We start from the raw sequence: 115,343 nt of genomic DNA on the forward strand, positions 1-115,343 counted from the left end.
GCATAGACAGGCGCTGAGTGCATAACTACGAGACAAAGTCCCTCGTGATGCACTCCAACAAAACATCCGCAGCCCCAAGTTGTGCGAAATGGGGATTACTACCATCCTGTTACTACAGTTTGGGTTTTGGGGGCGCCCAGCAGGCGCCCAGACAGCGCCACAGCCAGCAAAAACAAGCCGAAAACCAGCCGAAACGCAGCCGAAACCCAGCTACTTCCCGTACTGCTGCAGGAAGAGCGCTTCGGCGACGGCGATGCGTTCGATTTCAGTGGGGTCGACGGATTCGTCGACGCCGTGGATGCCGCACTGCGGTTCTTCGACGCCGTAGAGGGCGATGGCGGCGTCGGGGAAGTGGTTCTGCAACGTGATGGTGAGTGGGATGGAGCCGCCGGAGCCGATGAGGGCGAGGTCGGCGCCGTCGTAGGCGGTTTGGAGGCAGTCGCCGAACAGGGCGATGGCCGGGTGGTTGGGGTCGGTGGCGAATGGTTCGTTGGCGCCGGAGATGTCCACGGTGACGTGGGCGCCGTTGGGGGTGTGGGCGTGGATGTGTTCCTTGACGGCGTTGGCGATGGCGGCGGCATCGGTGCCGGCGGGGACACGCAGGTTGTATTGGGCTTCGGCGCGGTGGTTGACGGCGTTGACGGCGTCGGCGACGGGGGTGGAGGTGAACCCGATCATGGTCAGAGCGGGGCGGGCCCAGACCATGTCGGCGGGGTTGTCCTCGGGGGTGCCGTTGAGGGCGACGCCGTCGAGGACGCCGGCGTCGGTGGCGAAGGTGTCGGCGGGGTAGGGCTGGCCGTTCCAGGTGGCGGTGCAGTCGACGCCGTCGATGCTGGTGCGGCCGGTTTCGTCGAAGAGGGAGTCGGTGATGCGGACCAGGGCGTGGGCGGCGTCGGGGGCTGCGCCGCCGAAGGAGCCGGAGTGGATGGCGCCCTGCAGCGTCTCGACGGTCACGTTGATCTGGGCGCCGCCGCGCAGGGAGGTGGTGAGCGTTGGGACGCCGACGGCGGCGTTGCCCGAGTCGGCGATCATGATGGCGTCGGCGCGGAAGAGGTCGGGGTGGGCGTCGATAAGTTTGCCGAGGCCGTCGTCGCCGCCGAGCTCCTCGGAGCCCTCAACGACGACCTTGATGCCGAGGTCGGTGCCGCCGTTGGCCTGGATGAGGCGCAGTGCTTCGAGGTGCATGGCGAGGTTGCCTTTGCAGTCGGCGGCGCCGCGGCCGTACCAGCGGCCGTCGCGCTCGGTGAGGGTGAAGGGGTCGCTGGTCCAGGCGTCGGGGTTGTTGGCGGGCACGACGTCGTAGTGGGAGTAGAGCAGCACGGTGGGGGCGTCGCCGACTGGGGCTTTGGTGGCGATGATGGTGTCAGCATTATCGACGGTCGCGTGGCGGGTCACGTCCAGTCCGAGGGCCTCGAGCGCGGAAACGGTCCAGGCGCAGGCAGCTTCGTGCTGGTCGGCAAGCTCAGGCGTGGAGTGTGGGGAGTTGAAGCCTACGAGGGCGGAGAGGTCGTCGAAAATGCGGTCGCGGTTTGGGGTAAAAGCTGTTTGTGTCATGTGGTCGAAAGTACCACCAACCGGAGGAGTACAATCCTTTCCGTTCGTTTTTATGCCTATATATTGAAAGGTCTTGCAATGGCCTCGACGATGCGTGAGTTGACGCTGCGCGGGATCATCATTGGTGGCTTGATCACCTTGGTGTTTACTGCTGCGAATGTGTATTTGGGGTTGAAAGTCGGGTTGACTTTTGCCACGTCCATTCCGGCGGCGGTGATTTCTATGGCGGTGCTGCGGAAGTTCGCCGGGCACAATGTGCGCGAGAACAACATTGTGCAGACGATTGCCTCGGCCGCGGGTACGCTGTCGGCGATCATTTTCGTCCTGCCCGGCCTGGTGATGGTCGGTTACTGGCAGGGTTTCCCCTTCTGGACGACAGCCCTAGTGTGTGCCCTGGGTGGCACGTTGGGCGTGATGTATTCGATTCCGTTGCGTCGCGCGCTGGTGACTGGTTCGGATTTGCCGTACCCGGAGGGTGTCGCGGCGGCGGAGGTGCTGCGCGTTGGCGACGGGGACAATGGTGGCTCGGAGCGTGATCACGCGGAGAACTCTGAGGGGTTGCGTGTGATTATTCTTGGTGCGATTGCGTCGGCGTTCTATTCCTTATTGACGGCCATGAAGGCGGCGGCCAGCGAGGTCGCCGGGTTCTTCCGTGTTGGTGGGGGCGGCACGATGATGGGTGGTTCGCTGTCCTTGGCGCTGCTGGGCGTGGGCCACTTGGTGGGCTTGTCGGTGGGGATTGCGATGCTGGTTGGCGTCGTGATTTCCTTTGCAATCCTGTTGCCGATGAAGTCGGCGGCCCATATGGATGAAGGCCTGGAGCTTGCCGAGGTGGTTTCCACAACGTTCGCGGACGAGATCCGCTTTATCGGTGTGGGCACGATGGCGGTGGCGGCGCTGTGGACGCTGATCAAGATCGCGAAGCCGATTGCGACGGGTATCGCTTCGTCATTGGCGGCGTCGAAAAAGAGGCACGATGGTGTGGCTGTTGATGTGACGGAGCGCGACATCCCGTTCCCGATCGTCGCCGGTGTGATTGTGGCGTCGATGCTGCCGATTGGCCTGCTGCTGTGGAACTTCGTGCGCGGCACCGACATCCACGAGCACGCGCTGTCACTGACCATGATTTCGGTGCTGTTTATCCTGGTCATTGGCCTGATCGTGGCGTCGGTGTGTGGCTACATGGCGGGGCTGATTGGGGCGTCGAACTCCCCGATTTCCTCGATCGGCATCATCGCGGTCCTCTCGTGCGCACTGCTGATTGGCGCGTTCATGGCGGGCACGGACGCGAATGCGGCCTCGCTGGTGGCGTACACGCTGTTTACGGCGGCGATTGTGTTTGGCATCGCCACGATTTCGAACGATAACCTGCAGGACCTTAAGACGGGCCAGCTCGTGGGGGCGACGCCGTGGAAGCAGCAGGTGGCGCTGATTATTGGTGTGCTGTTCGGCTCGGTGGTCATCCCGCCGATCCTGCAGGTGATGCTCACCGGCTTCGGCTTCCAGGGCATGGAGGGCGCAGGCCCGGACGCGCTCGCGGCACCGCAGGCGGCGCTGATGTCCTCGGTGGCGAACGGCATTTTCAACAGCTCGCTGGATTGGGGCTTGATTCTGCTGGGCGCGGGCATCGGCGTTGCGCTCATCATTATCGACGAGACCCTCACCCGCACCACGGGCAAGTACAGCTTGCCGCCGCTGGCTGTGGGCATGGGCATGTACCTGCCGGTGTCGGTCACGGTGATCGTGCCGATCGGCGGGCTGATCGGATACATCTATAACCGTTGGGCGCAGGTGCAGCGCCACCCGGACTTCGCGCGCCGGATGGGCACCCTGGTGGCCACGGGCATGATCGTGGGCGAGTCCCTGTTCGGCGTGCTCAACGCGGCGCTGATCGCTGGCGCGGCGGGGGAGAGCCCGCTGGAGGTGTTCACGGAGCAGTCCTGGACGCCGTGGTTCAGTACGGCCCTGTTCGTTGTGCTGGTGTGGTTCGTGTACTCGAAGACGCGCTCCAAGGTCACCTCGGTTGCCGAAGATGGTTCCTTGCACTCGGCGGGCGAGAGTGCTAAAACTGTGTCTTAGCACTCGGGGCAATTGAGTGCTAACGCGGGTGAGGTTGGCCACGCGCCAACCGTGCCGTCGCGGGCGCCTGCACTTTACGACGAATACAAGGAGAAAACTTACATGGCTAAGATGATCGCATTCGACGAGGAAGCACGCCGCAGCCTAGAAAACGGCCTGAACACACTAGCCGACGCCGTCAAGGTCACCCTTGGGCCAAAGGGACGCAACGTCGTCCTGGAGAAGTCCTGGGGCGCACCAACAATTACCAACGATGGCGTCACCATCGCCCGCGAGATTGACCTCGAGGACCCATACGAGAAGATCGGCGCCGAGCTGGTCAAGGAAGTAGCCAAGAAGACTGACGACGTCGCCGGCGACGGCACCACGACCGCAACAGTCCTGGCACAGGCGCTGGTCCGCGAGGGCCTGCGCAACGTCGCAGCTGGCTCCAACCCAATGGGCATTAAGCGCGGCATCCAGGCAGCGACCGAGAAGGTGTCCAAGTACCTGCTGGACAACGCGAAGGAAGTAGAGACCCAGGAGCAGATCGCCTCCACGGCTGGCATTTCGGCCTCCGACCCGGAGATCGGCAAGAAGATCGCTGAGGCGATGTACGCCGTCGGCAACGGTGCTGTGAACAAGGAGTCCGTGATCACGGTCGAGGAGTCCAACACCTTCGGCGTTGACCTCGAAGTCACCGAAGGCATGCGCTTCGACAAGGGCTTCATCTCCGCATACTTCGCCACCGACATGGAGCGCGGCGAAGCCGTCCTGGAAGACCCATACATCCTGCTGGTCTCCTCCAAGATCTCCAACGTCAAGGACCTCGTTCCGCTGCTGGAGCAGGTCATGCAGTCCGGCAAGCCACTGCTGATTATCGCCGAGGACGTCGAGGGCGAAGCCCTGTCCACCCTCGTTGTGAACAAGATCCGCGGCACCTTCAAGTCCGTCGCCGTCAAGGCACCAGGCTTCGGCGACCGCCGCAAGGCGATGCTGCAGGACCTCGCCATCCTCACCGGTGGCCAGGTCATCTCCGAAGAGGTCGGCCTCTCCCTGGAGACCGCTGAGTTGAGCCTGCTGGGCCAGGCCCGCAAGGTTGTCGTCACCAAGGATGAGACCACCATCGTCCAGGGCGCCGGTGACCAGGCCCAGATCGACGGCCGCGTCAAGCAGATCCGCGCCGAAATCGAGCACTCCGGCTCCGACTACGACCGCGAGAAGCTGCAGGAGCGCCTGGCCAAGCTGGCCGGTGGCGTCGCAGTCATCAAGGTTGGCGCAGCCACCGAGGTTGAGCTCAAGGAGCAGAAGCTGCGCATCGAGGACGCCGTCCGCAACGCGAAGGCGGCAGTCGAGGAAGGCATCGTCGCCGGTGGTGGCGTCGCCCTCCTGCAGGCCGCCCGCGAGCTTGTCGACGACCTCGGGTTCGAAGGCGACGAAGCCACCGGCGTGAAGATCGTCCGTGAGGCGCTCTCCGCGCCGCTGAAGCAGATCGCCCTCAACGCTGGCCTGGAGCCAGGCGTCGTTGCCGACAAGGTGGCCAACCTGCCTGACGGCCAGGGCCTGAACGCCTCCAACGGCGAGTATGTGGACATGATGGAAGCCGGCATCAACGACCCGGCAAAGGTCACGCGCTCTGCTCTGCAGAACGCAGCCTCCATCGCGGCCCTGTTCCTCACCACCGAGGCCGTCGTTGCCGACAAGCCTGAGCCAGCCGGTGCTGCTGGTGCAGGCATGGACCCAGACGCCATGGCAGGCATGATGTAAACCGCTAGTTTCTGACTGGCTTTCTCCCGGGCGCCCCGCTTTCGCGGTGGGGTGGCCCGGGGTTTTTGCGTGTTGTGGCGTTGTGGTTGGTCGGGCTTCGGGTTGGGGTATGGCTCTTCGGTTTGTTCGAGATTTTGTGAACAGAATTGCGTGTGGCTCGGCATAGGTTTCGCGCTGTTTCCACCTCGATTTCGTTCCCGTCGACCTCTTCCCGTCGACCAACCCAGGTCACGGCAATTTGGGCTGTTTCACGCGATTTTGCTGATTTCGCGCTGATCAGCGTTGGTCGACCGGAGGAGGTCGACCGGAATGATTGTGGCGGCAAAGGGCCTTGCGTCGGCAGCGCTGAAAACTCCCCCATAAGTGGTCAGAAAGTATGAGGAATCTCTAAGAGTTTTGGAGAATCCTGACGGTCAGAATGTCTAGCGTTAACTGACAACCGGCTACATATGTAATGGTCAACGAATAAAACCGGTTTGCGCTGCATAAATGGGTCAATATGTCGGCTGAGAAACCTTGAGATTTCGTACTAAATGACTTGGACAAAGCGGGGGGGGGGGTGCTTAAATTCAATGCGTTCCCAAAGTTGGGCCACTGGCGCGTGCGCAAGAAACCTAACTTCTTGAAGTGCGCTGAGGGCCCCAAGAGACCTCTTTTGGAAGGAAACCAAATGACAATTGCCCTCAAGAAAACCGCCGCGATCGCAATCGCAGCAGGCCTGACCTTCGCCGGCTCTGCTGGCATCGCTGCGCAGGACGCGATGGCGCAGGAGAACGGCCCAGCTGTCGCGAAGTCGACGATCGATGTCGCCAAGAAGGGTTCCATCACCCTCTACAAGAAGGCTGACCCAGAAAGCCTTGGTACACCTACGGGCGAGGAAGACACCACGGTCAAGGGAGAAAACCTTAAGGATGCTGGGTTCACCCTGTACCCTGTCACTAATGCTGACCTGACGACAAATGCAGGTTTGGTGGCCGCATCAAAGCTGACCGCGGGTAGCGCGAAGCTTGGAACCCCGTTCGCAGAGGTGAAGACAGATAAAGACGGCAAGATTGTCTGGTCAGACCTCAAGGTTGGCGTCTATCTCGTTAAGGAAACTTCTCCTGTAGCGGGTTACTCCCCGGCAGCTGACTTCCTCGTGTTCGTGCCGATGACGAAGGCCAACGCTCAGGCTGGTGGCACGGAGTGGATGTACGACGTCGTTGCTTACCCGAAGAACTACAAGCAGAAGGAACCGAAAAAGTCTGTCGTTGACTCTGGCAAGAATGTAAGCCAGCAGGTTGAGTACACGATCGATACCTGGGCGCAGACGATCGATACTGATCGTCAAAAGCGCACCATCTACCGGATTGAAGATACTCTCGACCCGAAGGCTTCAACCACGGAGAAGGACGTCCAAGTTCTCGGCAACGACTTCGAGCCATCCGACTACAAGATCAAGGTTGAAGGTCAGAAAGTTGTTGTTACCTTCACTGAAGCTAGCGTAGCAAAGATTAAGAACGGCCAGCAGATCTCCGTCAAGATCACTGCGAAGGTCAACGAGATGCCTGCTAATGGCATCCTGAAGAACACCGCTGTGCAGATCGAGAACAACCCGAACAATGTTCAAGAGGAAAAGAAAAAGCCGACGAACGATGTCGAGACTCGTTACGCTGGCATCCAATTTAAGAAGGTGAGCAAGGAGCGTAAGCCGCTGGAGGGTGCTGAGTTCCAGGTCTACGGTGCCACGGATGGCCAGGACTGCAAGGCAGCGGTCACTAACGATAAGGCGCTTCAGACCACTGAAGGTAAGAGCACGTTCGTTTCTGGCCAGGACGGCATGGTGAAGATTGATGGTCTGCACGTCAACGACGGTGCAAACAACGATCCGAACACCAAGAACCAGTGGACCAAGTACTGCCTCGTTGAGACGAAGTCCCCGAAGGGCTTCGAGCTTTTGTCCCAGCCAATCGAGTTCACCCTGCTTTGGAAGAACGCTGGCACCCTCCAGAACATCAAGGTGGGCGACAACGATGGTGAGGTCGTCAACTTGGAGGACACTACGCCGTTCCTGCCAAACACCGGTGGTATGGGTATTGCCATCCTGATCCTGGCTGGTCTTGGAATCATCGGTGGCGGCGCATACGTCGCTCGCCGTAACTCCCAGGCCGCCTAGGTTCCATGGCCCTGATGTCGCGCTTTCTTAGCGCCACATCACGCCGTCGGCGGAGGGCGTAAAACTCCGCCCAGTTTTCCAAAATATTTCCCAACAAGAAAGACGTTGATTTCTGTGACTGCACCAACGAAGGCGAAGCACAGGCGGCAGCCTGGAGCGAAATCGCTGTTTCAGCGCGTCGGTGTTCCAGCTATCATCATCCTTCTTGGGCTGGCTGTTTTGATGTATCCGGTAGTTGCTACGCAGTGGAACAACCGAATGCAGGAACAGGTGGCAAAGGATTACGAAGCTCTGCTGCATGACCAGCCAGAGCCGCAATTGAATACTGAGATTGAAGCCGCCAGAGCGTACAACCAGGACCACAAAGACGGTCCAATCCTTGATCCATGGTTGGCTCGAGTTTCAAAAGATAATGCGTCGTATCAGGAGTACTTGCGGCAACTCGCAGGGTTTCCTGCGATGTCCCAGATTGTGATCCCAAGTACGAATACCCGCTTGCCGGTCTACCACGGTACTGCGGAGGATACGCTGCAAAAGGGTCTTGGCCACATGTTTGGCACGGCACTTCCGGTCGGTGGTGTGGGCACGCACTCCGTGATTACGGGACACACTGGGATTCCTACTGCCACCCTGTTCGACAACCTTTCCGACATCAAAGTCGGCGACGCCATCTATGTATCCACGTTTGGCGAGCGCATGAAGTACAAGGTGTACGACATCGAAGTTGTCCTGCCGGATGAGACCGACAGCCTGCGCGCCGACCCCGAGCGCGACCTGCTGACGCTGATCACCTGTACGCCGTACGGCATCAATACGCACCGGTTGCTCGTCCACGCGGAGCGAGTACCCATGGACCCAGACGAGGCCAGCGTCCTCGACGACTCCACCTCCGCCCTGCAGTGGTGGATGTGGGCACTCGGCGGGGTGTCCCTGCTGATCCTGCTGGCCCTGATCTGGTGGATTATCCGCGAAAAGAAGAAAAGCGACCGCAAGGACGCGATGATTGAGGAGGCTCTGTCCTGATGCGTGTGTCCCAACTTTTGGCGGCGTGTGGTGCCGCGGCGTTGCTCGCCACTGGTGCGTTGACGCCCGCTGTGGCTGATGTGCGCCCAATTAGCGGCAATGATGCGAAGCTGGACCCGGCGAGCATCGATAAGAATAAGCCGATCCAGCTCCTGCTGAAGAAGCAGGGCACCAACCCATATGATGAGGTCCCGGCCGGCCAGAAGCCTCCAGCCATCGCCGGCGCCAAGTTCACCTTGTCGAAGGTGCAGGGCATCGACATCACCTCAGAGCAAGGCCGCAACGTGGCAAAGAAAACCACGCTTGACGACGCCCGCACGCGCGGCCTCGACGTCATCGAAACGAAGGCGACGAACCAGCGCGGCGAAGTCCTCTTCGACAACCTCACCCCGGGCCTCTACCTGGTCGAGGAGTCCGCACCGGACACCAAGTACGAGTACCACCTGAGCAGTCCGAAACTGCTCATCCTGCCGCTGCCGGACGAGCGCGGCATCCGCTACGAGTACGAGAACGTCCTGGTGATGAAGTGGGACAAGAGCTACGGCACCCCACCACCGTGGGAGCCCTCTGAGCCGCCATCAACCACGACGCCACCGACCACGCCAACAAAACCTGGCAACACGGTCACCACGACGAAGACGACGACGTCGACACCCCCGCGGGTGAGCACCACCATCCGCACCACCTACACCACGACCCCGCCGAACGGTACCCCGACCACGGTGACGACCACGGTGCCGTCGACAATCGTGACCACGAAGCCCAACGGCGTGGTCACGACGGTGACCCACCCCCGCGCCATCCCCGAGAAAGAGCGCGGGTCGCTGGCGTCCACCGGCGCGAACGTGCTGTGGGCCGCGGGCCTAGGCGGACTGTTGATTGTGCTGGGGTTGTTCCTGGCGCGGCGAAGCAAGAACGACGAGACACGGTAAAGAAGCGGAGTTAGGAAAGAAAGATGCGAAACTTTGTCAAACCTGCAGGTTCTCCTGCTCGGCATCGTGCTCGTGGACTTGCTGCCGTAGTTGCCTCGGTAGCGTTGGCCGCCGGCCTGGGCGCGTACCCAGCCGTGCAGGCGGAGGAGACCACGGCGGTCTCCGACATCACTACCGACGACGCCGGCCTGCCCACCTACTCGTGGATGGACGACGACACACCGTCGTCCTCCGCCACGCCTTCGGCGCCTGCCGCAGCGTCGGCCTCCAATCCGGCCTCTGCATCTGCTTCGAAACCAGCAGAGGCCCCGGCCACCGCGAACCCCGTGACCGTCGAGCGCAAGGGCGACATTGACCGCATCGTGGTCAACGACCCCGAGGGCGAGGCATGGGAGTTCGGCGGCAAGGCGTCGAAGGAAAACATTTTCGCGCTGCAGCGTGAAGGCAAGGGCGAGATCAAAGAAGTCCTGTCCGTCACCGCTGACGGGCGGAAACTCGAGCCTTACGACTACGGTTTCGTGAATACCGCTGATAGCGGTTTTGTGGCGTTCAACCTGAACGCCCTGCACACGATTCCGCCGGTGGATGTTGAGATCGAGATCCGCACGACCGATGCCGGTGAGTACGCGATCGCCGAGAGCACCGAAGTGCCGTCGGAGGCCGAGCTTGCCGAGTCCGGGTACGGGAAGGGGCGCCCGGCGGAGGAGCAGCGTAGCGATGAGGAACGTGCTGCAGCCCCAGGTGGCATCCCTGGAGTGCCAGGGCAGCAGGATCAAGAGTTTTCCCTTACCGATGCGAAACCTGATTTTTTGGGGGACAACCCCCAAATTGAATTCAAGATCAATGAGACTGGCAACTGGCGAGTGACCAGGTTCGCCATCAAGAAGAACAAAAACGATAACAATACGAAGGGCATTTCTGGTCCAGTTCGGATCCGCGTCGTTCGCCAGGGCGCGGTCGTCGTTGACCGCACGCTGGATTTTCCGAATGCAAAGTACTGGCAAACAAACGCGAAGGGAAAGTCCTTCGACACGGAGTTTCAGCTAATTCCGAGTATTACCGACCTCTATATCAAGGGTGGCGACTCGGTAATCCTGAATCCCGTGGCACCTCCAAACGGTATTTACCGGGTCCAGATGTGGGGCCAGGACATGGACAATAAGCCTCAGGACCACAAGGTGAATGTCGCAGGTGATGGTATTCCAGTATCCTCGCACACGACTATTGGCGACAATCCGTACGAGACAACATTCGATGTTCAAGCGCGTTCTAATTTCTCAAGTGCAACAGTAACTCTGAGCCCTTCAGTCCGATTAGAAGATGTGTTTTTCTCTATTCCAATTGAGCAAACGGACGGTATAAGGCTCGAAAATAAAGTTGAGACCTACTCGGATCGTGTGGTTATTACATGGTTCCCGACGAAGGACGGCCGCCGAATCGACTCGGTACCGGTTTCGGCAGACTCGACTGTGACGCTTCGGACTTCCTACAGATCGGCTCCAACCAGACCCGAGGACATCACTTTGCAAGGCTCCCTCGCGGCTCCGGTAGAGAAAGATCTTCCGATTCTTCCTTCAGCCGACGCTGACGTGTTGCCACTTACGCACGGCGATAAATGCGAGCTTCGCGATGTAAAATCTGTTCATCGACAGCCACCTCGCTTACTTTCCATTGCGGAGCAAAAATATGGCTTCCGACGATTTATCGTCGCGAGCCCACAAGCCTCTAGCAATAGAACTTCTTCGCAGCTGTATCTTCAGGTAGAAGACGGACAAGGTGCATTGCAGTCAGAAAAGATCGGACCCGCCAGCGGGTGGGTATATAACGCACTTGCCTACAACGAGAACGATAACTACCTCTATGCTGTTAGTCAGCCCAGGATTTCGGTGAAGACGGGCCACAAGGATGACCCTTGTTTCCCCGCAGGCCACTTACTGCAGATAAATCCTTATACGGGTGAAGTTTTCGATTTGGGCAAGCTTCAAGGACTTGATGGATTTCTTCCCGAGAATCATCCGGACAATACAACATCCAACGATCTCGGTAGCGGCATCAACGCAGGTACCTTCGATGATGACGGCACATACTGGGTCGCAGGTGCGTCTGTATGGGGTAGTGGCCGTCTTTACAGCGTGAATTTAGACACGATTACTGCAACGCTAAAGCCTGCAAAAAACGTGACTCTGCAAGCCAAAACTATCTGGAACCCGGGACAAACATTCCGTACGGTTTCAGAGGACTTTGTTGCCATCCCAGGTGCGAAAGGGTATCTGTGGGGCCTGCAAAGTGGGTGGGCGCAAAGCGATGGAAGGAACAAACAGCGCGTTTTCTTGGAACGTATTAGCACGAGCGGTGGTGCCCCCCTGCGCGTGGATATTACCGATATGAAGATGCCTGATGGGCAGACCGTCGGTCAGTTGCTCAACATTACAGACCAAGCGCCTGTTTGGGGACAAGCATGGGTTGAAGAAGACGGATCGATTGCTTTCGGAAAGGGTGGCCGGTCTTCCGTGGACTCGAACACAACGGAAGTAATCAAAATTAAGGTCGGGAACCCGACGGCGAAGGCTCCAAATCTCCTAAAAGTCGAAGTAGTCGGCGCTCAAACTGCACCGTCCTCATACAATACTGACGGTGCATCGGCAAAGGCTCCTACGACGACACCAGAACCAATTGTTCCAGACGTCACCAAAGAAGCGATTGGACAGTCTGCGAAGAAGCAGGAAGACGGGACCTATATAGTAAAATACCAGGTAAATGTAACAAACCCAGGAAATCGCGAGGCTGCCTATAGTAAGGTAGTCGACACTCCAACGATGCCGACGGGGATTGTTGTGAAAAAGACTTCTTGGTCCTTGGTCGATGAATTCGGGAAATCGTACGCCACGACATTTCAAACTGGCCAAGGTCCGTTTGTGCTATCTGGCGGTGGAACGATACAGCCGAAGGGGCTCAATCGATTTGGTGCTACAAGTAATGGCATCCATCAATTTAATGTTGAAATGACAATCTCTCTCGATGCCTATACAGGAAACGAGACTGGAGATGAATGTGCACCCGGCAAATCGCTTTTCAACTCTGTACAAGTTGGGCCCAAGGAGGCGAAGGCCTGTGTGCCTCCGCCAGAAGTAGAGAAAAAAGCTCGGCTTGTGATTGCAAAGATTTCTTCCGATGCAGTTTCGCACGAGCTATTGAAGCCAGAAAACCGTCTAGACGGTGCTGAGTTTATACTTCAAAAACTGGACGAAAATGGCCAAGTCATCGGTAATGGAATCCCAATGATTTACGATAAGGAGAATCGAATCTTCAAGTCAGAAGAATTGGAGCCGGGTCACTATCAGCTCGTAGAGACTCGGTCGCCTCAAGACAGTCTGGGTGTTTACAATCTTCTTGTGAAGCCGATTGTGTTTTCGCTGTCGGTGGACAACGGGAATGTGACGATCGCGCTAGATGAAGATGCCAAAATTGTCGCGACGCAGGTCGATAAGGCAGTGGCACCGAGCTCCTGGCAGCTTACCTCCCAGGATGCGGTACTGACCGTTGCCAACGTCCGCCAGGGCAACCTGCCCAAGACTGGCGGAAGCGGCCTGCAACTGCCGATCCTCCTCGGCGGTGCGCTCATCGCCGCTGGTGCGTTGGTGGGACGACGACGGGTCGTCGCTTAGTGGAGAGTGCGTCCTGAGCGCGTGACGTTACGAACAAGCTGACGGGGCTTGGCGCTGATCAACAGTGATCGGGGCCAAGCCCCTTCGGGACTTTGGAGTGCAATCGACCAATTGCCGACAAGTGGCGCTACGGTGTAATGTCTTCGCTCCCGGTTTGAAAGTGAACCGTCTGACTAGAAAGCAGATTTGGTAACGCGTGAATCAGATTCGACTTTGGGCTTGTGGCAGCTCGGTGAGCGGACAAGGGCAAAACGACGGGCGAAGCCTTCCATCTGGTACCGTAGAAAACGTTAGGCCCGAGGCTACCGGCTCTCAAAGGATTGCTTTTAGTTGCGTCAAGGTCTCTCGGGGTGCTTGTTTTTAGGGGGGCATCGGGGGAGTTTGAACATGCCCCTTTTGAGGCTTATGGGAGGCCGCGCTCAGAGAAGATTGTGTTCTTTGGGTTGGTGGGGCCGTCGTCGATAAGGAAGACCTGCACCCGTGGCGATGGTGACTCTCAAATTACGAGCCTTGCCCTCGACTTCTTGTGTGTGCACATTGTGAGTACAAGAGTTTTGGGAGGCTGAAATGGCTGTGAAGGATAGACGACTGAATCTGCGTACATCGGCAGTGCAGGAGGAGTGCCTGCGGCGTGCGGCGGAGGTGACGAATTCCTCGGTGTCGCAGTTCGTGCTGGAGAGTGCTGTTGAGCGCGCTGCCAGGGTGCGTGCTGATCAGCGACTCTTCGCGTTGGGGATGGACGATTTTTCTCGTGTGGAGGAGTTGCTTGCCCAGCCTGCGGACTTTTCTCGGCTAGGTGTTTAGAAGATTGAAATGGTAGCGGCGTGGTGAGTATCCGGTAGCACCTGAGTGAGTACCCGGTAGCGCAGGGATCACCCAGGGGCCACGGAGACGTTGGAGGGTTACTCGTTGGCTTCTAAGCGCATATTCGGTCCTTCCAGCGTGATGATCTCAGCACCAACGACAAGCCGGTTGAGAATCGACTCTGCAATGACCGCGTCAGGAATCGACGCATACCAGTCTTTCGGGGTGAACTGGGAGGTCACAATCGTCGAGCCGGTATGTTCGCGCGCGGCGAGGATATTAAATATCTGATGCGCCGTGGCAGCATCAATCGGCGTGGTTAAAAAGTCATCCAGGACAAGTACGTCCACGTTGTGGAGTTGCTCAATGAACTTCAACCGGGTGGGGTTATCGGGCTGTAAGACTGCAAGTTGTGCTGCAAGCATGTCCGTGCGGTAGAAACTCGCGGAGTAATCGTTGCGGCATGCCGCGTTGATTAATGCTTGGGCCAGGTAGGTCTTGCCGACTGAGGATTTGCCCAGGATGACAATGTTTTGTCCCAAATGGCACCATTGACCATGAGCGAGTCGGCTGATTTGCTCCGGGTTGATGTTGCGGGCAGGTGTGCACACCACGTTTTCAAGACAAGCATCAAGGTTTGGCGATCGGGATGCTTTCAAAAGTTTGTTGATGCGTCGTTCACGCCTGGCCGCGACTTCCTTATCTAGTGCGTAGAGCACCTTTTGTGAAAACGTCCACGTGTCGAATGCTGGGTCATTAGCAATGTCGATCACGGTTTTACCGAACGCGGTCATACGCAACGCGGTGAAGTCAGCAAGGACAGATTCATCAAGAAATCGATCCATTGGCGGGGTTGAGTTTGTCATGAGTTTCGGGTTCCTTTCTTCATAAGGTTGTCCATGCTGAACTGGTCTGCGCCGCCAAGTAGTGCCCCAGTGGTATCGCGATGTTCAATCACAGCCGAATCAGGCAAGATTGGTGGAGTAGTGCGTTGTGCTTGGTCGAACCCGCGGGGTCGGGTGGTGTGCTCTTTGCGTACCGCGGCCATCATGTTTTTCACTGCGGTATAGGACACGGCACGTCGGCTGCCATCATTGGCTGTCAGGCGCAGGCAGGCCTCTTCCAAAATGGGTTTGTTGGCGTGTTTGCCCATCGACTACACGTTGCGACACGACTGATAAGCCTGGGCCGGGATTGCTTTTGCTGCGATGAGCTCTTCGATGACTTTGCGTGTTGCCGGCCCAACTTTGCTGGCTTCACGGTAGAAGTACTCACTCGTCCACAACCCGCGTGTGGTATCCATGCCTGAGGGAATGTGGTCGCAGTCAGTGACATAGGCCCCGCGTGTATGTGAAACCCGGTGGGTTGCAACGGTTTGAACTGCATCAAAGACTGTCAGTACCTGGCCGGTGATACGCACATCGACGGTGCGCCCAACGAGTTGATGCGGTACCGAGTAGCGCACCGTGGCAACAATGATGTGGAAATCTGGTGCGACTTTCGCGCGTTTCCATTCGGTGTGCTGCCATGGTGTTTGCGGTAGATCGGCAAGAAGATGCTGCTCATAGGTTTCAAACAGGTCCCGGCGGCTTGATTGCTGACTCCGAAACGGCGTGGCATCGTTCATTGCATCGACAAGGCTGACAATCTTGTCATTGAGCTCGTCAAGATCAACACACTGGTGACCATCGAGTGCATGGATGATCTTGTGTGTGACGATTTTGACTGCGGCTTCCACATTCGCTTTATCTTTCGGTCGACGCGGGCGGGCAGGAAGAGCTGCAGTGTTGTAGTGCTCCAAGAACTGTTCGTAGGTGTCATTGACCTTCCGGTTTCTATCTGACGTACTGATTGCGTTCGACGCAGTCGACGCGTTATCAGGCACGACGACTTGGCAGACACCACCGAAGTATTCGAGTGCACACCGGTGAGCATCAAGCCAGGCCTGTTGGCGTTGGTCAGCACACGCACAGGCAAACAGCATCCCTGAGTATGGAAGAGAGGCGACAAAGATACTGACTTTTGCACCCGGTTTCCCGGTTGGGTCAAACAGTCGCATCTTGGTGTCTGCCCAGTCGACTTGCATGGTGTGTCCTGGTGCGTGTGTGATGCGTGCTGAAAGCCCGGTCGCGTCGACATGTGCTGCGACAAGTTGGCGGAACCTGTCGTAGCTGTAGTGACGCTGCCCCGGACCGGCTGGGGTGGTGGTGTAGCGTGCCCATAAGACTTGCAGGGTCTGCTTTGTACGTCCTGTGCGGGCTTTGACGACTTTTTCGAAGTCAATCGGGACGAATTCACCTTGCCCGGTACTTCGTTTGTCAACGAACAACTCGTCTAGCTCGTTGTCTGTCAGCGCTGCGACTTGTTCAACGGTGCTAAACCCACAGGTTCGCAGTGTGTGGTTCGCGCGTGCGATTGCACGGTGCGAGCACCCGAGTTGTTGTTCTATTTGGCGATAAGAACGCTGTTTGATCAGCAACGTCATTATCGCGCGGTAATCCGTCATGAGCGGACTCCTTCCGGTTGATGCCACACCCGTGTGGTGTGGCTACCGGAAGTATGAACGTGAGGAGATGTGCAGCGCTACCAGATACTCACTATTGTGCTACCGGATAGTCACGACACTGCTACCAAATAGCCGGTCGCAACAGGCTAGGTACGCTTTTTGCGGAGGAGACTTCTTTTGGCAAGGAGTTCAGCTTTGGACGCTGATGGGATTCTTCACCCGCCACGTCGGTTGGAGAAGTCGGATAATCGGGCTGAGTTTCGGTGCGGGGAGGCGTCGCTTGATACGTGGTTTCACCGCTACGCGATGCAAAACCAGGGTGCCACCACTGTGCGGTGTATGGATCGACGTGGAATGAGCGGGCGCTGGTTACTATGCGGTGTGTACTGGGGGCATCGTCGCTAAGGCTGCGCCGGAACGTTTTGTGAAGGGGCGGCCGGATCCCATTCCGGTGATCATCCTTGCGCGACTTGCGGTTGACCAGGATGCTCAGGGGAAAGGCGTCGGCAAGGCGCTGCTGCGTGATGCGTTGGAGCGCTGCTTTACCGTTGCCGTTGAGGTCGGTGCCGCGGCGGTAGTTGTGCACGCGCTGGATGAGCAGGCGAAGCGGTTCTACATGCAGCACGCGGGGTTTCAGGAGCTGCCGGGCCAACCGTTGCATCTTCTGCTGTCGGTGAAGGGGATAGAGCGGTACATGGCGTGAGGGGGGCTGTGCTAGCTCCGTCTGGCCAGACAACTTGGAAGCTTTGTTGGCGTCGTCCATTGGACGTGCTCTAGTCCATGACTATGACTGCCCACAGACAACAATGTCGCTGATTGACGCTTTGCCGAGAACAGCAACGCTGCATTGTCCCTTACTTTACAAAGAATGCTGCTCGGTCCTCACTGTAAAGAAATGCGGCCTAACCAATATCGTCAGTCGTAGAGGCGTTTAGGAGAGAGCCGAGAGAGCAGTAACGTTGTTTCCGAACATAGGCACTACCTTTTCCGCTTTTACTGTGGTGGACGATGCTTTTCATCTTCTTGGTTTTCTGGAGATCCTGCTTGTCGGAGAGAATGAAAATCTGATAAGCGCCCTCTATGTACAGCGGATTTCCGCTACTGTCCTTCATAGCTTTCGATGCTCTAATTGCGTCAGACACAATCCTATCGTTGGGGTTTCCCGTTTCCTCGAGTCGTTGAGCTTCTTTGTCGTTCCAGGGCACGTGGTCTCGTCGCTCCAGAATCTCAGGCACCAAAGGTTTTATTTCCTTGTTGTTATAGAACGCTATCCTTGACACATCTCGGAAGAACCGTCCCGGTTGGCAAATGTAGACGCTTGTGTCCGTGTAAGTTTTCCACGCTATTTTCGCCGGGACGATTACAGTGTTTAGGGGGTTTACTGGGCGAGAGTCATATGTTTCGTGGCATTTACTTATTTCCCTAAGCCAATTTTCCGCAGAACTGTTGATCCATCCAGTAACCAGGAATATTCGATCTATCTCGAAAGGTATATCAACGCCCAGTAGAGAATCATGGTGGGCGACCCTATTTCTAAACTTTCTAATGCCCTCCACATGGCTCATTACTTCAGATCGTGGGCGACGCGCATTTGGGAAAGCGTTGTGTAGAGCTGTTTGCCAAAGTTCGTCACGCTTTTTGGAAAGCATATTTGTCCAAAAGCCAAACGTGAGGCGAGAAACTATCTGGTCTCTACTTTCGAAGTTGAACCGGGCTGAGTCTTGTCTAGCATCCCGTATTTTTTCTTCTAGTCCCTTGGCCAGGCTCGTGTTCATAAGGAACCAGGGAATGCCTCTACTGCTTTCACTAAAGTGGACAGCCAAGGTGGAGTCTATAGAGTGCCGCAATATAACTTCGAAATGAGACAGTAACTCCATGCAGGCTGAGGACATTCGGGCGTGCCATTCGTAGAGGCGATCCGCATCTTTGTCGTCACCCAAAGATTCTTGCTGGTAAGGGGCAAACCTCGGGGCAGGAAGGATGCCATCGTGCACAAGTTCGCTTGCAGATACCATGTGTTAACTGTACACTAGGTGGCGAATGCCCTGGATTTGGTCTCTGCCTAGCGCATGCTCCCAGGGCTTTTAAGCTGCTTTCTTGCGGATGAGGTAGGGGATGTGATGGTCGCGGTGGGCGCGTTCCCCGTGGTCTAAAGCGTTAGATAGATGTCGAGCGATGGGCATGTTGCGTGTTTTGGACGTCTGGAGCAGGTTTTCCCGACCAGCGTTGCACTCCTCTAACACCTCGACGCGAATGGTGTTGAGTACAAATAGCACCACGCCCTACATGGGCCAATGCTCCTTTGCCATGACCAGTGCTCTGCGAGCAGTCGCTGCGCTTTTTGCCTTGTCCAACGCCGATACTTCTTCCTGCGAGAGGTGAAGTTCATTTGCGAGGGCTTGTGACAACCACTTCGGAAGTTCCCCGGGAGATTGGTTCTAGGTGGGTCGGGGTTTAAAGCGTTAGATAGATGTTGAACGATGCAGGTCGCGCGGTTTGGTTGTCTCGGGCCGGTTTTTGCCTACCAGCGTCGCACTGCTTTAGGCCCTCGACGCGAATGGATTTGAGAGGGCTAGTGCCGCCCCGAGATCTCAACAACTCTGTTCAGCGAGCTGCCGCAATTTGCAGGTTTTTGTCCTGGCGCTCGAGGGTCGTTGATGGCGTCGTCAATGGGGAGGACCCGCGTACTGAGCGATTGGTGCTGCGTAGCTACGTGTTGTGGTTGCGAAGTTCGGCCACTAGTTCGGGCCGAGGGAAAACCCGCCTCCGAAGATCGCGGGGAAACCATGTGGAAGCACCACCGAAATGAGGAGCTGTCATAGCGCCGACATTGGTTTGCTTTTACAGCCGGGTGAAAAAATCTGGTCTAAGGGGCGTATGCCGGTCAACATGGCTCGGGCTGTTCGTTTTTGTAAGTGTGGATGCCTGTTAGCCAGGGGTGTTCGGTATTACCGAACGTTCGCTAATGTCGAACGCTTCTTGTTGGTGGGTGAGCGCTTTGGTCACAACGGGCCACGCTCAGTGAACTTTCAGAAATGGGGGACGGCGAAATAATGGTTCGGATGTCGCTTCTATACAGGAAGTTTAAAGGAACGGTGGAAGAATAGTTCGCAGCCACATGTATAAACGCATTTCTGCAGCTTAGGTAGTATTTATGCTTTTGTGGAATGTGCTGGGGAAACTTACTTGAAAGTTTGTGGATGTGTTATGTATGTAAGGTACACGCGCCGGGTGCCCCTAATGTGAGGTGAATCATTTTCAAGGCCTTGACGTGAGCTAAAAATACGTGCAAAATTAGCCACTAAGACACCCCAGCAGGGGGTCGAGAATAAGAAATTCAGATATCCGGGCGAAATGCCCACTATGTCATAACCTGTAAGGGGTAAGTATGGATCTCGCAGTCATCACCGACGCGTTGAAGGACTTCAGCACCTTTGCTGGCAACATTGTCAAGCTGTTCCGTCTCGTTCCGGACCTGCTGATCAACTTCGGTGAGCTGGGTCAGAAGAAGACCGAGCTGCCAAACTAACAAAAGCTTAACGAGAATCAACCCACTAGCTTTAACACTCAAAGGAGTAAACACATGCAGGCACTTGAGAACTGGAAGTTCCTCTCGTCTGACGACCACGTAGCTGGCGCGCTGCTCACCATCCTGAAGCAGCTCGGTGAAGGTGCAGACGCTATCGCGAAGCTGATCGGTCTGATTTCCTAAGACCCCCTGATACAAACCCCGCCACAAACGTGGCGGGGTTTACTCGTTAGGACGGGCGTGGGAAAACGGGGGTGGCGTCGATAAATAAAAACCAACAAACAGCGCCGATACGGGGGCAATGGGGTTAAGCTAAATACATGGCTGACCACAAGGATGACGAACTCCCAATGATCGACCTCGCCGCCGTAGAAGGCTGGATCGTCGACGACACCGATGAAGATGACCCGGCGCTGCTCATGCCGGACGGGACGCCAATCGAAACCTGGCGCGAAAACTACCCCTACGAAGAACGCCTCAGCAGGCACGAATACGAAGAGCAAAAGCGTGCCCTCCAAATCGAGCTGCTGAAGTGGCAGAACTGGACCAAAGACACAGGTCAGCGTCACATTATCATCTTCGAAGGCCGTGACGCAGCAGGTAAGGGTGGCACCATCAAGCGCTTCAACGAGCACCTCAACCCGCGTGGTGCACGCACGGTCGCCCTGGAAAAGCCGAGCCCGCGCGAATCCACCTCCTGGTACTTCCAGCGCTACATCCAACACTTCCCAGCCGCCGGCGAAATCGTGTTCTTCGACCGCTCCTGGTATAACCGCTCCGGTGTCGAGCGCGTCATGGGCTTCTGCACCGAATCCCAGCACGCCGAGTTCCTCCGCGAAGTGCCGATGCTCGAGAACATGATCCTGGGCTCCGGGATCTCGCTGACCAAGTTCTGGTTCTCCGTGACCCAGAAGGAGCAGCGAACCCGCTTCGCCATCCGCCAGGTGGACCCCGTCCGCCAGTGGAAGCTCTCGCCGATGGACCTCGCGTCCCTGGACAAGTGGGACGACTACACCAACGCGAAGGAAGAACAGTTCCGCTACACGGACACCGACGAGTCGCCGTGGATCACCATCAAGTCGAACGACAAGAAGCGTGCCCGCCTCAACGCGATGCGCTACATCCTGAGCAAGTTCGAATACACCAACAAGGATCATGATGTGGTGGGGACGCCGGATCCGCTGATCGTGAAGCGTGGTCGTGATCAGATCGGGGACTAGGGAGTAGGCCTATCTGGGAGGCAGCAACGGAAGGGTGGGACTTTCCGTTGCTGCTTTTCTGTTTGGGGCGCTTGGATTGGCGGGGATTTCATGCACGATGTCCCTTAAGGCGACTAAGGCTCAATTTTTGGCATGGGATAGTCATCACGCGCGGAGTCGGGGTTTTGTGAACAGAATTGCAGATGGGAGTTATCCCCTCAAGCACTCAAGCCCTAAGCGGGGCTTTCAATAAAGGTGCAACGCAAGAGGCCCCCAAAAGATGGGGGCCTCAAGGATGGATGCACATGCGCCTGGCATGTGCTCGCTAGTCGGACACTCTAGCATGGGTAGCCCGTTTGCATGCAAAGCTTGTTGTACAAAGCCGCGCTGCTAACAAGTAATGCAGAGGGCGACTTCTGCGCGGAGTTGGTGTGGGATTAATGGCTGAAACGGACGGACCGGCGGTTAGAGAGTTAATCGTTGAGGTGTCTCGAGCCTGCGGGGGAGGTCGGTCTAGGGGGGCAGATTTCGTATGGGGCTCGAGTATTGTGAACTGGTGAAACGTCGGGCTTGATGGGGGCAAATTGAGGAATTTGGTGTGTGGACGTTGGAGGCTGATGCCGCCTGTACTTACCTGTCAAAAAGGGATGCCGATGGCATAATTGTCATAGTGTAACGGCTATGGGACAATAAACGTTCTTTAGCAGGAGAAGGAGGCGGGATGGCTAATGAGCACTCGAACGATGCGCAACATGGCCCATGGCAGGGTGATAGCTCGCTCCAGCGACGGTCGGATAATTCGGGAAGCACGTATCCACGATCCAGCGGAAAATCTGGAGAAAGCGTGGAAGCAAACGGGGCAGGCACTTCGGCAGGCGATCGACTCTCAGAACAAGATGATGTTTTAGAAGCCGAGGTGCTAGATCAGGTTAGTAACAGGGTCACGCATGACCTCTTGAGCGTGATGCGAGTTGCTCCTTTGCCTCATCCTAGTGAGCTTCAAGCTTACGAAGAGGTCGAAGCTGGTTTAGCGAACAGAATTGTCGCAATGGCAGAGGACTCTGCTGGCGCGGCGAATGAAGCGACAAGGTCCAACGCCGAAGTCAACTACGCCCTAGCCGCATCAATCCGTGAAGAGGGCAGAGCGGTGAGAAGAGGACAGTGGATGTTTGTCTGCCTAGCGGTTTTGTTTTTGGCTGTGGCAGTAATTCTTGAGCTGCTTGATCGAACTCCATTTGCAACGGGCATGGGGATTCTCGGGTTCTTAAGCCTGTTGGGCAGTATGTTTATTCCCAAGAGGAAGACCCAATGGGGTCCCTCAGGAAAAGGGGAAGAAAGCTCAGCAAGGTAAAGTGGAGTGCCTCATAGTGCGCCCACCAAAAGCAAACGCGCACCCCTATTAACCTGGGGTTTCTTACAGCCCTGTAAGTATTGCTGTTCTCTGCTTGGGGGCGGTACGATTGCGGTGTTTTACATCCACAGAAGCTTCCATAGAAGCTGGAGCACAGCAAAAGGGCGGTTTCATGACAACAGCGGGTTGGCCAGTACTTGGCGAACCGCCTCGACTGCGACGGGCCACAGCGGCAGTAATCGTGTCCATGCTGTTCGCGCTGGTGACGGTGCTCGGAGGCCAAAGTACCGCGAGCGCAGCCGACACCAACAGCCGCGTCAACATTGGGGACTGCTCCTTCCGTAAAGCCGATGGGGACGCCAAGAAGTGGGCGAACCAGATGTGTTGGATTGATGCGTCGGATATCGCGAAGCCGGGGACGCACAATGTGACGAAGCACTTCGGGGATTACACCCTGACGTACACGGTCACGGTGGAGGCCTCGGATACGGGGACTGGGTCGAATAAAGGCAGTTTGTCGGCCGGGCAGCAGCCGCCGTGGAGCCGTGCGGCGTTCGGTAACCAGATTGCGGGCCAGTCGTTCTTTGTTGCGGAGACAGGCGCCACTGCGAATGACATCTTTCAGACGGAGAAGAACCGCTTCGTTCGGTTGTCGTTTCGGGATGTGAAGTTTACGTACCGGGGGCAGCCGCTGCCGTCGTTTCGCATGATGGTTGCGGACGCTGAGTCCACAGGCAGTGTGCTTGGCGGTGAGATGATCAGTGTAGACATCTCCAATTCGGGTGGCACGGGCACGGTGAACCCACCAATTAAGCTGACGCCGAAGGGCAGTCGTGAGGCGTGCCGTAAGACGTATGGGGCGGGCGTCGAGAGGAATCAGTGGCAGTGGGCCAACATGGGCGGCAAGAAGCGCGACTTCATCTGCGATAACGAATCCGGAGGCACCTACGGCACCTTCCTTGTTGGGTTGGATTCGCCGACGGCGTTTGAGATCGGCATTGCGTCGAACTCGGGTGGTTCCGCGAGGAACCCGGACCCCCGCGGTAACCAGGCGTTCGCGATGGCGATCGCGCTCAACCGCATCTCCACCCAGACAGGCAAGGAGCTAGGCACCGCGGACACGGTGGCGCAGGAGGCGTTCACAGGCGACGTAGACAAGCCTGTGACCAGGATTTTCACCCAGGACGGGCAGCAGCGCAACTGGATTGAGCCCGTCGCTGGCTCGAGCACCACGCCGGTGTTGCGCCGTCTGAACGCGGAGGGTGTGCCGGAAGATACTGTCGGGTTGCTGTCGACGATGAGTGGCAAGGAGCTGGCGTTTCGTCGCTACTCCCCGGAGTGGACCTGCAGCGCGATTTCCGCCGACGGCGAGACGGACACCTTCATCTACGAGCCCGGTGCCAAGGCCGGGGACGCGCCGACGCGGCTGACCCACAACGGTGCGTCGCTGAGCCGGGCGGAGGCGGAACGCCTCGGCATCTGGTTCAGTGAAGACCGCGCGGCAGGCAGCGCGGAGGTGCAGTTCGCGAACAAGCAGAACCGCGAAATCAACTGCAATGTGCACTGGAAGTCCCGCTTCGCACCAGCATCGCTGGAGCTGAACAAGCGGGTCACCGGCACGGCCAGCAACTACGCGGCGCTCAGCGGCAAGAAGTTCACCATCGCGTATTCGTGCGCGGCGCCTGAAGGGTTCCAGGCCGCGTACCCGGACGTGAAGTTGAGCGGTTCCCGCGAGGTCACACCTGGCAGCCCCCAGCTTGTCGACGGCCTGCCAGCTGGCACTACGTGCACCCTGAAGGAAACGGCGCCCCCGGCGGTGTCGGGCGCTGATTTGGACCTGCAGTGGGATGGCGCGCAGCACGGTGTGCCGAATCAAGGGGGCGTCGAGAAGAAGGTGACGCTGGCTGACGTACTCCCTGTTGAGGCAGACAATCAGTACACCGCGCGGACAGCGACGCTGCAGCTGCGCCACCTGGTGCAGGGCCCGGCGGCGACGCCTGCGCTGCAGAATCAGGAGTTCACGTTTGAGCTCAGCTGCCCGGCCACGAACGCGCCGGCGCGCCAGGTGATCGTGCGGGGTGACGCCCCAGCAACCCTGGATAACGTGCCACGCGGGCAGGACTGCGTGCTGCGCCCCGTCGAAGGGCTCACGGCCGAGCAACAGCAGTACCTTACCCTGACCAGCAGGGACGCCACCGGCGCGACCCAGCAGCAGGACGGGTTAGCGCTCCGACTGCCAGCCGATGGCACGCAGCCGACGGTGCCCGTGGAGATCCGCAGCACCTACGACTACCGCACCGAACAGGTAGAGGTCCACCAGGTGCTGACCGGACCGGCGGCGACGCTCCCGGCCGTGACGCGACAGGGCTTCACCGCCGCCTACGCCTGCACTACGCCCGACGCCACCAAGCGCGAAGGCACCGTCACCCTGCAGGACGGGCACGCCCTGATCCGGGATATCCCGGTGGGATCTACCTGCACACTGACCCCGCAGGCGCCGACGCCCGCACCTGAGGACGGCCCGAATCAGAACTACGAGCTGCAGAGTACGTCCGTGGAGCCACAGACGCTGACCGTCGGTGACGGCAAGGCAGAGGCGTTCACCATCAACCGCGCCTACGACTACAAGTACGGCACCGCACAGCTGGCCAAGACGGTCACCGCGAACGGCGTGCGCGGCCTGCCGGCGAATTACACGTTCAACTTCGCGTGCGGTAGCCGAAACGTCGTCGCCAATGGGCAGGTCACAGCGGTCAAGCTCGAGGGCGCCGCAACGGTCGCCCCCGGCGCGCCGGTCACGCTGAAGGTCGGGGACCCGCGTGTCGACGACAGCCCCGGCGGCACCATGCGCGTCCCCTACGGCAACACCTGTACCTTCACTGAGGATCGCCCGCAGCTGCCCGGCGGCGTGAACTGGGACACCGACGTGGACAACGCGACGCTGACCATCACCGCCCCGACCAACACGGCTACGGTGAACAACACGTTCACCCCGACCGGCAACGGGCTGACCATCACGCAGCGCTACACCGGGGAGCAGGCGCTGTACCCGAAGGTGGGCGTCGATTATCAATTGACGTGCGGTACGTTCCAGGCAGCCTTCCAGCTTGTCGACGGCGCCCAGCGCTCCTTCACCGCCGCCGAGATCCCGGCGGGCACCCAGTGCACCCTGGAACGACGCACCCTGCTGGACACTGAGCGCACCAACAGCCAGGGCGTTCGATACCCGATCACGCACACCACCGTGGGCCACTACGCGCCGGGCGGCGAGCAGGCCACCGAGCTGGCGCCGGGCGTAGCGTTCACGGTCGGGGAGCGCGCCACCCTGGCGATGGAGGACGAGTTCGCCTACCAGCGGGCCACCATCACCGGCGTGAAGAACGTCCAGTTCGATCCGGCGACGAAGCACCTCATCGCGCCCGCGAAGCAGGAGGCGTGGCTGCAGAGGGAGTATCCGGCGTCGCTACGCTGTGTGCTGCCCGACGGCACCCCGGGCGCTTCCTTGCAGGCGTCGGTGCGCAACGGCGTGGTGATTACCCAGGATGACCTGGTGGTTGGCAGTAGCTGCACCGTTGCCGAGAACCCGCTGACCCCGGAGCCGGGCATCCACATGGCGGCCACCACCACCGTTGATGGCAAGGCGGGCAACACGTTTACTATCGCGAAGGCGGGCAACAAGGTGGAGTTCGTGAATACGTTCTCCCGCCACGTCACTGATGCCACGGTGCAGACGGGGGTCGAGTTGCCTGGTCAGGCGCGTGCGGCGTACGAGGCCGCGGGCAACACGCTCGACGCGGTACTACCCGCACACCCGGTGACGGTGGTGTGCCGCGACGGCGACGCCGAGCTGCTACGGCGCAGCGCCACCGTGGACGGAGAGGGCACGGTTACCGTTCACGGCGTGCCTGTGGGTGCGGCCTGCACAGTGGAGCTCGGTGGGTATGCGCCGCTGCATCTGCAGGCGGATACGCAGGACGGTCCGCTGCAGGCGACGGTGGTGCCGGAGTCGGTGGACTGGTCGGTGAGCCGGGGTGACGCGACGCTCGCCACCGGCAAGCCACTCGAGCAGTCCAACGCCGTGGCGCTGTCGCCAGCGTTTGTGGTGGAGGAAGACGCCGCGCAGAACGCGGTGCGTGCGACGAGCCGCTACGCCTACCAGACCGCGCCGCTGACCCTGCGCAAGGACGTCGAGGGCGCACCCGCGGACCTGCGGCTGCTCAGCGAGGCGAATACGATGCGCTTCGCGCTGCAGTGCCGGGCGCTTGGCACCGAGCTAACCGACGTCCCCGGCGTGCCCCTGCATCTGACGCCGGCTGACTTCACCGCGGTGGACGGCGGGCTGCGCTACGTCTCTGCCGGGAGCGCGGGCGCTGCGGTGCCCGTCGGCGCGCACTGCAGCCTGCGCGAAATCGCGATGGAGAACGTGCCCGCGCAACTGAGCGTGACCACCGCGCAGCCCAGCGCCGAAGCGGACGTCACGGCGAACGGCGCACAGCTGCACCTGGTGAACCAGGTGAGCCGCCGCACCACCAACCTGCAGGTAGCGATGCGCCAAACCGGGTACCTCGACGGCGCGGACCCCGCAGGCTATACCGGCCAGCTGGTGTGCAAGGACGGCGACGCCACTTTGTCCACCGGGCGTGTGCAGTTCGGCCTGGCGGACGTGCCTGAGCGCCCACTGCCGCGCGAGGATGCCGTCCCGGTCACCGGGCTTCGCACCTTCGAGGTGCCTGCGGGCACTTCCTGCAGCCTGACCATGGATTCCGCAGGAGCCTTGAGCGCCCGCGGTGAGGTGGAGGTTGCCGCTGGTGACCGGCGCCCATACCTGGGCTTTGCTGCCTGGGAGCGGGGCGCATACAAGGGCCCTGCGGCCACAGTCGACGAGGTCGCGCCGCAGGACGTGCGCGCAAAGGAGTACGAGTACTCCGTGGCCGTCCCCGCGGACGCACCGGATGCCGACGCGGCGGTGGACCCGGCGGTGGTCGTCGGCGTGCAGGCGCACCACCCGCGCGCCACGGTGGACGTTGCCTTCACCAAGCGGGCCGCGGGCGCCCCGGAGACTGACGGCGTCTATACGTTCACCGCGAACTGCGGCGACGGCCCCCGCGACCCCTTCCAACTCCGAAGCGGTCAGACCCATCTGCTGCGTGGGGTGCCAGTCAACAGCGAGTGCACCGTGGAGGAACAACAGGCGGAAGGCACATACACGTTCGCGTTGACCTCCCAGGGCGCCAAGCTGGGGGAGGGCTACCTCACCGAGCTGGGTACGCCAACGGTGGGATTCAAGGTGCTCGCCCCCGATGCCACTGACACCAGTCGCGCCGGGGACGCTTGGGCCGCGACCGCGCTGAACAAGTTCGCCAGCGTGGCCCTGAACAAGCGGATCGCGGGCACCCCGCTGTCCAGCGTGACCAGTGTTGCGGACACCGCCTTGCTGCCTGATCACGCCACCACCATGAACATCACCTACCAGCTGACCAACACCGGCCAGTTCGACCTGTCCAACATGGTGCTTCGCGACCCAGCCCTGGCAGGCATGACGGTGCACACCCCCGCGGGCCCGCACGCCATCGGGGAGCAGGGCACCATCCCCGCCGCCGCGTGTGAGGCAACACGCGCCGCGCTGGCTCCGGGCCAGACCGCGACGTGCACCATCACGGTGGACATCCCCGCGGAGGGCACGTTCCGTCACCGCGGCACCGCAACGCTGCAGGCGGCTACGGGCACCCTCGGGATGGTCAGCGCCGAATCCACGTACGGTGCGCTGCGGGTGCCGTCGACCATCGGCTGGTTGTTGCCCGATACCGGCAGCACTACACTCGTGTGGATTCTGCTCCTTGGCCTGTTGCTCTTCGGTTTCAGCGCCCGACGCTTCCTGACACAGACTTCAACCTCAACAACTCCAACAACAGAAAGTTAGACACCATGAAACACATCATTTCCCGTTCCGCACTCGCAATTTCCACCGCGGCGGCCGTCGCGTTTGTCGGCCCGGTGGGCGCCTCCATCGTTGCGACGATGCCAGCCGCCGTCGCCCAGGCGCAGGTCGACGTCAACCACGCCACCAAGCTGACGATCAAGAAGTATGAGGGCGAGCCGATCGGTGAGGGCGGCAGCCTCAACGGCATGACAACCATCAAGGACGTCACCTTCAAGGTCGAGCGCATCGAGACTGCGCCGCTGAACACCGCGAAGGGCTGGGAAGACGTCGCCGCTGCCGGCGAGAAGAAGGTTGCCGATCTGCAGGCAGACCCGAACTTCAAGGCGAAGGAAGTTGCCACGAACGCTGACGGCGAGGCCGTGTTCACGGACCTCGGCGTGGGCCTCTTCCGCGTCACCGAGCTGCGCGCCGAAGGCGCGAAGCACTCCGTGGCAACCCCGTTCCTGCTTACCCTCCCAGCATTCGAAAACGGCGAGGCGAAGTACGAGCGCACCATCAGCCCGAAGAACCAGATCCTCGAGCCGAAGAAGTCGCTCATCAGCGAAAACACCACCTTGGGAGACAACGCGCGCTACCGTATCGACGCCCCCATCCCGGCATTCGGCCCGAACCCGGAAGGTGACCAGCTGAGGGTCGTCGATACGCTGTCGGCGAACCTCAAGTGGAGCCAGGCCGAGCACCCCGTGCTGGTGCAGGTGCTGAAGTCCGCGGACGACGCCCCTGAGACGCTTGCCGTCGACACCCACTACACCGTGCCCGACGCGGGCGGCAACACCATCAACGTGACGTTCACCGAGAAAGGCCTGCAGAAGCTGCGCGAGCTGCGCGCGGCGAACCCGGGCCTGACCGTGCGCACCGAGTTCAACGCGACGCTGGTCGACCTGCCCGAGAACGGCACGATCGACAACACCGCGCAGGTGTACTACTCCAACGACGACAAGCCGCACAACACCACCCCAACCGACGACCCGGACGGTGGCGCCACGACGCTGAACTTCGCCAATGTTGAGGTGACGAAGCTGCTGAACAAGCAGGCCAAGGACGGCGACAAAAATGGCGACGGCGCCCAGTTCCAGATCTTCACCTGCACCAAGCAGGACGACGGATCCTGGAAGGTCGAACAAGGCACCGCTGCCCAGCGCGTTGTCATCGGAGGCAAGACCGTAACGACCCTGACCGCCAATGAGACCGTCGCCGAAGGCCAGGAGCACGCCGGAGCCGCCCTGGCGAAGGCTAAGGGCCTCAACCGGATCAAGAAGAACAACACGTTCGCCGACTACTGCGCCGTCGAAACCAAGGGTGTGTCCGGCTACCTGAACAACCCGGAGCCACAGCCGCTCACCTACGACGAAGCCACGAAGACGCTCACCGGCAGCGTCAACAACGTGAAGGACAACCTGTTCGGCCGCCTGCCAGCAACTGGTGAGCGCACCATGCTCATCATCCTGGCACTCGGCGTGGTCCTCTTCGGCGGCGGCGCTGTCTACCAGCTGCGCTCCCGCAAGGCATAAGTAGGACAGCAGTGAGCAACCCAGGGGCTGCGATGGCGGTGGCGCTGGCCGTAACGGTCGGCGTTGCCGGCGTCGGCATGCCCGTTTTCGGCCCACCCGCTGCGGTGGCTGCGGCACCGGGCAGCGTCACGGTGGACCTGCGCGCCGCCGCAGGTGTCGACGGCCTGGATACCATCGGGGAGCGCACCGTCACGGCATCCCGCATCACCACAGTGGACATGAGCACCCAGGCCGGGCGCGAGGCGCTGGCCTCCCTCGACGTCCCCGCGTTGCTGCGCACGCAGCCCGACGCGATCGTCGACGTCGCTACCGGGCGCACCAGCGGCGGGCGCGTCACCCTCGACGGCCTGCAACCCGGCGCGTACCTGTTCACGCTGGGCGACAGTGAGGCGAAGGCTGCGTCGCACGTCTTCTTCGCGCCCTTCGTGGTACCCGTGACGGAGGGGTCCGCACGCACCGTGGAGCCGAAAGCCCAGCACCTCAGTGTGGCGCTCGAGGCCAACCGCCAGCGCGTCCACCCAGGCGAGGACGTCACCTTTACCGTCCGCGGGGTGGCGCCCAACCCATCTGACGACGGCACCATCGGCCACTACGAGCTCACCCTCACGCTCGCCGGAAACCTGGAGTTCTCTGGGGAGCCTACGGTGCGCATCAACGGGGTGGCACTCAGCCCAGGCGATGTCACCTTCCACCGCGAAGGCAACCGCCTGCGCGCAGTCCTGACCAAGTCTGGCCTGGCAAAACTCGCGCGCGCCCGAGCCACTGACGCCAGTACCACCGTCACGCTGGAGCAACACGCACGCGCCACCGCGGCAGGCACCGCAGGTGCCGACGCCACCCTGACCACCAACGGCATGGACCCCGAACGCAACCACGTCACCGTGGAGGCCACCCACGCCGACGTGCTCATCGAGGCACCCGCGCAGCAAGGCTCCTCTAAGGGGGATCGCCGCTGGCTGTGGGGCCTGCTTGGCCTGTTGCCGCTGATACCGCTGCTGCCAGGGTTGCCAGAGCAAGCAGGCTCATCGGGCCCGGCTGGACCGTCGCCTGCGGGCCCGCAGGGGACCTCGCCGAAGACACCAACACCAACAACTGAGGGGCAGCCCAAGCAGGACGGGCCGCGCGGCCGCGTCGACCAAGTCCTCGCCTACACGGGCGCCAACGTCATCTGGCTCGCGCTGCTCGCCCTCGCCTTGATCGTTGCGGGATGGTTGCTGGCTCGTCGAAAAGAAGACGAGAACGACCAGTGAGCCAGCCCAACCGCAAACGCGCCGGGAACCTCATCTCGCTCATCGGGCTGATCCTCGGCGCGCTCCTGCTGCTCTACCCAATCGTGGCCACACTCGCCACCAACGAACAACTACGCCGCCAAGCCGACGCCTACAGCGAACACACCACCAACCTCAGCGCCGAAGAACGCGACGCCCAACTCGCCCGCGCCCGCGACTACAACCAACGCCTCCTCGCCACCGGCACGCACGCACGCCCACCCGCCTCAAACGACCCCGACATGCCCGACTACATGGCACAACTCAACCTGCCAGGCTCCGGGGGCATCATGGCGCGCATCCGCATCCCCGACATCGGCGTCGACCTGCCCGTCTACCACACCACCGCACCCCACGTCCTCTACGACGGCGCAGGCCACATGTTCGGCTCCACCCTCCCCGTCGGCGGCGACGGCACCAACGCCGTCATTACCGCCCACACCGGCATGGTCAACGCCGCCATGTTCGACGCCCTCCCCACCCTCAAAGCGGGCCAAGACATCTATATAGACGTGATGGGGCAGCGGCTGCGCTACCAAATGGTCGACCGCGAAGTCGTGAAACCGGACCAGTACCAGGCCGTACGCTACCAATCAGGCGAAGACCGCCTCACGCTCATCACCTGCACCCCCTACGGACTCAACACCGACAGGCTGCTCGTCCACGCTATTCGAGTGCCACTCGACCCCGACGCCCCCGAACCGCGCGTCACCGGCCTGGGGATTAGCTGGTGGATGATCCTCGTAGCCCTGATCGTGCTAGTGGTGTTGCTGCTGATTCTGTACCGGCGGTGGAAGCGTCGGCGCCGGGACGCTGCCGAGGACTAGCTGGGAGTTGGCTGGGCACCACGATCCGCGGCGACGAGCCGACGAACTGGGGAAATGCTGCGCGGGTCTGCTGGAAACCGGGAATTTGGTGCTTTGAAGGCGGAGAGAATGCCAAATGTGACATTCTCAAACCTCTAGCACTTTTCTAGCCTGCAGGTATGAATAACTAGTCCAAATGGGGGTGCGTCTTTTGGCACTCCGCTTCGAAACAAGGCCAGGCAAAAACTACAAAATCGCCTGCGACAGCTTCCGGAGGTTCTTGAGCTGCTTGTGGTTGGCGGCGTCGAGGGCGCGTTCCTCTGCGGCGGCCACTTCTTCGGCGAGTTTGGTCAGGGCCTTGCCGCCCTTCTTGGTGGCGGTCACGATTTGGCGGCGGCGGTCCTTCGGGTCGCGTTCGCGTTTGACCCACGCGTGCTTCTCCAGGCAGTCGATGAGGCGGACCATGTCGGAGGCGTCGATGGCGAGCAGCTCGGAGAGTTGCGATTGGGAGCGTGCTTGCTCGGAGACGCAGCTGAGCACCCAGAACTCGCGCATGGAGGAGTCGTGCTTCGCCAGGGTGCGCTCCACCTCGTCTTTGGTGTGCCTGCGCACGCGTTCGATCTGGAACGATGGCGAAGTAGTCAGCGCCTCTGGGAGTTCAATCGTGGCCATAAGTCCCAGAGTATCGGGCTGCTGGCCAGGAATGAAACCGTGCTACTCGGTGGGCAGCCCGTTGGCGATCCATTCCATGGTGCCGCCCTCGACGTTGATGGGTTCCCAGCCGTGTACCTGCTCGAGGTATTCGCATGCGCGGGAGGAGCGCCCGCCGGAGCGGCAGATGACGTAGATGTCCTGGTCGGGGTCGATCCGGTCGGTGAGGGTGGTCAGTTCGCTCAGTGGCAGGTTGGTGGCGCCTACGGCGTGGACTTCGGCGTACTCTTCGGGCTCGCGGACGTCGATAAGCTGGGCGTTTTCAGGGACTTTGTTGACGTTGATGGATTGCATGTGCGCGATTGTAGCGGAAGTGTCGGGTGTGTCGGCTACGATTTGCACTATGCGCACGCCTCCTCGAACTCGCCCCCCGCAGTGGGTGTTTTGGGTGCGCCGAATAGTGGCGTTGGTGCTGCTCATGGCGCTCGTCTCGCTGTCGGTACGGTGTGGCAAGGAGGAGCCTGCGCCTGCGCCCGAGCCTCCAGCAGAGGATCCTGCAGCGCTTGGTCAGTCGCAGCCGCTCGAGATGTTTATCCCCTCGGTGGGGCTTCGTGCGCAGTTCGAGGACGGCCCGTGCCGCGTGCGCGCCGACGCGCTGGACCCCGCCACATTAGATAAGGCGTGCGTCTATACCGCGTCGGATAAGCCGTACTCGCTGCCGGGCCCGGATGCTGAGGACCTGGTGGTCGTCGCGGGTCACACGGGTGCTGGGGTGCATGGGGTCTTTGACCAGCTTTTCGACGGCTCCTCCGACCGCCACACCATCCATATCGGCGACATGCTGTACCTGCGCACCGCCGACTCCGAGGCGGCCGGTGGCAAGTGGTTGTCCTACCGCGCGACTGACCTGCATGACCCGGTGAAAGAGGTGATGGCGGGTGATGCCGATATATGGGGTGATGGTCCGCGCCCGGGGCGCCTGCTCACGATCTCCTGTATTCAGCCGCGCAACATTTTGGCGGACTCGGTTCGCAACGCGGTGATTGGGTGGCAATTCACATCTGTGCTGGATGCGCCACCGACCGATACGGGCGCAAAGTAACTGAAGTTTTTTGTGTAAACACTTGTGGCTGGGGTGAAGTGCGTCTACAGTGGGGCTAAACCATGAAGTAAGACTTGAGACTTCATGTTGAGCAAAGGAGCCCCTAATGAAGCGCAACACCGTACTGGCCGCCGTCATGACCGGCGCGCTCGCAACCGCCATCGCCCCCATGGCCCAGGCACAGGACGTCCCGCTGCCGGCCGTGACCCACGACATCAACGGTGCCGAGTACTTCCTCACCCAGGACGGCACCCACTACGTGCCGGACCGCAACCTGGTCAACATTGCGTTTGACCAGCTCTCGGCGGCTGACCGCGAGCGCGCAGTGGACGTGGCGAAGGCGGCTGTCGCCGGGCTTATCGACGCCCCCGAGGCCCCAACGGCGGAGACCATCGCCGAAACCACCCCTGTCGAGCAGCCAGCTCCGACCGGCGACCACCAGGATGTACCGTTCACCGCCGAGGACATTGACCCGAACAACCCGGCACCGGCTGCAGCTGGCTTGATCGCGCTTCCGGCAGTGCTCGCGATTGGTGGTCTGACGTACTACCTCAACGCTGACGGCAAGACCTACGTCACCGACCTGGCCCGCATCAACGAGCCTCCAACCGACGCCGAGGTGAAGGACTCCAACGCGCTGCTGGCAGAAAACGCTGCTGAGGTGGCACGCCAGGGCCTGGCAACCTCCAAGGCTGCAGGTCAGGCGCCGGTTGAGGCGCAGCAGCAGGCTGCTCCAGCACAGGCGCAGGCAGAAGCCCCGGCGGCAGAGCAGCGCGGTATCGCGGCTGAGACCGGGTCGAACACCCTGGTGCGGGCGCTGTTTGCGTTGGTGGTGGCGTCGATAATTGGTGCAGCCGTCTTTGCATACGGGCGCCGATACCTCATATAGTAAACCTTTGTGAAAACTCGAAATGTCCTTGCTGCAGTCTGTACTTTCTCCCTGGTACTAGGGGGTACAGCGCCCGCGTACGCGCACGTTGATGTTCAGCCGAATGGCAGCGAATGCAAAGCGTTGAAGTCGCAGTTCAAGCGGGGGCAGCAACTGGACATTTCGCGGTTTACGTTCCCCGGCGCCGGCGAAACAGGAATCCACAACAACACTCTCTACCTGTACGACACGACCGGCCACCGCGCCGACATCCAGCGCGCCGCCGACCTGTGGGTCAAGGCCGTGCGCGACCGAGGTGGGTACCTGGATATCAAGTTCATCGACCACAAGACGCCCGAGGCCGTCAGCGTGCTCGTTGATCCAAGCCTGCCGGTGCTCGGCCGCGTGACCGGTGGTGGGCCGTCGCTCACCGTGCGGATTAGCCCGCAAATGTTCGCGTCCACAGTTGGCGCGACCAGCCGAATCATGACCATCGCGCACGAAATGGGCCACGCGATGGCACTCGCGCACAGCTGCGACGACCTGCTCATGGTCTCTGGTCGCTCGCGTAAGCCGGGACTTACCCCGCAGCCTCTCGACGCCGAAATCCTCATCCTGCGCAACAACCTGCGCCAGAAGCCGACGCCGACCCCGTCGCCGTCGCCTGTTCCCCCGCTGGTGACCACGACGACTTCGACGACGTCCGAGCGTCCGAAGCCGACGCCGACTACGTCCTCGTCTTCTTCGTCTTCTTCGCCCTCTTCGTCTCCGAGCCAGCCGTCCTTCCCGGACCTGCCACCACTGCCGATGCCGACCATCCCGAGCGCCCAGCCGGTACCTACCCCGACGACGCAGAAGACCTCGACCACCACTGTCGTGCCGACGACGTCGACGACTCCAACGACGCCGAAGCCTTCTCCTTCACCTTCTCCGAAGCCGACCCCGACCACGAGCACCAAACGCATCACCCTGCCGTCATACGTTGCGCCGCCGAAGCCTTCCACCGAGGCGGAAGGGCAGCACATCGTTGACCAGGCCGCAGCCGAATTCAACGCTGCGGGTGTCGAGCTGCAGAACGCCTCCGACAAGGTGGCGGAGATCCTCGCGAAGAACCGCCTCAAGAACGCCGAGCGGGCACTCAAGGAGGCACAGGACAACCTCGATAAGCTGCGCGAACAGCTGAAGCCAGAGACGCCGGCGACGACGCCAACCACGTCTGCCACGCCAACCACGAAGGCTTCGACTACGCAGACATCGACCACGTCCAGCACGCCGTTTTCAAGCACGACGAGTACAACCGCGCCGGTAACCACCACCACGTCGACCACGCCGGTTTCTACCACGTCCGCGCCGCGGACAACCACTTCGGCAACCCCGAGCGTGTCGGCCACCCCAACCACGTCGACGACTTCCGCGACGCGGACAACGCCGACGGTGGCGACGTCGACAAGTGCGGAGACCTCCACGTCGTCGCCTCGCTGCTGCCCGAACTGCGGAGCCACCCCGCCGCAATGCGACGCGCCGCTGTACGAGCCCGCCGTGAAGCCACGCAGCGTTCAGGCCGCGCGCCTCGCGCTCGACGCCGCGAAACTCGACCACAAGGTCGCCGAGACCCGCATGAACATCATGCGACGCACGAACTACCCGCCGCTCATCAACGACGCGCAAGCCGACCTCGACCGCACCTTCTTCCGCGTCAACGAGGCGCAGGAGAACCTTGACGAGCTGCTGGCGAAGGAGCCGACGCCGAGCTCCTCAACCAGCTTGACGACGTCCCCTTCGTCCACCACCCCAACCACCTCGGAGACGCCAACCTCCACCTCGGAGGAGCCTTCGGCCTCGGCTTCTACTTCAGTTTCGGTGGAGCCTTCGGTGGAGTCCACCACGCGGACAACCGAAACGACTTCGGTTGCTCCGTCGACCACTTCGGTTGAGCCTTCTACCTCGGTTAGCGTCGAAGTAACCACGCCGACGACTACGTCGACCACGTCGGAGCCGTCCGCGGAGCCTTCGACCTCGGAGGCACCGGAGCCGGAGCCGTCCGCGCCGCGGACAACCGAAACGACATCGGCCGCTCCGACGACTACCTCGACGGAACCTTCTACCTCGGTGAGCGTCGAAGCAACCACCACCGAGGCCACTACGACCACCCAGTCCACGACCGAGTCCGCCACCACGACCGAGTCCGCCGTGCGGACAACTGAGCAGACTTCGGAGCCGGAGGTGGAGACGTCGACAAGTGAGCTCACACCCGAGCCAAGCGTTGGGGCGCCTGCTACCTGCGCGAAGGATGGCTCCTCAAGTGGATCCTCTGAGAACTGCGAGGGCAGCTCGAAGGGTGGCATCATCGCGGCGATCGTGGTGCCACTGCTGGCGCTGCTTGGCGCTGCGGCGTTCTGGGCGAAGGACCACCTCAAGTTCTAGTCAGTGCCAAAGGACGCACCCGCTTTTTCGTGACCTGGGGTTTCGCCGCCTCAGCGAGATGGAATTGCGTCCTTTGGCACTGAGGGTGGCTGGGGGCGCACCAAATTCCCGCACTCACGCACTCCCAGCGACCTGGGGAAATGTCGAGAGGCTCTGTGAAAATGAGGGAATTTGGTGCACGGCTGAGCAAGAGACCAAGCAAAAAGCCGCCCGGGAACACCCAGGCGGCAAACACTTAGAAGCAGCGACCTACTTCTTGTAGTTGTCGATGGAGGCCTGCAGGATCTTCTCAGCCTCTGCCTTGTTGCCCCAGCCGGAGCCGGAAACTTCCTTGTTCGGCTCGAGATCCTTGTAGTGGACGAAGAAGTGCTCGATTTCGTCTTTGAGGAACTGGGAGACGTCGTCGATGTCCTGGTAGTGGTCGTAGCGGACGTCGTCGATGACGCAGAGGAGTTTGTCGTCGCCGCCGGCTTCGTCGGTCATCTTGAAGACGCCGATTGGGCGTGCCTTGACGATGACGCCTGGGAAGACGGACTCGGGGAGGAGGACGAGGGCGTCCATTGGGTCGCCGTCGTCGGCGAGGGTTTCGTCGATGAAGCCGTAGTCGAGTGGGTAGGCCATCGGGGTGAACAGGTAGCGGTCGAGGTAGACCTTGCCGGTTTCGTGGTCGAGTTCGTACTTGTTGCGGGAACCCTTGGGGATTTCGATGGTGACTTCGACAGCCATGTGCGCTCCTTTGTAGTCGCGTTGATAGTAGCGGTACTAATCATACGGGGCTGCGTCGCCCAGTGGGTTTGGGCTACGCTTATGCGCCGTGAAGCTTTGGACTTGGATTGTTGGCGGGGTTGCGTTGGTCGCGGTGGGTGGCGCGGCTGGCTTCGGTGTGGCGACGCAGCAGGAGCTGGGTCGTATTGAGCACGCCCCGGCGTATCAGTTGCCGCAGGCGGAGCCGGTGTTGGTGCCGGCGGTGCCACGCCCGGTGGATGTCGAGGCGCTGCAGGCGCGCCTGGCGGAGCTTGCGGAGGACCCCACGTTGGGCACGTTCCATGCGCGTGTGTCGGACGGTTCGACGGGTGAGGTGTTGTTTGATCGGTTGGCGGGCGAGGCGTTGCGCCCGGCGTCGACGACGAAGATTTTGACGGCTGCGGCGGCGGTGTTGGAGTTGGGGGCGGATGACAGGATCGAGACGCAGGTGGTGAGTGGGGAGCAGCCGGGCTCGGTCGTGATCAAGGCGAATGGTGACGTGTGGTTGGACGCGGAGGCCATCGAGCAGCTCGCCGAGCAACTCAAAAACCAGCAGGTCACTGCTGTCTTCATCGACACGAAGGCGTGGGAGGGCCAGCCGACCATGATGCCTGGCTGGGACCCCGTGGACATCGATGGCGGCTTCGTCGCGCCGCTGGAACCGGCGATGCTCTCGGGCGGTCGCCTCAACGGGGAGACGGAGGGGGACGTGCCGCGCTCGCATACTCCGGCGTTGGATGTGGCGCAGGCGCTCGCGGACCGCGTGGGCGCCGAGACGGTCGGTCTCGGCCCGGCGCCCGCGGAGACAGATACGCTGGCAAGCGTGGAGTCGCCGGACCTGGTGCAGCGCCTGCACATGATGATGAAGGAGTCCGACAACGTCTACGCGGAGGCCATCGGCAGGGAGGTGGCGGACCACGTAGGTATCGACGCCCCCTCCGCCACCCTGCACGTCCTGGCTGAGCACGGCTTTGACACGGGCGGCATCACCTTGGTGGACAGCTCGGGGCTGTCGGTGGACAACCGGATCACCCCGCGCATGTTGGACAGCATCCTGAGTGACGCTACTCAGCACGAGCAGCTGCGCCCGATGCTGGACGCGCTGCCGGTCGCGGCCGGCGACGGCACCTTGGCCACCCGCTATGGGGACCTGGCCGGGCGTGGCTGGGTGCGCGCGAAGACGGGCACCTTGGACGAGACGTCCGGGCTGGCGGGCACGGTGACTGCGGAAAGCGGCAACGTGTACACGTTTGCGCTGCTCTCGAATGACTCGGACATTCTGGAGGCGCGCCGGGCGATGGACACGTTCGCCTCGGCGCTGCGGGAGTTCTAGCGATGGAGCCGTTCTGGCCCCGGCGCAGCCCCCACTTCTTGGCGTGCCGCCGCGCGGTGCGCGGGTGGACGGAGCCTGCGGTAATTGGGCTGTCGGGCGGGGCGGACTCGTTGGCGCTGGTAGCGGCGGCCGCGGCGGAACGTTTGGACGTGACGGCGCTGGTGGTGGACCACGGGCTGCAGGAGGGCTCGGCGGAGGTGGCCTGGCGTGCGGCGGAGCAGGCGCGCGCGTTTGGGGTGCCCGCGGAAATCGTGACCATCCAAATCACACCAACGGGTAAGGGCACGGAGGCCGACGCCCGCCAGGCGCGCTACGCGGCCCTGTTCGAACACGCCGGCCCGGGCCGCGACGTGTGGACGGCCCACACCGCCGACGACCAGGCCGAAACGCTGCTGCTCGGGGCGCTGCGCGGCAACCCGGCGGGGATGGCGCCGCGCGCGGGTCGGCTGGTGCGCCCGCTGCTGCATGTCCGCCGCGCGGACACCGCGGGCGCCTGCGCCGAACTGGGCGTCGCACCCTGGCAGGACCCGATGAACAAGGACGAGCGGTACCGGCGTGTGGCGCTGCGCACCCGGGTGATTCCGCTGCTGGAGGAGATCGTCGGCGGGGAAGTCGTCCCGGCGTTGGCGGGCACGGCGGACCGGATCGCGCAAGCCGCGGCGCAGCTCCAGCGCATCACCCCGGCCGCGAACGAAGACACGCTGGACTGCGCGGAGCTCGCAACACTGCCGTCGGTGGTGAGGAGGGCGGTGTTGGCGGAGTGGGTCGTCGAAAAGCGGGGGGAGGTCAAAGGTGCCCACCTTGCGGCGATTGAAGCCTTGGTGACGAACTGGCGGGGGCAGGGCGCGGTGCAGCTCGGCGGGGGAGTGCGGGTGGAGCGGCGCGACGGAACGCTCGTGTTCGCGTAAACGGTTGTCCAAGGTGACGTGAAAGTGGCAAGATGATGAACTGATGCCAACCGAGAAGGGCTTGAGAAAGGGCACCCGATGACCGAGCTGTATGACAAGAAGGATTTCAACGTTGCGCCACACCGCTACGGAGACGACGTAGAGGCGGTGTTGATCCCCGAGGAAGACCTGCAGCGGCGCATCCAAGAGCTGGCTGACATGGTCTCCGAGAAGTACCGCGACTCCGAGCAGGACCTAGTGCTCGTGTGCGTGCTCAAGGGCGCTGTGTTCTTCTTGACGGACTTCGCCCGCAAGCTCTCCATCCCGTGTGAGATGGAGTTCATGGCGGTGTCCTCCTACGGCAGCTCCACCACCTCTTCGGGCGTGGTGCGCATTCTGAAGGACCTGGACAAGGAGATCGAAGGCCGCGACGTGCTCGTGGTCGAGGACATCATCGACTCCGGTTTGACCCTGTCGTGGCTGCTGAAGAACCTGTCGGGGCGTAACCCGAAGAGCCTCGAGGTGATCACGCTGCTGCGTAAGCCTGAGGTGCAGAAGGCCAAGATTGATCTTCTCGACGTCGGCTTCGACATCCCGAACGAGTTCGTCATCGGCTATGGCCTGGACTACGCCGAGCGCTACCGCGACTTGCCGTACGTGGGCACGTTGCACCCTCGCGTCTACTCCGACGCGCCTGAGGACATCTAATACACACAGAAGAGCTGTATGACCAAGAATAAAAACGTGTTGCGGTGGGGCCTGATTGGCGCCACCGTGCTTATTGTTTTGTACCTGCTCACCCTCATCGGGGATGACACCCGCGGCTACCAGCGCGTGGACACGTCGATCGCGATGGAGCAGCTGCAGAACAAGAACGCCAAGGAAGTCCAGATCGACGACCGCGAGCAGCGCGTCCGCATTGACCTGCGGGAGCCGATCAAGGTCGAAGAGCGCGAGGGCGTCGAGCAGATCAGCGCCCAGTACCCGGCGCGCACCACGCCGGAGATCTTCGGCGCGGTGAAGGAAGCCGCCCCGGACAAGTACAAGACGAACGTGACGCAGGAGTCTTTCCTGATGTCGATGCTCGGCTTCATGCTGCCGATGGTGCTGATCTTCGGCCTGTTGTTCTTCTTCATGTACCGCATGCAGGCCGGAGGCGGCATGTTCGGGATTGGGTCGTCGAAGGCGAAGCAGCTGTCGAAGGACAATCCGACGAATACGTTCGCGGACGTCGCGGGTGCGGACGAGGCCGTCGATGAGCTGCAGGAGGTCGTGGACTTCCTCATCGATCCGAAGATTTACGAGTCGCTCGGCGCGAAGATCCCGCGTGGCGTGCTGCTGTACGGCCCGCCTGGCACGGGTAAGACGCTGCTCGCGCGCGCCGTCGCTGGTGAGGCCGGGGTGCCGTTCTACACCATCTCCGGCTCCGACTTCGTGGAGATGTTCGTCGGCGTGGGCGCCTCCCGCGTGCGCGACCTGTTCAAGCAGGCACGCGAGAACTCGCCCTGCATCATCTTTATCGACGAGATTGACGCCGTCGGCCGCCAGCGCGGCTCCGGCATGGGCGGCGGCCACGACGAGCGCGAGCAAACCCTCAACCAGCTGCTGGTTGAGATGGACGGCTTCGGTGACCGCGAAGGCGTGATCCTGATCGCGGCGACGAACCGCCCGGACATCCTGGACCCGGCGCTGCTGCGCCCGGGCCGCTTCGATCGTCAGATCCCGGTGACCAACCCGGACATCGCGGGGCGCGCCCAGATTCTGAAGGTGCACGCGAAGGGCAAGCCGTTGTCCAAGGACGTGGACCTGGATGCGCTGGCGAAGCGCACCGCCGGCATGAGTGGTGCGGACCTGGCCAACGTGCTCAACGAGGCCGCGCTGCTTACCGCCCGCATCGGCGGCAACGTGATCACCCCGGACGCGCTGGAGGAGGCCACGGACCGCGTGATCGGCGGGCCGCGCCGCTCCTCGAAGGTGATTTCGGAGAAGGAGAAGAAGGTCACCGCCTACCACGAGGGTGGGCACACGCTCGCGGCATGGGCGCTCAAGGACATCGAGCGCGTCTACAAGGTCACCATCCTCGCCCGCGGCCGAACCGGTGGGTTCGCGATGACGGCCGACGAGGACGACAAAGGCATGTACAACCGCGACGAGCTCTTCGCCCAGCTCGTCTTCGCCATGGGCGGGCGCTCCGCGGAGGAGCTCGTCTTCGGCGAGCCGACCACGGGTGCCTCCAACGACATCGAGCAGGCCACCAAGATCGCGCGCGCGATGGTCACCGAGTACGGCATGACCTCAGCGCTGGGCACGGTGAAGTACGGCCAGGCGCAGGGCGACGCCTTCTCCGGCATGGGGGCGGGCGCCAAGATGGAGTCCTCGCCGGAGGTTGCAGCCACGATCGATAAGGAGGTACACACGCTTATCGACGCCGCCCACGCCACCGCCTACGGCATCCTGGAGCAGTACCGCGACCAGCTGGACACCATGGTGTCCAAGCTGCTGGAGAAGGAAACGCTGCGCCGCCAGGACCTCGAAGCACTCCTCGAAGGCGTGGAGCCGCACCGTCCGGAGCTGCCGGCCTACGACATCCGCTTCGTCCGCCAGATCGGCCGCGAGCCCGTCAAGACCCCGGTCGAGCTTGCCGAGGAGCGTGGTGAGGAGCCGCCGAAGCGCTTCTCCATCCTTGAGGCGTCGCGTGAGACGCGGGAGCGGCGTCGAAAAGAACGGGAGAAGGAGCACGGCGCTCCGCTGCCACCGCCACCTGCGGGAGGCGCCCCGACCTACGGCGGGCCGAAGCCGCCGAACGACTGGACGTACCCGGGCGCGCCGAAGGCGAAACCTGAGCCCGCGCCAGCGCCTGAGCCTGCGCCGAAGCCTGAGCCGGATACGCACCCGGGCATGGACAACTACCGCCCGGACGAGGAGATCGGGTTCCGCCTGCCGGAGCACGAGCGGCCCGACCGGCCCGACCGATCGTCTGAGGAAGAAACCAAACAGCTGCCACGACACAGGAGCAACGAGGATGACCAGTAAGTTCGACCGCGCCCGCGCCGAAGCCGCGGTGCGCGAACTCCTCATCGCAGTCGGCGAAGACCCGGACCGCGAGGGCCTGAAGGAAACCCCGGCGCGGGTGGCGAAGGCGTACGAGGAAGTGTTCGCGGGGCTGCACCAGGACCCGACCGCTGTGCTGGAGAAGACGTTCGCGGAGGACTACCGGGAGCTCGTGCTGGTGCGCGACATCCCGGTGTACTCCACGTGCGAGCACCACCTGGTGCCATTCTTTGGCAAGGCGCACGTCGGCTACATCCCGGGCAAGGAAGGCAAGGTCACGGGCCTGTCGAAGCTCGCCCGCCTGGCCGATATGTACGCGAAGCGGCCACAGGTGCAGGAGCGGTTGACGGCGCAGATTGCGGACGCGATCGTCGATAAGCTGGGGGCTTCCGCCGTGATTGTGGTGCTGGAATGTGAGCACCTGTGTATGGCGATGCGGGGCATCCGCAAGCCTGGTGCCGTGACGACGACCTCCGCGGTGCGCGGTGGCTTCCAGAAGAACGCCGCCTCCCGCGCCGAGGTCTTGAGCCTGATAAGGAGCTAGCAATGGTCAGTGTGCAGGATCTCACCGCGCCGGGGCGCACGACGGTGATGGGCATCGTCAATGTCACGGAGGACTCCTTCTCGGATGGCGGGAAGTGGCTCGCAGTTGACGATGCTCTCTCGCACGCCCACGAGCTGGTCCGCCTGGGCGCGGACATCATTGACGTTGGCGCGGAGTCGACCAGGCCGGGCGCGACGCGTGTGCCCGCCGAGGTTGAAGCGGCGCGCGTGGCCCCGGTGATCCGGGCGCTGCAGGAGGACGGCATTCGGACCTCCGTGGACACGATGCGCGCGGCCACCGCGGAGGCCGCCGCCGAGGCGGGCGTGGACCTCATCAACGACGTCTCCGGCGGGCTCGCGGACCCGGACATGTACGCCACGATGGCGCGCACGGACCTGCCGGTGTGCCTGATGCACTGGCGCGCCCAGCAGTTCGTGAACGCCTCCGGTGCCGCCGACCACGGCGGGGACGTGGTGGCTGACGTGCTCGGCCTCTTCGACGAGCTGGTTGCCAACGCCACGGCCGCTGGGGTGCGCCCCGAGCAGATCACGCTGGACCCGGGCCTCGGCTTTGCCAAGACCCCGCAAGAGAACTGGCAGCTGCTGCAGGCCCTGCCCGCGCTGATGGACTGCGGCTACCCGCTGCTGGTGGGGGCCAGCCGCAAGCGCTTCCTCACCGGGGTGCGCGCCGCCCGCGGGCTCGAGCACGGCCCGGTCGATGCGGACCCAGCCACCGCCGCCGTCACCGCCCTGTGCGCTCAGGCTGGCGCCTGGTGCGTGCGTGTGCACGAGGTGGCCGTTTCCCGCGACGCCGTGGACGTGGCCGCCGCGTGGAAGGCGGGCAACCTTGGCTGACCGCATTGAGCTCAAGGGCCTGTCCGTCTACGCACACCACGGGGTGTTGCCGCACGAGCGCGAGCACGGGCAGCGCTTTCTGTTGGACATCACCTGCTGGCTCGACTTCGCAGGCGCCGCCGCCACCGACGACCTGACCCAGACGATGAACTACGCGGAGCTAGCCCAGCTGGCCAGCGACATCGCCTCGGGCAGGCCGCGCCAGCTCATCGAGACGGTGGCCACCGAGATCGCCGAGGCCGCCATGGAGCGCTTCGACATCCTGCACGCGGTGGAGGTCACGCTGCACAAGCCGCACGCGCCGATCCCGCTTCCCTTCGAGGACGTCGCCGTGGTGGCACGCCGTTCCCGTAAACGGATGGGGGCCCGCTGATGCGCGCGGTGATTTCGGCAGGCTCCAACATGGAGGACTCGCGTGCCCACCTGCAGTCGGTCGCCGACGAGTTCGCCGCCGAGCTCCTCGACGCAAGCTCGATTTACGCCACCGCGCCCTGGGGCGGGGTGGAGCAGCCAGACTTTCTCAACCAGAGCTTTCTTATCGAAACCGACAGCGACGACCCCTACAGCCTCCTTGCCCGCTGCCAGCGCCTGGAGCAGCAGGCGAACCGGGTACGCGACGTGCGCTGGGGCCCGCGCACACTGGACGTGGACATCATCGACTTCGAGGGCTACCGCAGCGACGACCCTGAGCTGACGCTGCCACACCCTCGCGCACACCTGCGCGAGTTCGTGCTGGTTCCCTGGCTGGAGATTGACCCGCACGCCAAGCTGCTCGATCGCCCGGTCAGCGAGATTCTCGCGGAGCTGGAACCGCAGGGGGTTCGCAAGCTGTGAAACGCACGCCGCTGTCCGGAGTGATCGCCGTGTTCGGGTTTTGTACCGCCGCCGCGTTCATTGTGGTGCGCCGCCTGTTCGGCCTGCTTGAGTCGCTGAACATGGTGGTGCCGCTGAGCCTCTGGATCGTCGCCGCGGTGTGTTTCTACGTTGCGTTCATGGTGCACAAGCGCCGCGATGAGGGCAAGGTTGGTCTGGATCGCAGCCAGCTCAACCCGATGATGGCGGCGAACTTCATGCTGTTTGGCAAGGCCTGCACCTGGGCAGGAGCGGTCAGCGGCGGGCTGTACGCGGGGTGCCTGCTCTTCGTGTTGCCCCGGATGCACGTGCTGATGGCCGCGGCGCAGGACGTGCCGCCCTTGGTCTCCGGGGCGCTGGGCGGAGTCACTCTGGCGGTAGCCGGTGTAGTGCTGGAACGGGTGTGTGAGGTGTCGCCGCCCTCAAGTGGAGAACAGGTTAGCTAAGGTAGTGGGCATGAAAAATACTTGGGTGATTGTTCCATTTGTGGCTGCGCTTGCAGGCACAGTGGTGATGTTGTTTACCAACTCCGCGAACATACTCAAGCTTTCGCTGATCCTGGCGCTGTGGGCCGCCGTCGCGGGCCTCATTGTGATCTACCGCCTGCGCCGCGACAACGAGGAGGTCGCGCGCCTGCAGGAGGAGCGGGAGAAGACGTTCGCCGCCGAGCTCGAGGCCGCGCGCGCTGGCGCACCCTCGGGTGTCGACGCCCCCTCCGAGGAATTGCTGCGCGACATCCAGGAGGAGCTGCGCTCCCTGCGCTCCACGATTGAGGAGATGAGCGGGCACGTCTTCGAGTACGAGCCCGCCGCCGTGCACGCCGCGGCGCGCCGCATCCAGGAGATTGAGTCCTTCACCCAGCCCACCTACGAACCGTCCGAAGACCGCCCGGCCGGGGCGCCGTCCTCCGACGCGATCGCCGGGCGCATCGGCAGCCAGCCGAGTCGGGAGACGCAGAACCCGCTCACGGCGCTGATTAGCGAGCACCAGGCGAAGCAAGAAGCGCAGGAAGCGCAAGAAGCACAAGAAGCGCAGAAGCCGGCGCCTGAACCGACACCAATCCCGGAGCCTGAGCCCGTACCCGAGCCAGTGCCTGAGTCGGAGCCCGAGCCAGCACCACAACCAGAGCCTGAGCCTGAGCACGGCCGCCACGAGCAGCCAGTCACTGAGGTCATCGAGACCGTGCCGGAACCAGCTCCGCGCGCTGGGGGACGCCGCCGCCGCGACGCGGCCGGTGACAACGCTGTCTCTGTCGCCGAGCTGCTAGCGCGCCGCAACAAATGAGCCCAACGCTGACCATCGCCGCCTGGCGCGGCCCCAGCGCGCTGAGTGATCAGCTTGCGCGCGCCGGGCACTGCGTGACGTACCCGCGCGTGGCCGCGGACATCGCCGCCGCCGACCTGGTGCTCCTCGAGGGCTCCGCTGACGTTATTGAGCGCGCCGCCGCCGAGTGCGCGCCGTTCGTACGCCCGAGGCAGATGTTCTGGCACACCAACCTGGACCACGGCGCCCAGCTCCTCGACGAGGTGGAGGTCGCAGGGGCCGTCGTGATGTGCGCGCACAACATCGTGGACAACGTGTGGGTCACCTCTGCGGCCGACGAGCTGGGGGAGACCGTGATCGCGCTGGTGCTCGGGGAGCTCGGGCAGGTCACCATGCCGATCACGGATGCGGCCCGCCCGCTGGTGGCCACCGCCCAGCACCTGCGCGCCCTGCAGCGCGTCGTCCAGGAGGACGCGCTTGCGCTGCTGCGGCAGGCCAACCCCAACTTCGAGGCGGTCGCGGACGCCCTCGACGGCGCCGAGCTGCCGCCGCTGCGCCCGCTCGACCGAGAGCCGGTTGGGGGAGAAGGGGTGCGTCGATTAGTAGAAGTATTGGAGCGCCGCGCGGCGCAGCAACGAGAGGAAGACCTGTGACTTTTGAACCGGGCAACGCGGTTGTCGTACGTGATGAGCAGCTGTTGGCCACCTACGGGCGCGCATTCCGCAAGATTGGCAAGACGATTGCGGTCGTACCGCTGGGCGCCGACGTCCACGCCGGGCACATCGAGCTGATCCGGGCGGCGAAATCGCTGCTCGGCGCGTACGTGTTTGTCACCTACTCCGGCGAGGAGGTGCCCGAGACCTTCCGCAACGAGGGCGTGGACGTGGTCTTCCACGGCGAGCTGCGCACCGCCGTGAGCGTGCGCACCGGGATGGAGCACCTCGACGACGCCGACGCCGTGTCCCGCGACGTCGCCCGCATCCTGGCGGTACTCAACGCCACGCACGCCACCGACCTGGTGATGGGGGAGAAGGACTTCGAGCTGCTCGTGGCCACCCAGCTGGCCGTGTCTGGGCTGCGCATGGAGGTGAAGCTGCACAGCGTGCCCACCGTGCGCATGCCTGACGGGCTGGCGCTTTCGCTGCGCAACGAGCGCGTCGCTGAAGACGCCCACGACCAGGCGCTTGCGCTGTCCGCCGCCCTGACCGCGGGGGCGCACGCCGCCGAACACGGCGCCGAGACCGTCCTGGACACCGTGCGCGGCGTGCTCGAAGCCGCAGGGGTCACGCCTGCCTACCTCGCCGTGCGCGACCTGGCTATGCGCGAGGCCCCTGCCCAGGGCGACGCCCGGCTGCTCGCCGCGATCGACCTGCCCGCCACCGACGGCGGCACGGTGCGCCTCCACGACAACGTTGGTCTGCCGCTCGGCATCGGCTTCAAACACATCGAGGACTAGGGCGGAAAGACGAGGGCCATAGCGAGAAACGGCGAGTTATTCGCTACACTCTTTGGCATGCCTATAGACCTGATTGCTGGAATCCTGAACGAGCGCTTCGGCATGGACTTCACCCCCGAGCAAGTCCAAGCCACAGGGCGCACCGAAGACTCACAGCTCTTCGTCGCCAGCAATGATGCAGGCCAGGCCGTCGAAGTCGAGCTTTTCGACGCCACCCAGCCCGAGAACCAACGCCGCGACATCGCAGGCCTGAACCGGGCGCTTGCCGCCTCGAACCACCCGGGCGCGTTCCAGCCGCGCAGCGCCGGCTACACCGACGACGGCCACCTCTACGTACTGCGCGAAGCCCCGACCGGCGCTTCGCTCGCCCGCCTGATCGCCGACAAGCACGCCGACGGCGGCGTATTCACCCCCGCCGAGGCCCGCGAGCTGCTCATCGGCGTGGCCGAAGCCATCGATGACTATGACGCCCAGGGCCTCGGCGCGTTCGTGGCCCGCTCCGTGGACGCGTCCCGGATGCTGGTGCAGCCAGCCTGGTCCAGCGTCCCGGTCAAGCTCACCCTGGTCGGCCCGACGGCCACCGCGCCCGAGCACGCCGAGGAGCAACACGCGGCGAACGTCGCAAGCTTTATCGACCTTTTTAACTCCATGACCGGCCTCGACGTTGACGAGGACGCCGCCAACGCCGCCACCGGCTGCGTCGGCTACCTCAACGCCGTCGCCGGTGAACCCCTCGATGAGCCGGAGGTGTCCCCGGTCGCGCCGGGCGCCACCGACGGCTACCGCCAGCCACCGCAGCCCTACCCGTATGGGCCGACCGGCGAGTACGTGCGCCCAGAAGCCGAGAAGAAGTTCAAGCTCTGGCCGTGGATCGCGGCCATCGTGGTGCTGCTGCTCATTGCAGCCGGCGGCATCTGGTACTGGATGCAGCACCGCGGTGAGGAGTGGGTCGGCGTCGAGGCCGAAATCGCCGAGACCTACCCCGGCATCGTGTCCGACAAAGCCGGGCAGAAGGGTTGGCACGGCCTGACCTGTGACTCCGCCACGCCGGACGAGGGCCAGGAGGGCAAGATCCGCTGCGCGAACGAGACGTTGGGGGTCTCCGTCGCAAAGTATGTTTCTTCTGATGCGCTCGATCGTGTCCTGCCGGACCCGAAGGAAGCCGTCGTGCTGGGCTCCGGCGAGTGCCTCATCTACGACTACCAGCTTCCCGACGCCACCCCGCCAGCCTTCGTGCTGACCCCGCGCGCCGAGCGTGAGTACATGGTGGTCATCAACGGCGATGATGCCGAGGCACAGCGCCTCGACCTGCCTCTCTGTGCCCCAGTTGCTGACGAGGAGTAGCCTAAGCCGGGCTATGAAATCAACGAACCCAGTACTGCTTATTGGAGTGCTGGTGGTCTCTGCGATGATGATGATCTTCAACGAGACCACCGTCGCTGTTGCCCTGCCCGCAATCATGGCGGACTTCGGCGTACCCGCCGATACGGCCCAGTGGCTGATGACCGGCTTCCTGCTCACCATGTCCGTGGCGATCCCGGCCTCCGGCTTCGTCATCCAGCGCCTCAGCACCCGCGCCGTCTACTTCGCCTCGATGGCGCTGTTCATCGTCGGCTGCGTCATGGCGGCCACCGCGCCCTCGTTCGGGGTGTTGCTCGCCGCGCGCGTGGTGCAGGCACTTGGCACGGCGGCGATGTTGCCGCTGCTCATGACGGTTACCGTGACGGTGGTCGCCCCGCAGCGCCGCGGCACGGTGATGGGACTCAACGCGGTGGTGATGTCGGTGGCGCCCGCCCTTGGCCCCACGCTCGCCGGCTTCGTGCTCGGCGCGTTTACCTGGCACCACATCTTCTGGGTGATGGTGCCCATCCCAGCCGTGGCGGTGCTGCTCGCGGTGTTCGCCCTCCCGAACGTCGGCGAGCGCCACGACGCTCCACTCGATATCCTGTCGGTGCTCCTTTCAGCACTCGCGTTCGGCGGCCTTGTCTACGGCTTATCGACGATCACCTCCCTGCTCACCGGCGATTCCTGGAACCCTGCCGCGGCCCTGGTCATCGGCGCGGTGTTCCTGGTGCTGTTCGTGCGCAGGCAGCTGCGACTGGCGCCAACCGGGCGCGCGCTGCTTGACCTGAGCGTGTTTACCCACCGCAACTTCGCCTTCTCCGTTGTGGGCGTGTTCATCGCCTTCGGCATCCTGCTGGGCACCGTGAACATCCTGCCGGTCTACATGCAGGTCGGCCTGGGGATTTCCACGGTGGCCACCGGTCTGATCCTGCTGCCAGGTGGTATTGCACAGGGCGTCGCGTCCCCAATTGCGGGGCGCTGCTACGACGCCTACGGACCACGGCCCCTGGCCATCCCGGGTGCGGTGCTGATGTTGGCCTCCCAGTGGATCCTTGTGGCCATCCTCGCCGATGACACCCCACAGTGGCAGCTCGTTGCCGTGCTGATCCTGGTCAACGTGGCGATGTCCATGATCATGACCCCGCTCATGACCGTGTCACTGTCCTCGCTGCCGTCGCAGCTCTACGCCCACGGCTCCGCGGCGCTCAACACGCTGCAGCAGCTCGGCGGGGCGGCGGGCACCGCGGTGTTCATCGCAACGATGACCATGGGCACCCAGGCCACCGGCAGCGCCTCCGACGGGACGGCGCGCGCCTTCATCGTTGGAGGCGTCGGCATGCTGCTCGTCGTTGTAGCCGTGTGCTTCGTGGGAGGCAAGCCGAATACACGACTAATTGACCACGGCTGACCCGGACCGACTAGGCTAGGTCAGCGTGAAGAATCAAACAACGCAGGACCTCTCCGAACAGCAACAGTTCCGTCGTGCGAAGCGCGAAAAGCTTCTGAGCGAAGGCCGCGACGCCTACCCAGTCGTCGTCGACCGCACGACCTCCTTGCGCGAGCTGCGCCAGAAGTACCGTGCCGTGCCCGAGGGCGAAGGCGACGGCCAGTTCAACCTCGCGCCGGGCGAAGAGACACAGGACGTCGTCGCCGTCGCGGGCCGCATTATGTTCCAGCGCAACACCGGCAAGCTCTGCTTCGCCACCCTCCAGGAGGGCGACGGCACCCAGCTGCAGGTCATGCTTTCCCTCGCAGAGGTAGGGGAGGAGGCGCTCGCGTCCTGGAAGGCCGACACCGACCTCGGCGACATCGTCTCCGTGCGTGGCCGCGTCATCGCTTCCCGCCGTGGCGAGCTCTCCGTCCAGGCGCAGTCCTGGCACATGGCGTCCAAGGCGCTACGCCCGCTTCCTGTCGCGTTCGCTGATATGAACGAGGAGCAGCGCGTCCGCCACCGCTACACAGACCTCATCATGCGCGAGGACGCCCGCAAGAACGCCATGACCCGCATCAAGGTCATCGCAGCTGTGCGTAAGTTCCTCACCGGCCACGACTTCGTCGAGGTCGAGACGCCGATGCTGCAGACCCTGCACGGCGGCGCCGCAGCCCGCCCGTTCATTACCCGCTCCAACGCGCTCGACATGGATCTCTACCTGCGCATTGCGCCGGAGCTCTACCTCAAGCGTTGTGTCGTTGGCGGCATTGAGCGCGTCTTCGAGCTCAACCGCAACTTCCGCAACGAGGGCGTCGACTCTTCCCACTCGCCCGAGTTCACCATGCTCGAGACCTACCAAGCATGGAGCACCTACAAGGACGGCGCGAAGACCATGCAGGAACTCGTGCAGTTCTGTGCGAAGGAAGTCTTCGGCTCCACCACCGTCACCCTTCCAGACGGCACCGAGTACGACCTCGGCGGCGAGTGGAAGGTCATGGAGATGTACCCTTCCCTCAACGAGGCGCTGCAGCGCAAGTTCCCGGGCCAGCCTGAGGTCACCATCGAGTCCTCCGTGGAGGAACTCAAGGGCATCGCCGACGTCATCGGCCTGAAGGTGCCGAAGGATGAGGGCTGGCTACACGGCAAGCTCGTCGAGGAGATCTGGGAGCACCTCTGCTCCGACCAGCTCTACGAGCCGACCTTCGTGATCAACTTCCCAGTCGAGACGTCCCCACTGACCCGCGACCACCGCGAGCAGCCTGGCGTCACCGAGAAGTTCGACCTCTACGTCCGCGGCTTCGAGCTGGCCACCGGCTACTCCGAACTCGTCGACCCAGTCATCCAGCGCGAACGCTTCGAAGACCAAGCCCGCCTCGCCGCCCACGGCGACGACGAAGCCATGGTCCTCGACGAGGACTTCCTCGCCGCGATGGAACAGGGCATGCCACCAACCGCCGGCTGTGGCATGGGCATCGACCGCCTGCTGATGGCGCTGACCGGCCTGGGCATCCGCGAGACAGTGCTGTTCCCGCTGGTGAAGCCGGAGGTGTAGGTCAAGCTAGCTTGGGTTTGAATGGGCCCGGCGCTTGGGATTTTGTGTTTTCCCAGACCGCCGGGCTTTTTGCATTGCTTGTTCGCGTGCTGCTGTGGAAAAGTTCCCCGTGGCTCGGCTTAGGGCGCACCAAATTCCCGCCTATTAAAACGCTAGCCCTTTGTTGACCAGCCGTTATTCTGATAGCACTTTCTAAATTGGGGAATCTGGTGCGCAGTTCAGCTTGGCGGCCGTGAACTTTCTGCTTGTGTCACTTACTTCAGCGGGATCCCGTTGGCGTCGGTGTCGTAGCCTCCGCCGCCGACGAGGACCATGATCATCTCGATGATGCACCACACCCATAGTGCGAGGAAGATCGGCGTGGAAACAATCCAGCCGACGAACGGGATCAGGCTAAAGAGGCTGCCGGTTAGGAAGAGTCCCACTTTGGTGACGCCGCGGACGTTCTGCCCAAGGTAGAAGTTGCCGATGCCAAACGAGCCTAGGAAGAAGAACAACGCCGCTGCGAGGAACTTGTTCTTTTGGGGCACGGCGCGCCCGTAGGCCATCTGCATCTGCTGCATTTGTGGCATTTGTGCAGGCGCGAACTGTTGCATCTGCGGTTGCCCGTACGGTGAACCCTGCCCGAACTGCCCAGCTTGCCCGAACTGCCCAGTCTGCCCGTATTGCCCGAACCCTTGGAATTGGTTGGTTGGCTGCGTGATTGGGAGGCCATCTTTGTCATACATGGGCTGCTGTTCGTTCATGTGTTTTCCTCAATTCAAGGCAGTCGGGAATGGTTCGCTCCGTAAGTGTAGTTCATTCTTCTCCCCGTGTATCGGTAAGATGCCCAGAGTTAGGCAGCAGAGTTAGACAACAGTCATGGGCGTAAGGCGATGCGATGGTGAAGCAGGTTTCGTTGTGGGTGTGGGTGCTCGTTGGTGTGCTCGCGGCTGCGAGTGGGCTCAGTGAGGTCTTTGGCAGTGCTGCGCGCGGTGAGTTGCTGGACGTCGGCGTGTTTCGCGACGCCGGCAACGCCTTGACCAGTGGCGCCGACCTGTATGACGACTTCCCGACGCGCAGCGGCTTCCGTTTCATCTACCCGCCGTTTGCGGCGTTGCTGTTCGTACCGCTGACGTGGATGCCTGAGCCGGTGATGGACGTGGTGTGGACGTTGGCGACGATGGCGTGCGTGGCGCTCATTTCGTGGCTGGCGCTGCGCCGCCTGGACGTGAAGGTGACGCCGCTGGTGCTGGTGGGGGTGATTGCGTGGTCGCTGGCGATTGATCCGTTGCAGGCGAATTTCTTCTTCGGCCAGATTAACGTGTTCCTCTTTGCGCTGGTCGTGGTGGATGTGCTCGGTTTGTTGCCGCGGCAGTTGCGCGGCGTCGGCGTGGGCATCGCGGCCGGGATTAAGATCACGCCGGCAGCGTTCGCGATTCTGTTTTTGGTGAAGAAGGATTGGGCGTCGGTGGCGCGTGCTGCGGGGACGTTCGTTGGCACGATTGCGATTGGTGTGCTGATGCGTCCGGCGGAGACCTGGTACTACTTCACCGACGAGTTCTTTAACACCGACCGCGGCGGTAACGCGATGTACCCGCCGAACCAGGCGCTGTCCGGTCTGTTCGCGCGCGCAGGTTTCGACGCCCCGACCGGCGTCATCTTCCTGCTTTTCGCGCTGCTCACGGGGTTGGGGGCGTGGTATTTGCTGCGTCGCGGGCTGGATGTGCACGCGCTGTTTTTCGTCGCGTTGGGCATTAGCGTGGGTGGGCCGTATGCGGTGTCGCACCACTTCTCCTGCGTGATGTTGGCGGTCCCGCTGATTTTTGCGGCGGTGCCGTCGGTGTGGAAGCTCGCGCACGTGCTCTACGTCGCGGTGCTGTTTGTGCCGTCGTATCAGCTCTACCCGGAGGTTGATGCCTACAGCTTCTCGACGCCCCTTTGGTACATGGGCAACTTGATCGGGTTGGCCTCGTTGGCGATGTGGGCAGCGCTGCTGCTGGAGCGTTGGTTCCCAGCTGAGAGCAAGCTTATTGCACACCAAAACGTTCCGACATATAGTGGAACGTAATACCAACCACAGGGTTGTTACCTGCCGGGTTCGGCGGGGCAAGACCTGGGACGTTTTCGCGTCTCGGGTCTTTTTTCATCCCTGGATCTATGCAGAAAAGGAGTGAACATGGCAACCAAGCAGGCCGGCTTGCAGGAGCAGGCGGCGGATATCCTTGCGGGGATTGGTGGTGCGGACAACATTGCGTCCTTTACGCACTGCGCGACCCGTTTGCGTTTTGAGCTCAACGACGCCTCCCTGGCTGACAAGGAGCGTCTTGAGGCGAACCCGAAGGTGATGGGTGCGGTGCCGCAGGGTGGGTCGCACTACCAGGTGATTGTTGGCGGGGACGTCGCGACGGTGTACAACGCGATGAACAATCTGCCGGAGATGCAGTCGCGTGGCAGCCAGAGCAACGATGACGTGAAGGCGGCCCAGCGCGCGAAGGCGCAGGGCAAGGTGCCGTGGATGGACGCCTTTTTCGAGTACCTCTCGGATTCCTTTAGGCCGATTCTGGGTGTGTTGCTTGGGGCGTCGTTAATTATTGCGTTTGCTGCGGTGATGGACGCGCTGGGCTTTGTTGACTTCCATGCGGAGGTCAAGACGCCGGGTTGGCAGTTCGTCGACGCGATGTGGCGCTCGGTGTTCTACTTCCTGCCGGTGATGGTGGCGTACAACGCAGGCAAGAAGCTCAACATTGAGCCGTGGGTGCCTGCCGCCGTCATCCTGGCGCTGTTCACCCCCGAGTTCATGGGGCTGGCGGACCACCCGGATGCCGTGACTGAGGTCAACGACCTGCTCGGCACCGAGGTCAGCCGCGTGACGGTGATGGGCTTGCCGATGTTGCTGCCTGGCTACGAAGGCAACGTGTTCGTGCCGCTGATCATGGCGGTCGTGGCGGCCCTGGTGTACAAGGGTTTCCAGAAGATTATTCCGTCCGCGGTCCACATGGTGTTCGTGCCGTTCCTCACCCTCTTGGTGATGATCCCAGTCACCGCGATCGTGATTGGGCCGCTCGGCTACGCGCTCGGCGCATGGATTGGTGTTGGCCTTGCGTGGCTGAACGGTAACGCGCCGTTCGTGTTCGCCATCCTGATCCCGATGCTGTACCCGTTCCTGGTTCCGCTCGGCCTGCACTGGCCGCTCAACGCCCTCATGCTGGTCAACATACAGACCCTGGGCTACGACTTCATCCAGGGCCCAATGGGTGCCTGGAACTTCGCCTGCTTCGGTGCAACGGCTGCTGTGTTCGCGCTCTCGCTGCGCGATAAGGATCCAGTCATGCGCCAGACCTCCGGGTCGGCGCTGGCAGCTGGTCTGTTCGGTGGTATTTCGGAGCCGTCGCTCTACGGTATTCACCTGCGCTACAAGAGGATCTACCCGCGCATGCTGGTGGGCTGCTTCACCGGTGGCCTGACCATTGCGATCCTGGGCACCCCGTTCGGCGGCGTGCAGACCAACGCGTTCGTGTTCACCTCGCTTTTGACCACCGTGGTCTTCAGCCCGATGTGGGTCTACGTCATCGCGATTGCGGTCGCGTTCTTCACCGCGTTCTTCGTCATCTACTTCACCGACTACCGCACGCCGGAAGAGCGTGAAGAGGCCCTGGCTCGCGCACGTGCAGCGCAGGAGGAAAAAGAGCAGGAGGAAGCTCCGGCAGTTGCAGCAGCTCCGGCGGCGGCCGCTCCAGCCGCTGCAGCAGCAGAGGCCGACGAGCCGGCGGCCCCTGCAGCGGACACACGCGAGGTCACCGCGCCGATCGCAGGCAAGGTTGTCCCGATGGACCAGATCCAGGACGCCGCGTTCGCATCCGGTGCGCTCGGCCAGGCGATTGGTGTGCTGCCGGAAGGTGGCGTCGAGAAGGTTGTGGCGCCGGTTGCTGGCAAGGTGATCTCTGTCGCGAAGACGGGGCACGCCTACGGCATCAAGACTGACGACGGCGTCGAGGTCCTCGTCCACATCGGCATTGACACCGTCAAGCTGAAGGGCGAAGGCTTCACCCCGCTCGTGGAGAAGAAGCAGCGCGTCGAGATTGGCGACGCCCTCGCGGACGTCGACTTCGGCGCAATCGCAGGTCACGGCGTGGACACCACGGTGATCGTGACCGTGGTCAACTCCAAGTCGCTGGCCGCTGTGGAAGATATCGCCACTGGTGAGGCCGAGGTCGGCCAGCCACTGTTGGGGGTAACCAAGTAGGGTCGAACACATGCAAATACTGCGCATCTTTAACAACAACGTCGTCCTGGCCCGCCGCGGGTCGGAGGATGTTGTGGTGACCGGTCGGGGCATCGCCTTTGGGGCAAAGAAGGGCGACGTCCTCGACGAGTCGAAGGTGCAGCGAGTATTTGTTCCGGTGGATGGTCGGGACCCGGACCACTCCGGCCAAATGATTGCCGGGCTTCCCGCCGAAGATATACACCGTGTGACCGCAGCGTTGGAGGCCGTGGGCGCAAAGCCCAGCATCACGCTGGTCACCGCGGTGACGGACCACATCATCAACGCGTTTGAGCGCGCATCTCGTGGCGAGGAGATCGCCTACCCGTTGCGCGCCGAGGTTCAGCACCTGTACCCGGCAGAGTATGCACAGGGCGAACGCCTGCTGGAGCACATCAACATTCTTTTCGACGCCACCCTGCCCACCACCGAAGCCACCGCGCTTGCGATGCACCTGGTCAACGCCGGTTTCAACACCGGTGACCTGGCGCATACGTACCGGATGACGGGGTTGATTCAGCAGATGATGCAGATCATTGAGGCTGAGTTTGGGGTGGAGTTCGAAGCGGCGTCGATAAATGTGGCCCGGTTTATTACACACATTCGTTATTTGTTTGTTCGCCTTGAGCAGGGGAAACAACTCGAGCGCGGAAATTCTCCGCTGGCGCGTGAGTTGACGCGCAGTTACCCGAGGGAAGTTGAGTGCGCCCGAAAAGTGGCCGCTGTAGTGGAGCTTCGCTTCGATACAGCGTTGACAGAAGATGAAATTGCGTACCTTGCTCTGCACATTGCGCGCCTCAGCGCGTACCATCAAATGTAATACCATTAGCTTGATTGCTGAAAGGACACACTCATGACTGACCGCACCGTCTTGTATGGGATCGGGGTTTCCTCAGGTACCGCCTCTGGCCCGGTCGCAGTTGTTACACCCGCCGTTGGTATCGACGAGCACGAACAACCATGCACCGACCCAGACGCTGACGGCGAGCGCGTCGTCGCGGTCCTGGAAGAAGTCTCCGCGTCCTTGACGGCGCGCGCAGAGCACGCAAACTCCGAAACATCCAAGGCTGTCCTTGAGGCCACCGCCGCCTTGGCGAAGGACCGCGGCCTGGTGCGCGGCATTAAGAAGGAACTGAAGAAGGGGACCGGCGTGACCAAGGCGGTCCACGACGCGGTGGAGGCCTACGCGGCGAAGTTCCGCAAGCTCGGCGGCTACATGGCTGAGCGCGTCACCGACCTCTACGACATCCGCGACCGCGCGACCGCGCGCCTGCGCGGGGTGCCGGAGCCGGGCGTGCCTGCGCTCGAGGTGCCGTCCGTGCTCGTCGCGAACGACCTCGCACCGGCAGAGACCGCGACGTTGGATCCAGCGTTGGTCGTCGGCATCGTGACGGAGGCCGGCGGCGCGACATCGCATACGGCGATCCTCGCCGCGCAGCTCGGCATCCCCGCAGCGGTGCAGGTCAAGGGCATTACTGAGGCGCTTGTCGACGCCCCAGCGATCGCGCTTGACGGCGGCGTCGGCGAGGTGATCGTCGCCCCGAACGAGTCGGACGTCGCCGAGCTCGAGGAGCGCTCCCGCCGCCGCGCCGCAGCCCTGGCAGGCTCCTCCGGCGAGGGTGCCACCCGCGACGGCTACCGCGTGAAGCTGCTGGCCAACATCGGCACCGCGGACGATGCCGCGAAGGCCTCTGGCTACGACCTGGAAGGCTCCGGCCTGTTCCGCACCGAGTTCCTCTTCCTGGACCGCGATTCCGCCCCGAGCGTCGAGGAGCAGACCGAGACGTACACCAAGGTGCTGCGCGCATTCGGTGACCGCCGCGTCGTCGTGCGCACCCTGGACGCAGGCGCCGACAAGCCGCTGTCCTTCGCCGACCTCGGCGAGGAAGAGAACCCGGCACTGGGCCGTCGCGGCCTGCGCCTGTCCATGGCCCGCGAAGACCTCCTCGACGACCAGCTCAAGGCGCTGGCCGCAGCACGCAAGGCTGTCCCGGAGGCTGAACTGTGGGTCATGGCCCCAATGGTGGCCACGGTGGAGGAGACCCGCTGGTTCACCGAGCGCGCACGCGCCCACGGTCTGCCGAAGGTCGGCGTGATGGTGGAGACCCCCGCGGCCGCTATCCGCTCCTCCCACATCCTGGACATCGCGGACTTCGCATCCATCGGCACCAATGACCTGTCGCAGTACACCATGGCCGCCGACCGCATGCAGGGCGAGCTCGCAGAGCTGCTCACCCCGTGGCAGCCGGCAACGCTGGCCATGATCCGCGAGACCTGCCGCGGTGGCGAAGCCACCGGCAAGTCCATCGGCGTGTGCGGCGAGGCAGGCGGCGACCCGCTCATGGCGCTCGTCCTCGTCGGCCTGGGCGTGAGCTCCCTGTCCATGGCGCCGGGCAAGGTCAACGCGGTGCGCGCCGCGCTACGCCTGCACGACCGCGACACCTGCCGCCAGATGGCAAACTTTGCCGTCGACGCCCCGACCGCGAAGGAAGCACGCGAGAACGTGCTCAAGATCGCGGATCCGGTGCTGCGCGACCTGCTCTAAACTGGCCGGTTGGGGCCGGAGGAGGCGTCGAAAAGCCTCTGTTCGCTACGAGCGAACACCCGACCTGAGCTGGTGTAATGGCCCCTGAAGCCATGAAGTGACGCCCTCGGCGGGACGATGTGTCCGCCGGGGGCGTTATGGTTGGTGACAACTCTTTAAAAACCGTTATTAGTAAGGGGTCAGCCAGTTGTTTGAGAGGTTTACCGATAGGGCCCGCCGCGTCATCGTCTTAGCTCAGGAGGAGGCGCGCGAGCTGAACCATAACTTCATGGGTACCGAGCACATCCTGCTCGGGCTTATTAAAGAAGGCGAAGGCGTCGCAGCAAAGGCGCTCGAGTCCATGGGTATCAATCTTGACGACGTCCGCTCCGAAGTCATCGAGATCATCGGACACGGCACGCAGCCAGTCACTGACCAGATCCCATTTACCCCACGCGCCAAGAAGGTACTGGAGCTCTCCCTGCGCGAGGGCCTGCAGATGGGGCACAAGTACATCGGCACCGAGTTCCTGCTGCTCGGCCTCATCCGGGAGGGTGATGGCGTCGCAGCCCAGGTGCTGATTAAGCTCGGCGCCGACCTGCCACGCGTGCGCCAGCAGGTCATCCAGCTGCTCTCCGGCTACGAGGGCGGCGAAGCACAGAACCCGGAGACCCCGCAGGGCGGCGGTCCGGGCTTCGCGGGCGCCGGCCAGGGCCCAGGCATCATGGGTGGGCCGCGCCCGGGCCAGCAGGGCGAGCGTTCCAACTCGCTCGTGCTCGACCAGTTCGGCCGCAACCTCACCGCAGCAGCCCGCGAGGGCAAGCTCGACCCGGTGGTCGGACGCGACAAGGAAATCGAGCGCATCATGCAGGTGCTCTCGCGCCGCACCAAGAACAACCCGGTGCTGATTGGTGAGCCGGGCGTCGGCAAGACGGCCGTCGTGGAGGGCCTCGCCCTCGACATCGCGAACGGCAACGTCCCCGAAACGCTCAAGGACAAGCAGGTCTACTCCCTGGACCTCGGCTCCCTGGTTGCAGGCTCACGCTACCGTGGTGACTTCGAGGAACGCCTGAAGAAGGTCCTCAAGGAGATCAACCAGCGCGGCGACATCATCCTGTTCATCGACGAGATCCACACCCTCGTCGGCGCCGGCGCTGCCGAAGGCGCCATCGACGCCGCCTCGCTGCTGAAGCCGAAACTGGCACGTGGCGAACTCCAGACCATCGGTGCGACCACGCTCGACGAGTACCGCAAGCACATCGAGAAGGACGCCGCCCTCGAGCGTCGCTTCCAGCCCGTCCAGGTCGACGAGCCCTCCGTTGAGGACACCGTCACCATCCTGCGCGGCTTGCGCGACCGCTACGAGGCACACCACCGCGTCTCCTACACCGACGACGCGCTCAAGGCCGCAGCCACCCTGGCGGACCGCTACATCAACGACCGCTTCCTGCCGGACAAGGCCGTCGACCTCCTCGACGAGGCCGGCGCACGCATGCGCATCAAGCGCATGACCGCCCCTTCCGAACTCCGCGAAGTCGACGAGCGCATTGCCGACGTCCGCCGCGAGAAGGAAGCCGCCATCGATGCCCAAGACTTCGAAAAGGCGGCAGGCCTGCGCGACACCGAACGCAAGCTCGGCGAAGAGCGCAAGGAAAAGGAAAAGAAGTGGCGCTCCGACGACCTTGAGGAAATCGCCGAGGTCGGCGAAGACCAGATCGCCGACGTGCTCGCGCACTGGACCGGCATCCCAGTGTTCAAACTCACCGAGTCCGAGTCGTCGCGCCTGCTCAACATGGAGACCGAGCTGCACAAGCGCATCATCGGCCAGGACGAAGCAGTCCGCGCCCTGTCGCGCTCCATCCGACGCACCCGCGCCGGGCTCAAGGACCCGAAGCGCCCATCCGGCTCCTTCATCTTCGCCGGCCCGTCCGGTGTTGGTAAGACGGAGCTGTCCAAGGCACTTGCCGAGTTCCTCTTCGGCGACGAAGACTCCCTCATCCAGGTCGACATGGGCGAGTTCCACGACCGCTTCACCGCCTCCCGCCTCTTCGGTGCCCCTCCGGGATACGTCGGCTACGAGGAGGGTGGCCAGCTCACCGAGAAGGTTCGCCGCAAGCCGTTCTCCGTCGTCCTTTTCGACGAGATCGAAAAGGCACACAAGGAGATTTACAACACGCTGCTACAGGTGCTCGAAGAAGGACACGTCACCGACGGGCAGGGCCGCATGGTGGACTTCAAGAACACCGTGCTCATCTTCACCTCGAACCTGGGCACCGGCGACATCTCCAAGCCGGTCGGCCTTGGCTTCACTGGCAGCACCGCCACCGACGCCGACGCCCAGTACGAGCGCATGAAGAACAAGGTCCACGACGAGCTGAAGAAGCACTTCCGACCAGAGTTCCTCAACCGCATCGACGAAATCGTCGTCTTCCGCCAGCTATCCCAGGAAGAAATCGTGCAGATGGTGGACCTGCTCATCAGCCGGGTGGACACCAACCTGGCTGCGCAGGACATGGGCATCGAGCTCACCGAGAAGGCCAAGAACCTCCTGGCCATCCGCGGCTTCGACCCGGTGCTCGGTGCGCGCCCACTGCGCCGCACCATCCAGCGCGAAATCGAGGACTTGCTCTCGGAGAAGATCCTGTTCGGCGAGATCGGCGCCGGCGAGATCATCACCGTCGACGTCGAAGGCTGGGACGGCGACATCGAAGCCGCCCGCAACACGCGCGGCAAGGCTGCGCCGGAGGCAACCTTCACGTTCACTCCGCGTCCACGCCCGCTGCCAGCCGAAACCTTCGGTGAGGACGCCGCGTCCGAGGAACCAGAGGAGAAGGCTGTGCGTGACATCGCTCCTTCCGATGGCACCCCTGAGACCGAAGCTTCCCAGTTCCCAGACGAGCGCCCGGAGCCTGAGTCAGAGCCTGACTCGGACTCGGATTCCGATGGTCGGGGACCTGAGCCGGTCTAATCAGTAGGTTGGAAAGCCGCACCTTGGTGGTGCGGCTTTCTTTTTGTCTTGGTGGGGCGGGTATTGGTGCCAATAGACGCAACCTTATACGTCTAGCGCTTTTCTGACCTGCAAGAATGGAGGCCGTGGATTTTAGAATTGCGTCCTTTGGCACTCAGCGCATCCAAAGATGCACCAAATTCCCTCGCGCGGCGGCAGCGACCTGGGGAAACGCAAAAACGCGCTCCCAAATCAGCGAATTTGGTGCCATCGAAGCCGGTCCAGTGTCAATAGACGCAACCTTATACGTCTAGCGCTTTTCTGACCTGCGGGAATGGTGGGGGTGGTTTGTAGGATTGCGTCCTTTGGCACTCTATGTATCCAAAGAGGCACCAAATTCCCTCGCGCGCGGCGGCAGCGACCTGGGGAAACGCAAAAACGCGCTCCCAAATCAGCGAATTTGGTGCGCCCACACCAAGGCCGGGTTCGGTAGGCCGGAGCCGACCAGCCAGGTGCCTAAACCTACAGCGCTGAGTACAGCGAAGATGCCGAAGAGGATGGCGTCGGCGACTGGTCCGGTGTACTGGTAGTTCGAGGCGGTGTTGATGGAGGTGTTGTCGGGGATGTTGCAGTTCGGGGTGAAGGCTGGCGCGTGTGGGTCGAAGCGCTCGTCGAGCCAGGTGATCACGTGGGCGGTCTCGAGGACGATTGGCAGGGCGTGGCCAGCACCGGCGAGGTTTGCGAATGGGGTGGTGGAGGACCCGGAGTCGAGTGGCGTGGATCGGGTGCCGGGGATAGAGACGCTGCGGTACTCCACGGGTGAGCCGAGCGCGCAGTAGTCGCGGGCGAGTTGGACGGCTTGTGGGGCGGGGACCATGTCGTCGTCGGGGTTGGTGAGCACCAGCGTTGGGACTTTGGTGGGGACGCGGCCGAGCTTGTTCTGGTCGAGGCGGGCTCGCAGGACGGGGTTGTCGTGGGCGAGTTCTGCCAGGTTGACGCTACGTTTCGTGTAAGCGTTGAATTCTTTCGGTGCGATTCGGACGGCGTCGAGGATGCACGCCTTGGACAGGGCGTCGAGGGTGCGAACGCCTTCCTCGTTGAGTTCGGCGTAGAGGGCTTCGCGGAAGTCGGGGTAGGTGGAGGAGTAGGAGACGGCGGCGAAACCGGCGACTGGGGTGATCAGAGTCCCGCGGGACTGTTCGAGTACGGCCAGTGGATCGGCGGGTGGGGCGCCGACGAATGCGGCGACCACGTTGAGTTCGGGGGCGTAGTCGGCGACGAGTTCGGCTGCTGCGGCGGATGCGCCGCCGCCTTGGGAGTAGCCCCAGAACGCGACCTTTTCGTCGTCGTGGGCGGCGTAGCGGGCGGCGTCGATGACGGCGTGTCCCTGGTCGACGCGGTTGAGGTACGTGTGCGTGCCTGAGGTGCCGAGCCCGACGTAGTCGGTGACGATGACGCGGTAGCCGGCGTCGAGAAGCATGTGGGCCATGGGGCGCTCGTAGTCGACGCTGAGGGATGCCCCGGAGTCGGAGGACGTCAGTGAGGTGTTCTTGCTGGGTGCGCAGTGGTCGGCCATGCCGCGGGTGCCGGGCGCGATGACGACGAGCCCCTTCGCGTTGTCCCTGTCGTAGAGGGTGGCGGTAACTGGCGCGCGTGTGCCGGACTCGGTGGTGGTTTCGTAGCGCACGACTGTCGGCGCGGGGCGGAAGGCCGATTTGATGGCGGAGGAGCCCACCTCCGCCACGGAGCTCAACGGGTCGAGCGAGCTCGCGGCGGCGGAGGGGGCGAGGGGAGCGGCGAGTGCGAGGGCGCACGCGGCGGAGATCACAGGACGATGAACCATGGTGAAAGATACTAATCGACGCCACTTCGCAGCACACAGCGCTTAGGGCAGCAGCATGAGGCTGACGGCCATGACCGCCATGCCGCTCATGACGCCGTAGACGCGTAGTGGTGGTGCCCGGTAGCAATCGCGTTCGGCAGCAGCTTGTCGAAGCTGATGAACACCATGATCCCGGCGATCACCGCGAAGGAGTAGCCCATCGTGGTTGGCCCCATGAAAGGCGCGAGGATGAGGAAGCCGACGAGTGCGCCGAGCGGTTCCGCTAGCCCTGAGAGGGTGGCCCACCCGGCGGCCCACCAGCGTCGGCCGGTGGCCTCGCGAAGTGGGACGGCGACGGCGACGCCCTCAGGGATGTTGTGCAGCGCGATCGCGACGGCGATCGGGATGGCCAGGTACGGGTCGGCGAGCGCGGACATGAAGGTGGCGAAGCCCTCGGGGAAGTTGTGCAGCGCGATTGCCACGCCGGTGATCACGCCTGCGCGCCGCATCGCTTGGGCGCGTTTGTCCTCGTCGCCCTGGATGCTTTCGTGCGGGTTGATGTCGTGCGGCACCAGCTTGTCGATCACCGCGATCAGCGCCACCCCGCCGAAGAACCCGAGGATCGCGCGGCCCTGGTCGAGGGCGTCAATGCCCGCGGGGAGCAGCTCCGCGAGTGAGATGTAGACCATCACGCCAGCGGAGAACCCCAGGCTGCCAGCGAGGAACCTGTCACCAATGGTGGACTTGAGCGCCACAACAACCCCGCCGATGCCGGTGGAGATGCCGGCCAACAGGGTCATCGCGAATGCGATCAAAACGCTCGAAGTCATGCGAACAGTCTATGTGTAGTCTGAGCGCATGGGAATTTATTATCGCAAGAAGCACAAGGTGAGTAAGAACTCGTGGCTGAACTTCTCCAAGTCTGGTGCTTCGGCTTCCACGAAGGTCGGCCCTGTCACATTCAACTCGCGCGGTGGCGTGTGGGTGAAGCTGCCCGGTGGGTTCAATTACCGCGGTAGGTGGAAGTAGCCGGCGTCGTCTTGGACGGCGAGGCCGTCCTCAAGCAGTGAAAATAGCGCGCGGGAGCGTTGCGCTGCATCGGGCCACACCACGTCGATGTCGCGTTGCGGCACGGGTGCGGACGCGCCGCGCAGCACCCGCATGATCTTGCCGCGCACCTGCCGGTCGGTGCCTGCGAAGCGCTGTGTCTTCTTCTTGCGCTGCTCCTCCGGGTTCGGCTCTGGCTTGCCCGCTGCCACCCACGCGCAGCGGCTGACCGGGCACGCCCCGCAGTCCGGGTTTGTGGCGGTGCACACGAGGGCGCCGAGCTCCATCAGGCCGACCGAAAAGGTTGGGCCGTCCCACTCCAAATCGTCGGCGGGCAGCAGTGCCGCCACCTCCTGGAGCTCCGCCTTGCGCGGGTGCGCGACGGGCCTACCACGCTCGGCGCGCGCGACCACCCGGCGCACGTTCGTGTCCACCACCGGCACGTTTTCCCCGTAGGCAAAGCAGGCCACTGCGCGGGCCGTGTAATCGCCGATGCCGGGCAGTGCCAGCAGCTCCTCCACGCTGCGGGGGACGTGGCCGTCATGAAGCTCAGTGATCACTCGCGCGCACTCCAGCAGACGCAGCGCGCGGCGCGGGTAGCCGAGGCTGCCCCAGGCGCGCAGCACCTCGTCGGCGCCGGCGGCTGCGAAGGCCTCCGGGGTGGGCCAGCGGCGCATCCATTCCTCCCAGATGGGGGCGACGCGCGCCACCTGCGTCTGGTGGCTCATCACCTCGCTGAGTAGCACGCCCCACGCGCTTGTGCCTGGTGCGCGCCACGGAAGCTCACGCGCGTTGGCGCGGTACCACGGGATAATCTCGGCGGGTTGGAGGTTTGTTCGAATTTTGGCCACATCCTCAGTCATCTCTGCCAAAATATAGCCTATGAGTACAGAAAAGACGCCTCGTGAGGTGTGGGAACTCCTCAAGGCAGGAAATGAACGATTCGTTGCAAGCCAGGAGACGCACCCGCACCGCGACCCCACGTGGCGCGAACAGCTCCGCGACGGCCAGAACCCCATCGCCGCCGTCGTCGCCTGCTCGGATTCGCGTGTCCCAGTTGAGCTGCTTTTCGACGTCGGCTTCGGCGACATTTTCGTCATCCGCACAGCGGGCGGTTGCGTCGACGCCGCGGTGTCCGCCTCCGTCGAGTACGCGGTGGAAGGGCTGAATGTGCCGCTGGTGATGTTCCTGTCGCATGAGTCCTGTGGCGCGGTCGGTACGGCGCTCAACGCGGTGGAGACGGAGGAAGTCCCGGACGGGTTGGTGCGCGTGTTCGTGGAGAAGATCGTGCCGTCGGTGCTTCAGTCGCCCACGCGTGACCCGAAGGATGTTGAGGTCACCCACGCGAACTTGAGCGCGCAGCACCTCATTGAGCGCGTGCCCGTGCTCGCGGAGCGTTTGGCGAACGGCACTGTCGGCGTGGTTGCGGCACGCTACCAACTTGCCGATGGCCAGGTTCACCCGACCATGGAAAACTTCGGTATAGAGTAAGGGGCATGACTAACCAGCATCCGCTTCCTCCCGAGATCTACCGGCGCCGCCGCGTTGCGGCGCTCGTTGCGTTGTTGGTGCTCGTGGTGTTCCTGGTGTGGGGGTTGAGCGCTATGGCGCGCTCAGGCGGCGGCGACGCCGACGTATCGACGTCCACTTCGCCCACCACCACGCCTGTCACGGAGCCGACGGTGCCGGAACCGGGTGCCGCGACGCCGAGTGAGTCCGAAACTGCAAAGGAAAGCGCATCCGGTGAGCCGACCGAGCCGACCTCGTCAGCAGAGCACACGCAGGCTGCCCCATCAGGCACATGTGAGCTGAAGGATTTGCGTGTGGTGGCGTCGACAAACCAGCCGTCGTACGCGGTAGGGGAGCAGCCGGTGTTCTACATGGAAGTGCAGAACCCGACGGACGCGGACTGCGTCATCGACCTGGACACCAACATCATGCGTTTTGAAGTCTACGACATGGCTACCAACAACCGCGTGTGGTCCGACGTCGACTGCTTTGACCCTGTCTTTGCTGGTCAGGAGACGTTCCCGCGTGACTCGAAGCGTGGCTTTGAAGCCCGCTGGTCGGGTACCAGCTCGCAGTCGAACGTGTGCACCGACCGCCAGCCGGTACCAGCTGGGTCCTACTACCTGCACACCGTGATCGGCGACAACGCCTCCGACGCAGTCCCGTTCAACCTGACTTAGCTGAGGCGGCGCAACCCCTCGTAGATGTGGCGCGCCCACAGGCTGGTCACGTGGTCTGCGGAGCTCAAGTCTTCCGGCTGCGCCTCCAAAATGGCGGGCAGCGTGCCGAAGACGGCCACGATCTGATCCATCAAGAACTTCTGCACGCGAGGCACGCGCGCAAGCGCCCGGTAGCCACGTGGGATCAGCGCTTGCACGAGGTTCTCCTCGTTCGCGGGCAGCCCCAGCTGGCGCGCCAACGTGGTCGTGTTCAGCAGCTCCGAATCCGGCAGGGTGTCCAAGGCATCGAGGGCCTGGTGGACCTGCTCGTCCGTGGGCACGGTGGTCGTCGCGATGTAGTCGCGCACCAGCATCTCAACGTCGTGGGCGTTGTTGCCCTCCAGCTCGGAAAGCTGCAGGCTGAGCTGGCGGGCGTCGACACCCAACTCCACAATGCTCAGCTCCAGATCGGTGACGGCGCGCTCGAGCATCAGCTGGCGCTGCAGCACGTTGAGCACGTCGGCGACGGTGGCATAGTTGTTCATCTCTGCCACGAACAGGCGGTGGTTCGACATGTCGAGGCGCTGGCGATAGCGCTCCACCGTGGACAGTGCCTGGTTCGCCCGGCCCATCAGGACCGCCGGCTCCTCCAAGCGGTGGCGACGCCCACCCGCGTACACCGTCACCGTATTCATCGACGCCGACACCGAGATGACCGGCCTGCCGGTCTGCAGCGCGGTGCGTTCCGCGGAGCGGTGGCGGGTGCCGGACTCACTGGTGGGGAAGTGCGGGCTGGGCACGAGCTGCACGTTGGCGTGGGTGATGCGGGAGCCGTCGGCGGATAAAACGACGGCGCCGTCCATCTTGCACAGCTCGCGCAGCAGCGGTGGCTGGAAGGCGACGTCGAAGGCGATGCCGCCGTCGCAAATCTCGACGACCTCCGGCCCGTCGCCGAGGACGATGAGGCCACCGGTGTGGCCACGTTGGATTCGCTCGAGGCCGTCGCGAAGTGCGGTGCCGGGGGCGAGGCGCTCGAGGGCGGCGCGCATCGTGTCATCACTCATGCTGTGCAAGTGTAGCGATAGCCTGGCCAACCGTGGCCACCTGCTCAATTCGCAGGCCCGGGACCTGCAGTGACTCGCCCGCGGGCACGATTGCGTGCTCGTATCCCAGGCGTGCTGCCTCTTGCAGGCGACGGCCCAGGTTTGGCACCCGCCGGATCTCGCCGGCCAAGCCGACCTCCCCGATCACCACCGTCTTTGGTGGCAGCGGTGTCTCGTGCAGGCTCGACCAGGTCGCCAGCGCCACCGCTAGGTCGGTCGCGGTCTCCGTGATGCGCACCCCACCCACGGTTGCCACGTAGGCGTCCTTGTCGTTCGTGCGCTGCCCGCAGCGCGCCTGCAGGACCGCCAGCACCATCGGCACGCGGTTGCCGTCCAGGCCCGTGACCACGCGCCGGGGCGACTTGTTCACCGGGTCCACGGTGAGCGCCTGCACCTCCGCGAGCATTGGGCGCACCCCGTCCATCGCCACGGTCACCGCGGAACCATCCGGGGTGCGGCCGCGGTGGGAGAGGAACAGCCCGGACGGGTCCGGTACTTCGCGGATCCCCTCGGCGGTCTGCTCGAAGCAGCCCACCTCATCGGTCGCGCCAAATCGGTTCTTGATGCCGCGCAGCATACGCAGGCTTGATTGCCGGTCGCCCTCGAAGTTCAGCACCACGTCCACCAGGTGCTCGAGCACTCGCGGGCCCGCGACGTTGCCGTCCTTGGTCACGTGCCCTACCAGCAGAATCGGCAGGTGAGTGGTCTTCGCCAGCGTGGTCAGCGCGGCCGTGACCGCGCGGGACTGCGCCACGCCGCCCGGCACGCCCTCCACACCGGGAGCGTGCATCGTCTGTACCGAGTCCACGATGAGCAGCGAGGGCTTGATCTGCTCCACGTGACCAAACACGATGTCCAGGTTGGACTCGGCCGCCAGGTAGAGGCGCTCCCGCAGTGCGCCGGTGCGTTCGGCGCGCCCGCGGACCTGCCCCGCCGACTCTTCGGCGGTGACGTAGAGCGCCTTGCGCCCATCGATCGCCGCCCAGCGCGAGGCCACCTCAAGCAGCAGCGTCGACTTGCCGACGCCCGGCTCGCCCGCCATGAGCACCACCGACCCAGGCACGACGCCGTTGCCCAACACCCGGTCAAGCTCGCCGATGCCGGAGCGCACCGTCTTGGTCGCGGCGGCGTCGATAGTTGTGATTGGGCGCGCAGGCGTTTGCGGCGTGAGTGCAGCGGCACGCGGCGCACTGGAGACCCCCGTCGCGCGGGTGTCGGTAACCACCGGCGCTGATTCTTGCAATGTCCCCCAAGAGCCGCATTCAGGGCAGCGGCCAAGCCACTTAGGAGAGGAGTATCCACACTCGGAACAGGTGTGGATCACCCGAGGCTTCTTCGCCATAGAGCCTTACTTGTTCAGGTCGCGGTGGACCTGGCCGGAAGGCAGCAGCGGAGCGGAAACCGGGGCGTTGACCTCGAGGGTGCCGGTGTCGAACGTGAAGGTCACAGGCACGGTGCCGCCGTACGCGAAGCTGTCGTTCGGCAGGGCGGTGCGGATGTACTCGATGCAGTTCTTGCCGTCATCCTGCGGCATGCGGTCCAAGCCTGCAGCGGAGTCACCAACAAGCACGCAGTTGTAGCCGATTTCCTTCGAGGATTCGATGCTGACCGGGGTGCCGTCAACGGAAACGGAACGCAGCGAGTGCGACGTCATCGACGTGTCCTGGTTCAGCGCGCTGAACTTCAGTGCTGCGGAGCCGGTCTCGTCGAGGACGACGGTGACGTCCTGTACGGCCAGCTCGCCGTTCTCGGTTTCGACGTTGGCGCCGTCAACTGCAGCCACCTGGTCAGAGGTCTGAGTGATTTGGCCTGCGGAGCATCCGGCCATGAGCAGTGCGGTTGCGAGTGCGAAAACCGGCTTCAGGGACTTCACGTGGGTGTCCTCCATCGTTCTTGTTTCACATATATGTTTCTCCGCACAACCCTAGCGCCTGGACCTAGACTTTTCACAGTTTCCTCACGCGTACCAGGCCCAGGCGGCGCGGGTGGGGTTAAACTTTAGTTGAGTTCGGCGCATCGCGGGTGCGCGTCCCCATTACGGCCCGTAATGGTAGGGTGGTGAGGTTACTGAGCCGGTTGTCATCCTCAAGGAGTGTTCATGGAATTCAAAGTCGGAGAAGTGGTTGTCTATCCGCATCATGGTGCGGCACGCATCGCCGACATCGAGCAGCGCGAAATTGGCGGAGAAACGCTCGACTTTCTCGTACTGCAAATCCTCCAGTCGGACCTTGAGGTCCGCGTTCCTGTAAAGAACACCGAGCTTGTCGGTGTGCGCGACGTCGTCGGCAAGGAGGGCCTGGAGAAGGTCTTCTCGGTGCTGCGCGAGACCGACGTCGAGGAGGCCGGCAACTGGTCCCGCCGCTACAAGGCGAACCAGGAGCGCCTCGCGTCCGGTGACATTAATAAGGTGGCGGAGGTTGTCCGCGACCTGTGGCGCCGTGACCAGGGCAAGGGCCTGTCTGCGGGCGAGAAGCGCATGCTGGGCAAGGCGCGCCAGATCCTCGTCGGCGAACTCGCGCTGGCGGAGCCAGTCGACGAGAAGAAGGTCGAGGAGCTGGAAGAGGGCGTCCGCAAGATTATTGAGGAGCAGGTCAAGGCCGGTATTTCCTTCGCGCCTGACGTGGTGGTTGAGGACGAGGATGACATCGACCTGGATGACCTCAGCTTCGACGACGATGAGGACGACGAGAAGTAGCGGGACGTAGCCAAATGTCTCGCAGGGTAGTGGCCGTCGTTGCCGCGGCAGGCAAGGGCACGCGGCTCGGGGCGAGCGTGCCGAAGGCGTTTGTGCCGCTGCGCGGTCGCAGCCTGCTGGAGCGCTCGGTGACCGCGATGGAGACCGCTGAGGTCGTGGACTCGATCATCGTGGTGGTCAGCCCCGAGATGGAGGAGATCGCGCGCACCACGCTGCGAGGCCACGACGTCCGCTTCGTGCATGGGGGCGCGGAGCGCGCCGATTCTATCTACGAGGGCCTCAAGGCGATCGAGCACGAGGACGCCTGCGTGCTCATTCACGACGCCGCCCGGGCCCTGACCCCGCCCGGTATGATCGCGCGCGTCGCCCGCGCCGTGCTCGAGGGCGCGGACGCGGTGGTGCCGGTGCTGCCGGTCGTCGACACCATTAAGGAGATCGACGCAGCTGGGCGCGTCGTCGGCACCCCGGATCGCTCGACGCTGCGGGCAGTGCAAACGCCACAGGGCTTTGACCTGCGTACCTTGCTCGCCGCGAACCGCGCGTACTACGAAGGGACGCCAGACTTCGTCGCCACGGATGACGCGAGCCTGATGGAGTGGTTCGGCGTGGACGTGCACACGGTACAGGGGGACCCGATGGCGTTTAAGATCACCACGCCGATTGACATGCGCCTGGCGCAGAGCATTACGGACGAGGCTGAGCCGACAATCTTCGAGGTGCCGTCGGGGAGTACGCGGTAGGCTTGCGCGCATGACGTCGCACACAGATTTTCCACAGTTCAGGGTCGGTACAGCGTTTGACGCGCACCAGATCGAGGCCGGGAAGCCGTGCTGGATCGCGGGCATCCTCCACGAGGGCCAAGACGGCTGCGAGGGACACTCGGACGGCGATGTTGTCAGCCATGCCGTGGTGGATGCGGTGCTTTCAGCGACGGGCTTGGGGGACCTGGGGTCCTTCGTCGGGGTGGGTCGGCCGGAGTATGACGGGGTGCGGGGCACACAGCTGCTCAATGAGCTGCGCGAGCTGCTCGCGGAGCATGGCCACCAGGTGATCAACGTGTCGGTGCAGATGATTGGCCAGACCCCGAAGATGGGCCCGGTGCGCGAGGAGGCGCAGCGCGTGCTTTCGGAGGCGCTCGGTGCCCCGGTGTCGGTGTCGGCGACTACGACGGACCACATGGGTTTCACCGGTTCGGGTGAGGGGCGCGCTGCCGTCGCTACTGCGCTGGTTGCACTAAGCTAAGGGCCGTGACTGCCGAGACCCAACAGATTTTTGACACCGCGACGCGCACGCTGCGTCCATTCCGCCCGCTGCGTGAGGGCCACGTTTCCATCTACTTGTGCGGGGCCACGCCACAGTCCGCCCCGCATATCGGGCACTTGCGCTCGGGGGTGGCGTTCGACATTGTGCGCCGCTGGTTCGCGGCCAAGGGCTACGACGTCGCGTTCGTGCGCAACGTCACCGACATCGATGACAAGATCTTAAACAAGGCCGCCGAGCACGATCGGCCGTGGTGGGAGTGGGTCAGCACGTACGAGCGCGAGTTCACGCGTGCCTACAACACCCTCGGCGTGCTGCCACCGTCTGTCGAGCCGCGCGCCACGGGCCACGTCACCCAGATGGTCGACTACATGCAGCGGCTTATCGACGCCGGCTTCGCCTACGCCTCCGAGGGCTCCGTCTACTTCGACGTGGCCGCCTGGACGAAGGCGAGCGACGACTACGGTTCCCTGTCCGGCAACCGTGTCGAGGAGATGAACCAGGGCGAAAGTGACGTGCACGGCAAGCGCGGCAGCCACGACTTTGCACTGTGGAAGGCCGCCAAGCCGGGCGAGCCGAGCTGGCCGACCCCGTGGGGCGACGGCCGCCCCGGCTGGCACCTGGAGTGCTCCGCCATGTCCACTTGGTACCTGGGCGCCGAGTTCGACATTCACGGCGGCGGTCTGGACCTGCAGTTCCCGCACCACGAAAACGAGCAGGCGCAGTCCCACGCCGCGGGTGATGGCTTCGCCCAGTACTGGATGCACAACCACTGGGTGACCATGGCGGGCGAGAAGATGTCGAAGTCGCTGGGTAACGTGCTGAGCATCGACAACATGCTGGACGCCGTGCGCCCGGTGGAGCTGCGCTACTACCTGGGATCCGCGCACTATCGCAGCGTGCTGGAGTATTCGCCGGAGGCGCTGCAGGAGGCCGCGGCGGGCTACCGCCGCATCGAGGACTTCGTGCATCGCGCCGGCACGCCCGAGTCGACCACCTGGACGGAAGGCTTCGCCCAGGCGCTAGACGACGACTTCTCCGTGCCCCGCGCGCTCGCCGAAATCCACAACGTGGTCCGCGAAGGCAACAAGGCGCTCGCCGCGCACGACACCGCCAGGGCTGGCGAGTTGGCTGCTCAGGTGCGTGCGATGGCCGCGGTGTTGGGTGTGGACCCCGGTGTGTGGGACGATGGGGCGTCGAAAAATAATGGAGTAACCGAGGCACTTGATGTGTTGGTTGGTGCCGAGCTTGAGCGCCGGGCCGCCGCGCGTGCCGAGAAGGACTGGGCCGCGGCCGATGCCGTGCGTGACCGCCTTGCCGCCGCAGGCATCGAGGTCACCGACACCGCCGACGGCGCGCAGTGGCAACTGAAGGAGAACTAATGGCCAAGCCATACCACCGCCCCGATAAGCAGAAGAAGAACAAGAAGACCGCCACGAAGGGCTCGGGCGGGCAGCGTCGCCGCGGGCTGCGCGGCAAGGGCGCAACCCCGAAGGCCGAGGACCGCGTCTACCACGCGGCGCACAAGCGCAAGCTGGAGCGCAAGCGCCGCGACCAGGGCCGCCACGAGCGCGAGCTGCCGGACATGGTTGTTGGCCGCAACCCCGTCGTGGAGTGCCTGCACGCCAAGGTGCCAGCCGAGGCGCTGTTCGTGGCACGCGGCACCGGGCACGACGACCGCCTCAGCGAGGCCGTCACCCTGGCGAACTCCCGCAACATCCCGGTGCAGGAGGTGGACCGCCACGACTTGGACATGATGACCGGCAACGGCATGCACCAGGGTATCGGGCTGAAGATCCAGCCGTACAAGTACGCGGACGTCTTCGACCTGGTCGCGGGTGTGGCGGACCGCGGGGAGACCGGCATGTTCGTCATCCTGGACAACATCACCGACCCGCGCAACCTTGGCGCGGTGATCCGCTCGACGGCCGCGTTCGGCGGCCACGGCGTGATCATCCCGGAGCGCCGCTCCGCGCAGGTGACGGGCGTGGCGTGGCGTACCTCGGCGGGCACAGCGGCTCGCCTGCCTGTCGCGCGTGTGACCAACGTGACCCGTACTGTCAAGCAGTTCAAGGACAACGGCTACATGGTCGTGGGCCTCGACGCGGGCGGCGAGCACACACTGGACACTTTCGAGGGCGCCACCGACCCGGTAGTCATCGTCGTCGGCTCGGAGGGCAAGGGCATCTCCAGGCTCGTGCGGGAAAACTGCGACGTGATCATGTCCATCCCGACGACCGACTGGGTAGAGTCCCTGAACGCCTCCGTCGCGGCCGGCGTGGTGCTCAGCGAGTTCGCACGTCAGCGCCGCGTGAAGTAGCCCACCGCCCGGCACACGAGGTAGATGGCGAAGGACACGAACGCCACCATCACACTCACCGGCAGGCCGGGCGCCAGCGAGAGCAGCATGCCGCCCACGGCGGCGAGCTCCGCGAAGAGCACAGACCACGCCACCGCCGCCGCGGGCCGCGCCGTAATGGCCACCGCGGACGCGCCGGGCGTGATCAGCAGCGCCATCACCAGCAGCACGCCCACGATCTGCACGGTCTGGGCGGCCGCCATGCCGAGCAGGATGGCGAACAGCGTGGCCAGCATCTTCACGCGTACCCCGCTGGCGGCCGCCATCTCCGGGTCTACGGAGGCGAACAGCAGCGGCCGCCACAGCACCATCACGGCCACCACGACTAGCAGCGTGGTGGCAGTCAGCACCCCGAGGTTCTCCCTGCTCACCCCGACGATCTGGCCGGTGAGCAGCGCCATCGCCGTGGTGGAGTTGCCGGGGTAGAGGTGGATGCACAGCACGGAGATACCCATGCCGAAGCTCATCACCACGCCCACAGACGAATCCGTATCGCTGCGAAGCCCCAAAAGCACGAGCACGATCGCCGCCACAATCGAGCCGACGACGGCCCCCAAGCTGAGGTTCAGGCCCGTCACGAGCGCAACCGCGGCACCCATCAACGCCAACTCAGAAGTAGCGTGCACCGCGAATGACATTTTCCGCATCACGATCAGCGGCGCGATCACACCCGAGAGCACGCCCAGCATCGCGCAGGCAATCAGCGCAACGATCACGAAATCGAACCCGAGCAGGTACTGCGTTTGCTCCAGCATTTACAGGATCACCGTCTTCCCACCCACACGCACGACCTCCACCGGAGCGCCGTACAGCTCGCTGAGCACCTCGGAGCGCAGCACCTCGTCGGCACTGCCGACCACGTGCCCGTGCGGGCCCAGGTAGAGCACCGTGTCCACGATGTCGATCACCGGATCGATGGAGTGCGTCACCATCACCACCGCGACCTTCGCGGCGTGCAGCCGGGACACGAAGTCGCGCTGGCGCGCCACGTCCAGGGAGAGCAGGGGCTCGTCGGCAAGGATGAGATCGGGCTGCTTCGCAAAGGCCTGCGCCTGTCGCACCAGCTGCTGCTGGCCGCCCGACAGGGTGCCCACGCGGGCGTCGGCAAGGTGGAGCGCGCCCACGCTGTCCAGCAGTTTATCGACGTCCCCCTTCCTCGGCCGACGCAGCGGACGGTGCTCAAGCGAGAGCGACACCAGATCGCGAACCCGCACCGGCAGTTCCGGCGGGAACATGCGCTGCTGCGGGATGAACCCGATGTTCTTCGGCGCCGTGATGGTGCCCGAGCTGAGCTTGCGTGTACCCAGGATCGTGCCGAGCAGCGTGGACTTGCCGCTGCCGTTCGGGCCCAGCACAGCGACAAATTCCCCCGCGGCGACATCGAGGTTGATGTCGTGCCACAGGGGATCACAAGAGGCGTTGGTCAGGTGCAGCATTAGAGCTCGTCAAGCGCCTTGGCAAAGTAGTCGAAGAAGTTCTCGCCGTTCGGCGGGGTCTCGTAAATGTCGACGACCTTCACGTTGTTGGCCTTCGCCACCTCAACCAGCTTGTCGGAGACACCGTTCGGGCTCTGCGGGTTGTTAATCAGGATGTCGATTTCGCCGGACTCGAGTGCAGCGATGAACTCCGCGAGCGCCGCCGAGGACGGCTCCGAGTGGTTCAGCGTTGCGTGCCGGAACGACTCCGGAGTGACGTCCTCGAGCGCGGACTCCTCGATGATCGCGTCCGCGATTGGGTGCGTCTGCGCCACGCGGGCTGCCTTGAGGCTGTCCAGCTTCGTCTGCAGCTGCTCGAGCTTCCCGTCGAGCGCGTCCGTGCTGCCATCAGTGCGCTGCGCGAGGTCCGCGCCCACCTTCGCGATCGCCGCGGTGGAGTACCAGATGTGCTCGTTTTCCTCGTGGGCGTGGTCATGGTCGTGGCCCTCATGGTCGTGGTCGTCATGGCCATGCTCACCGTGCTCGTGCTCGTGCGCCTCCGTCAGCGGCAGTGCGGAGATCACGTTCGCGTCCTCCGCCGCGTCGTAGATGCGGGCGTCGTATGCGCCGCCGTTGGCCACCACGAGCACTGCCTTCGCCACCTGCGCCAGGTCGGCGGCCGTCGGCTCGTAGTCGTGCGGGTCCACCGAGGTATTCGAGATGATCGCGGGGACGTCCTGGCCCGTCACCAGGCTCGCGACGTCCGCCCACACCTGCGTCGTGGCCACGATCTGGCCGTCGGCGGCATCAGCTGCGGTGTCGCCGGTGCTGTCAGTGCTGCTGCAGGCGCTCAGTGCGAGCGTCGATGCAGCAAGGATGCCAATGAAGCGTCGTGAAAACATGGCCGCCATTGTACGTGGTATTGAAAATGAATATCAACAACGAGCGTCGGCGAGCGCCTTCAGGAAGGCCGCCATCTCGTCCACGCCTGCGACGTCGACCCCTACCTTGATCCCCACATCCGCAGGCCCCAGCACCGCTAGCGCTGTGTCGTCCGTGACGTCATCACCAGCGAAGAGCGTCGCAGCAAAGCGCTGCTTGTGGGCCCGCAGCCACGAGCCCTTCGACACATCCACCGCGGAAAACTCAACCACGTTATTACCCGGGGTGACAGGGCGAGGCGTTTGAATCCGCAGCGCCTCCGCCAGCATGCGCTCGCGCTCCGCCGCGTCCTCCACCGGCGCGACGTGCAGCACCCGCTGGTACGGCTTGACCTCCACGTACGCCGGCGGGACCGCGATCGCCTCCAGCTGCTTTTCGATTGCGTCCAAATACTCGACATCCTCCGACGTAAGCTCCGGGCCAGGCTCCGCGCCGTGCGAACCCACCAACACCACCGGGTTCCGCAGCGGGAACACCCTGCGCAGGCCCTCCAGGTGGCGGCCGGACAGCATCGCCACCTCCGTATTCGGGGCGTGCGCCAGGCGCTCAATCGCCTCCAGCGCCACCGGGTGCGGTTTCACCGCATAAGGGTCCGGGTTCAGCTCGCTGATCGTGCCGTCGAAATCGAGGCAGACAAGGAGCGAAGGGGCCGTCGATAAGTAGGCGATGGAACTCACAGCATCATCACCCGTATGCTCGGTTCGTTCACGTCGTCGCCCTCGAGCGTGAGTACCTTCTCGGTGTCACTGACATTGTTGATTCGGAACGTGGCCTCCGGCACCACCAGCGACGCCAGTTGATCGTGCGTGTAGCGCGCCGCCCCCTCGCAGCCCGCCGTGTCGGCGAAAGAAATCTCGTTGACCGTCAGCGTGTCTTCAGTGACCGTGACGTCGCCTTCAACCTTGCCGCATCCCGTCGAGCCCGTCAGCTTCGAACCGTCGATGCTCACATTCGCCCGATCCGGCACATCCCCCGGCGTGTCCGGAGCCGTGTACACCGCAACGACCTGCCACACCGGCGGCGCCGGCGAACACGCCGCCAGCCCCAGTGCTGCACCTGCAACAACCAGCCGTTTCATCGCGCAACCTCCTGCAAAAACTCCGCGGCCCACCGGTGCACATCGTGCCCCAACACGCGCGCATACATCCGCCGCATCCGCTCCGGATCCGGGTCAAGTGCCTCCCGCATCGCCCGAAGTATCGACGCCCCCTCGAACGGATTACACAAATACGCATCGTGCAGCTCCACGGCCGCGCCGGCGAACTCGGACAGCACCAACGCGCCGTCCCCGTCCGGGTGGCAGGCCACGTACTCCTTTGCCACCAGGTTCATGCCGTCCTTAAACGGCGTCACCAACATCACGTCCGCAGCCGCATAGAACGTGCCCAGCTCCTGCTTGGATACACCGCGATGCATGTAGTGGATCACAGGGCGACCCACCGAGCCGAAGCGGCCGTTAATCCTGCCCACGGCCTCTTCGACCTGGCGGCGGGTCTCGCGGTAGTGCTCGATGCGCTCCCGCGACGGAGTGGCCAGCTGGATCAGGGTGGCGTCGACACCTTCCTCGAGCAGTTGCTCAAACGCGAGCAAACGCTGCAGGATGCCCTTCGTGTAATCCATGCGGTCCACCCCCAGCATCAGGGCCCCAGGATTCCCTACCGACGCCCGCAGCTTCGCCACCGCTTCCGGCGAGCCAACCTGCACCGCCGCCGGGTCAATCGAGATCGGGAACGTTCCACTGCGCGGGCTGTTGTTATCGTCGCCGACGAGCGCGCGGAAGTTGCGCTCATCCGCCTCGCGCTGAAACCCCACCAGGTCGCAGCCGTTGAGTCCGCCGATGAGTTCCTCGCGCCACGGGAGCTGACGGAACAGGTCGGGGGAGGGGAATGGAATATGCAGGAAGAACCCGATGGTCAGGTCGGGGCGCATCTCGCGCAGCAGGCCCGGCACCAGCTGCAACTGGTAGTCCTGCACCCACACCGTCGCGCCCTGCGCCGCCACCTCGGCGGTCGCGCGCGCGAAGCGGACGTTAACGTCGCGGTAGCGCCGCCACCACTGCTCGTTGTACTGCGGGGCCACGATCAAGTCATGGTAGAGCGGCCACAACGTCGAGTTGGAGAAACCTTCGTAGAACTCCTCGTAGTCCTGGGCGTCCAACGTCACCGGGTGCAGGTCAATGCCATCAAAGCGAAACGGCGCGACCGGTTCATCCACCGCGCCGGACCACCCCACCCAGCAACCGGCGCGTGCCCGCAACACGGGTGCGAGCGCAGCCACGAGCCCGCCGGGTGACGCCTTCCACCCGCCCTCGACACGGTCGACGGGCAGGCGGTTAGCCACCACTACGAACTCATTCACAACTACGACTTCTTCTTTACAGTCTTCTTTTTGGTGGCCTTTTTCTTTGTTGCTTTCTTCTTGGTGGCCTTTTTCTTCGTGGCCTTCTTCTTAGAAGCCTTCTTCTTGGTGGCTTTCTTCTTCGTAGCCTTCTTCTTGGTCGCCTTCTTCGGCTCTTCCTCTTCCTCAGCGCCCAGGACTTCCTCCGCGTACTTCTTGTACACGAAGCCCTGTGGCTCGACACCGAGCATGGACATCAAGGTCACGCCATCAAAAAAGTCCTCGGCGTAGGTAGCAACAATCCTGCGAGCACCAGATGCTGTCTGCTCCTCAACGGCGTGGAGCGCCTCAGGCGAGGGGCGAGAGTCGGTGATCTTGGGTGGCACTACGGGTTCCTCCTTGTATGACGCGCATTACTAGCACAACGATTCTACGCCAATATTAGTGACGAAGCCCGCCTGGGGGCCTCCGTCGTCGGATCTGCTGGAACGTGAAGCGCCCGGCCCGCTTGAAAGCCTCGTACGGAATGTAGTGCTGCGGGGCACGCAGACGGCGCGCCACCCACTCGCCAAACACCACACCGCCAGCCAGCGCCATACAGGTGCCGACCGCCATGAACAGGTTGGTCAGGCCCACCACGATCTGCTCGTTCATCATGGCGTACATCCCGCGATACACACCAGAGCCAGGCAGGAACGGGGTCACACCAGCCACCGCGGTGATCACCGGGTTGATCAGGAAACGGCGGGCAATCAAACCACCCGCAAGGCCGACGACGAACGCCAACGCCGCCGTCGCCATCAACGCACCGGAGCCGATTGGGATCAAAAACAGGTAATACATACTCGAACCGGCGGCGGCCGTAAACGCCGCCACCACCACCGCGGGGCGCTCCGCGAAGCACGTCACCGCGAATGACGCCGACGCCAACGTACTCCCCGCAATACGCGCCGCCGCACCACTAAACGTTGGGGTCCCCAGCATTGTCTCCAGCGGAGGCAAGCCCAGGCCCATGAGCTCCCACGTGTTCAACCCAATCGCGACACCAGCCACGATGCCGCCGGTAAAGAGCAGTGTCTGGAAGAATCGCGCCGAGGCCGTCACCGGCGAGCCCGTCACCCCGTCAAGCAGCGACTGCACCAAGGTCAGACCCGCCAACAGGACCACGATGCCCACCGCGATCACTTGGCTGGGCACAATCGTCTTGCCGATCATCGGCGCGACCTCGTAGAACAGCGCCGCCGGGATCGTCGTCAAGAAGCCGCCGATGGCGCAGTGGAAGAAGTAAGGCAGGGAGTTGCGGGACAGAATCTTGTTAAATCCCATGATGAGAAACGACGTCAGGCCGCCGATCGCTGACATGAACAAGTCCCCGCCCAGCAAAATCGCGACGGCCGCGCCCATCACCAGCCAACCCGCCAGGTACCGCGTATTGCGCCACGGGATAGGGGAGTTATCAATATCGTCGAGGATTTTCTCCGCAAGCTCCGGTGGCGTGGCACCCGAACGAATCGAGCGAATCAGCCGGTCCGCCTCCTGCAGCTTGTGGTAGTTTTCGCTCATCATCGTGACCACGCGGAACACGTTGACCGGGGTACGCTTGTGCACCCCAATAATCGTGTTAATCATGATCGTGTTCACGGTGATGTCCACATGACAGTAGTGCAGCCCATACGAAGACGTCACTGTGTGAATCTGCGCAATCGCATCCGAAGACGTCGTGCCATTCGCGATCAGGATCTCCCCAATGCGCGCAGCAATACTCATCACCCCGGCTACCTGCGCGGTATCCGTCAGATCGATCGGGGCAAGCACGGACGGCGGTGGCGACGTTCGCGCCGCGTCAATCGTTGCCACATGTTGGCGCGACCCGCGGACAAACTCCCACAGCGAATTCAAGTTCACGTATTCGACCCTAGCAAGCCACCCCGACACGCCTAGAATGGCCACATGACCTGGCAACTCTACGAGCAACTTATCGACGCCACCCCGACCACCATCACCGTCACCGACTTCGGCATCGCACCCCACTGGGCCTGGCTCCGCACCTCCGACGGCCACGTCGGCATCGCCGCCGTCTACTCCGGCGACGGCCGCCCCGTCCTCTCCGAGTCCCCAATCGGACGCCCTCTTATCGACGCCGCCTCCATGGTCACATCGTGGAACTTCGCCGAAGCCGGCGTCGGCCTCGCCGCCATCAATGCTTGGGTGAACCGCGACGCATCCCACTTCGCCGAAGCTCCGGACGCATTCGTCGCCTACGCCTCCCACTACGCCGGCAAGCGCGTTGGCGTCGTCGGGCACTTCCCAGGCCTGGAGCGCACCCTCCACGACGTCGCCGACCTCTACGTCTTCGAGCGAGTCCAACGTCCCGGCGACTATCCGGACTCCGCCTTCGAATACCTCGCCCCGAATCTGGACGCAGTCTTCATCACCGCCTCTGCCCTCGTGAACAAAACGATGCCCCGCCTCTTGGAGCTCGCATCCGGGCTGGACACCATCATTGTCGGTCCATCAACCCCAATGACACCCACGCTTTTCGATGCCGGCGCCACCACCCTTTCCGGGTTCATCCCCACCGACCCTGCCGGGCTCGTCGGGACGCTGAAGGGCATCGGTGGAGGTAGGAAGTGGGATTTCGGTAAACGAGTGAACGTTAGTGTAGACTCTTCAGCGCTGCTAGAGTGGCGCAATCGGTAGCGCAACGCACTTGTAATGCGTAGGTTGCGAGTTCAAGTCTCGTCTCTAGCTCTGCACAACACCTCCTACCTGGGATAACGGGTAGGGGGTGTTTGCGTTGGTGTGCCTGACTATTTTGATGCCCGACGCCCCGCAATCGCCCCGGTGCACCAATTTCCCCATTCTCGCCAAGGCCAAGCGACGTTTCCCCAGTTCAGCGTTTGATGGCGGTGAGATCTGGTGCCCAGGCAATGCACAGTCATTCCCGACGACCTGCATTGGTCGACGCTAAGAGGTCGACCGGAACGAAATCCAACCGGCCCCAACCCCGCCTCTCCCGGCGGACTATCCCTGTTTTACTCACCCACGTGCAGGGGGTGTACAGGAAACGTTCAGAGAAACGGCGTTAGATAGAGACAGTTATGTTCGCGGGCGTGGAAGCCATTCGTGGCGCCGACGCGTTTCCTGAGAGAAGTAACAGGAGGCGTGGAATGCCCTGGTCTATGAAGGAGTGAACTGTACATGTCTGAGGCTACGAAGCCTGTAAAGGTGCTCGTTGTTGACGATGAGCCGAATATCGTTGAGTTGTTGACGGTTTCTTTGAAGTTCCAGGGCTTTGAGGTTGAGAGTGCGGGGTCTGGCCAGGAGGCGCTGGAGAAGGTGAAGGACTTCCGTCCGGACGCGTTCATCCTTGACGTGATGATGCCGGGGATGGATGGCTTTGAGCTGTTGGGCAAGCTGCGCAGCGAGGGCATTGACGGCCCGGTGTTGTTCCTGACGGCGAAGGACGCGGTGGAGGACCGGATCCACGGCCTGACTATTGGCGCCGATGATTATGTGACGAAGCCGTTCTCCTTGGAGGAAGTGATTACTCGTCTGCGTGTGATTCTGCGTCGTGGCAAGGTGACGGAGGACGCAGATGAGGATACGACGCTGCGCTACGCCGATCTGACGTTGAATGATGAGACGCACGAGGTGACGAAGGCCGGCGAGATCATTGAGCTGTCGCCGACTGAGTTCAACCTGCTGCGCTACTTGATGCTGAATGCTGAGGTGGTGCTGTCGAAGGCGAAGATTCTGGATAACGTGTGGCACTACGACTTTGGTGGCGACGGCAACGTGGTTGAGTCGTACATTTCGTATCTGCGACGCAAGGTGGATAACGGTGATGTGCCGTTGATTCACACGGTGCGTGGCGTCGGCTATGTGCTGCGTACACCTCGTAAGTAAGGCGTAGGTGACCGATGAGTAGGCGTCGGCTTCATGCGCTTGCGTACTCGAGGACGAAGCCGCTGCAGAAGCAACTGGTGGCGTTGGTGTTGGCGATTGCTACGCTGGCGCTGGTGGTGAGCTTCTCTGCGGTGTATATCTTCATGCGCAGCATTTTGTATCAGCGTGTCGACGACCAGCTCAGCGAGGGGTTGGACACGTGGGTTGGTCAGGTGACGTGGGTGCCGTCGTCGGGTGCGCCGAGCGATTTTTATCAGGAGACGTGGTATCCGCAGTTCGGGACGTCGTGGAGCCCGGTGTATGTGGATACACCGCCGGACCTTTCGAGGGTCAAGCAGCAAGATAAGGCGGTGACGGTGCCGTCGACAGGCGTGGCGCCGGGCGTGAAGTGGCGCGCGATGTCACGTGAGATGCCGGACGGCACTGTGAAGTATGTTGCGAAAGAGCTTGACGCGGAGCAGCGCGTGCTGCGTTGGCTTGCGATTGTGGAAACGACATTTGGGCTCCTTGCCGTGGTGGGGATTGCGTGCGCGGGGCGCACCTATATTCGTAAGGCGTTGGCCCCGTTGCGTGAGGTAGAGAACACTGCGCTTGCAATTGCCGACGGCGATACGAAGCGCCGGGTGCCGGTGTGGTCGAGGGAGACTGAGGTCGGCAAGTTGTCGTACGCGATGAACACGATGGTGCAGCAGCTGCAGGAGTCCGTGGAGGATGCGCAGCTGAAGGAGGAGCAGATGCGTCGCTTTGTGGGTGACGCTTCTCATGAGCTGCGTACTCCGCTGACGAGTGTGCGCGGGTATGCGGAGCTGTACCGCAAGGGTATGGCGCCGGATGCGGACATGGTCATCGGCAAGATTGAGGAGGAGTCCGCCAGGATGCAGTTGCTGGTGGAGGATCTCCTCGCGTTGACTCGTGCGGAGGGCACTCGCCTGGATAAGCGCCAGGTGGATGTGTTGGAGATGGTGACTTCGGCGGTGAGCTCTGCGCATGCGGCGTTCCCGGAGCGTTCACTCACGATTGAGAACAACGCCTCCTGCGTGCCGACGGTCAACGGTGACCCCTCGCGGCTGCACCAGGTGTTGCTGAACCTGATTGTGAACGCGTTCAAGCACGCGGGCAAGGATGCGTCGGTCACGGTGGCGTTGCGGGAGAACCTGGACCGCATCATCATCGAAGTCATTGACGACGGCTGCGGTATGGAGGAGAAGGACGCGGAGCACATCTTCGAGCGGTTCTACCGCGCGGACAACTCCAGGAACCGCGCCTCCGGCGGTGGTTCGGGGTTGGGGTTGGCGATCGCGAAGTCCCTCATCGAGCAGCACGACGGCACTATCACCGTGAAAAGCGCGCCGGGTGAGGGCTCCACGTTCACCATTTCCCTCCCGATGGAGAAGGGCCCGAAGGATTAAGCCTCGAGTGCTGCGCGCAGCTTCTCCGCGGCCTCGTCCATCTTCGCCGGATCGGTTTCGTCCATCTTCATCACGGTGGACAGGTCGTAGCCGGACATGTCGTTGGCGGGGAAGACGTGGATGTGTGCGTGCGGCACTTCGAAGCCGGCGATGAGGTAGCCGGCGCGCTCGCTGCCAAATGCCTCGATGATGGCGTTGCCTACTCGCTGGGCAACGTCATTCATTTTTGCCCACAGCGCTGGCTCGATGTCGGTCCACTTATCGATCTCCTTGACGGGAACGACCAGCGTGTGACCGTACGCGATCGGCTCGATGGTGAGGAACGCGGCGACGTCCTCGTCCTTGTACACGAAGCGGCCTGGAATTTCACCTTGAATAATCTTTGTAAACACAGTGCTCATAGCGCCTAGGTTACCGGTAAGTTAGTGGGCATGCGCATCCTTGTTATCGGTTCGGGCGGCCGCGAACACGCCCTGTTGAAAGGTCTTGCAGGACACGAGCTCACTGTCGCGCCGGGAAACGCCGGCATGGCACCACTTGCTGAGGTGAGGAGTGTCGACGTCGCTTCGCCTGAGGCAGTCGTCGAGCTGGCGAAAGACGTTGACGCTGAGCTTGTCGTGATTGGCCCTGAGGTGCCGTTGGTTGCGGGAGCGGTTGACGCACTGCAGGCCGCGGGCATTCCGGCGTTCGGCCCGACGAAGGCCGCGGCGCAGCTGGAGGGGTCGAAGGCATTCGCGAAGGACGTCATGGCCGCCGCGGGTGTGGCGACGGCTCGGGCGCAGCGCGTTGAGCACATCGAGGATATCGACGCCGCTATCGAGGCGTTTGGCCCGCACTACGTGGTCAAGGATGATGGGCTGGCTGGCGGCAAGGGGGTCGTCGTCACGCTCGATGCTGCCGAGGCCCGCGCGCACGCTCGCGCGGTGATTGAGGCCGGCAACCCCGTGCTGTTCGAGTCCTTCCTGGAGGGCCCGGAGGTGTCACTGTTCTGCCTCGTTGACGGCGAGACCGTGGTGCCGCTGCTGCCAGCGCAGGACCACAAGCGCGCCTACGACAATGACGAGGGCCCGAACACTGGTGGGATGGGCGCGTACACGCCGCTTCCGTGGCTGCCGGAGGGCGGCGTGGACCGCATCGTGGACGAGATTGCGCGCCCGGTTGCGCGTGAGATGGTCGCTCGCGGTATCCCGTACCAGGGTCTGTTGTACGTTGGCGCGGCGTGGGGGCCGGAGGGCCCGTCGGTGGTGGAGTTCAACGCTCGCTTCGGCGACCCGGAGACTCAGCCGGTGCTTAGCCTGCTGCGTACCCCGCTTGTCGACGTCCTCTACGCCGTAGCAACGGGCAGCCTCGATACGCTCCCGCCGTTGGAGTGGGAGGACGGCTACGCTGCGACGGTGGTGCTGGCGGCGAAGGATTACCCGGAGCACCCCAAGACCGGGGACGTCATTGCAGGCGCCGACCTGGACAACCCCGACGTGGTGTTGCACGCAGGTACCGCGACCAAGGATGGGGAGTACGTCTCGGCCGGTGGGCGCGTGCTCAACGTGCTGGGTAAGGGCGTAACGCTGCAGGATGCGGTGGACGCTGCCTACCAGGTGATTGAGCAGATTTCGCTCGAGGGTTCCTTCTACCGCAAGGACATTGGGCGGCGCGCGATTGAGGGAGAAATCCGTATCTAGCGCGCGTGTCGGGACGTTGTGCGATAATCAGCGTCGTGGCTGAGAAACTGTTGAAACCGAACAATAGCAACGTCCTGTCGAACCGCTACGCGTCGCCGGAGATGGCGACGCTGTGGAGCGCAGAACACAAGATCATTCTGGAGCGTCAGCTCTGGATCGCCGTGATGAAGGCGCAGCGTGAGCTGGGAGTCGAGATTCCCGAGGAGGCGATCGCTGCGTACGAGGCGGTCGTCGACAAGGTGGACCTGGGCTCTATCGCTGAGCGTGAGAAGGTCACGCGACATGACGTGAAGGCGCGCATTGAGGAGTTCAACGCGCTGGCCGGGTACGAGCACATCCATAAGGGGATGACCAGCCGTGACCTGACCGAGAACGTCGAGCAGTTGCAGATTTACCGCTCGCTGGAGCTGATTCGCGACAAGTCGGTTGCGGTACTCAAGGCGATCGGGAACCGGGCGGATCAGTACTCCACCCTGGTGATGGCGGGGCGTTCGCACAACGTTGCGGCGCAGGCCACGACGCTGGGCAAGCGTTTCGCATCGGCGGCGGATGAGATGCTGGTAGCGGTTGAGCGCATCGAGACGCTGCTGGCGGCCTATCCGCTGCGCGGCATCAAGGGCCCGATGGGTACTGCACAGGACATGCTGGACCTGATGGGCGGCGACGAAGCGAAGCTGCGCCAGCTGGAGCAGTCGGTGGCGCGCCACCTCGGCTTCGAGCGCACCTTTGACTCGGTCGGCCAGGTCTACCCGCGCTCCCTGGACTTCGACGCTATCTCGGCGATCGTGCAGCTGGGAGCGGGTCCGTCGTCGCTCGCGACCACGATCCGCCTGATGGCCGGCAACGAGACGGTCACGGAGGGCTTCAAGGAGGGCCAGGTTGGTTCTTCGGCGATGCCGCACAAGATGAACGCGCGTTCCTGCGAGCGCGTCGGCGGCTTCCAGGTGATCCTGCGCGGCTACCTCACCATGGTCGCTGACCTTGCTGGGCAGCAGTGGAACGAGGGCGATGTGTTCTGCTCGGTGGTGCGCCGCGTGGCCCTGCCTGACGCGTTCTTCGCTATCGACGGCCAGTTTGAGACATTTCTCACTGTGCTGGATGAGTTCGGTGCGTTCCCGGCGATGCTCAACCGTGAGCTGGACCGTTACCTGCCGTTCTTGGCCACGACGAGGATCTTGATGGCGTCGGTACGCGCGGGTGTGGGCCGTGAGACAGCGCACGAGATTATCAAGGAGCACGCGGTTGCGATGGCGCTTGATATGCGCGAAAATGGCGCTGAACAAAACCTCATTGAGCGCCTCGCCGCTGATGAGCGCCTCCCGCTCGACAAAGAGCAGCTGCAGGATGCGTTGGCTGACCGCCACGCGTTCATTGGCTCGGCGGAGTCGCAGGTCAGCAACGTGTGCGCTCGTATCCAACAGCTTATCGACGCCCACCCGGACGCCGCTGCGTACAAACCAGGGGAGATTCTGTAACCTTTATGTCCATGCGTCCAGAGCTTTCTGACTATACCCACCTGGCTGGCGGCAAAGTCCGCGAGATTTACGAGGTGGATGACGAAACGTTATTGATGGTGGCGTCCGACCGCATTTCGGCGTTCGACTTCTCGCTGGAGCCGGCGATCCCGGATAAGGGCCGGATTCTGACTGCCACGTCCATGTTCTTCTTCGACCTGCTTTCGGGTGTGCGCAATCACCTGGCGGGCCCGGTTGATGATCCCCGGATTCCGGAGGAGGTCCTCGGCCGCTCGTACGTGGTGAAGAAGCTGAAGATGATTCCGTTCGAGTGTGTCGCTCGCGGTTACCTGACTGGTTCGGGCAAGAAAGAGTACGACCGCACCGGTATGGTCTGCGGCGTGAAGCTGCCCGAGGGCCTGGTTGAGGCCTCGAAGTTACCGGAGCCGATTTTCACCCCGGCGACGAAGGCCGCGCAGGGCGACCACGATGAGAACGTGACGTTCGAGTATGTGGAGGAGAAGGTGGGCGCGAAGCTCGCTGCCCAGCTGCGCGACCTCACCTTGGAGGTGTACACCAAGGCTGCGGAGTACGCGGAGACCAAGGGCATCATCCTCGCGGATACGAAGCTGGAGTTCGGCGTCGACGAGGAAGGCAACCTGGTCCTTGCGGACGAGGTACTCACGCCTGATTCGTCCCGCTACTGGCCAGCCGATACGTACGAGGAAGGCAAGGTGCAGCCGAGCTTCGATAAGCAGTACGTGCGCAACTGGCTCACCGGCCCGAAGTCCGGCTGGGACCCTGCGGAGAACACGCAGCCACCGGAGCTGCCTGGTTCCGTGGTGGAGGCGACCCGCGACCGCTACATCGAGGCGTACGAGCGCCTCAGCGGCGAGAAGTTTGGGGACTGGCCGGGGGCGCGTGCCTAAGGCGTGAGGTTGCGCGTAGACTCGTCGCCTATGACGAATTTCAGCGCGCAACCGCCAGTGGCAGCACAACACCCTACGACTCGCGTGTTTCATGGACGCGAGTTCGTCGATAATTATGAGTGGCTCCGGGACAAGCAGTCCCCGGAGACCATTGCCTATTTGGAGGCGGAGAACGCGTATACCGCGGAGGCGACCGCCCCGTTTGCCCCGCTCGCTGAGCAGGTTTACCAGGAGATGAAGTCTCGCATCAAGGAGACTGATATGTCCGTGCCGCAGCGCAACGGCGACTGGTGGTACTACGGCCGCACCATCGAGGGTAAGAGCTACGGCGTGTCCTGCCGCGTGCGGGTCGGCGACGACCCGTGGACGCCGCCGACGCTGCCGGAGGACGGCTCGCCGCTGCCGGGGGAGCAGGTGCTGCTTGACCTCAACGAGATGGCCGAGGGCCATGAGTTCTTCTCACTCGGCGCGTCAGCGGTATCTACGTCGGGGCGCTTGCTCGCCTTTTCGACGGATACCTCCGGCGACGAGCGCTTCGACCTGCGCATCAAGGACCTGGAGACCGGCGAGCTGCTGCCGGATACCATCGAAGGTGCCTTTTACGGCGCGACGTGGGCGGGGGAGCAGTACCTGTTTTACCTGCGCGTTGATGACGCGTGGCGCCCGCACCAGGTGTGGCGCCACGAGGTAGGCACGGCGGCGTCAGAGGACGTGCTGGTCTACCAGGAGGACGACGAGCGCTTCAACCTCGGCGTGGGCGGGGACCGCGCCGAGCAGTTCCTGTACATCGTGGCCAGCTCGAAGCTGACCAGCGAGTGGCGCGCGGTACCCCTGGAGACGCCGACCGCCGAGTTCGAGGTGCTGTGGCCGCGCGAGGAAGGCGTGGAGTACGACCTGGATTACGCGGAGCTCGCCGGGCGCGGGTACTGGGTGGTCACGCACAACGCCACCGGCCCCAACTTTGCAGTGGGGACCTGCCCGGTGGATGCGCGGGTGCCGCTGACTGAGCTGGAGACGTTCGTGGAGCACAGCGCGGACGTGCGCGTAGAGGGCGTCGATACGTACCGGGACTTCCTGTTTTGTGCCTACCGCTCCGGCGGCATTAGCAGGCTTGCGGTAGCGCCTGTGGAGGGGGACAACTTCGGCGCGCTGCGCGAGCTCGAGTTCGACGAGGAGCTCTACACCGTGGGCCTCGGCGGTAACCCTGAGTGGGACGCCCCGGTGGTGCGGCTGACCTACACCTCGTTTACGCAGCCTGCCCAGCTGTTCGACTACCAGGTGGCCACCCGCGGCGTGACGTTGCTGAAGCAGCAGGAGGTGCTCGGGGGCTACGACGCCGCCGACTACGTTGCCAGCCGCATGTGGGCTACGGCCGACGACGGAACCCAGGTGCCGATCTCCGTGGTGCACCGCGCGGACCTGGACATGACCCATCCGCACCCGACGCTGCTCTACGCCTACGGCTCCTACGAGTCCTCCGTGGACCCAGGCTTTTCCGTGGCGCGACTGTCGCTGCTGGACCGCGGCATGGTGTGGGCGTGCGCGCACGTGCGCGGCGGCGGCGAGATGGGCCGCGGCTGGTACGACAATGGCAAGATGCTCACGAAGAAGAACACGTTCACCGACTTCATCGCGTGCGCCGACGAGCTGGTGCGCGCGGGCGTGAGCTCCTACGACACGCTTGTGGCCGAGGGCGGATCGGCGGGCGGGATGCTGATGGGCGCGATTGCGAACATGGCCCCGGAGAAGTTCGCGGGCATCCAGGCGATCGTGCCGTTTGTGGACCCGCTGACCTCAATCCTCATGCCGGAGCTGCCGCTGACCGTGGTGGAGTGGGAGGAGTGGGGCGACCCGTACCATGACCCGGAGGTGTACGACTACATGGCCTCCTACGCCCCGTATGAGAACATCACAGCCCAGCGCTACCCGGACATCCTTGCAGTGACCAGCCTGAACGATACGCGCGTGCTGTACGTGGAGCCCGCGAAGTGGGTGGCGAAGCTGCGTGAGATAGCTACGGGCGGGGAGATTCTGCTTAAGACGGAGATGTCCGCCGGTCACGGCGGTGTGTCCGGCCGCTACGAGAAGTGGAAGCAGACCGCGTTCGAGTACGCCTGGACGCTCGTACACTCGGGGGCGTGCACCGTCTAGCAGCCGCAAAATAAAGGACTCCCGCGGGAGGGATCCGTTCGTTATACTGTCTTCGTCGTAATGACCTCCGAGACACGAAGGATTCTCATGGCAAAAGTCGTGGTAAATGTCATGCCTAAGGCTGAAATTTTGGATCCGCAGGGCCAAGCTGTCCTGCGAGCGCTGGGCAGAATCGGGGTGAACGGTGTCGAGGACGTGCGTCAGGGCAAGCGCTTTGAAATCGAAGTCGACGACACCGTGTCCGACGATGAGCTCAAGCGCGTCGCCGAAACCCTCTTGGCAAATATGGTGATTGAAGACTTCGAGGTTGTTCGATGACGGCAACCATCGGTGTAATCACGTTCCCAGGCACGCTCGACGACGTCGATGCGTTGCGTGCGGTTCGCCTGGCTGGCGCACAGCCGAAGTCGCTGTGGCACGCTGATGAAGATTTGACGGGTGTTGACGCCGTCGTGGTCCCCGGTGGGTTTTCCTACGGGGACTATTTGCGTTCCGGAGCCATCGCCGCGCAAGCCCCAATGATGGGCGCTGTGGTGGAGGCTGCGAAGAAGGGCATGCCGGTGCTGGGCATCTGCAACGGTTTCCAGATCCTCACCGAGGCTGGACTGCTGCCGGGCGCGCTGACCCGCAATCAGCACCTGAACTTCTACTGCGTGGACACCTACCTTGAGGTGGCCAACGCGGAGACCGCGTGGACGAACCGCTTCAACGAGGGGGACAAGATCCTCGTGCCGGCGAAGCACGGCGAGGGCCGCTTCCAGGCGTCCGCCGAGACCATCGAGCAGCTGGAGAAGGAAGGCCGCGTGGTGTTCCGCTACACGGATAACTTCAACGGCTCTATCAACGCGATTGCTGGTGTGACGAGCGAAAACGGCCGCATCGTGGGGTTGATGCCGCACCCGGAGCACGCGATTGAGGCGCTTACGGGGCCGTCGACGGACGGGCTCGGGTTGTTCTTGTCCGCTATTTCTTCGATCGGAGCGTAGGGAAACAATGACTGTACATAATGACACGGTGGAGCACGCCGCGCAGACTCCTGAGCTGGAGCAGCCCTACGCGGAACTCGGCCTGAAGACCGACGAGTACGAAAAGATCAAGCGCATTCTGGGCCGCCGCCCGACGGATGCGGAGCTGACGGTGTACTCCGTCATGTGGTCCGAGCACTGCTCCTACAAGTCCTCCAAGGTGCACCTGCGCTACTTCGGGGAGACGATGACGGAGGAGATGGCGTCGAAAATTCTGGCCGGTATCGGCGAGAACGCGGGCGTCGTCGACATCGGTGACGGCGACGCGGTGACCTTCCGCGTGGAGAGCCACAACCACCCGTCCTTCGTGGAGCCCTACCAGGGTGCCGCGACGGGTGTGGGCGGCATTGTGCGCGACATCATGGCGATGGGCGCGCGCCCAATCGCGGTGATGGACCAGCTGCGCTTCGGCCCTGCTGACGCGCCGGACACCAAGCGAGTCCTGCCTGGCGTGGTGCACGGCGTTGGCGGCTACGGCAACTCGCTGGGCTTGCCGAACATTGGCGGCGAGACCGTCTTCGACGAAGCATATGCGGGTAACCCGCTGGTCAACGCGCTGTGCGTGGGCACGCTCAAGGTCGAGGACCTGAAGCTGGCGTTCGCGTCCGGCACTGGCAACAAGGTGGTCCTCTTCGGCTCCCGCACGGGCCTTGACGGCATCGGCGGCGTGTCGGTGCTGGGCTCTGCGACCTTCGAGGAAGGCGAGGAGCGCAAGCTCCCAGCCGTCCAGGTTGGCGACCCGTTCGCGGAAAAGGTCCTCATCGAGTGCTGCCTGGAGCTGTACAAGGCCGGCGTTGTCGTCGGTATTCAGGACCTCGGTGGCGGCGGCTTGGCGTGTGCTACCTCCGAGCTGGCTGCGGCGGGCGACGGCGGCATGACCGTCAACCTGGACAACGTGCCACTGCGCGCGGCGAATATGAGCGCCGCCGAGATCCTGGCGTCCGAGTCCCAGGAGCGCATGTGCGCCGTGGTCACCCCTGAGAACGTGGATCGCTTCATGGAGATCTGCGCGAAGTGGGAGGTCGGTGCGGCCGTGATTGGCGAGGTCACCGATGAGAAGGACCGCTACCTCGTCTACCACAAGGGCGAGCTGGTACTGGACGCGCCGCCGTCATCGATCGACGAAGGCCCGGTCTACGACCGCCCGTACGCGCGCCCCGAATGGCTTGATGGCGTGCAGGCGAAGGCGGACGTCGATACTTCGGAGGACCTGGAGGCTACCTGGCTCAAGATGGTTGCCTCCCCGGCGCTGTGCTCCCGCGACTTCATTACGCAGCAGTACGACCGCTACGTGCGTGGCAACACCGTGCAGGCCCAGTACTCGGATGCGGGCGTGCTGCGCATCAACGAGGAGACCTCGCGCGGCGTGGCGATTTCCGCTGACGCGTCCGGCCGCTACGCCTACCTGGACCCGAACATGGGTGTGCGCCTCGCGCTTGCGGAGGCCTACCGCAATGTTGTGGTCACCGGCGCGAAGCCGGTCGCGGTGACGAACTGCCTCAACTTCGGTTCCCCTGAGAACCCCGACGTGATGTGGCAGTTCCGCGAAGCTGTCCACGGCCTCGCCGACGGTGCGGCTGAGCTGGAGATTCCGGTCTCCGGCGGCAACGTGTCCTTTTACAACCAGACCGGCGAGACCCCAATCCTGCCGACCCCAGTCGTGGGCGTGCTCGGCGTGATCGAGGACGTCAACGCCGCCATCCCGCACCGCCTGCCGAAGGGCGAGGGCGAGCAGGCCTTGCTCGTGCTGGGTGACACGAAGGCGGAGTTCGGCGGCTCGGTGTGGCAGGACATCTCCGGCCAGGGCCTGAGCGGCCTGCCGCCACAGGTAGACCTTGCCAACGAGGAGCGCCTCGGCGAGCTGCTGCACGCGAACAAGGACATCCTTGCCGCGCACGACCTCTCAGAAGGTGGCCTGTCCCAGGCTGTCTTCGAGATGCTGCTGGGCTCCGGCAAGGGCGCCAAGCTGGACCTTTCGGCGGTCCACGAGGACGCGTTCACCGCGCTGTTCTCCGAGTCCGCCTCCCGCGTGCTCGTCGCGGTGGATCCATCGCTTGTCGACGCCACCATCGAGCGCGCCAACGCAACCGGCGTCCCAGCGCACGTGTTGGGCACCACCACCGACGACGGCCAGATCACCTTCGGTGAGCACTCCGTCGCCGTGGCCGCGCTGGCCGACGCGTGGGCGAATACGTTGCCGGCACTGTTCGGCAACGCGACGGCCCCGAACGCCGCGCTGTAGTTAGCGCGATTTAGAGGTTATGCCGCCAGGTCATTACGGTGCCTGGCGGCGTTTCCATGCGCAGGCCTGTTGCCTCAACGCCGGGCTGGCCTGCGTCGTCGATGGAGAAGCTGACGAAGGTCTGGTTGTAGGTCTGATTGGGAACGAGCGCCTGCGGGTCCCGTGGCAGGACCGGGAGATCTACGGTGTCGCAGAGCTGGGTGGCAAAGTTGCGCACGCGGTTCGCCGCCACGTTGCCTTCGCCGACGATGGTGATGTCGGGGCTGAGCACGGCCTCGTCGGGGCTGTCGCCTGCGGTGTTGCCGGTGTAGATGTAGCTGATGTCGAAGCAGCGCAGCTGGGTCACGTCGGCGAGCGCGGTGTCGGCGTTGGTGTAGTTGCCGACACGCCTGCGTGCCTCCTGTCCTGAGATGACGCGGGGGTTCTCTACGCGTGCCCGGAAGTGGTACGCCCCGCCGCTATCGCCGAGGAGCGTGACGGCGGCGGACTGGCGGAACTGCAGCGCGGTCGCCGTCTTCGGCTGGGGCGCCGCGCAGCCAACCAGTGAACCGGCCACACAGGCGCTCGCGGCCAGCAGCGCAGCGGTTCGCTTCAGCACTGACATAGCCGCCACTAGTCGACGCGCTGCTGCGCATCGTCTGGGCGCACCAGCGGCTCCGGCTCATACTGCGCCCGCAGGTCCTTGAGCGTCTGCGTGTGCTCCCAGAGGCGCTTGTCCTCGTCCGTGACTGGGGTGAACTTGCGCGCGGCCAGCGGGTTGCCGTCGATGTCGATACCGATGTAGGTCACCGTGGCGTGAATCGCGTTCTGGAGCGACTCGCGTCCGCCGCGCGGGTCCCCCGATCGAACAAAGATGGAGGTATGCATCGAGCGGGAGTCTGTCCTGGTCAGGCGTGCTTCCACCTCGATGAGGTCGCCGATGTGGATCGGCTTATAGAAGCGGATGCCGCCCGCGTACACCGCTGCGGTGCGTTCCCCGGACCACTCCATCGTGCAGGCCATACCGGCCTCATCGATCCACTCCATGGCGGTGCCGCCGTGCACATCGCCGCCCCAGTTGATGTCGGTCGGTTTGGCCAGGAAGCGGTGGATGGTGCGTGGTGCGGTGGAGTCGTCCGTGTAGGTCTGCTCCAGCATGGACGCCTCGATGGCCTTGCGCAGGTCGATGCGGGAGATCGCGGCGGCTTCCACGCGGCGTTCCTCATCGGTCTCAGGCGTAAATGTCGGCACCGGGGTTGGGCGCCCAGCTGCATCCTTTGCCACGAAAATCACCAGGCAGTCGCACGCGCGGGTGAAAACACCTTCCCGGGGGTCTGCCGAGAGCACCTCGTTGACGATGTGCATGGAAGTGCGGCCAGTCATCGCGATCCGGGAACGGACCTCCACAATGTGGCCCGACGGAATCGGTCGGGTGAAGTGGATGTGGCCGACGTAGGCAGTCACGCAGTAGGTCGAAGACCACTGCGCGGCACACGCGTATGCCGCCTTGTCGATCCACTGCAACACACGGCCACCGGAGACGCCCTGGGCGCCCGCGTGGAGAACATCTGTAGGAGCCGCCATGAAACGCAGCGTGATGGAAGGAGACTTCATGGCACCACAGCATAATATGAAATCCATGGCACAGAGGAAGGCACCGAAGAAGACAGAGGTGGACCCGGCAGCGACACGAGCGGCCGTCCTGGCAATCAAGGACTGGCTGTTGGACGAAGAGGGCGTCGACAAGCCCGGCAGGGCTTTGCTTGCCGACGCCGTGCGACGCACCGCCCGCACCCTCGCCCACGAGATGCCCGGACACACAGTAGAGCTGCGAGTACCCCCGTTTGTTGCGGTGCAGTGCGTCGAAGGCCCCCGCCACACCCGCGGCACCCCGCCCAACGTCGTGGAAATGGACCCGACCACCTGGCTGCGAATCGCCACAGGTTGTGCCACTTTCGAGGAAGAAGTTCGCGCCGGGCGTATCGACGCCTCCGGCTCCCGAGCCCACGAAGTCCAAAAAGGGCTGCCCGTTCTACCCCTTCACCCCTAGGTGTTCGTTAGAGTAGAGCACGTGCGAACCGAAGAGGAATACATCGGGGATGACACGCCGCGCGAAGAATGCGGTGTGTTCGGCGTTTGGGCGCCCGGTGAAGACGTATCAAAACTGACATATTTCGGACTATTTGCCCTCCAGCACCGCGGCCAAGAAGGCGCAGGTATCGCTGTGGGCGACCATGACCAAGTGGTGGTGTTCAAGGACATCGGGCTGGTCAGCCAAATCTTTGACGAGCCGACGCTCGGCGCGCTGCAAGGCGACGTCGCCATCGGCCACACCCGGTACTCCACGGCGGGCAACAACTCGTGGGACAACGTGCAGCCAATGTATCGCGTCAGCCCCAACGGCACCGACGTCGCGCTGGCACACAACGGCAACCTGACCAACTACGTCGAGCTGCAGCGCGAGGCCGTGGAGCGCAAGCTTATCCCCGCCGACGGGGTAGAGGGCCAGGGCTCCTCCTCCGACACGGCGGTCGTCTCTGCCCTCCTCGCCGACGCCATCCGCGACGACGTCACCCTCCTGGAATCCGCGCGCCAACTCCTGCCGCGCGTCAAGGGAGCGTTCTGCTTCATGGTGACCGACGGTAAGACCCTCTACGCGGCCCGCGACCCACACGGCGTGCGCCCACTGTGCCTCGGCCGCCTGGAACGCGGCTGGGTCGTCGCATCCGAAACGTGTGCGCTGGACATCGTGGGCGCCTCCTTCGTCCGCGACATCGAACCGGGCGAGCTCATCGCCATCGACGAGACCGGCGTCCACTCCGAGCGCTTCGCCGACGCACCACACGCGCACTGCGTTTTCGAGTACGTCTACGTCGCCCGGCCCGACTCAGTTGTCGACGGCCAATCCGTCAACAGCGCCCGCATCGACATCGGACGCCGCCTGGCCCGCGTCGCACCCGTCGACGCCGACCTGGTCATGCCGGTCCCAGAGTCCGGCACCCCGGCCGCCATCGGCTACGCCGAGGAATCCGGCATCCCGTTTAAGCAGGGCATGATGAAGAACGCCTACGTGGGCCGCACCTTCATCCAGCCCTCGGACACGCTGCGCCAGTTGGGCCTGCGACTGAAGCTCAACCCGGTGCGCGAAGTCATCGAGGGTAAGAAGCTCGTCGTCGTGGATGACTCCATCGTGCGCGGCAACACCCAGCGCAAACTGATCCGTATGCTGCGCGAGGCCGGCGCCGCCGAAGTGCACGTGCGCATCGCTTCGCCACCGGTGAAGTGGCCGTGCTTCTACGGCATCGACTTCGCCAGCCCCGGCGAGCTCATCGCCAACCACGGGCGCGGCGGCAACGAAGAAGTTGTTGCCGAGTCCATCAGGACCATGGTGGGTGCGGACTCCCTGGCGTTCGTCACCACCGAGGACATGATCGCCTCCACCAACCAGCCAGCCTCCAACCTCTGCGCGGCCTGCTTTACCGGCGAGTACCCACTCGGCCTCCCGGAGGGCAACCACAACGCAGATCTTGTTCGTCGTCTTCAGAAAGGTGAAAACGCATCATGACCCACCACAACACCCCAGCTGACTCGGGCGTGTCCTACGAGGCCGCAGGTGTCTCCATCGAAGCCGGCGACAAGGCCGTAGAGTTGCTCGCGCCCCTTGCCAAGCGCGCCTCCCGCCCAGAGGTCCAGGGCGGCATCGGCGGCTTCGCCGGCCTGTTCGCCTTGGGCAAGTACAAGGAGCCGCTGCTCGCGGCCGGATCCGACGGCGTCGGCACCAAGCTGGCCGTCGCTCAGGCGATGGACAAGCACGACACCATCGGCATCGACCTGGTCGCCATGTGCGTCGACGACCTCGTCGTCTGCGGCGCGGAGCCACTTTTCTTGCAGGACTACATCGCGATCGGCAAGGTCGTCCCCGAGAAGGTCGCTGACATCGTTTCCGGCATCGCCGAGGGCTGCGTCCAGGCAGGCTGCGCCCTGCTCGGTGGCGAGACCGCGGAGCACCCAGGTGTCATGGACGTTAACGACTACGACGTTTCCGCCACCGCCATCGGCGTCGTCGAAGCTTCCGAGCTCCTCGGCCCGGACAAGGTCCGCGAGGGCGACACCATCATCGCGATGGCGTCCTCCGGCCTGCACTCCAACGGCTACTCACTCGCACGCTACGTGCTGCTCGAGCGCGCCGGCCTGCCTCTCGACGGCCACGTCGACGCCCTCGGCCGCACCCTCGGCGAGGAGCTCCTCGAACCAACCAAGATTTACGCTCTCGACTGCCTGGCGCTTGCCAAGGAGTGCGACGTGCGCACGTTCTGCCACGTCACTGGCGGCGGCCTGGCGGGCAACATGGAGCGCATCATCCCTGAGGGCCTCGTTGCCGACATGGACCGCTCCACCTGGACCCCCGGTCCGATCTTCCAGACCATCCAATCCGTCGGCGACGTCCCCGTCGAGGAGATGGAGAAGACCTTCAACATGGGTATCGGCATGGTGGCCGTCGTGGCACCAGAAGCGCGTGACCAGGCGTTGGCGCTGCTGAAGGACCGCGGCATCGACAGCTGGGTCCTCGGCGAGGTCCGCACGGCCGAGGCCGGGGAGGATGCCCGCGCGGTACTTCGGGGCCAGCATTCTTAGGACTCACGCACCACATTCCGCAATTTCAATCACCGGGCTTCACAAAAGCCTAGGTCGCTGATTGGCTGTGCAGGAATGTGGTGTCGCCTTAGTGGCCTCAGTGCCAAAGGACGCACCCAGTGTTATCTAGCCCTTTTGTGACCTGTGGATATGTAAGTGGCCTGTTTTGGAACTGCGTCCTTTGGCACTCGTGCTCCTGTGCGTGCACCAAATTCCCTCCCGCCCGACCAGCGACCAGGGAAAACGCCAGGCCTCTACCTAAAACCAAGGAATGTGGTGTCTCCTTGGTGCCAGCAGCCCCTGAACGAGTGTTAAAGGCACCAAAAGAACACCCGCGGCCCGGATGGGCAGCAGGTGTTCTTTGTAAGCGTTGGACGTTTAGCGGCCTGAGGTGCCGTACGCATCCCAGTCGGCGTAATCGGCGTACTGGTCATCTACCTCGTAGTCGTCGTCCTCTTCCCAGCTCTTCTTCGGAGCTTTGCCTGCGAGCTCGCGTTGGAGCGACTCGAGGTCCATTTCGGGAGAGTTGTACTTCAGTTGGCGAGCAACCTTGGTCTGCTTTGCTTTGGCGCGTCCGCGACCCATTGCGTGACCCCCTTGAGGTGGTTCTTCTGGGCGGCTCCCGGGCAGGGAGCGGCCTCATGCTTTTCGATTCGTTAATTGTCCTGTAGGACATAATAGCGCGAACGTCCCAAAAATTCCCCTCCACGGGGTGACCTGTGTGTTTTGTACAACAAGCCCCAATCCGGGTCTCGACAGAGGCTCTCACCCGGCCCTAGTTGCCGCGCAGCCGTTGTTGTGCCTTGCGCCCGGCTTTCTCGCCCTCGTCGGTAGGGAGGGAATCGGGGTCGATGCGGGCGGAAACGCCATCGATGTCAAGGTCGACGTCAGTGCCGGCGTTGAGTGCGGACCGTTTTAGCCGGGCGAGTGCGATGGGGCCGTAGTCGGCGTCGTGGACAACGGTGCCCAGCGTGCCAACCGCGCGCCCGCCCGCCCGGATGGTTGCACCGATCTCTGGCTCGGTGGGTGCGGAGCCGTCGAGCTGCAACATCACCATGAGCCGAGGGGAGCGGCCAATGTTTTCCACGCGCGCGACGGTCTCTTGCCCGCGGTAGCAGCCCTTCTCCAGGTGGACGGCGGCGATCCGGTCGCCGCGGTTGATCAGGCGCGGGGCTTCGTGCGGGATGGTTTTTTCGTCGCAGTCGGCGCCGAGTTCGGGCTCGCCGGCCCGCACCCGCTCGGCGGTAAACGCCATCAGCCCGCCGAGCACGCCGCCGCGTTCCACCAGCGCATCGACGACCTCTTCGATCCGATCGCGTTCGACCGCGATGTCGAAGCGCGCGTGCGCGGTCCACGGGGACACCCGCCGGGAAAACGCCGTGCCGTCCATCGACGCGAGGGCTTCCGTGGCGTCGGCTGGGCCGATGAGCGTGAGGATCGTCAAGTCGGTGTCGGTGATGGTGACGTCGGACCAGAACACCATTTTGCGTAGGAACGCGGTGAACGTTTCGTACTGCGCGGCTGGCAGGTCGAGGTAGAACGTGGTGCCGTCGTAGAAGACGTCGGCGTGGTGGAGGATCCTGCCCTGTGCGTCGAGGTCGAGGGCGGAGGCTGCGAAGCCGGAGGGGGCGTCGTCAAGCTTTTGTGAGAGGAGGTTGTTTAAGAACTCTGGTGCGTCGGGCCCCGCGACCGCGATGATGCGGCGCTGCGAGCGGTCGATGATGACGGGCTGGGCGTCCATGGCGCGCTGTTCGCCGAGCGGCTCCCCGTAGTGCCAGGCGACCCCCTTCGCGTCGAGCGGCGTCGTGCCCGCAAACTCTGCGGCGCCAGGGCGTTGCAAAAGTGGAGAAGAGTTCAACACATCCACCATCGTAGCGGGATACTATGAACGCATGGGTTCGTCGCACTTGTTACCAGCTCCAGTGATCTATCTTGTGGAACCGTTCGGCGGTTCTATTCGACGCCAAAACGCCAGCATGCCGCACGTGTTTTGGGACGACGCCGCCGTCACGCGTGGCGACGGCATCTTCGAAACCATCCTGATCCGGAAGGGGGTGCCCGCCAACCTTGAGGCCCACATTGAGCGTTTCCGGCGAAGCGCCCGCACACTCGACCTGCCGGACCCGGGGGTGGACCACTGGGTGAAGGCGACGAATGAGGCGGTGGCCGACTACGTGCGCGAGCGTGGCAGCGAGCCGGAGGAAGTGGACGCGCGCTGCGTGTGGACGATGACGCGCGGCCGCGAAACCACCGGCGTCCCCACGGCGTGGTTGACGGTGCGCCCCATCGACGAGACTGCGTTGCAGCAGCGCAAGAGCGGGGTGTCGGTAATGACGACCTCGCGTGGCTACTCCCTGGACACCGGTGAGCACGCAGTGCCGTGGATGCAGGTAGGCGCGAAGACCTTGAACTATGCGGCGAACATGGCTGCGCTGCGCTGGGCGAAGAGCCACGGGCACGACGACGTGATCTACATCGACCCCACCACCGATCGCGTGCTGGAGGGCGCGAACTCGACGGTGATCGTGGTGAAGAAGGGCGGGCGGATCCGCACGCCGAAGCCGGGGCCGGGCATCCTGCCGGGCACGACGCAGGCCGCGCTGTTCGAGTACGCATCCGCGCGCGGCTGGAAGTGCAAGCAGAAAGACATCTACCTCAATGAACTGTTCAAGGCTGAGTCGGTGTGGTTGGTGAGCTCCACGAGGATGGCGACGAGGGTGAAGCGCCTGAACGGCAAAAAGCTCCCGGCCCCCGAGAACGCTCGGGAGATCCAGGAGCTAGTGCAGCAGGCGCTCGACGCGAGTCTGGGCCTGTAAAAGCCTGTAAACCTTAGTGCTTAGCCGGCCACGCGCTTGAGTTCGGCGGACATGTAGGGGACCATCTCGCCGTCGACGGCGCGCTCGTCAACCCAACCGAGGTTGTTGTTTGGCATCAGGCCGTAGACGCGCTTGCCGGGGCCGTGGTTCTCGGGGCCCGTTTCCGTCACGATGGTCGACGCGCTGGTCAGCTGCCATGCGCGCTCGTTGAGCAGTGTGCCGTACATGATCTCGGTGAGCCCGCGGGAGTTGGTGAGGGTGACCTCGATTTCGTCCTTCAGGGAAATGCGCCAGAAGCCGACCTCGCGCTGGTCCGCGCCGGTGGGCTTGCCGTCCTTGTCCAGGCGCCAGATGCGGGACTCGAAGCGGAGGTAATTCTCGCCGTCGTGGGAGATGACCAGCTGCTGGCCAAAGGCGTACTCGTCGCCGTTATCGTTGGCTTGGCCCTCGCCGTGCCACACGCCGACTAGTGGCAGGAGCGCTAAGAGTCCGTCGTGCAGGTTGGGGCCTTCACGCAGGTTTGCCGTGTCCGCTGGCAGGGGCATCTCATCAAACCCGAGGGCGGGGATGTTGCGGTGCGCGGTCGCCTTCGACTGTTCAGCGGCGAGGTTGACTGCTTCGTTTCCGTTTAGCTTTTCACTCATGCGTACCAGGCTACAACGTCCTACACCAGCGGTGCGAGGTCGGCAGCTTCCACGACGGTGTTGATGCGGTCGCGGGAAAACTCGATGGAGCCGCCGGAAAGTTGCACGTTGTCGGCCTGGCCGCCTAGCGGCAGGTCGCGGGTGTCCCTGTCCAGGGTGTACGCGTCGATGACGCGGTCGGTGAGGTCGGAGGGGACGTCGATAAGCTGGCTGGGCCGCATGCGGAAGGTGGGGCCGTCGAGGCGCAGGGTGACCACGACTGTGGTGGGAATGTCCGTGCCGGGGACGGTGCCGGTCATGCGAGCTTCGCTCGCGGTGCCGCCGGAGGGCGAGATGTCGTAGGGATGCGCGATGTCGAGGTCGGTCATGCCGAGGAGCTGGCCGAACGCGACGCCGTCGAGGCGCACTGTGCGGCGTACAACGTCGGCCTGCGCGCCGGTGAGATCCGCGCGGCGCAAGCGTTGCCCGGCGTTTGCGGGCAGTTCCAGGTTGATCAGCTCCACCCCGGCGTTGCCCACGCCGACGCCCGCCACCGGCACGTCTACGGAGTGCAGGCTCACCCTTGACACAGCTCCGGTCACAGCAGCCAGCGCCACCGGGAATCCGGAGATGTAGGCCTCGGGGGCTACTTCGAGCCCGTTGAGCTGCGCGGCCTGCCTCGACAGCGTGCGCTCCACGCCGGAGGCAAACAGGGTGTCGGCGGCGCCACCGACGCATAGCACCGCAACGAGCCCGAGGGCGATCGACCGTTTCTTCACGTCTCTAGTTGTACACACACGCTAGCCTTGGGGCATGACGAACACTCGCTTTCACCCCCAACCGCTCACGCTGCCGGAACATCCGGAGACGGCCAAACAGGTCGAGGCGATGCTGCAGCGCGTCGCGGACTACGACGGCATCGCCGCCTTTTCCGAGCAGTTCCTTAACGGGCTTCACGACGCCCGCCTGGGCCACAACCACCTGGTAGTCAGACAGGGCGACGACGTTGTAGGAGTCGTGGGGTTCGCCCCGGACGGTTCGGCGGAGCTCGCGGTGGATCCGCAGTCGCGTGGTCAGGGGATGGGCCGCAGCCTTGTCGACGCCACCTTCGCCCACAACCCCGCCGCGGGCCTGTGGGCCCACGGCAACCTGCCCGACGCCCACGAGGTCGCCCTGCTGCTGGGATTGCACCCGGTGCGCGAGCTGCTCGTGATGCGTCTGGACGAGGTGCGCGCTGAACCCGTGCAGCTGCCCGAGGGATACGAGGCGTTCAACCTCACCGAGGCGAGCGCAAAGTGGGGCCGTGGGGCCGTCGAAAAGGCGTGGCTGGAGGCCAACAACCAGGCGTTTTCCTGGCACCCGGAGCAAGGCGGCTGGGATATCGAGCGCCTGCACCGCGCGATGGAAGCGGAGTGGTTCGACCCAGCCGGGGTGTGGCTGCTCTACCGCGGCGAGGAGCTTGCGGGCTTCCACTGGACGAAGCGCCACCCGGACGGCACCGGAGAGGTCTACGTTGTCGGCTTGGCGGACGCCTTCCGCGGCCACGGCCTTGGCGGCGTATTGATGGAACTGGGGCTGGTTCACCTCGCGGAGCAGGGAAGCCCGGCTGTGATCCTCTACGTTGAGGCGGACAATGCCCCGGCCGTGAAGCGCTACGAGGAGCTTGGATTCCAGGTCGCGGAGCGCCACGTCGTATATAAAGCGGCGGGGGCAGCGGCGGGTGATTAAACCCAACCGTCACGCAACATTCATGTGAAGTTCACGAATAGGGGCCTTTAGTGTTCACCATCACGCTTTAGCGTTACTCCTCGAACATTAAAGGTCACTATTTCTTGGAAAGGTATTCCACGTGAATTTCAAAAATCAGCGTTCTGCAGCAGTATTCGGTGCATTAGCGGTAGCGTCGGCCGCGTTGGTTGCGTGTGGCAACGGTGCAGACAATGCGGCGGACACCTCCGCAACGGATACCCCCGGTTCCGATGCTGCAGTCGCAGGGGAGTACGAACTTTCCGGCGAAACTGGGCAGCTGCTGGCGGAGGGCGCGTCTTCGCAGCAGAACGCGATGGATTACTTCCGTACGGTGTACGAGGCGGACGTTCCGGGCGCGACGCTGGCATACAACCCGACTGGTTCCGGCGCTGGCGTGAAGCAGTTCCTGGACAACCAGGTGGTCTTCGCTGGTTCCGACTCGCCACTGAAGGAAGAGGAAGTCGCAAAGGCTGCGGAGCGCTGCGGTGGCAACGAGGCGTGGCACCTGCCGTTCGTGATTGGCCCTGTCGCGGTTGCATACAACCTGGAGGGCGTCGACGAGCTGACGCTGAGCGTCGACAACATCGTGGAGATCTTCCAGGGCGTCATCAAGAACTGGAATGACCCGAAGATTGCGGAGTCCAACCCGGGCGTGGAGCTGCCGGACCAGAAGATCAACGTCGTTTACCGCGCGGACGAGTCGGGTACCTCGGATAACTTCCAAAAGTTCCTGATTGCGGCGTCGGATGGCAAGTGGGAGTCGAAGGGCAAGGCGTTCCCGACGGAGGTCGGCTCCGGTGCGAATGGCTCCACCGGTGTCGCTGACCAGGTGGCAAACACCCCAGGCGCGATCACCTACGTTGAGGCGGGCTTCGCAGACAAGATTGCGAAGGTTGACTTCGGCAACGGCCCGGTTGAGCTGAACTCCACCACCGTGGGCAACGCGCTGGCACACATGAAGTTCTCCACGGAGGGCCACAACATGGTGGTGGACTCGGAAGCGCTGTTCGCGTCGAAGGATGCGGATTCCTACCCGCTGATCCTGACCACCTACGAAATTGTGTGCTCGGCTGGCTACGATGCCGCAACCGTTGGCATGGTGCGTGACTTCCTGAACGTGGCGCTGGACTCGCAGGACAGCGAGCTGGAGTCCGAGGGCTTCATCCCGGTGTCGGGCGCGCACGCTGAGCGTCTCCGCGAGGCCATCAACGCGATTCAGTAACAATGGCTACAGCTCAAGTTGAGGCGCGCCCCCGGCGCCGAGCCGGGGACCGCGTCTTCGAGGGCGTATCGACGTCCTCTTCGGTTTTAATCACGCTCATCATTTCTGCGATTGGCGCATTCCTCCTGCTGGAGGCGTTGCCGCCCCTGCTGCGGAACGAAGGCGGCTTCCTCGGGTTCCTGACGTATTCGGGTCCGTGGGAGACGGCGAACTTAGACGCAATGCGTTTCGGTATCCCGAACTTGTTCTTCTCCACGGTGATGATTTCGCTCATCGCGTTGCTCATCGCGATGCCGGTCGCTCTGGGTGTGGCGTTGTTCCTCTCGAGCTTCGCGCCGAAGCGCATGGTGCGCCCGCTCGCGGTGCTGGTGGACTTGCTGGCGGCGGTGCCGTCGATCGTCTACGGCATCTGGGGCGCGAAGGTGCTGGGACCTGCACTGGGCAAGTTTTATGAGTGGGTGCATTCCTGGGGAGGCGACTTCTTCCTCTTCGCGCACTACCAAAACTCGCCGTCGTTCGCGACGGGCCGCAACATCCTGACCGGTGGCATCGTGCTGGCCATCATGATCTTGCCGATCATCGCAGCCACCGCGCGCGAGATCTTCACGCAGACGCCGCGCGGTCTCATCGAGTCTGCGATGGCGTTGGGTGCGACGCGCTGGGACGTGGTGCGGATGACGGTGCTGCCGTTCGGCAAGTCCGGCTTCGTGGCCGGTTCCATGCTGGGGCTGGGCCGCGCGCTGGGCGAGACGATGGCGCTGTACATGGTGGTCTCCCCGGCACCGCTGTTCCGCGGCTCGCTCTTCGACGGCGGCACCACCTTCGCAACCGCGATCGCGAATGCGTCCGCGGAGTTCAATAACCCGATTAGCGCTGGCGCCTACATTGCGGCGGGCTTGGTCCTGTTTGTGATTACGTTTGCGGTCAACGCTGCAGCGCGCGCGATTGTGAGGAGAAGTAAATGACAACAAAGCCTATGTCGCCATTTACCCCCGTGGCGAAGTCGCGCACGATCAAAAGCGCTGTGATGGGCACCCTCGTGGCTGCCACGATGGTGCTGGCGATGCTGCCGCTGCTGTGGCTGCTGGTCACGGTGGTCGGCCGCGGGTGGGACGCCATCAGCGACGTGTCCTGGTGGACCACCGACATGGTCGGTATCCGCGCCACCAAGGAGGGCGGCGGTGCGCTGCACGCGATTGTAGGAACGCTGGCGCAGACATTGGTGGCGTCGATAATTGCGATCCCGATTGGCGTGGCCACAGCGATCTACCTGGTGGAGTATGACAAGGGCGGGAAGCTGGGCAAGCTGACCACGTTCATGGTGGACATCCTGTCAGGTGTGCCGTCGATTGTTGCCGCGCTGTTCATCTACGCGCTGTGGATCACGGTGCTGGGGCAGGCGCGCTCCGGTTTCGCGGTCGCGCTGTCGCTGATCCTGCTGATGCTGCCCGTGGTGGTGCGCAATACGGAGGAGATGCTGCGCGTGGTACCGATGGATCTGCGCGAGGCGTCCTACGCCCTGGGCGTGCCGAAGTGGAAGACCATCGTGCGCGTCGTGGTGCCGACAGCCTTCTCCGGCATCACCACCGGCATCATGCTGGCGATTGCCCGCGTGATGGGCGAGTCCGCGCCGGTGCTGATCCTGGTTGGGTCCACGCCGATCGTGAACTGGGCCGGCATGTTTGGTCAGCCGCAGTCCTCGCTGCCGCTGTTCATGCTGGACATGTGGAAGGCAGGCGGTACGGGTGCGGCCGCCGACAGGCTGTGGGGCTCGGCCCTCACACTGCTCATCATTGTTGTTGTGCTCAACGCCCTCGCGCGGTTGATTGCCGCGAAGTTTTCAGTGAAGAAATAAGGATTACGTGCAATATGTCGAAGCTTCAGATGCGTGACGTCAACATTTACTACGGTGATTTTCACGCGGTGCAGGACGTCACCATGGAGATTCCCGCGCAGGCAGTCACTGCGTTCATCGGCCCTTCGGGCTGTGGCAAGTCAACCGTGCTGCGCACGCTCAACCGCATGCACGAGGTGATCCCGGGCGCCTCCGTGCAGGGCGAGATTATTCTGGACGGCCACAATATTTACGGCAAGGACGTGGACCCGGTGTCGGTGCGAAGCACCGTCGGCATGGTGTTCCAGAAGGCCAACCCGTTCCCGACGATGTCCATCGAGGACAACGTCGTGGCGGGCCTGCGCTTGGCAGGGGTGAAGAACAAGAAGGAGCTCAAGGACGTCGCGGAGCGCTCCCTGCGCGCGGCGAACCTGTGGGACGAGGTCAAGGACCGCCTGGACAAGCCGGGTGGCGGCCTTTCCGGTGGTCAGCAGCAGCGCCTCTGCATCGCGAGGGCCATCGCGGTGCGCCCCGAGGTCTTGCTTATGGACGAGCCCTGCTCCGCCCTCGACCCGATCTCGACCCTGGCCGTGGAGGAACTCATCCACGAGCTGAAGGAGAACTACACCATCGTGATCGTGACACACAACATGCAGCAGGCCGCGCGTGTGTCCGACAAGACGGCGTTCTTCTCCCTGGAAGCAACCGGTAAGCCTGGCCAGCTCATCGAGTTCGACGACACCACCACGATCTTCGAGAACCCGTCACGGCAGGAAACCGAAGACTACATCGCAGGCCGCTTCGGCTAGCCGCTACTTCTTGGCTCTGAACCGCCGCTCGATTGCCGCCAGCTTCGAGTGGCGGTCAAACGCGTCCTCGTCGCGCTGCTTCATGTACTCCTTCGGGTTTAGGCCCGTGACCAGGAAGACGACGCGGCCGGCGACGTTCACGCAGCGGTCCGCGTAGCGCTCGTAGTAGCGGGAGACGAGCGCCACGTCGACGGCCTCCCGCGCAGAGTGTTCCCAGGAGTCAGACGTTGTGATGGCGTTGAGGTAGTCGTGGAGGTCGTCGACACCTTCGTCGATTGCGTTGAGCTCAACGGCGACGTCCGCGTCAGGGTCGAGCAGCAGGTCGTGTGTGATGTTGACCATTTCGTCCACGCGGGCGGCCATCTCAGCGATCGGGGCGTGCTCCGTGTTCGGCAACACGGGGAAGGGGTGGCGCAGCCGCGCCAGCTTCGCAATGTGCTTCGCCATCGCGCCCATCCGCGAGAAGTTCTCCACGATATAGATAGAGGACAGCACCTGGCGCAGGTCTCCCGCCACCGGGTTCTCCAGCGCGAGCAGGCTCATGCTGCGCTCCTCGCAGCGCAGCTTCAACTCCTTGAGCGGGTCAGAGGCGTTGAGGGCATGCTCGGCGTCCTCGAGTGACTGCTCCAGCAGCGCGGTGGACGCCAGCTGCATGACCTCGCGCACGGTGTCGCACATCTGCAACAGGTCGCGGTTGAAGGCTTCGAGGTGTTCACGGTAGGCGGTACGCATGCCCGCCATAGTAATAGGTACGGCCTGATCAACGAGGCAAGGCTTAGCCGCCGTTGTTCTCGATCTCCGCGCCCTCCGGCACGGTGGCGTCCTCCGGATCGTCGAGCCAGCCCTCTGGCAGTGCAACCTTGGAGGAAGAACCCTGGCGGCCGCGGGCGTCGTCGGCGTGCTCGGCGAGTTCTTCGGAGTCCGCGATGGTCGCCAGCAGCGCCCCGAGCTCATCGAGCGTTTCCACCCGGGCAAGGTCCTTGCGGAATTCGCCGCCAACCGGGAATCCGCGCAGGTACCAGCCGGTGTGCTTGCGGATGTCGCGGCAGGCCTGTTGCTCACCGACGTGCTCCGCGAGCAGCTCCGCGTGGCGGGCGATGATGCCGCTGACACGCCCGAGGGTTGGCTCCGGCGGGATCGGCTCCCCGCGCAGCTGCGCACCAATCTGGGCGAACAGCCACGGCCTGCCCAAGCACCCGCGGCCGACCTCCACGCCGTGGCAGCCGGTTTGCTCCATCATGTCGGTCGCATCCTTGGCAGCGAAGATGTCCCCGTTGCCGATCACCGGCAGCCCCGTGCCGCGCATGTGCTCAACCAGCCGGGCGATCTCATCCCAGTGCGCCGCCCCGGAGTAGCGCTCCGCGGCAGTGCGCGCGTGCAGCGCCACGGCTGCCGCACCTTCCTCGGCGGCGATGCGCCCGGCGTCCATGTGCGTGTGGTGGTCGTCGTCAATCCCGATGCGGAACTTCACCGTAATTGGCACCCCCGAACCTTCCGCCGCGCGGACAGCCGCGGCCACGATGTTGCCGTACAGCCTGCGCTTATACGGGATGGCCGACCCGCCGCCGCGCCGGGTGACCTTGGGCACCGGGCAACCGAAGTTCATGTCCACATGGTCGGCGATGTTTTCCTCGACGATCATGCGCACCGCCTCGTAGGTGTAGGCGGGGTCCACGGTGTAGAGCTGCATGGAGCGCGGCTGTTCCACATCGGCGAAGCGGATCATCTTGAGCGTTTTCTCGTTGCGCTCGACCATCGCGCGGGCGGTGATCATCTCGCAGACGTACAGCCCGGAGGTGGTGCCGGTGAGCTCCTGCTCAATTTCGCGGCACAGCACGCGGAACGGCATGTTGGTCACGCCGGCCATCGGCGCGAGGAGGACGGGGGAGTTCAGCTCCAGGCCGCCGATGCTCAGATGTGGGTTCATAGTGCCCCCATTGTTCCCGCCACTGCCTGCGCAGTCCAATTCGGATGTCCCTTTTGTTTGTCGACGCCCGCTTCGCCCGGTAGGGGGTATCCAGTGAGGGTGACCTTTCTGGATGTTTGCGTAGTTTTCTGCCGTAAGACCTAAGTCACAATTATGGTGGTGTGATATCTGAATCATCAACACGAAGTGAGGTTTTTAATGAGCGAGCGTATCGCGAGTGACAAGCTGCGCGCCAAGGTCATGACTGCAGAGGAAGCTGCCCAGTTCGTGAACCATGGAGATAAGGTCGGGATCTCGGGATTCACCGGCGCTGGTTACCCGAAGGCAATGCCTGCTGCGATCGCAGCCAAGGCAACCGACGAGCATAACGCTGGCCGGGAGTACGCAATCGACCTGTTCACCGGCGCCTCGACGGCACCGGAGTGCGACGGCGTCCTGGCGGAAGCAAATGCGTTGCGCTACCGAATGCCGTACCAGTCTGACCCGCAGATGCGTAACAAGATCAACGCCGGCGAGATGAAGTTCCAGGACATCCACCTGTCCCACTCCGGCATGATGGTTGAGCAGGGTTTCTTCGGCGACGTGGACGTCGCGATCGTCGAGGCGGTCCGCATTACCGAGGAGGGCAACATCGTGCCTTCCTCGTCGGTCGGCAACTCGGTTGAGTACCTCAACGCGGCGAAGAAGATCATCATCGAGGTCAACGAGTGGCAGTCGCTCGACCTTGAAGGTATGCACGACATCTGGCTCGTGCCACCACTGCCGAACCGCATCCCGATCCCGATTACCAAGGCTGGCGACCGCATCGGTACCACCTACATCGAGATCGACCCGGAGAAGGTCGTCGCCGTCGTCAAGACCAACGCTGAGGACCGCAATGCGCCGTTCAAGGCTCCGGACGAGACCTCTGAACGCATCGCCGCGAACTTCCTCGACTTCCTCGAGCACGAGGTGCGCCACGGCCGCCTCACCTACGACGGCTACGTTATGCAGTCCGGCGTGGGCAACGTGCCGAACGCCGTGATGGCCGGCCTGATGGACTCGAAGTTTGAGAACATCCAGGCGTACACCGAGGTTATCCAGGACGGCATGGTCGACCTTATCGACGCCGGCAAGATGTCCGTCGCATCCGCAACGTCCTTCTCGCTGTCCCCTGAGTACGCAGACAAGATGAACGCGGAAGCCAAGCGCTACCGCGAGTCCATCATCCTGCGCCCGCAGCAGATCTCGAACCACCCGGAGGTCATCCGCCGCACCGGCCTGATCGCCTCCAACGGAATGATTGAGGCGGACATCTACGGCAACGCGAACTCCACCCACATCAACGGTTCCCGCATCATGAACGCGCTGGGCGGCTCTGGCGACTTCACCCGCAACGCCTACATCTCCTCGTTCATCTCCCCGGCGACCGCGAAGGACGGAGCGATTTCCTCCATCGTCCCGATGGTGTCCCACGTGGACCACACCGAGCACGACGCGATGGTCTTCATCACCGAGTTCGGTGTCGCTGACCTGCGCGGCCTCGCTCCACGTGACCGTGTGGCCAAGATGATCGCGATTGCCCACCCCGACTACCGCCCACTGCTCGAGGAGTACGTGGAGCTGGCGTCGAAGAGCAAGTTCCAGCAGACGCCACACGATCTGCGTCACGCGTTCGACTTCCATACCCGCATCATGGAAACCGGCACGATGAAGAAGTAGCGCCAGCTACGACACCACGTCCGGGCCCGTCGGCGAGGCAGCAACCTCGATGCCGACGGGCCCGTCGACGTGTACGACCGCAATCACCGTGCGCTGCGGCAGCGCGCCGGGTAGCGGTTCGTGCAGCAGGACGTCGAGGAGGTGCTCCGCGGCGTCGATGGAGAGGTGCTCGGTTGGTTCGTCGAGCAGCAGTATGGGGGCGTCACTGACCAGGGCGCGGGCCAGCAGCAGTCGGCGGCGCTGCCCGGAGGACAGCGAGTCTGCGCCGTTTTCCAGCATGAAGTCCAGGTCGAACTCGAAGCCGGTCGCCTCCAGCGCTTCGGCCATGCGGGCGTCGCTGGCGTCGCCGTTGGCAACCAGCAGGTTCTCCCGCACTGTCGTGGCGAACACCCAGGCGTCCTCCGCGAACAGACGCGCACCCTCCGCGATGGCCGCCGTCCCGCCGGCGACGGGCAGCAGCCCAGCGAGCGTTTCCAGCATCGTGGTCTTGCCACAGCCGGAAGGCCCGCGCACCAGCATCCGCTGGCCGGGGGCAAGCTCGAAGTCCCATGCTTGGTCGCCGTAGACGGTGCGCAGCGCCTCCGCCCGCACGGCCACGCCGGTCTCCGGGTGGGGGAGGGGGCCGCCGCTGAGCTTCGTTGTCTCTTCGGCGCGGTCCGCGACCTCGCGCAGGCGGTGGGCACTGCGCTTCGCCTGGTCCGCGTGCACCGCAGCCCCCGCGAGTGGGCCGTGCGCCTCAAAGGCCGCCAGCGGCAGCATTACCAGCATGCCCAGCCACACCGGGTTGCCCGTATACGTCTCGACGGCCAACCACGTAATCAGCAGCGCACTGATGCCCGTGGCCCACGCCTGGATTGCAGACGCGGTGGCCTCCGGGCGCGTGGACTGTGCCCACGCCTTGCTCGCATCCGCCGAGGCCTGCGCGGCCTGCTCGATCAGCGCGTCGCCCTTGCCGGCGACGGCGTACTCCACCCTGTCGTGCAGCACCGAGTCGAGCTGCAGCGTGAAAGCGTTTTCTGCCTCGACCAGGAAGGTGTTGCGCGAAGCGCGCGTCGCTAAGTAGGGGATGAGCAGGCCCGTGAGCGCGAACCCACCCGCCATGATTACCGCCGCCAGTGGGTGCAGCAGCGCCGCGCCCACGATGGCTACCACCGTGAGCACCACGGCGACGCCACGCGGGACGAGCGTGCGCACGATGTAATCCGTCACGCGCTCCGTATCCGCCACCAGCAGCGCCTGGCCCTCGCCGCGGCCCACACGGCCGGCGGCCGCCTGGGCGTCGTACATGGTGGCGCGCAGCGTCGTCAGCGCGCGCAGGCCCAGCTTGTGCGCCACCAACCGGTCAAGGTAGCGGAACACCGCTCGCGAAATACCCAACGCGCGCACAGCCGTCACCGCCACCGAGAGGTCCAACACCGGCGGCATCTCCCACGCGCGCGTAATCAGCCAGCCGGACAGTACCGTCAGGTTCAGCGCCGCCAGCAGCGTAATCGCCCCGGCGATGATTGGGCTGATCAGGTCGCGGGGACGCACCTGTGCGATGCGCAGCAAAAACTTCAAGTCACTCATACCTGCACCACCTGGTCTGCGGCGTCGAGTACCCGCTGGTCATGGGACGCAACCAGCACCGCAGCGCCCCGCTGCGCCAGCTCACGCATCCTTCGTATCACTTCGTCGACCAATTCGGGGGAGAGGTGCGCGGTCGGCTCGTCCAACACGAACACGTCCGCATCCGCGGCGAACGTGCGCGCAATGCCGACGCGCTGTCGCTGTCCTGCGGAAATGCCGTCCCCATATGGGCCGACAGCGTGCGCCTCAGACACGCCCACCAGTTCGACGTCCCCGCGCGCGCCAAACAGTGCCACGTTCGAGCCCACGGTCCCAGGCTCCATCGCCGGGGTCGCAGGCAGATACGCCACCTTCTTCTCGACGCCCACTTCGCCCCCAACCATTGCATCCGGCAACTGGCCCAGCACCGCCAACAGCGTGGTTGACTTACCAGAACCATTTGCGCCGGTCAGCACCGTGACCTGGCCGCGCGGGGCGTCGAAGGTGAGCCCATCCGGGCGGACTCCGTCTCGTCCACGCACGCTCAGGTTGCGTACCTGCACACCGGGTTCCTCGGCGATGTAGGAGCCGGTGGTGGCGGAGGGGGCGTCGAGAAGCTCGAGGACGCGCTCGGCGGCGCTCAGGCCGTCGGCTGCGGCGTGGTAACTCGCGCCGACCCTGCGTATCGGAGCGAAGACCTCCGGGACGATGATGAGCACCGTCAGCCCGGCCAGCAGCGTGATCGAACCGGTCACCAGCCGCAGGCCGATGCTCACCGCGACCAACGCCACCGACAACGTCGCGATGAACTCCAAAGCGAACGAGGACAGGAACGCCAGGCGCAGCACTCCCATGGTGGAGTCCGCGTGTTTTTGGCCCGTTTGGCGGATCTGCTGCGCAGGACGCTTCGTGGCGTGCAGAGCGCGCAGTGTCGGAGCACCTGCCAACAGGTCCGACAGTTGAGCACCCAGCCCAGCTGTGACCTCGAGTCGGCGCTTGGTGTGATCCGCCGTCAACTTGCCGATCAGCACCATAAACATCGGAATCAACGGCAGCGTAATCAGGCAAAACACGCCAGAGATCCAGTCGAAGTAGAAGATGACGGCGACCACGATTGGGGTGCCGATGGCCGTCGAAAAGAGGGCGGGGAGGAACTCCGTGAGATAAGGGCGGAAGTCCGTAATGCCGCGCGTGAGCACGTGACGCCACGTCGCCGAATCCTGCTCCACCGCGCGCGGGTCCTGCTTCGCCAACGCCCGCAGCGCCTTCGTCCGCAAGTCCTCTACAACGCCGCCGACCGCATCGGCGGACCAGCGCTGCGCTACCCACGACAACACGCCGTGGGCCACAACAACGCCAGCAAGCGCCAACAGCAACGAGGCACGCGGAACCGCGCGCTCCGTCACCGCCGACGCTGCGACAATCCCAATCAAAATACCCCGGGCCACCAGCAGTAACGTGTCTGCAGCTTGCGCAACGCCCGTGCGCACAATGAGTTGGCGCACGGGCGGTACGAGGCGAAGTAGCCGGGGGTCAATCGGCGAGGCCATAGCCTAGACCGACACCCTCTTCCGGAACGCCCAGTAGGTCCAAATCTGACCTGCCAGGACGATCGGGGTGAGGCACACAGCCGCCCACGTCATCACCTTCAAGGTGTACGGCGAGGAGGACGCGTTGCGGATATCCCAGCCAGCGAACAGGTCGCTTGTCGACGGCATCACGTCCGGGAACAGCGATCCGAACAGGACAATCGCGCAGCAGATAATCGCGAACGCCGTCATCCAGAACGCCAAGCCGTCCTTGTTGCCAACAATCGCGACCACGGAAACAACCAGGCCAACTGCAGCGAGCACCAGCGGGATCCAGGTCCAGCCAGCGCCCAGCGTGAGCTGGATCCACAGCAGGTACGCCGCGCCAACGACGATCGCCGGGCCAGCAATGAACTTCTTCGCGAACGCGTGCATCTCAGCACGCAGCGGATCGTGGGACTTAAACCCAAGGAACGTCGCACCGTGCAGCATGAACAGCAGTACGAACGCCACGCCGCCCAGCAGGCCGAGCGGGTTGAGCAGGCCAAGGAAGCCGTCATAGAAGGAGTCCAGACGGCCCTGCTCGTTGAGCGGAACGCCCATCACGATGTTCGTGAAACCAACGCCCCACAGCAGCGTAGGCAGGTAGGAGCCAAACGCCGTGCCGGCGTCGCAAAGCCTGCGCCACTTCAGCGTGTCCACCTTGACTCGCCACTCCAAGCTCACGCCGCGGACAATCAGGCCCATAAGGATGAGCACCAGCGGCAGGTAAAAGCCGGAGAACAGCGTGGCGTACCACTCAGGGAACGCCGCGAAAATCGCCGCGCCGCCCGTAATGAGCCACACCTCGTTGCCGTCCCAGATCGGGCCGATTGTCCTGATCGC

The 115,343-nt window shown here is 63.4% G+C and carries 101 protein-coding genes, 1 tRNA gene and 1 pseudogene (1 of these 103 running past the window's edge); 68 read left to right on the forward strand and 35 right to left on the reverse strand.

Features of this window, described 5'->3' with window-relative positions:
* Positions 1–210: 210 nt before the first annotated feature.
* On the reverse strand, positions 211–1,554 hold the full coding sequence (locus QP802_RS05610; protein ID WP_284817768.1) for a dipeptidase: 1,344 nt from the start codon (positions 1,552–1,554) through the stop codon (positions 211–213).
* Between the two features lie 78 nt (positions 1,555–1,632).
* Here QP802_RS05610 and QP802_RS05615 point away from each other — a divergent pair, with 78 nt between their 5' ends.
* From QP802_RS05615 to QP802_RS05645, 7 genes are all read left to right on the forward strand, one after another.
* Positions 1,633–3,633, forward strand: a complete 2,001-nt coding sequence (locus QP802_RS05615) for an OPT family oligopeptide transporter (protein WP_284817769.1) — start codon at positions 1,633–1,635, stop codon at positions 3,631–3,633.
* 102 nt (positions 3,634–3,735) lie between these two features.
* A complete protein-coding gene (gene groL, locus QP802_RS05620; protein ID WP_284817770.1) occupies positions 3,736–5,379 on the forward strand; it encodes a chaperonin GroEL in 1,644 nt (547 codons plus the stop codon).
* A 670-nt stretch (positions 5,380–6,049) separates the two neighbouring features.
* Positions 6,050–7,534 carry a SpaH/EbpB family LPXTG-anchored major pilin gene (locus QP802_RS05625; RefSeq protein WP_284817771.1) on the forward strand — a complete coding sequence of 495 codons (1,485 nt, stop codon included), beginning with the start codon at positions 6,050–6,052 and terminating at the stop codon, positions 7,532–7,534.
* Positions 7,535–7,648: 114 nt separating this feature from the next.
* Entirely contained in the window at positions 7,649–8,557 is a 909-nt protein-coding gene (locus QP802_RS05630) for a class C sortase (RefSeq protein ID WP_284817772.1), read from the forward strand.
* Positions 8,557–9,489, forward strand: coding sequence for a SpaA isopeptide-forming pilin-related protein (locus QP802_RS05635; protein ID WP_284817773.1), 933 nt, complete (start codon positions 8,557–8,559; stop codon positions 9,487–9,489). The genes QP802_RS05630 and QP802_RS05635 overlap by 1 nt, the downstream gene beginning before the upstream one ends.
* A gap of 23 nt (positions 9,490–9,512) precedes the next feature.
* The gene (locus QP802_RS05640) at positions 9,513–13,154 is read left to right on the forward strand and encodes a DUF6923 family protein (protein ID WP_284817774.1); all 3,642 of its coding nucleotides are present in this window, start codon (positions 9,513–9,515) and stop codon (positions 13,152–13,154) included.
* A 573-nt stretch (positions 13,155–13,727) separates the two neighbouring features.
* Positions 13,728–13,958: a type II toxin-antitoxin system TacA family antitoxin gene (locus QP802_RS05645; protein ID WP_284817775.1), complete on the forward strand. Its 231-nt coding sequence runs from the start codon at positions 13,728–13,730 to the stop codon at positions 13,956–13,958.
* A gap of 98 nt (positions 13,959–14,056) precedes the next feature.
* Here QP802_RS05645 and QP802_RS05650 read toward each other — a convergent pair whose 3' ends face one another.
* From QP802_RS05650 to istA, 3 genes are read right to left on the reverse strand one after another with little or no spacing between them, the layout of a single operon-like run.
* The gene (locus tag QP802_RS05650) at positions 14,057–14,824 is read right to left on the reverse strand and encodes an ATP-binding protein (RefSeq protein ID WP_284817776.1); all 768 of its coding nucleotides are present in this window, start codon (positions 14,822–14,824) and stop codon (positions 14,057–14,059) included.
* Positions 14,821–15,111 carry a hypothetical protein gene (locus QP802_RS05655; protein WP_284817777.1) on the reverse strand — a complete coding sequence of 97 codons (291 nt, stop codon included), beginning with the start codon at positions 15,109–15,111 and terminating at the stop codon, positions 14,821–14,823. The genes QP802_RS05650 and QP802_RS05655 overlap by 4 nt, the downstream gene beginning before the upstream one ends.
* Before the next feature lie 3 nt (positions 15,112–15,114).
* Complete coding sequence (istA, locus tag QP802_RS05660) at positions 15,115–16,464, reverse strand: IS21 family transposase (RefSeq protein ID WP_284817778.1); 1,350 nt, start codon at positions 16,462–16,464, stop codon at positions 15,115–15,117.
* A 379-nt stretch (positions 16,465–16,843) separates the two neighbouring features.
* On the opposite strand from istA, the gene QP802_RS05665 reads away from it, so the two are divergent.
* Complete coding sequence (locus QP802_RS05665) at positions 16,844–17,167, forward strand: GNAT family N-acetyltransferase (protein WP_284817779.1); 324 nt, start codon at positions 16,844–16,846, stop codon at positions 17,165–17,167.
* 199 nt (positions 17,168–17,366) lie between these two features.
* Here the strand turns inward: QP802_RS05665 and QP802_RS05670 are convergent, their stop codons facing one another.
* Entirely contained in the window at positions 17,367–18,029 is a 663-nt protein-coding gene (locus QP802_RS05670; RefSeq protein ID WP_284817780.1) for a hypothetical protein, read from the reverse strand.
* A 1,823-nt stretch (positions 18,030–19,852) separates the two neighbouring features.
* Between QP802_RS05670 and QP802_RS05675 the strand changes: the two genes are divergently transcribed.
* The 8 genes from QP802_RS05675 (at position 19,853) to QP802_RS05710 (ending at position 32,090) form a co-directional block, all read left to right on the forward strand.
* Complete coding sequence (locus tag QP802_RS05675) at positions 19,853–19,993, forward strand: PorH family porin (protein WP_284817781.1); 141 nt, start codon at positions 19,853–19,855, stop codon at positions 19,991–19,993.
* A 54-nt stretch (positions 19,994–20,047) separates the two neighbouring features.
* Positions 20,048–20,176, forward strand: coding sequence for a hypothetical protein (locus QP802_RS05680; protein WP_284817782.1), 129 nt, complete (start codon positions 20,048–20,050; stop codon positions 20,174–20,176).
* 137 nt (positions 20,177–20,313) lie between these two features.
* Positions 20,314–21,213, forward strand: coding sequence for a polyphosphate kinase 2 (gene ppk2, locus QP802_RS05685; protein WP_070478171.1), 900 nt, complete (start codon positions 20,314–20,316; stop codon positions 21,211–21,213).
* A 700-nt stretch (positions 21,214–21,913) separates the two neighbouring features.
* Positions 21,914–22,543, forward strand: a complete 630-nt coding sequence (locus tag QP802_RS05690) for a DUF2335 domain-containing protein (protein ID WP_284817783.1) — start codon at positions 21,914–21,916, stop codon at positions 22,541–22,543.
* A gap of 172 nt (positions 22,544–22,715) precedes the next feature.
* Positions 22,716–28,463, forward strand: a complete 5,748-nt coding sequence (locus QP802_RS05695; RefSeq protein ID WP_284817784.1) for a CshA/CshB family fibrillar adhesin-related protein — start codon at positions 22,716–22,718, stop codon at positions 28,461–28,463.
* Between the two features lie 5 nt (positions 28,464–28,468).
* Complete coding sequence (locus QP802_RS05700; RefSeq protein WP_284817785.1) at positions 28,469–29,995, forward strand: SpaH/EbpB family LPXTG-anchored major pilin; 1,527 nt, start codon at positions 28,469–28,471, stop codon at positions 29,993–29,995.
* 11 nt (positions 29,996–30,006) lie between these two features.
* The gene (locus tag QP802_RS05705; protein ID WP_284817786.1) at positions 30,007–31,245 is read left to right on the forward strand and encodes an isopeptide-forming domain-containing fimbrial protein; all 1,239 of its coding nucleotides are present in this window, start codon (positions 30,007–30,009) and stop codon (positions 31,243–31,245) included.
* On the forward strand, positions 31,242–32,090 hold the full coding sequence (locus QP802_RS05710) for a class C sortase (protein WP_284817787.1): 849 nt from the start codon (positions 31,242–31,244) through the stop codon (positions 32,088–32,090). Before QP802_RS05705 ends, QP802_RS05710 begins: the two co-directional genes overlap by 4 nt.
* A gap of 225 nt (positions 32,091–32,315) precedes the next feature.
* Here the strand turns inward: QP802_RS05710 and QP802_RS05715 are convergent, their stop codons facing one another.
* On the reverse strand, positions 32,316–32,741 hold the full coding sequence (locus QP802_RS05715; RefSeq protein WP_070478157.1) for a MarR family winged helix-turn-helix transcriptional regulator: 426 nt from the start codon (positions 32,739–32,741) through the stop codon (positions 32,316–32,318).
* A gap of 42 nt (positions 32,742–32,783) precedes the next feature.
* Positions 32,784–33,074, reverse strand: coding sequence for a rhodanese-like domain-containing protein (locus tag QP802_RS05720; RefSeq protein WP_070363433.1), 291 nt, complete (start codon positions 33,072–33,074; stop codon positions 32,784–32,786).
* A 49-nt stretch (positions 33,075–33,123) separates the two neighbouring features.
* On the opposite strand from QP802_RS05720, the gene QP802_RS05725 reads away from it, so the two are divergent.
* The 3 genes from QP802_RS05725 (at position 33,124) to QP802_RS05735 (ending at position 37,114) form a co-directional block, all read left to right on the forward strand.
* Complete coding sequence (locus QP802_RS05725; protein WP_284817788.1) at positions 33,124–33,822, forward strand: hypothetical protein; 699 nt, start codon at positions 33,124–33,126, stop codon at positions 33,820–33,822.
* Positions 33,823–33,928: 106 nt separating this feature from the next.
* On the forward strand, positions 33,929–34,711 hold the full coding sequence (locus QP802_RS05730) for a hypothetical protein (RefSeq protein WP_284817789.1): 783 nt from the start codon (positions 33,929–33,931) through the stop codon (positions 34,709–34,711).
* A gap of 9 nt (positions 34,712–34,720) precedes the next feature.
* Complete coding sequence (locus QP802_RS05735) at positions 34,721–37,114, forward strand: hypothetical protein (protein WP_284817790.1); 2,394 nt, start codon at positions 34,721–34,723, stop codon at positions 37,112–37,114.
* A 249-nt stretch (positions 37,115–37,363) separates the two neighbouring features.
* On the opposite strand, the gene QP802_RS05740 is transcribed toward QP802_RS05735, so the two are convergent.
* The gene (locus QP802_RS05740; protein ID WP_256001071.1) at positions 37,364–37,840 is read right to left on the reverse strand and encodes an inorganic diphosphatase; all 477 of its coding nucleotides are present in this window, start codon (positions 37,838–37,840) and stop codon (positions 37,364–37,366) included.
* 88 nt (positions 37,841–37,928) lie between these two features.
* Here QP802_RS05740 and dacB point away from each other — a divergent pair, with 88 nt between their 5' ends.
* From dacB to lysS, 15 genes are all read left to right on the forward strand, one after another.
* Positions 37,929–39,191: a D-alanyl-D-alanine carboxypeptidase/D-alanyl-D-alanine endopeptidase gene (gene dacB / locus QP802_RS05745; protein ID WP_284817792.1), complete on the forward strand. Its 1,263-nt coding sequence runs from the start codon at positions 37,929–37,931 to the stop codon at positions 39,189–39,191.
* Between the two features lie 2 nt (positions 39,192–39,193).
* Positions 39,194–40,099, forward strand: a complete 906-nt coding sequence (gene tilS, locus QP802_RS05750) for a tRNA lysidine(34) synthetase TilS (protein ID WP_284817794.1) — start codon at positions 39,194–39,196, stop codon at positions 40,097–40,099.
* A gap of 78 nt (positions 40,100–40,177) precedes the next feature.
* Positions 40,178–40,786, forward strand: coding sequence for a hypoxanthine phosphoribosyltransferase (gene hpt, locus QP802_RS05755; protein WP_176754803.1), 609 nt, complete (start codon positions 40,178–40,180; stop codon positions 40,784–40,786).
* 18 nt (positions 40,787–40,804) lie between these two features.
* A complete protein-coding gene (gene ftsH / locus QP802_RS05760; RefSeq protein ID WP_284817796.1) occupies positions 40,805–43,111 on the forward strand; it encodes an ATP-dependent zinc metalloprotease FtsH in 2,307 nt (768 codons plus the stop codon).
* Positions 43,101–43,673: a GTP cyclohydrolase I FolE gene (folE, locus tag QP802_RS05765; RefSeq protein WP_070361892.1), complete on the forward strand. Its 573-nt coding sequence runs from the start codon at positions 43,101–43,103 to the stop codon at positions 43,671–43,673. The genes ftsH and folE overlap by 11 nt, the downstream gene beginning before the upstream one ends.
* 2 nt (positions 43,674–43,675) lie before the next feature.
* Positions 43,676–44,527, forward strand: coding sequence for a dihydropteroate synthase (folP, locus tag QP802_RS05770; protein WP_256001084.1), 852 nt, complete (start codon positions 43,676–43,678; stop codon positions 44,525–44,527).
* Complete coding sequence (gene folB, locus QP802_RS05775; RefSeq protein ID WP_256001083.1) at positions 44,520–44,900, forward strand: dihydroneopterin aldolase; 381 nt, start codon at positions 44,520–44,522, stop codon at positions 44,898–44,900. The genes folP and folB overlap by 8 nt, the downstream gene beginning before the upstream one ends.
* Complete coding sequence (gene folK / locus QP802_RS05780) at positions 44,900–45,361, forward strand: 2-amino-4-hydroxy-6-hydroxymethyldihydropteridine diphosphokinase (protein ID WP_070361895.1); 462 nt, start codon at positions 44,900–44,902, stop codon at positions 45,359–45,361. The genes folB and folK overlap by 1 nt, the downstream gene beginning before the upstream one ends.
* Positions 45,358–45,825: a DUF3180 domain-containing protein gene (locus QP802_RS05785; RefSeq protein WP_070361896.1), complete on the forward strand. Its 468-nt coding sequence runs from the start codon at positions 45,358–45,360 to the stop codon at positions 45,823–45,825. Before folK ends, QP802_RS05785 begins: the two co-directional genes overlap by 4 nt.
* 10 nt (positions 45,826–45,835) lie before the next feature.
* On the forward strand, positions 45,836–46,663 hold the full coding sequence (locus QP802_RS05790; protein WP_284817799.1) for a DUF6779 domain-containing protein: 828 nt from the start codon (positions 45,836–45,838) through the stop codon (positions 46,661–46,663).
* The gene (locus QP802_RS05795) at positions 46,660–47,295 is read left to right on the forward strand and encodes a hypothetical protein (RefSeq protein WP_070361898.1); all 636 of its coding nucleotides are present in this window, start codon (positions 46,660–46,662) and stop codon (positions 47,293–47,295) included. The genes QP802_RS05790 and QP802_RS05795 overlap by 4 nt, the downstream gene beginning before the upstream one ends.
* On the forward strand, positions 47,292–48,098 hold the full coding sequence (locus tag QP802_RS05800) for a pantoate--beta-alanine ligase (protein WP_070361899.1): 807 nt from the start codon (positions 47,292–47,294) through the stop codon (positions 48,096–48,098). The genes QP802_RS05795 and QP802_RS05800 overlap by 4 nt, the downstream gene beginning before the upstream one ends.
* Before the next feature lie 57 nt (positions 48,099–48,155).
* Positions 48,156–49,442, forward strand: coding sequence for a hypothetical protein (locus QP802_RS05805; RefSeq protein ID WP_284817802.1), 1,287 nt, complete (start codon positions 48,156–48,158; stop codon positions 49,440–49,442).
* A gap of 13 nt (positions 49,443–49,455) precedes the next feature.
* On the forward strand, positions 49,456–50,850 hold the full coding sequence (locus QP802_RS05810) for a DHA2 family efflux MFS transporter permease subunit (protein WP_256060071.1): 1,395 nt from the start codon (positions 49,456–49,458) through the stop codon (positions 50,848–50,850).
* A 25-nt stretch (positions 50,851–50,875) separates the two neighbouring features.
* Entirely contained in the window at positions 50,876–52,426 is a 1,551-nt protein-coding gene (gene lysS / locus QP802_RS05815) for a lysine--tRNA ligase (protein WP_284817806.1), read from the forward strand.
* Between the two features lie 254 nt (positions 52,427–52,680).
* Here lysS and QP802_RS05820 read toward each other — a convergent pair whose 3' ends face one another.
* Entirely contained in the window at positions 52,681–53,172 is a 492-nt protein-coding gene (locus QP802_RS05820; RefSeq protein WP_284817808.1) for an NINE protein, read from the reverse strand.
* 134 nt (positions 53,173–53,306) lie between these two features.
* On the opposite strand from QP802_RS05820, the gene QP802_RS05825 reads away from it, so the two are divergent.
* The 5 genes from QP802_RS05825 to QP802_RS05845 all read left to right on the forward strand — a co-directional run bounded on the left by QP802_RS05825 (position 53,307) and on the right by QP802_RS05845 (position 62,161).
* Complete coding sequence (locus tag QP802_RS05825; RefSeq protein ID WP_284817811.1) at positions 53,307–54,476, forward strand: glycosyltransferase 87 family protein; 1,170 nt, start codon at positions 53,307–53,309, stop codon at positions 54,474–54,476.
* A 108-nt stretch (positions 54,477–54,584) separates the two neighbouring features.
* The gene (locus tag QP802_RS05830) at positions 54,585–56,651 is read left to right on the forward strand and encodes a glucose PTS transporter subunit IIA (protein ID WP_284817812.1); all 2,067 of its coding nucleotides are present in this window, start codon (positions 54,585–54,587) and stop codon (positions 56,649–56,651) included.
* A gap of 10 nt (positions 56,652–56,661) precedes the next feature.
* A complete protein-coding gene (locus QP802_RS05835) occupies positions 56,662–57,489 on the forward strand; it encodes a PRD domain-containing protein (protein ID WP_284817813.1) in 828 nt (275 codons plus the stop codon).
* A gap of 33 nt (positions 57,490–57,522) precedes the next feature.
* On the forward strand, positions 57,523–59,214 hold the full coding sequence (gene ptsP, locus QP802_RS05840; RefSeq protein WP_284817815.1) for a phosphoenolpyruvate--protein phosphotransferase: 1,692 nt from the start codon (positions 57,523–57,525) through the stop codon (positions 59,212–59,214).
* Between the two features lie 187 nt (positions 59,215–59,401).
* Positions 59,402–62,161 carry an ATP-dependent Clp protease ATP-binding subunit gene (locus QP802_RS05845; RefSeq protein ID WP_284817817.1) on the forward strand — a complete coding sequence of 920 codons (2,760 nt, stop codon included), beginning with the start codon at positions 59,402–59,404 and terminating at the stop codon, positions 62,159–62,161.
* Between the two features lie 430 nt (positions 62,162–62,591).
* On the opposite strand, the gene QP802_RS05850 is transcribed toward QP802_RS05845, so the two are convergent.
* Together QP802_RS05850 and zupT are read right to left on the reverse strand one after the other, a co-directional pair.
* Complete coding sequence (locus QP802_RS05850) at positions 62,592–63,983, reverse strand: alpha/beta fold hydrolase (protein WP_284817819.1); 1,392 nt, start codon at positions 63,981–63,983, stop codon at positions 62,592–62,594.
* 42 nt (positions 63,984–64,025) lie between these two features.
* Positions 64,026–64,792, reverse strand: a pseudogene (zupT, locus tag QP802_RS05855) (zinc transporter ZupT).
* Between the two features lie 28 nt (positions 64,793–64,820).
* Here zupT and QP802_RS05860 point away from each other — a divergent pair.
* A complete protein-coding gene (locus QP802_RS05860) occupies positions 64,821–64,991 on the forward strand; it encodes a DUF4236 domain-containing protein (protein WP_071565885.1) in 171 nt (56 codons plus the stop codon).
* Here the strand turns inward: QP802_RS05860 and QP802_RS05865 are convergent.
* A complete protein-coding gene (locus QP802_RS05865; protein WP_284817820.1) occupies positions 64,970–65,872 on the reverse strand; it encodes an HhH-GPD family protein in 903 nt (300 codons plus the stop codon). The genes QP802_RS05860 and QP802_RS05865 overlap by 22 nt on opposite strands.
* Positions 65,873–65,891: 19 nt before the next feature.
* On the opposite strand from QP802_RS05865, the gene QP802_RS05870 reads away from it, so the two are divergent.
* Positions 65,892–66,500 carry a carbonic anhydrase gene (locus tag QP802_RS05870; protein ID WP_070361913.1) on the forward strand — a complete coding sequence of 203 codons (609 nt, stop codon included), beginning with the start codon at positions 65,892–65,894 and terminating at the stop codon, positions 66,498–66,500.
* A 5-nt stretch (positions 66,501–66,505) separates the two neighbouring features.
* The gene (locus QP802_RS05875) at positions 66,506–67,198 is read left to right on the forward strand and encodes a hypothetical protein (RefSeq protein WP_070478114.1); all 693 of its coding nucleotides are present in this window, start codon (positions 66,506–66,508) and stop codon (positions 67,196–67,198) included.
* Here the strand turns inward: QP802_RS05875 and disA are convergent.
* Genes disA through QP802_RS05890 form a run of 3 tightly spaced genes read right to left on the reverse strand, consistent with a single transcriptional unit; the run spans position 67,195 to position 70,168 of the window.
* A complete protein-coding gene (disA, locus tag QP802_RS05880; RefSeq protein ID WP_070361915.1) occupies positions 67,195–68,241 on the reverse strand; it encodes a DNA integrity scanning diadenylate cyclase DisA in 1,047 nt (348 codons plus the stop codon). The two genes, QP802_RS05875 and disA, sit on opposite strands and share 4 nt — an antisense overlap.
* Positions 68,234–69,622, reverse strand: coding sequence for a DNA repair protein RadA (gene radA, locus QP802_RS05885; protein WP_284817824.1), 1,389 nt, complete (start codon positions 69,620–69,622; stop codon positions 68,234–68,236). The genes disA and radA overlap by 8 nt, the downstream gene beginning before the upstream one ends.
* 6 nt (positions 69,623–69,628) lie before the next feature.
* Complete coding sequence (locus QP802_RS05890; RefSeq protein WP_070361917.1) at positions 69,629–70,168, reverse strand: hypothetical protein; 540 nt, start codon at positions 70,166–70,168, stop codon at positions 69,629–69,631.
* 210 nt (positions 70,169–70,378) lie between these two features.
* Between QP802_RS05890 and QP802_RS05895 the strand changes: the two genes are divergently transcribed.
* The 5 genes from QP802_RS05895 to rlmB are packed head-to-tail and all read left to right on the forward strand — an operon-like array spanning position 70,379 to position 74,555.
* On the forward strand, positions 70,379–70,975 hold the full coding sequence (locus QP802_RS05895; protein ID WP_070361918.1) for a CarD family transcriptional regulator: 597 nt from the start codon (positions 70,379–70,381) through the stop codon (positions 70,973–70,975).
* A gap of 14 nt (positions 70,976–70,989) precedes the next feature.
* Positions 70,990–71,715: a 2-C-methyl-D-erythritol 4-phosphate cytidylyltransferase gene (ispD, locus tag QP802_RS05900; protein ID WP_070975545.1), complete on the forward strand. Its 726-nt coding sequence runs from the start codon at positions 70,990–70,992 to the stop codon at positions 71,713–71,715.
* Between the two features lie 10 nt (positions 71,716–71,725).
* The gene (ispF, locus tag QP802_RS05905; protein ID WP_070975544.1) at positions 71,726–72,217 is read left to right on the forward strand and encodes a 2-C-methyl-D-erythritol 2,4-cyclodiphosphate synthase; all 492 of its coding nucleotides are present in this window, start codon (positions 71,726–71,728) and stop codon (positions 72,215–72,217) included.
* A gap of 5 nt (positions 72,218–72,222) precedes the next feature.
* Positions 72,223–73,617: a cysteine--tRNA ligase gene (gene cysS / locus QP802_RS05910; RefSeq protein ID WP_256008624.1), complete on the forward strand. Its 1,395-nt coding sequence runs from the start codon at positions 72,223–72,225 to the stop codon at positions 73,615–73,617.
* Positions 73,617–74,555 carry a 23S rRNA (guanosine(2251)-2'-O)-methyltransferase RlmB gene (gene rlmB, locus QP802_RS05915; protein WP_070478108.1) on the forward strand — a complete coding sequence of 313 codons (939 nt, stop codon included), beginning with the start codon at positions 73,617–73,619 and terminating at the stop codon, positions 74,553–74,555. The genes cysS and rlmB overlap by 1 nt, the downstream gene beginning before the upstream one ends.
* On the opposite strand, the gene QP802_RS05920 is transcribed toward rlmB, so the two are convergent.
* Genes QP802_RS05920 through thrE form a run of 8 tightly spaced genes read right to left on the reverse strand, consistent with a single transcriptional unit; the run spans position 74,537 to position 81,193 of the window.
* Positions 74,537–75,349, reverse strand: a complete 813-nt coding sequence (locus tag QP802_RS05920; protein WP_070478106.1) for a metal ABC transporter permease — start codon at positions 75,347–75,349, stop codon at positions 74,537–74,539. The genes rlmB and QP802_RS05920 overlap by 19 nt on opposite strands.
* Positions 75,350–76,030, reverse strand: a complete 681-nt coding sequence (locus QP802_RS05925) for a metal ABC transporter ATP-binding protein (protein ID WP_070478104.1) — start codon at positions 76,028–76,030, stop codon at positions 75,350–75,352.
* Complete coding sequence (locus QP802_RS05930; protein WP_246814914.1) at positions 76,030–76,911, reverse strand: metal ABC transporter solute-binding protein, Zn/Mn family; 882 nt, start codon at positions 76,909–76,911, stop codon at positions 76,030–76,032. The genes QP802_RS05925 and QP802_RS05930 overlap by 1 nt, the downstream gene beginning before the upstream one ends.
* A 33-nt stretch (positions 76,912–76,944) precedes the next feature.
* Positions 76,945–77,628, reverse strand: a complete 684-nt coding sequence (locus QP802_RS05935) for a trehalose-phosphatase (RefSeq protein ID WP_284817827.1) — start codon at positions 77,626–77,628, stop codon at positions 76,945–76,947.
* Positions 77,625–78,029 carry an META domain-containing protein gene (locus QP802_RS05940; protein ID WP_070478098.1) on the reverse strand — a complete coding sequence of 135 codons (405 nt, stop codon included), beginning with the start codon at positions 78,027–78,029 and terminating at the stop codon, positions 77,625–77,627. Before QP802_RS05940 ends, QP802_RS05935 begins: the two co-directional genes overlap by 4 nt.
* The gene (locus QP802_RS05945; protein ID WP_284817828.1) at positions 78,026–79,309 is read right to left on the reverse strand and encodes an alpha,alpha-trehalose-phosphate synthase (UDP-forming); all 1,284 of its coding nucleotides are present in this window, start codon (positions 79,307–79,309) and stop codon (positions 78,026–78,028) included. The genes QP802_RS05940 and QP802_RS05945 overlap by 4 nt, the downstream gene beginning before the upstream one ends.
* Positions 79,310–79,311: 2 nt before the next feature.
* Positions 79,312–79,674, reverse strand: a complete 363-nt coding sequence (locus QP802_RS05950; RefSeq protein ID WP_070361929.1) for a hypothetical protein — start codon at positions 79,672–79,674, stop codon at positions 79,312–79,314.
* A 55-nt stretch (positions 79,675–79,729) separates the two neighbouring features.
* Positions 79,730–81,193: a threonine/serine exporter ThrE gene (gene thrE, locus QP802_RS05955; protein ID WP_284817830.1), complete on the reverse strand. Its 1,464-nt coding sequence runs from the start codon at positions 81,191–81,193 to the stop codon at positions 79,730–79,732.
* A gap of 45 nt (positions 81,194–81,238) precedes the next feature.
* Here thrE and QP802_RS05960 point away from each other — a divergent pair, with 45 nt between their 5' ends.
* The 4 genes from QP802_RS05960 to QP802_RS05975 all read left to right on the forward strand — a co-directional run bounded on the left by QP802_RS05960 (position 81,239) and on the right by QP802_RS05975 (position 84,606).
* The gene (locus QP802_RS05960; RefSeq protein WP_284817832.1) at positions 81,239–81,988 is read left to right on the forward strand and encodes a DUF364 domain-containing protein; all 750 of its coding nucleotides are present in this window, start codon (positions 81,239–81,241) and stop codon (positions 81,986–81,988) included.
* Positions 81,967–82,039: transfer RNA gene (locus QP802_RS05965), tRNA-Thr, on the forward strand. Before QP802_RS05960 ends, QP802_RS05965 begins: the two co-directional genes overlap by 22 nt.
* A gap of 450 nt (positions 82,040–82,489) precedes the next feature.
* Positions 82,490–83,197 carry a response regulator transcription factor gene (locus QP802_RS05970; protein ID WP_070361930.1) on the forward strand — a complete coding sequence of 236 codons (708 nt, stop codon included), beginning with the start codon at positions 82,490–82,492 and terminating at the stop codon, positions 83,195–83,197.
* 14 nt (positions 83,198–83,211) lie between these two features.
* Positions 83,212–84,606 (forward strand): sensor histidine kinase, encoded by a 1,395-nt coding sequence (locus QP802_RS05975; protein ID WP_070478094.1) that lies wholly within the window; start codon positions 83,212–83,214, stop codon positions 84,604–84,606.
* Here QP802_RS05975 and QP802_RS05980 read toward each other — a convergent pair.
* Positions 84,603–85,007 carry an HIT family protein gene (locus QP802_RS05980; RefSeq protein ID WP_070361932.1) on the reverse strand — a complete coding sequence of 135 codons (405 nt, stop codon included), beginning with the start codon at positions 85,005–85,007 and terminating at the stop codon, positions 84,603–84,605. The two genes, QP802_RS05975 and QP802_RS05980, sit on opposite strands and share 4 nt — an antisense overlap.
* A 30-nt stretch (positions 85,008–85,037) precedes the next feature.
* On the opposite strand from QP802_RS05980, the gene purD reads away from it, so the two are divergent.
* The 7 genes from purD (at position 85,038) to purL (ending at position 94,086) form a co-directional block, all read left to right on the forward strand.
* Positions 85,038–86,285 carry a phosphoribosylamine--glycine ligase gene (gene purD, locus QP802_RS05985; protein ID WP_070478092.1) on the forward strand — a complete coding sequence of 416 codons (1,248 nt, stop codon included), beginning with the start codon at positions 85,038–85,040 and terminating at the stop codon, positions 86,283–86,285.
* Positions 86,286–86,311: 26 nt separating this feature from the next.
* The gene (gene purB, locus QP802_RS05990) at positions 86,312–87,760 is read left to right on the forward strand and encodes an adenylosuccinate lyase (RefSeq protein WP_070478235.1); all 1,449 of its coding nucleotides are present in this window, start codon (positions 86,312–86,314) and stop codon (positions 87,758–87,760) included.
* Positions 87,761–87,771: 11 nt separating this feature from the next.
* On the forward strand, positions 87,772–88,668 hold the full coding sequence (locus tag QP802_RS05995; protein WP_070363439.1) for a phosphoribosylaminoimidazolesuccinocarboxamide synthase: 897 nt from the start codon (positions 87,772–87,774) through the stop codon (positions 88,666–88,668).
* Positions 88,669–88,698: 30 nt separating this feature from the next.
* Entirely contained in the window at positions 88,699–90,819 is a 2,121-nt protein-coding gene (locus QP802_RS06000; protein ID WP_256005478.1) for a S9 family peptidase, read from the forward strand.
* Positions 90,820–90,906: 87 nt separating this feature from the next.
* On the forward strand, positions 90,907–91,137 hold the full coding sequence (purS, locus tag QP802_RS06005; RefSeq protein WP_070361934.1) for a phosphoribosylformylglycinamidine synthase subunit PurS: 231 nt from the start codon (positions 90,907–90,909) through the stop codon (positions 91,135–91,137).
* Positions 91,134–91,805 (forward strand): phosphoribosylformylglycinamidine synthase subunit PurQ, encoded by a 672-nt coding sequence (purQ, locus tag QP802_RS06010; RefSeq protein WP_070361935.1) that lies wholly within the window; start codon positions 91,134–91,136, stop codon positions 91,803–91,805. The genes purS and purQ overlap by 4 nt, the downstream gene beginning before the upstream one ends.
* 7 nt (positions 91,806–91,812) lie before the next feature.
* Complete coding sequence (purL, locus tag QP802_RS06015) at positions 91,813–94,086, forward strand: phosphoribosylformylglycinamidine synthase subunit PurL (protein WP_256005476.1); 2,274 nt, start codon at positions 91,813–91,815, stop codon at positions 94,084–94,086.
* Between the two features lie 10 nt (positions 94,087–94,096).
* Here purL and QP802_RS06020 read toward each other — a convergent pair whose 3' ends face one another.
* Together QP802_RS06020 and QP802_RS06025 are read right to left on the reverse strand one after the other, a co-directional pair.
* The gene (locus tag QP802_RS06020) at positions 94,097–94,690 is read right to left on the reverse strand and encodes a hypothetical protein (protein WP_143000794.1); all 594 of its coding nucleotides are present in this window, start codon (positions 94,688–94,690) and stop codon (positions 94,097–94,099) included.
* An 8-nt stretch (positions 94,691–94,698) separates the two neighbouring features.
* Complete coding sequence (locus tag QP802_RS06025) at positions 94,699–95,679, reverse strand: acyl-CoA thioesterase (RefSeq protein ID WP_350338464.1); 981 nt, start codon at positions 95,677–95,679, stop codon at positions 94,699–94,701.
* On the opposite strand from QP802_RS06025, the gene QP802_RS06030 reads away from it, so the two are divergent.
* The 3 genes from QP802_RS06030 to purM are packed head-to-tail and all read left to right on the forward strand — an operon-like array spanning position 95,678 to position 98,700.
* The gene (locus QP802_RS06030) at positions 95,678–96,115 is read left to right on the forward strand and encodes a sterol carrier family protein (protein ID WP_168156162.1); all 438 of its coding nucleotides are present in this window, start codon (positions 95,678–95,680) and stop codon (positions 96,113–96,115) included. The two genes, QP802_RS06025 and QP802_RS06030, sit on opposite strands and share 2 nt — an antisense overlap.
* 21 nt (positions 96,116–96,136) lie before the next feature.
* Entirely contained in the window at positions 96,137–97,630 is a 1,494-nt protein-coding gene (gene purF / locus QP802_RS06035) for an amidophosphoribosyltransferase (protein WP_252931992.1), read from the forward strand.
* The gene (gene purM, locus QP802_RS06040) at positions 97,627–98,700 is read left to right on the forward strand and encodes a phosphoribosylformylglycinamidine cyclo-ligase (RefSeq protein WP_256042169.1); all 1,074 of its coding nucleotides are present in this window, start codon (positions 97,627–97,629) and stop codon (positions 98,698–98,700) included. Before purF ends, purM begins: the two co-directional genes overlap by 4 nt.
* Before the next feature lie 378 nt (positions 98,701–99,078).
* On the opposite strand, the gene QP802_RS06045 is transcribed toward purM, so the two are convergent.
* The gene (locus tag QP802_RS06045; protein ID WP_070478076.1) at positions 99,079–99,285 is read right to left on the reverse strand and encodes a DUF3073 domain-containing protein; all 207 of its coding nucleotides are present in this window, start codon (positions 99,283–99,285) and stop codon (positions 99,079–99,081) included.
* Between the two features lie 190 nt (positions 99,286–99,475).
* A complete protein-coding gene (ygfZ, locus tag QP802_RS06050; protein WP_284817842.1) occupies positions 99,476–100,561 on the reverse strand; it encodes a CAF17-like 4Fe-4S cluster assembly/insertion protein YgfZ in 1,086 nt (361 codons plus the stop codon).
* Positions 100,562–100,592: 31 nt separating this feature from the next.
* Between ygfZ and QP802_RS06055 the strand changes: the two genes are divergently transcribed.
* The gene (locus QP802_RS06055) at positions 100,593–101,516 is read left to right on the forward strand and encodes an aminodeoxychorismate lyase (protein ID WP_284817844.1); all 924 of its coding nucleotides are present in this window, start codon (positions 100,593–100,595) and stop codon (positions 101,514–101,516) included.
* A gap of 20 nt (positions 101,517–101,536) precedes the next feature.
* Here the strand turns inward: QP802_RS06055 and QP802_RS06060 are convergent, their stop codons facing one another.
* A complete protein-coding gene (locus tag QP802_RS06060) occupies positions 101,537–102,160 on the reverse strand; it encodes a heme-binding beta-barrel domain-containing protein (protein ID WP_256001028.1) in 624 nt (207 codons plus the stop codon).
* 20 nt (positions 102,161–102,180) lie between these two features.
* Complete coding sequence (locus tag QP802_RS06065) at positions 102,181–102,918, reverse strand: LmeA family phospholipid-binding protein (RefSeq protein WP_284817846.1); 738 nt, start codon at positions 102,916–102,918, stop codon at positions 102,181–102,183.
* A gap of 34 nt (positions 102,919–102,952) precedes the next feature.
* On the opposite strand from QP802_RS06065, the gene mshD reads away from it, so the two are divergent.
* From mshD to pstB, 5 genes are all read left to right on the forward strand, one after another.
* The gene (gene mshD / locus QP802_RS06070) at positions 102,953–103,867 is read left to right on the forward strand and encodes a mycothiol synthase (protein WP_284817849.1); all 915 of its coding nucleotides are present in this window, start codon (positions 102,953–102,955) and stop codon (positions 103,865–103,867) included.
* Between the two features lie 121 nt (positions 103,868–103,988).
* Positions 103,989–105,110, forward strand: a complete 1,122-nt coding sequence (pstS, locus tag QP802_RS06075; protein ID WP_284817851.1) for a phosphate ABC transporter substrate-binding protein PstS — start codon at positions 103,989–103,991, stop codon at positions 105,108–105,110.
* 2 nt (positions 105,111–105,112) lie between these two features.
* Positions 105,113–106,075 (forward strand): phosphate ABC transporter permease subunit PstC, encoded by a 963-nt coding sequence (gene pstC, locus QP802_RS06080; RefSeq protein ID WP_070361949.1) that lies wholly within the window; start codon positions 105,113–105,115, stop codon positions 106,073–106,075.
* Complete coding sequence (gene pstA / locus QP802_RS06085; RefSeq protein ID WP_070361950.1) at positions 106,072–106,965, forward strand: phosphate ABC transporter permease PstA; 894 nt, start codon at positions 106,072–106,074, stop codon at positions 106,963–106,965. The genes pstC and pstA overlap by 4 nt, the downstream gene beginning before the upstream one ends.
* Before the next feature lie 14 nt (positions 106,966–106,979).
* Entirely contained in the window at positions 106,980–107,753 is a 774-nt protein-coding gene (gene pstB / locus QP802_RS06090) for a phosphate ABC transporter ATP-binding protein PstB (RefSeq protein WP_070361951.1), read from the forward strand.
* Positions 107,754–107,756: 3 nt separating this feature from the next.
* Here the strand turns inward: pstB and QP802_RS06095 are convergent, their stop codons facing one another.
* Positions 107,757–108,485 (reverse strand): phosphate signaling complex PhoU family protein, encoded by a 729-nt coding sequence (locus QP802_RS06095; RefSeq protein ID WP_070363440.1) that lies wholly within the window; start codon positions 108,483–108,485, stop codon positions 107,757–107,759.
* A gap of 43 nt (positions 108,486–108,528) precedes the next feature.
* A complete protein-coding gene (gene dusB / locus QP802_RS06100) occupies positions 108,529–109,680 on the reverse strand; it encodes a tRNA dihydrouridine synthase DusB (protein WP_256001022.1) in 1,152 nt (383 codons plus the stop codon).
* Positions 109,681–109,878: 198 nt separating this feature from the next.
* On the opposite strand from dusB, the gene QP802_RS06105 reads away from it, so the two are divergent.
* Positions 109,879–111,381: an acetyl-CoA hydrolase/transferase family protein gene (locus tag QP802_RS06105; RefSeq protein ID WP_070361953.1), complete on the forward strand. Its 1,503-nt coding sequence runs from the start codon at positions 109,879–109,881 to the stop codon at positions 111,379–111,381.
* A gap of 6 nt (positions 111,382–111,387) precedes the next feature.
* Here QP802_RS06105 and cydC read toward each other — a convergent pair whose 3' ends face one another.
* The 3 genes in view from cydC to cydB are tightly spaced (at most 3 nt apart) and all read right to left on the reverse strand, a layout consistent with a single transcriptional unit that may run on beyond the window.
* On the reverse strand, positions 111,388–112,950 hold the full coding sequence (cydC, locus tag QP802_RS06110; RefSeq protein ID WP_284817854.1) for a thiol reductant ABC exporter subunit CydC: 1,563 nt from the start codon (positions 112,948–112,950) through the stop codon (positions 111,388–111,390).
* Positions 112,947–114,479, reverse strand: a complete 1,533-nt coding sequence (locus QP802_RS06115; protein ID WP_256008635.1) for an ABC transporter ATP-binding protein/permease — start codon at positions 114,477–114,479, stop codon at positions 112,947–112,949. The genes cydC and QP802_RS06115 overlap by 4 nt, the downstream gene beginning before the upstream one ends.
* Positions 114,480–114,482: 3 nt before the next feature.
* Positions 114,483–115,343, reverse strand: partial view of a cytochrome d ubiquinol oxidase subunit II gene (gene cydB, locus QP802_RS06120; RefSeq protein ID WP_256008636.1) — the 3' portion only. 144 nt of this gene lie beyond the right edge of the window; 861 of the gene's 1,005 nt are visible here — the last part of the coding sequence; its start codon lies beyond the right edge, outside the window — the gene reads right to left on this strand; it ends in the stop codon at positions 114,483–114,485.

The sequence above is a fragment of the Corynebacterium sp. UMB10119B genome, from assembly GCF_030228125.1.
Lineage (GTDB): Bacteria > Actinomycetota > Actinomycetes > Mycobacteriales > Mycobacteriaceae > Corynebacterium > Corynebacterium pseudogenitalium.

Excerpts from the sequence above, each read along its gene's own strand:
- QP802_RS05690 (WP_284817783.1), top strand. The coding sequence starts at position 21,914 with ATGGCTAATGAGCACTCGAACGATGCGCAACATGGCCCATGGCAGGGT.
- rlmB (WP_070478108.1), top strand. The coding sequence starts at position 73,617 with ATGGCCAAGCCATACCACCGCCCCGATAAGCAGAAGAAGAACAAGAAG.
- QP802_RS06115 (WP_256008635.1), bottom strand. The coding sequence starts at position 114,479 with ATGGCCTCGCCGATTGACCCCCGGCTACTTCGCCTCGTACCGCCCGTG.
- QP802_RS05835 (WP_284817813.1), top strand. The coding sequence starts at position 56,662 with ATGCAAATACTGCGCATCTTTAACAACAACGTCGTCCTGGCCCGCCGC.
- QP802_RS06105 (WP_070361953.1), top strand. The coding sequence starts at position 109,879 with ATGAGCGAGCGTATCGCGAGTGACAAGCTGCGCGCCAAGGTCATGACT.
- QP802_RS05895 (WP_070361918.1), top strand. The coding sequence starts at position 70,379 with ATGGAATTCAAAGTCGGAGAAGTGGTTGTCTATCCGCATCATGGTGCG.
- QP802_RS05830 (WP_284817812.1), top strand. The coding sequence starts at position 54,585 with ATGGCAACCAAGCAGGCCGGCTTGCAGGAGCAGGCGGCGGATATCCTT.
- QP802_RS05960 (WP_284817832.1), top strand. The coding sequence starts at position 81,239 with ATGACCTGGCAACTCTACGAGCAACTTATCGACGCCACCCCGACCACC.
- QP802_RS06025 (WP_350338464.1), bottom strand. The coding sequence starts at position 95,679 with ATGAAGTCTCCTTCCATCACGCTGCGTTTCATGGCGGCTCCTACAGAT.
- QP802_RS05625 (WP_284817771.1), top strand. The coding sequence starts at position 6,050 with ATGACAATTGCCCTCAAGAAAACCGCCGCGATCGCAATCGCAGCAGGC.
- purM (WP_256042169.1), top strand. The coding sequence starts at position 97,627 with ATGACCCACCACAACACCCCAGCTGACTCGGGCGTGTCCTACGAGGCC.
- folK (WP_070361895.1), top strand. The coding sequence starts at position 44,900 with ATGCGCGCGGTGATTTCGGCAGGCTCCAACATGGAGGACTCGCGTGCC.
- QP802_RS05700 (WP_284817785.1), top strand. The coding sequence starts at position 28,469 with ATGAAACACATCATTTCCCGTTCCGCACTCGCAATTTCCACCGCGGCG.
- cydC (WP_284817854.1), bottom strand. The coding sequence starts at position 112,950 with ATGAGTGACTTGAAGTTTTTGCTGCGCATCGCACAGGTGCGTCCCCGC.
- QP802_RS05820 (WP_284817808.1), bottom strand. The coding sequence starts at position 53,172 with ATGAACGAACAGCAGCCCATGTATGACAAAGATGGCCTCCCAATCACG.
- folE (WP_070361892.1), top strand. The coding sequence starts at position 43,101 with ATGACCAGTAAGTTCGACCGCGCCCGCGCCGAAGCCGCGGTGCGCGAA.
- QP802_RS05720 (WP_070363433.1), bottom strand. The coding sequence starts at position 33,074 with ATGCAATCCATCAACGTCAACAAAGTCCCTGAAAACGCCCAGCTTATC.
- hpt (WP_176754803.1), top strand. The coding sequence starts at position 40,178 with ATGACCGAGCTGTATGACAAGAAGGATTTCAACGTTGCGCCACACCGC.
- QP802_RS05615 (WP_284817769.1), top strand. The coding sequence starts at position 1,633 with ATGGCCTCGACGATGCGTGAGTTGACGCTGCGCGGGATCATCATTGGT.
- QP802_RS05725 (WP_284817788.1), top strand. The coding sequence starts at position 33,124 with ATGCGCACGCCTCCTCGAACTCGCCCCCCGCAGTGGGTGTTTTGGGTG.
- QP802_RS05970 (WP_070361930.1), top strand. The coding sequence starts at position 82,490 with ATGTCTGAGGCTACGAAGCCTGTAAAGGTGCTCGTTGTTGACGATGAG.
- QP802_RS05975 (WP_070478094.1), top strand. The coding sequence starts at position 83,212 with ATGAGTAGGCGTCGGCTTCATGCGCTTGCGTACTCGAGGACGAAGCCG.
- purD (WP_070478092.1), top strand. The coding sequence starts at position 85,038 with ATGCGCATCCTTGTTATCGGTTCGGGCGGCCGCGAACACGCCCTGTTG.
- QP802_RS05865 (WP_284817820.1), bottom strand. The coding sequence starts at position 65,872 with ATGACTGAGGATGTGGCCAAAATTCGAACAAACCTCCAACCCGCCGAG.
- ftsH (WP_284817796.1), top strand. The coding sequence starts at position 40,805 with ATGACCAAGAATAAAAACGTGTTGCGGTGGGGCCTGATTGGCGCCACC.
- QP802_RS05875 (WP_070478114.1), top strand. The coding sequence starts at position 66,506 with ATGACTAACCAGCATCCGCTTCCTCCCGAGATCTACCGGCGCCGCCGC.
- QP802_RS06095 (WP_070363440.1), bottom strand. The coding sequence starts at position 108,485 with ATGCGTACCGCCTACCGTGAACACCTCGAAGCCTTCAACCGCGACCTG.
- QP802_RS05650 (WP_284817776.1), bottom strand. The coding sequence starts at position 14,824 with ATGACAAACTCAACCCCGCCAATGGATCGATTTCTTGATGAATCTGTC.
- purL (WP_256005476.1), top strand. The coding sequence starts at position 91,813 with ATGACTGTACATAATGACACGGTGGAGCACGCCGCGCAGACTCCTGAG.
- folP (WP_256001084.1), top strand. The coding sequence starts at position 43,676 with ATGGTCAGTGTGCAGGATCTCACCGCGCCGGGGCGCACGACGGTGATG.
- QP802_RS05810 (WP_256060071.1), top strand. The coding sequence starts at position 49,456 with ATGAAATCAACGAACCCAGTACTGCTTATTGGAGTGCTGGTGGTCTCT.
- pstB (WP_070361951.1), top strand. The coding sequence starts at position 106,980 with ATGTCGAAGCTTCAGATGCGTGACGTCAACATTTACTACGGTGATTTT.
- dusB (WP_256001022.1), bottom strand. The coding sequence starts at position 109,680 with ATGAACCCACATCTGAGCATCGGCGGCCTGGAGCTGAACTCCCCCGTC.
- QP802_RS06060 (WP_256001028.1), bottom strand. The coding sequence starts at position 102,160 with ATGAGTGAAAAGCTAAACGGAAACGAAGCAGTCAACCTCGCCGCTGAA.
- QP802_RS05680 (WP_284817782.1), top strand. The coding sequence starts at position 20,048 with ATGCAGGCACTTGAGAACTGGAAGTTCCTCTCGTCTGACGACCACGTA.
- QP802_RS05695 (WP_284817784.1), top strand. The coding sequence starts at position 22,716 with ATGACAACAGCGGGTTGGCCAGTACTTGGCGAACCGCCTCGACTGCGA.
- QP802_RS05980 (WP_070361932.1), bottom strand. The coding sequence starts at position 85,007 with ATGAGCACTGTGTTTACAAAGATTATTCAAGGTGAAATTCCAGGCCGC.
- ppk2 (WP_070478171.1), top strand. The coding sequence starts at position 20,314 with ATGGCTGACCACAAGGATGACGAACTCCCAATGATCGACCTCGCCGCC.
- disA (WP_070361915.1), bottom strand. The coding sequence starts at position 68,241 with ATGAGTGATGACACGATGCGCGCCGCCCTCGAGCGCCTCGCCCCCGGC.
- pstA (WP_070361950.1), top strand. The coding sequence starts at position 106,072 with ATGACAACAAAGCCTATGTCGCCATTTACCCCCGTGGCGAAGTCGCGC.
- groL (WP_284817770.1), top strand. The coding sequence starts at position 3,736 with ATGGCTAAGATGATCGCATTCGACGAGGAAGCACGCCGCAGCCTAGAA.
- ispF (WP_070975544.1), top strand. The coding sequence starts at position 71,726 with ATGACGTCGCACACAGATTTTCCACAGTTCAGGGTCGGTACAGCGTTT.
- QP802_RS06030 (WP_168156162.1), top strand. The coding sequence starts at position 95,678 with ATGGCACCACAGCATAATATGAAATCCATGGCACAGAGGAAGGCACCG.
- QP802_RS05740 (WP_256001071.1), bottom strand. The coding sequence starts at position 37,840 with ATGGCTGTCGAAGTCACCATCGAAATCCCCAAGGGTTCCCGCAACAAG.
- purQ (WP_070361935.1), top strand. The coding sequence starts at position 91,134 with ATGACGGCAACCATCGGTGTAATCACGTTCCCAGGCACGCTCGACGAC.
- mshD (WP_284817849.1), top strand. The coding sequence starts at position 102,953 with ATGACGAACACTCGCTTTCACCCCCAACCGCTCACGCTGCCGGAACAT.
- QP802_RS06055 (WP_284817844.1), top strand. The coding sequence starts at position 100,593 with ATGGGTTCGTCGCACTTGTTACCAGCTCCAGTGATCTATCTTGTGGAA.
- QP802_RS05795 (WP_070361898.1), top strand. The coding sequence starts at position 46,660 with ATGAGCCCAACGCTGACCATCGCCGCCTGGCGCGGCCCCAGCGCGCTG.
- QP802_RS05995 (WP_070363439.1), top strand. The coding sequence starts at position 87,772 with ATGCGTCCAGAGCTTTCTGACTATACCCACCTGGCTGGCGGCAAAGTC.
- QP802_RS06020 (WP_143000794.1), bottom strand. The coding sequence starts at position 94,690 with ATGTCAGTGCTGAAGCGAACCGCTGCGCTGCTGGCCGCGAGCGCCTGT.
- QP802_RS05730 (WP_284817789.1), top strand. The coding sequence starts at position 33,929 with ATGAAGCGCAACACCGTACTGGCCGCCGTCATGACCGGCGCGCTCGCA.
- ispD (WP_070975545.1), top strand. The coding sequence starts at position 70,990 with ATGTCTCGCAGGGTAGTGGCCGTCGTTGCCGCGGCAGGCAAGGGCACG.
- QP802_RS05870 (WP_070361913.1), top strand. The coding sequence starts at position 65,892 with ATGAGTACAGAAAAGACGCCTCGTGAGGTGTGGGAACTCCTCAAGGCA.
- radA (WP_284817824.1), bottom strand. The coding sequence starts at position 69,622 with ATGGCGAAGAAGCCTCGGGTGATCCACACCTGTTCCGAGTGTGGATAC.
- istA (WP_284817778.1), bottom strand. The coding sequence starts at position 16,464 with ATGACGGATTACCGCGCGATAATGACGTTGCTGATCAAACAGCGTTCT.
- QP802_RS05925 (WP_070478104.1), bottom strand. The coding sequence starts at position 76,030 with ATGCTGCACCTGACCAACGCCTCTTGTGATCCCCTGTGGCACGACATC.
- QP802_RS06000 (WP_256005478.1), top strand. The coding sequence starts at position 88,699 with ATGACGAATTTCAGCGCGCAACCGCCAGTGGCAGCACAACACCCTACG.
- QP802_RS05805 (WP_284817802.1), top strand. The coding sequence starts at position 48,156 with ATGCCTATAGACCTGATTGCTGGAATCCTGAACGAGCGCTTCGGCATG.
- QP802_RS05640 (WP_284817774.1), top strand. The coding sequence starts at position 9,513 with ATGCGAAACTTTGTCAAACCTGCAGGTTCTCCTGCTCGGCATCGTGCT.
- QP802_RS05890 (WP_070361917.1), bottom strand. The coding sequence starts at position 70,168 with ATGGAGGACACCCACGTGAAGTCCCTGAAGCCGGTTTTCGCACTCGCA.
- QP802_RS05825 (WP_284817811.1), top strand. The coding sequence starts at position 53,307 with ATGGTGAAGCAGGTTTCGTTGTGGGTGTGGGTGCTCGTTGGTGTGCTC.
- QP802_RS05655 (WP_284817777.1), bottom strand. The coding sequence starts at position 15,111 with ATGGGCAAACACGCCAACAAACCCATTTTGGAAGAGGCCTGCCTGCGC.
- purS (WP_070361934.1), top strand. The coding sequence starts at position 90,907 with ATGGCAAAAGTCGTGGTAAATGTCATGCCTAAGGCTGAAATTTTGGAT.
- ptsP (WP_284817815.1), top strand. The coding sequence starts at position 57,523 with ATGACTGACCGCACCGTCTTGTATGGGATCGGGGTTTCCTCAGGTACC.
- QP802_RS05670 (WP_284817780.1), bottom strand. The coding sequence starts at position 18,029 with ATGAGCCATGTGGAGGGCATTAGAAAGTTTAGAAATAGGGTCGCCCAC.
- QP802_RS05635 (WP_284817773.1), top strand. The coding sequence starts at position 8,557 with ATGCGTGTGTCCCAACTTTTGGCGGCGTGTGGTGCCGCGGCGTTGCTC.
- QP802_RS05675 (WP_284817781.1), top strand. The coding sequence starts at position 19,853 with ATGGATCTCGCAGTCATCACCGACGCGTTGAAGGACTTCAGCACCTTT.
- pstC (WP_070361949.1), top strand. The coding sequence starts at position 105,113 with ATGGCTACAGCTCAAGTTGAGGCGCGCCCCCGGCGCCGAGCCGGGGAC.
- QP802_RS05790 (WP_284817799.1), top strand. The coding sequence starts at position 45,836 with ATGAAAAATACTTGGGTGATTGTTCCATTTGTGGCTGCGCTTGCAGGC.
- tilS (WP_284817794.1), top strand. The coding sequence starts at position 39,194 with ATGGAGCCGTTCTGGCCCCGGCGCAGCCCCCACTTCTTGGCGTGCCGC.
- QP802_RS05610 (WP_284817768.1), bottom strand. The coding sequence starts at position 1,554 with ATGACACAAACAGCTTTTACCCCAAACCGCGACCGCATTTTCGACGAC.
- QP802_RS05860 (WP_071565885.1), top strand. The coding sequence starts at position 64,821 with ATGGGAATTTATTATCGCAAGAAGCACAAGGTGAGTAAGAACTCGTGG.
- QP802_RS05850 (WP_284817819.1), bottom strand. The coding sequence starts at position 63,983 with ATGGTTCATCGTCCTGTGATCTCCGCCGCGTGCGCCCTCGCACTCGCC.
- QP802_RS05920 (WP_070478106.1), bottom strand. The coding sequence starts at position 75,349 with ATGCTGGAGCAAACGCAGTACCTGCTCGGGTTCGATTTCGTGATCGTT.
- QP802_RS05715 (WP_070478157.1), bottom strand. The coding sequence starts at position 32,741 with ATGGCCACGATTGAACTCCCAGAGGCGCTGACTACTTCGCCATCGTTC.
- QP802_RS06045 (WP_070478076.1), bottom strand. The coding sequence starts at position 99,285 with ATGGGTCGCGGACGCGCCAAAGCAAAGCAGACCAAGGTTGCTCGCCAA.
- QP802_RS05930 (WP_246814914.1), bottom strand. The coding sequence starts at position 76,911 with ATGTTTTCACGACGCTTCATTGGCATCCTTGCTGCATCGACGCTCGCA.
- QP802_RS05940 (WP_070478098.1), bottom strand. The coding sequence starts at position 78,029 with ATGAAACGGCTGGTTGTTGCAGGTGCAGCACTGGGGCTGGCGGCGTGT.